Source organism: Pacificoceanicola niger (assembly GCF_048553275.1).
Taxonomy (GTDB): domain Bacteria; phylum Pseudomonadota; class Alphaproteobacteria; order Rhodobacterales; family Rhodobacteraceae; genus Pacificoceanicola.
This window is the reverse complement of record NZ_JBLZMW010000006.1, coordinates 113,760-204,316: the sequence shown is the minus strand read 5'-3', so window position 1 is coordinate 204,316 and position 90,557 is coordinate 113,760. Positions and strand designations below refer to the sequence as shown.

93 protein-coding genes, 1 tRNA gene and 2 pseudogenes (1 of these 96 only partly in view) are annotated in these 90,557 nt (G+C 63.0%); 54 read left to right on the top strand and 42 right to left on the bottom strand.

Translation table 11 applies throughout. The annotated features are described in order from the left end of the window. Nucleotides 1–118: pseudogene (locus ACN2XU_RS10530) on the top strand (IS3 family transposase); the annotation flags it as partial. Between the two features lie 296 nt (nt 119–414). Here the strand turns inward: ACN2XU_RS10530 and ACN2XU_RS10525 are convergent. The 3 genes and pseudogenes from ACN2XU_RS10525 to ACN2XU_RS10515 all read right to left on the bottom strand — a co-directional run bounded on the left by ACN2XU_RS10525 (nt 415) and on the right by ACN2XU_RS10515 (nt 5,707). After that, nucleotides 415–1,705, bottom strand: a pseudogene (locus ACN2XU_RS10525) (IS256 family transposase). A 125-nt stretch (nt 1,706–1,830) separates the two neighbouring features. Next, a complete protein-coding gene (locus ACN2XU_RS10520; protein ID WP_419410392.1) occupies nt 1,831–4,491 on the bottom strand; it encodes a methyl-accepting chemotaxis protein in 2,661 nt (886 codons plus the stop codon). A gap of 70 nt (nt 4,492–4,561) precedes the next feature. Continuing rightward, complete coding sequence (locus ACN2XU_RS10515; RefSeq protein WP_419410391.1) at nt 4,562–5,707, bottom strand: ABC transporter substrate-binding protein; 1,146 nt, start codon at nt 5,705–5,707, stop codon at nt 4,562–4,564. 243 nt (nt 5,708–5,950) lie between these two features. Here ACN2XU_RS10515 and ACN2XU_RS10510 point away from each other — a divergent pair, with 243 nt between their 5' ends. Genes ACN2XU_RS10510 through ACN2XU_RS10500 form a run of 3 tightly spaced genes read left to right on the top strand, consistent with a single transcriptional unit; the run spans nt 5,951 to nt 7,713 of the window. Further along, the gene (locus ACN2XU_RS10510; RefSeq protein ID WP_419410390.1) at nt 5,951–6,862 is read left to right on the top strand and encodes a tetratricopeptide repeat protein; all 912 of its coding nucleotides are present in this window, start codon (nt 5,951–5,953) and stop codon (nt 6,860–6,862) included. Nucleotides 6,863–6,889: 27 nt separating this feature from the next. Then, a complete protein-coding gene (locus ACN2XU_RS10505; RefSeq protein WP_419410389.1) occupies nt 6,890–7,534 on the top strand; it encodes an LON peptidase substrate-binding domain-containing protein in 645 nt (214 codons plus the stop codon). After that, nucleotides 7,531–7,713, top strand: coding sequence for a Trm112 family protein (locus ACN2XU_RS10500; protein ID WP_419410388.1), 183 nt, complete (start codon nt 7,531–7,533; stop codon nt 7,711–7,713). The genes ACN2XU_RS10505 and ACN2XU_RS10500 overlap by 4 nt, the downstream gene beginning before the upstream one ends. Nucleotides 7,714–7,777: 64 nt before the next feature. On the opposite strand, the gene ACN2XU_RS10495 is transcribed toward ACN2XU_RS10500, so the two are convergent. Then, on the bottom strand, nt 7,778–8,752 hold the full coding sequence (locus tag ACN2XU_RS10495; RefSeq protein ID WP_419410387.1) for a threonine ammonia-lyase: 975 nt from the start codon (nt 8,750–8,752) through the stop codon (nt 7,778–7,780). 94 nt (nt 8,753–8,846) lie between these two features. On the opposite strand from ACN2XU_RS10495, the gene ACN2XU_RS10490 reads away from it, so the two are divergent. The 4 genes from ACN2XU_RS10490 to rpsO all read left to right on the top strand — a co-directional run bounded on the left by ACN2XU_RS10490 (nt 8,847) and on the right by rpsO (nt 11,377). Further along, nucleotides 8,847–9,365, top strand: coding sequence for a DUF1643 domain-containing protein (locus tag ACN2XU_RS10490; RefSeq protein WP_419410386.1), 519 nt, complete (start codon nt 8,847–8,849; stop codon nt 9,363–9,365). After that, nucleotides 9,355–9,654 (top strand): DUF5665 domain-containing protein, encoded by a 300-nt coding sequence (locus ACN2XU_RS10485; RefSeq protein WP_419410385.1) that lies wholly within the window; start codon nt 9,355–9,357, stop codon nt 9,652–9,654. Before ACN2XU_RS10490 ends, ACN2XU_RS10485 begins: the two co-directional genes overlap by 11 nt. A gap of 87 nt (nt 9,655–9,741) precedes the next feature. After that, nucleotides 9,742–10,911, top strand: a complete 1,170-nt coding sequence (locus ACN2XU_RS10480) for a calcium-binding protein (protein ID WP_419410384.1) — start codon at nt 9,742–9,744, stop codon at nt 10,909–10,911. 196 nt (nt 10,912–11,107) lie between these two features. Continuing rightward, nucleotides 11,108–11,377, top strand: coding sequence for a 30S ribosomal protein S15 (gene rpsO, locus ACN2XU_RS10475; protein WP_419410383.1), 270 nt, complete (start codon nt 11,108–11,110; stop codon nt 11,375–11,377). Nucleotides 11,378–11,480: 103 nt separating this feature from the next. Here the strand turns inward: rpsO and ACN2XU_RS10470 are convergent, their stop codons facing one another. After that, nucleotides 11,481–12,269: an exodeoxyribonuclease III gene (locus ACN2XU_RS10470; protein ID WP_419410382.1), complete on the bottom strand. Its 789-nt coding sequence runs from the start codon at nt 12,267–12,269 to the stop codon at nt 11,481–11,483. A gap of 117 nt (nt 12,270–12,386) precedes the next feature. Beyond that, nucleotides 12,387–13,424 carry a succinylglutamate desuccinylase/aspartoacylase family protein gene (locus ACN2XU_RS10465; RefSeq protein ID WP_419410381.1) on the bottom strand — a complete coding sequence of 346 codons (1,038 nt, stop codon included), beginning with the start codon at nt 13,422–13,424 and terminating at the stop codon, nt 12,387–12,389. Between the two features lie 300 nt (nt 13,425–13,724). Here ACN2XU_RS10465 and ACN2XU_RS10460 point away from each other — a divergent pair, with 300 nt between their 5' ends. Then, nucleotides 13,725–14,372 (top strand): VPLPA-CTERM sorting domain-containing protein, encoded by a 648-nt coding sequence (locus ACN2XU_RS10460; RefSeq protein ID WP_419410380.1) that lies wholly within the window; start codon nt 13,725–13,727, stop codon nt 14,370–14,372. Nucleotides 14,373–14,555: 183 nt separating this feature from the next. On the opposite strand, the gene ACN2XU_RS10455 is transcribed toward ACN2XU_RS10460, so the two are convergent. Further along, nucleotides 14,556–15,209: a peroxiredoxin gene (locus ACN2XU_RS10455; protein WP_419410379.1), complete on the bottom strand. Its 654-nt coding sequence runs from the start codon at nt 15,207–15,209 to the stop codon at nt 14,556–14,558. A gap of 197 nt (nt 15,210–15,406) precedes the next feature. Here ACN2XU_RS10455 and ACN2XU_RS10450 point away from each other — a divergent pair, with 197 nt between their 5' ends. After that, nucleotides 15,407–16,846 (top strand): aldehyde dehydrogenase family protein, encoded by a 1,440-nt coding sequence (locus ACN2XU_RS10450; RefSeq protein WP_419410378.1) that lies wholly within the window; start codon nt 15,407–15,409, stop codon nt 16,844–16,846. A 207-nt stretch (nt 16,847–17,053) separates the two neighbouring features. Here the strand turns inward: ACN2XU_RS10450 and ACN2XU_RS10445 are convergent, their stop codons facing one another. From ACN2XU_RS10445 to ACN2XU_RS10420, 6 genes are all read right to left on the bottom strand, one after another. Beyond that, a complete protein-coding gene (locus ACN2XU_RS10445) occupies nt 17,054–17,701 on the bottom strand; it encodes an RluA family pseudouridine synthase (protein ID WP_419410377.1) in 648 nt (215 codons plus the stop codon). Nucleotides 17,702–17,805: 104 nt separating this feature from the next. Continuing rightward, a complete protein-coding gene (locus ACN2XU_RS10440; RefSeq protein WP_419410376.1) occupies nt 17,806–18,702 on the bottom strand; it encodes a homocysteine S-methyltransferase family protein in 897 nt (298 codons plus the stop codon). 3 nt (nt 18,703–18,705) lie between these two features. Further along, a complete protein-coding gene (locus ACN2XU_RS10435) occupies nt 18,706–19,074 on the bottom strand; it encodes a GFA family protein (protein WP_419410375.1) in 369 nt (122 codons plus the stop codon). Continuing rightward, a complete protein-coding gene (locus ACN2XU_RS10430; RefSeq protein WP_419410374.1) occupies nt 19,074–19,697 on the bottom strand; it encodes a LysE family translocator in 624 nt (207 codons plus the stop codon). Before ACN2XU_RS10430 ends, ACN2XU_RS10435 begins: the two co-directional genes overlap by 1 nt. A 77-nt stretch (nt 19,698–19,774) precedes the next feature. After that, complete coding sequence (locus ACN2XU_RS10425) at nt 19,775–20,236, bottom strand: free L-methionine (R)-S-oxide reductase MsrC (RefSeq protein ID WP_419410373.1); 462 nt, start codon at nt 20,234–20,236, stop codon at nt 19,775–19,777. Between the two features lie 24 nt (nt 20,237–20,260). Then, nucleotides 20,261–21,433 carry an acetyl-CoA C-acyltransferase gene (locus tag ACN2XU_RS10420; RefSeq protein ID WP_419410372.1) on the bottom strand — a complete coding sequence of 391 codons (1,173 nt, stop codon included), beginning with the start codon at nt 21,431–21,433 and terminating at the stop codon, nt 20,261–20,263. An 88-nt stretch (nt 21,434–21,521) separates the two neighbouring features. Between ACN2XU_RS10420 and ACN2XU_RS10415 the strand changes: the two genes are divergently transcribed. The 4 genes from ACN2XU_RS10415 (at nt 21,522) to ACN2XU_RS10400 (ending at nt 25,107) form a co-directional block, all read left to right on the top strand. Further along, complete coding sequence (locus tag ACN2XU_RS10415; RefSeq protein ID WP_419410371.1) at nt 21,522–21,857, top strand: STAS domain-containing protein; 336 nt, start codon at nt 21,522–21,524, stop codon at nt 21,855–21,857. 24 nt (nt 21,858–21,881) lie between these two features. Next, on the top strand, nt 21,882–22,337 hold the full coding sequence (locus tag ACN2XU_RS10410; protein WP_419410370.1) for an ATP-binding protein: 456 nt from the start codon (nt 21,882–21,884) through the stop codon (nt 22,335–22,337). Nucleotides 22,338–22,809: 472 nt separating this feature from the next. Continuing rightward, the gene (locus ACN2XU_RS10405; RefSeq protein ID WP_419410369.1) at nt 22,810–24,384 is read left to right on the top strand and encodes a gamma-glutamyltransferase family protein; all 1,575 of its coding nucleotides are present in this window, start codon (nt 22,810–22,812) and stop codon (nt 24,382–24,384) included. 138 nt (nt 24,385–24,522) lie between these two features. Continuing rightward, entirely contained in the window at nt 24,523–25,107 is a 585-nt protein-coding gene (locus ACN2XU_RS10400) for a DUF805 domain-containing protein (protein WP_419410368.1), read from the top strand. Between the two features lie 20 nt (nt 25,108–25,127). Here the strand turns inward: ACN2XU_RS10400 and ACN2XU_RS10395 are convergent, their stop codons facing one another. From ACN2XU_RS10395 to ACN2XU_RS10385, 3 genes are all read right to left on the bottom strand, one after another. Beyond that, complete coding sequence (locus ACN2XU_RS10395; protein ID WP_419410367.1) at nt 25,128–26,498, bottom strand: glutamate--cysteine ligase; 1,371 nt, start codon at nt 26,496–26,498, stop codon at nt 25,128–25,130. A 67-nt stretch (nt 26,499–26,565) separates the two neighbouring features. Further along, nucleotides 26,566–27,090: a hypothetical protein gene (locus ACN2XU_RS10390; RefSeq protein ID WP_419410366.1), complete on the bottom strand. Its 525-nt coding sequence runs from the start codon at nt 27,088–27,090 to the stop codon at nt 26,566–26,568. Beyond that, complete coding sequence (locus tag ACN2XU_RS10385; RefSeq protein ID WP_419410365.1) at nt 27,087–27,812, bottom strand: 16S rRNA (uracil(1498)-N(3))-methyltransferase; 726 nt, start codon at nt 27,810–27,812, stop codon at nt 27,087–27,089. The genes ACN2XU_RS10390 and ACN2XU_RS10385 overlap by 4 nt, the downstream gene beginning before the upstream one ends. A gap of 11 nt (nt 27,813–27,823) precedes the next feature. Between ACN2XU_RS10385 and ubiA the strand changes: the two genes are divergently transcribed. The 3 genes from ubiA (at nt 27,824) to ACN2XU_RS10370 (ending at nt 31,071) form a co-directional block, all read left to right on the top strand. Beyond that, nucleotides 27,824–28,789, top strand: a complete 966-nt coding sequence (ubiA, locus tag ACN2XU_RS10380) for a 4-hydroxybenzoate octaprenyltransferase (protein ID WP_419410364.1) — start codon at nt 27,824–27,826, stop codon at nt 28,787–28,789. Nucleotides 28,790–28,850: 61 nt separating this feature from the next. Next, the gene (locus tag ACN2XU_RS10375) at nt 28,851–30,749 is read left to right on the top strand and encodes an OmpA family protein (RefSeq protein ID WP_419410363.1); all 1,899 of its coding nucleotides are present in this window, start codon (nt 28,851–28,853) and stop codon (nt 30,747–30,749) included. Next, nucleotides 30,742–31,071, top strand: coding sequence for a hypothetical protein (locus ACN2XU_RS10370; RefSeq protein ID WP_419410362.1), 330 nt, complete (start codon nt 30,742–30,744; stop codon nt 31,069–31,071). Before ACN2XU_RS10375 ends, ACN2XU_RS10370 begins: the two co-directional genes overlap by 8 nt. Nucleotides 31,072–31,201: 130 nt before the next feature. Here ACN2XU_RS10370 and ACN2XU_RS10365 read toward each other — a convergent pair whose 3' ends face one another. Genes ACN2XU_RS10365 through ACN2XU_RS10350 form a run of 4 tightly spaced genes read right to left on the bottom strand, consistent with a single transcriptional unit; the run spans nt 31,202 to nt 33,106 of the window. Then, complete coding sequence (locus tag ACN2XU_RS10365) at nt 31,202–31,786, bottom strand: GNAT family N-acetyltransferase (RefSeq protein WP_419410361.1); 585 nt, start codon at nt 31,784–31,786, stop codon at nt 31,202–31,204. Continuing rightward, the gene (locus ACN2XU_RS10360) at nt 31,786–32,181 is read right to left on the bottom strand and encodes a ketosteroid isomerase-related protein (protein ID WP_419410360.1); all 396 of its coding nucleotides are present in this window, start codon (nt 32,179–32,181) and stop codon (nt 31,786–31,788) included. Before ACN2XU_RS10360 ends, ACN2XU_RS10365 begins: the two co-directional genes overlap by 1 nt. Before the next feature lie 3 nt (nt 32,182–32,184). Beyond that, nucleotides 32,185–32,625, bottom strand: a complete 441-nt coding sequence (locus ACN2XU_RS10355) for an arsenate-mycothiol transferase ArsC (protein WP_419410359.1) — start codon at nt 32,623–32,625, stop codon at nt 32,185–32,187. Nucleotide 32,626: 1 nt separating this feature from the next. After that, on the bottom strand, nt 32,627–33,106 hold the full coding sequence (locus ACN2XU_RS10350; RefSeq protein WP_419410358.1) for a UPF0262 family protein: 480 nt from the start codon (nt 33,104–33,106) through the stop codon (nt 32,627–32,629). 180 nt (nt 33,107–33,286) lie between these two features. Here ACN2XU_RS10350 and ACN2XU_RS10345 point away from each other — a divergent pair, with 180 nt between their 5' ends. The 7 genes from ACN2XU_RS10345 to uvrC all read left to right on the top strand — a co-directional run bounded on the left by ACN2XU_RS10345 (nt 33,287) and on the right by uvrC (nt 39,756). Beyond that, a complete protein-coding gene (locus ACN2XU_RS10345) occupies nt 33,287–34,159 on the top strand; it encodes a TIGR01459 family HAD-type hydrolase (protein WP_419410357.1) in 873 nt (290 codons plus the stop codon). A 114-nt stretch (nt 34,160–34,273) separates the two neighbouring features. Beyond that, nucleotides 34,274–34,717, top strand: a complete 444-nt coding sequence (locus ACN2XU_RS10340; protein WP_419410356.1) for a MaoC family dehydratase — start codon at nt 34,274–34,276, stop codon at nt 34,715–34,717. Nucleotides 34,718–34,867: 150 nt separating this feature from the next. Further along, nucleotides 34,868–35,665, top strand: a complete 798-nt coding sequence (locus tag ACN2XU_RS10335; RefSeq protein WP_419410355.1) for a S49 family peptidase — start codon at nt 34,868–34,870, stop codon at nt 35,663–35,665. After that, a complete protein-coding gene (locus ACN2XU_RS10330) occupies nt 35,646–35,840 on the top strand; it encodes a hypothetical protein (RefSeq protein WP_419410354.1) in 195 nt (64 codons plus the stop codon). Before ACN2XU_RS10335 ends, ACN2XU_RS10330 begins: the two co-directional genes overlap by 20 nt. A 1-nt stretch (nt 35,841) precedes the next feature. Further along, entirely contained in the window at nt 35,842–36,792 is a 951-nt protein-coding gene (locus ACN2XU_RS10325) for a calcium/sodium antiporter (protein WP_419410353.1), read from the top strand. Between the two features lie 8 nt (nt 36,793–36,800). Beyond that, nucleotides 36,801–37,592, top strand: coding sequence for an SDR family oxidoreductase (locus ACN2XU_RS10320; protein WP_419410352.1), 792 nt, complete (start codon nt 36,801–36,803; stop codon nt 37,590–37,592). A gap of 298 nt (nt 37,593–37,890) precedes the next feature. Beyond that, nucleotides 37,891–39,756, top strand: coding sequence for an excinuclease ABC subunit UvrC (uvrC, locus tag ACN2XU_RS10315; RefSeq protein WP_419410351.1), 1,866 nt, complete (start codon nt 37,891–37,893; stop codon nt 39,754–39,756). A gap of 85 nt (nt 39,757–39,841) precedes the next feature. On the opposite strand, the gene ACN2XU_RS10310 is transcribed toward uvrC, so the two are convergent. Next, a complete protein-coding gene (locus ACN2XU_RS10310; RefSeq protein WP_419410350.1) occupies nt 39,842–40,885 on the bottom strand; it encodes an NAD(P)/FAD-dependent oxidoreductase in 1,044 nt (347 codons plus the stop codon). Between the two features lie 48 nt (nt 40,886–40,933). Between ACN2XU_RS10310 and mnmC2 the strand changes: the two genes are divergently transcribed. Both mnmC2 and ACN2XU_RS10300 read left to right on the top strand, forming a co-directional pair. Continuing rightward, nucleotides 40,934–41,599: a tRNA (5-methylaminomethyl-2-thiouridine)(34)-methyltransferase MnmC2 gene (gene mnmC2 / locus ACN2XU_RS10305; RefSeq protein WP_419410349.1), complete on the top strand. Its 666-nt coding sequence runs from the start codon at nt 40,934–40,936 to the stop codon at nt 41,597–41,599. A gap of 14 nt (nt 41,600–41,613) precedes the next feature. Further along, complete coding sequence (locus ACN2XU_RS10300) at nt 41,614–42,483, top strand: DMT family transporter (protein ID WP_419410348.1); 870 nt, start codon at nt 41,614–41,616, stop codon at nt 42,481–42,483. 3 nt (nt 42,484–42,486) lie between these two features. Here the strand turns inward: ACN2XU_RS10300 and ACN2XU_RS10295 are convergent, their stop codons facing one another. Then, the gene (locus ACN2XU_RS10295; RefSeq protein WP_419410347.1) at nt 42,487–44,439 is read right to left on the bottom strand and encodes a lytic transglycosylase domain-containing protein; all 1,953 of its coding nucleotides are present in this window, start codon (nt 44,437–44,439) and stop codon (nt 42,487–42,489) included. Nucleotides 44,440–44,580: 141 nt separating this feature from the next. On the opposite strand from ACN2XU_RS10295, the gene dapA reads away from it, so the two are divergent. Next, complete coding sequence (dapA, locus tag ACN2XU_RS10290; protein WP_419410346.1) at nt 44,581–45,456, top strand: 4-hydroxy-tetrahydrodipicolinate synthase; 876 nt, start codon at nt 44,581–44,583, stop codon at nt 45,454–45,456. Between the two features lie 119 nt (nt 45,457–45,575). Here the strand turns inward: dapA and dapB are convergent, their stop codons facing one another. Then, entirely contained in the window at nt 45,576–46,388 is an 813-nt protein-coding gene (gene dapB, locus ACN2XU_RS10285) for a 4-hydroxy-tetrahydrodipicolinate reductase (protein WP_419410345.1), read from the bottom strand. Between the two features lie 88 nt (nt 46,389–46,476). Here dapB and rbfA point away from each other — a divergent pair, with 88 nt between their 5' ends. The 7 genes from rbfA (at nt 46,477) to lpxK (ending at nt 52,405) form a co-directional block, all read left to right on the top strand. After that, entirely contained in the window at nt 46,477–46,872 is a 396-nt protein-coding gene (gene rbfA, locus ACN2XU_RS10280; protein WP_419410344.1) for a 30S ribosome-binding factor RbfA, read from the top strand. Further along, nucleotides 46,869–47,609 (top strand): phosphodiester glycosidase family protein, encoded by a 741-nt coding sequence (locus ACN2XU_RS10275; protein WP_419410343.1) that lies wholly within the window; start codon nt 46,869–46,871, stop codon nt 47,607–47,609. Before rbfA ends, ACN2XU_RS10275 begins: the two co-directional genes overlap by 4 nt. A gap of 112 nt (nt 47,610–47,721) precedes the next feature. After that, a complete protein-coding gene (locus tag ACN2XU_RS10270; RefSeq protein WP_419410342.1) occupies nt 47,722–49,068 on the top strand; it encodes a TldD/PmbA family protein in 1,347 nt (448 codons plus the stop codon). Next, entirely contained in the window at nt 49,055–49,828 is a 774-nt protein-coding gene (locus ACN2XU_RS10265) for a 3'(2'),5'-bisphosphate nucleotidase CysQ (protein WP_419410341.1), read from the top strand. Before ACN2XU_RS10270 ends, ACN2XU_RS10265 begins: the two co-directional genes overlap by 14 nt. A 112-nt stretch (nt 49,829–49,940) precedes the next feature. Beyond that, complete coding sequence (locus ACN2XU_RS10260; RefSeq protein ID WP_419410340.1) at nt 49,941–50,180, top strand: DUF4170 domain-containing protein; 240 nt, start codon at nt 49,941–49,943, stop codon at nt 50,178–50,180. 3 nt (nt 50,181–50,183) lie between these two features. Further along, entirely contained in the window at nt 50,184–51,398 is a 1,215-nt protein-coding gene (locus tag ACN2XU_RS10255; RefSeq protein ID WP_419410339.1) for a 3-deoxy-D-manno-octulosonic acid transferase, read from the top strand. After that, complete coding sequence (gene lpxK, locus ACN2XU_RS10250) at nt 51,398–52,405, top strand: tetraacyldisaccharide 4'-kinase (RefSeq protein ID WP_419410338.1); 1,008 nt, start codon at nt 51,398–51,400, stop codon at nt 52,403–52,405. The genes ACN2XU_RS10255 and lpxK overlap by 1 nt, the downstream gene beginning before the upstream one ends. Before the next feature lie 15 nt (nt 52,406–52,420). Here lpxK and ACN2XU_RS10245 read toward each other — a convergent pair whose 3' ends face one another. Further along, on the bottom strand, nt 52,421–53,281 hold the full coding sequence (locus tag ACN2XU_RS10245) for an N-formylglutamate amidohydrolase (protein WP_419410337.1): 861 nt from the start codon (nt 53,279–53,281) through the stop codon (nt 52,421–52,423). A 267-nt stretch (nt 53,282–53,548) separates the two neighbouring features. Here ACN2XU_RS10245 and ACN2XU_RS10240 point away from each other — a divergent pair. Next, nucleotides 53,549–53,623, top strand: a tRNA-Val gene (locus ACN2XU_RS10240). 93 nt (nt 53,624–53,716) lie between these two features. Beyond that, nucleotides 53,717–53,842, top strand: coding sequence for a type B 50S ribosomal protein L36 (gene ykgO / locus ACN2XU_RS10235; RefSeq protein ID WP_007792261.1), 126 nt, complete (start codon nt 53,717–53,719; stop codon nt 53,840–53,842). Nucleotides 53,843–53,973: 131 nt separating this feature from the next. Here the strand turns inward: ykgO and ACN2XU_RS10230 are convergent, their stop codons facing one another. Then, entirely contained in the window at nt 53,974–55,650 is a 1,677-nt protein-coding gene (locus tag ACN2XU_RS10230) for a peptidoglycan-binding protein (RefSeq protein ID WP_419410336.1), read from the bottom strand. Between the two features lie 105 nt (nt 55,651–55,755). After that, entirely contained in the window at nt 55,756–56,928 is a 1,173-nt protein-coding gene (locus ACN2XU_RS10225; protein ID WP_419410335.1) for a phenylacetate--CoA ligase family protein, read from the bottom strand. A gap of 104 nt (nt 56,929–57,032) precedes the next feature. Here ACN2XU_RS10225 and ACN2XU_RS10220 point away from each other — a divergent pair, with 104 nt between their 5' ends. Further along, entirely contained in the window at nt 57,033–57,857 is an 825-nt protein-coding gene (locus ACN2XU_RS10220; RefSeq protein ID WP_419410334.1) for a hypothetical protein, read from the top strand. A 58-nt stretch (nt 57,858–57,915) separates the two neighbouring features. Here ACN2XU_RS10220 and ACN2XU_RS10215 read toward each other — a convergent pair whose 3' ends face one another. From ACN2XU_RS10215 to ACN2XU_RS10170, 10 genes are all read right to left on the bottom strand, one after another. Further along, on the bottom strand, nt 57,916–58,302 hold the full coding sequence (locus ACN2XU_RS10215) for a cupin domain-containing protein (protein WP_419410333.1): 387 nt from the start codon (nt 58,300–58,302) through the stop codon (nt 57,916–57,918). A 44-nt stretch (nt 58,303–58,346) separates the two neighbouring features. Further along, complete coding sequence (locus tag ACN2XU_RS10210) at nt 58,347–59,171, bottom strand: ABC transporter ATP-binding protein (protein ID WP_419410332.1); 825 nt, start codon at nt 59,169–59,171, stop codon at nt 58,347–58,349. A 146-nt stretch (nt 59,172–59,317) separates the two neighbouring features. After that, nucleotides 59,318–60,610 (bottom strand): ABC transporter substrate-binding protein, encoded by a 1,293-nt coding sequence (locus ACN2XU_RS10205; protein WP_419410331.1) that lies wholly within the window; start codon nt 60,608–60,610, stop codon nt 59,318–59,320. A 107-nt stretch (nt 60,611–60,717) separates the two neighbouring features. Further along, on the bottom strand, nt 60,718–61,794 hold the full coding sequence (locus ACN2XU_RS10200) for a branched-chain amino acid ABC transporter permease (RefSeq protein WP_419410330.1): 1,077 nt from the start codon (nt 61,792–61,794) through the stop codon (nt 60,718–60,720). Nucleotides 61,795–61,882: 88 nt separating this feature from the next. Then, entirely contained in the window at nt 61,883–62,152 is a 270-nt protein-coding gene (locus tag ACN2XU_RS10195; protein ID WP_419410329.1) for a hypothetical protein, read from the bottom strand. Beyond that, nucleotides 62,145–62,393: a hypothetical protein gene (locus ACN2XU_RS10190; protein WP_419410328.1), complete on the bottom strand. Its 249-nt coding sequence runs from the start codon at nt 62,391–62,393 to the stop codon at nt 62,145–62,147. The genes ACN2XU_RS10195 and ACN2XU_RS10190 overlap by 8 nt, the downstream gene beginning before the upstream one ends. A 102-nt stretch (nt 62,394–62,495) precedes the next feature. Next, nucleotides 62,496–63,449: a branched-chain amino acid ABC transporter permease gene (locus ACN2XU_RS10185; RefSeq protein WP_419410327.1), complete on the bottom strand. Its 954-nt coding sequence runs from the start codon at nt 63,447–63,449 to the stop codon at nt 62,496–62,498. Between the two features lie 19 nt (nt 63,450–63,468). Beyond that, nucleotides 63,469–63,999 (bottom strand): hypothetical protein, encoded by a 531-nt coding sequence (locus tag ACN2XU_RS10180; protein ID WP_419410326.1) that lies wholly within the window; start codon nt 63,997–63,999, stop codon nt 63,469–63,471. 110 nt (nt 64,000–64,109) lie between these two features. Further along, on the bottom strand, nt 64,110–64,865 hold the full coding sequence (locus tag ACN2XU_RS10175; RefSeq protein ID WP_419410395.1) for an ABC transporter ATP-binding protein: 756 nt from the start codon (nt 64,863–64,865) through the stop codon (nt 64,110–64,112). Between the two features lie 184 nt (nt 64,866–65,049). Continuing rightward, nucleotides 65,050–67,014, bottom strand: a complete 1,965-nt coding sequence (locus ACN2XU_RS10170; protein WP_419410394.1) for an AMP-binding protein — start codon at nt 67,012–67,014, stop codon at nt 65,050–65,052. A gap of 298 nt (nt 67,015–67,312) precedes the next feature. Between ACN2XU_RS10170 and ACN2XU_RS10165 the strand changes: the two genes are divergently transcribed. Both ACN2XU_RS10165 and ACN2XU_RS10160 read left to right on the top strand, forming a co-directional pair. Continuing rightward, nucleotides 67,313–69,211 (top strand): hybrid sensor histidine kinase/response regulator, encoded by a 1,899-nt coding sequence (locus ACN2XU_RS10165; RefSeq protein WP_419410325.1) that lies wholly within the window; start codon nt 67,313–67,315, stop codon nt 69,209–69,211. Continuing rightward, complete coding sequence (locus ACN2XU_RS10160) at nt 69,208–69,903, top strand: response regulator transcription factor (RefSeq protein WP_419410324.1); 696 nt, start codon at nt 69,208–69,210, stop codon at nt 69,901–69,903. Before ACN2XU_RS10165 ends, ACN2XU_RS10160 begins: the two co-directional genes overlap by 4 nt. A gap of 9 nt (nt 69,904–69,912) precedes the next feature. On the opposite strand, the gene ACN2XU_RS10155 is transcribed toward ACN2XU_RS10160, so the two are convergent. The 3 genes from ACN2XU_RS10155 to fdhF form a co-directional block, all read right to left on the bottom strand. After that, a complete protein-coding gene (locus ACN2XU_RS10155; protein WP_419410323.1) occupies nt 69,913–70,098 on the bottom strand; it encodes a hypothetical protein in 186 nt (61 codons plus the stop codon). 68 nt (nt 70,099–70,166) lie between these two features. Beyond that, nucleotides 70,167–71,369 carry a Zn-dependent hydrolase gene (locus ACN2XU_RS10150; RefSeq protein ID WP_419410322.1) on the bottom strand — a complete coding sequence of 401 codons (1,203 nt, stop codon included), beginning with the start codon at nt 71,367–71,369 and terminating at the stop codon, nt 70,167–70,169. A gap of 175 nt (nt 71,370–71,544) precedes the next feature. Beyond that, nucleotides 71,545–74,319 carry a formate dehydrogenase subunit alpha gene (gene fdhF / locus ACN2XU_RS10145; protein WP_419410321.1) on the bottom strand — a complete coding sequence of 925 codons (2,775 nt, stop codon included), beginning with the start codon at nt 74,317–74,319 and terminating at the stop codon, nt 71,545–71,547. 277 nt (nt 74,320–74,596) lie between these two features. Between fdhF and ACN2XU_RS10140 the strand changes: the two genes are divergently transcribed. From ACN2XU_RS10140 to ACN2XU_RS10075, 14 genes are all read left to right on the top strand, one after another. Next, nucleotides 74,597–75,463, top strand: a complete 867-nt coding sequence (locus ACN2XU_RS10140; RefSeq protein ID WP_419410320.1) for a branched-chain amino acid aminotransferase — start codon at nt 74,597–74,599, stop codon at nt 75,461–75,463. Then, entirely contained in the window at nt 75,460–76,203 is a 744-nt protein-coding gene (locus ACN2XU_RS10135) for a hypothetical protein (RefSeq protein ID WP_419410319.1), read from the top strand. Before ACN2XU_RS10140 ends, ACN2XU_RS10135 begins: the two co-directional genes overlap by 4 nt. Next, complete coding sequence (locus tag ACN2XU_RS10130) at nt 76,196–76,651, top strand: universal stress protein (RefSeq protein WP_419410318.1); 456 nt, start codon at nt 76,196–76,198, stop codon at nt 76,649–76,651. Before ACN2XU_RS10135 ends, ACN2XU_RS10130 begins: the two co-directional genes overlap by 8 nt. 139 nt (nt 76,652–76,790) lie before the next feature. After that, complete coding sequence (locus tag ACN2XU_RS10125; protein WP_419410317.1) at nt 76,791–77,354, top strand: NifU family protein; 564 nt, start codon at nt 76,791–76,793, stop codon at nt 77,352–77,354. Nucleotides 77,355–77,381: 27 nt separating this feature from the next. Beyond that, nucleotides 77,382–77,990, top strand: coding sequence for a tRNA (adenosine(37)-N6)-threonylcarbamoyltransferase complex dimerization subunit type 1 TsaB (gene tsaB / locus ACN2XU_RS10120; protein ID WP_419410316.1), 609 nt, complete (start codon nt 77,382–77,384; stop codon nt 77,988–77,990). Further along, a complete protein-coding gene (locus tag ACN2XU_RS10115; protein ID WP_419410315.1) occupies nt 77,987–78,400 on the top strand; it encodes a GNAT family N-acetyltransferase in 414 nt (137 codons plus the stop codon). The genes tsaB and ACN2XU_RS10115 overlap by 4 nt, the downstream gene beginning before the upstream one ends. 143 nt (nt 78,401–78,543) lie before the next feature. Then, the gene (locus tag ACN2XU_RS10110) at nt 78,544–79,548 is read left to right on the top strand and encodes a BMP family lipoprotein (protein WP_419410314.1); all 1,005 of its coding nucleotides are present in this window, start codon (nt 78,544–78,546) and stop codon (nt 79,546–79,548) included. Between the two features lie 108 nt (nt 79,549–79,656). After that, entirely contained in the window at nt 79,657–81,258 is a 1,602-nt protein-coding gene (locus ACN2XU_RS10105; protein ID WP_419410313.1) for an ABC transporter ATP-binding protein, read from the top strand. Between the two features lie 87 nt (nt 81,259–81,345). After that, nucleotides 81,346–82,440: an ABC transporter permease gene (locus tag ACN2XU_RS10100; protein WP_419410312.1), complete on the top strand. Its 1,095-nt coding sequence runs from the start codon at nt 81,346–81,348 to the stop codon at nt 82,438–82,440. Further along, complete coding sequence (locus ACN2XU_RS10095) at nt 82,440–83,063, top strand: LysE family translocator (RefSeq protein WP_419410311.1); 624 nt, start codon at nt 82,440–82,442, stop codon at nt 83,061–83,063. The genes ACN2XU_RS10100 and ACN2XU_RS10095 overlap by 1 nt, the downstream gene beginning before the upstream one ends. A gap of 7 nt (nt 83,064–83,070) precedes the next feature. Further along, entirely contained in the window at nt 83,071–84,036 is a 966-nt protein-coding gene (locus ACN2XU_RS10090) for an ABC transporter permease (protein ID WP_419410310.1), read from the top strand. Nucleotides 84,037–84,123: 87 nt separating this feature from the next. Beyond that, nucleotides 84,124–85,029: a sulfite exporter TauE/SafE family protein gene (locus ACN2XU_RS10085; RefSeq protein WP_419410309.1), complete on the top strand. Its 906-nt coding sequence runs from the start codon at nt 84,124–84,126 to the stop codon at nt 85,027–85,029. Nucleotides 85,030–85,032: 3 nt separating this feature from the next. After that, nucleotides 85,033–85,800 (top strand): TIGR02186 family protein, encoded by a 768-nt coding sequence (locus tag ACN2XU_RS10080; protein WP_419410308.1) that lies wholly within the window; start codon nt 85,033–85,035, stop codon nt 85,798–85,800. After that, the gene (locus tag ACN2XU_RS10075) at nt 85,800–86,231 is read left to right on the top strand and encodes an acyl-CoA thioesterase (protein WP_419410307.1); all 432 of its coding nucleotides are present in this window, start codon (nt 85,800–85,802) and stop codon (nt 86,229–86,231) included. The genes ACN2XU_RS10080 and ACN2XU_RS10075 overlap by 1 nt, the downstream gene beginning before the upstream one ends. 57 nt (nt 86,232–86,288) lie before the next feature. Here the strand turns inward: ACN2XU_RS10075 and ACN2XU_RS10070 are convergent, their stop codons facing one another. Continuing rightward, nucleotides 86,289–88,511 (bottom strand): primosomal protein N', encoded by a 2,223-nt coding sequence (locus ACN2XU_RS10070; RefSeq protein ID WP_419410306.1) that lies wholly within the window; start codon nt 88,509–88,511, stop codon nt 86,289–86,291. A gap of 57 nt (nt 88,512–88,568) precedes the next feature. Here ACN2XU_RS10070 and fsa point away from each other — a divergent pair, with 57 nt between their 5' ends. Continuing rightward, on the top strand, nt 88,569–89,222 hold the full coding sequence (fsa, locus tag ACN2XU_RS10065; RefSeq protein WP_419410305.1) for a fructose-6-phosphate aldolase: 654 nt from the start codon (nt 88,569–88,571) through the stop codon (nt 89,220–89,222). Between the two features lie 160 nt (nt 89,223–89,382). Here the strand turns inward: fsa and ACN2XU_RS10060 are convergent, their stop codons facing one another. Further along, nucleotides 89,383–90,231 carry a DUF6206 family protein gene (locus ACN2XU_RS10060; RefSeq protein ID WP_419410304.1) on the bottom strand — a complete coding sequence of 283 codons (849 nt, stop codon included), beginning with the start codon at nt 90,229–90,231 and terminating at the stop codon, nt 89,383–89,385. Between the two features lie 25 nt (nt 90,232–90,256). After that, nucleotides 90,257–90,557 carry the end of a ParA family partition ATPase gene (gene parA / locus ACN2XU_RS10055; protein WP_419410303.1) on the bottom strand. 341 nt of this gene lie beyond the right edge of the window, so only the last 301 of its 642 coding nucleotides appear in the window; its start codon lies beyond the right edge, outside the window — the gene reads right to left on this strand; its stop codon occupies nt 90,257–90,259.

The window sequence follows — 90,557 nt, the reverse complement described above, 5'->3', positions numbered from 1 at the left end:
CAGCATCGAGGAGGCCCAGCACTTTGCCACCCAGTGGCTCTGGACTTGCAACACCGACCGCCCGAACATGGGCATCGGCGGCATCACGCCCGCAATGAAACTGAAAATGGCTGCGTAAGTTCTACGACCACGTCCCGTTGAAAACGGGAGGAATACCAAGCCGCCAATCTGACTGCCTCGAAAAAAGAGCGCAATTCTGCTGCACCTCATCACGACCACTCTCATGGCCAACTCTCTGCGCTGAGCATCGTTGTGCACACTGACGTCATCAGTAGGCCAGATCTCGTTGGTGCTGAAGATCAGCAGAACAAAAATCGCAGCTGACGCCAGTGTCGGATTTTGAGGCGGAGCCCAAACCCATCGGGTACTTCAATCTTCTTCGGAGATATGCGCAAAAGTTGGTGACACGGCTGATCAGGCGGCAGCTTGAAGTTGGCGGACACCGTCGCGGAACTCAACCCCGCTGATGACCTCGGGCAGGCGGTTGCGGCCATCGAACTTACGCCATTTTGCCTGGGCGGAGATCCTGAGCCTGAACGCCATGGCGAGGCCGGTCTTGCGGCTCAGGCAGCCCTTAGTGCGCTCCGTTCGATGTCTGACGGTGGCAAATGTGCTCTCGATCGGGTTGGACGTGCGAACGTGTTTCCAATGTTCCGCGGGGTAGTCGTAGACGCTCAGGAGCGCGTCCCGGTCTTTGACCAGTTTGGCGAACGCCTTGTCCCATTTCACGCCGTAGGCCTCGACGAAGAACTCGAAGGCGACGTTGGCTTCGGCTTTTGTGCCGGCCTGCCACCCTCTCGTGACATTGCTGCGCAATGCACTGCAGGGCAGTGGATGTCGTGCAGGTGCGCCTTTGCCTTGGCCTGAACGGATTTCGGCATCGCGTTCAGCACGTTCATGGTCTTGTGGAGCCTGCACCGCTGTTCGCGCGTCGTTGGGAACACCTCGCGGAGGGCTGTCCAGAATCCGAGGGCGCCGTCGTCGATAGCCAGTTTCGGATCCTGCTTCAAGCCGCGACGCTTGAGATCGAGCAGAACCTCCCGCCAACTCTGGGTGCTTTCACGGAACCCGTCGGTCATGGCCAGAAGCTCCTTGCGACCGTATTCGTCTGCTCTGACGATCACCAGAACGCATCGTTTTTCCTCGGCCATCCGAGGCTTGAAGTAGACGCCATCGGCCAGATGTTGAGAAACCGACGGGCACCGAAGTCGCGCTTTTCCCAAGCCTCGTATTCAGACCACCAGTCCGCTTTCAACCGCGTGATCGTCGTGGCCGACAGGCCTTTGGCATTCGGCCCCAGCAGCGCCGCCAGCGCCTCGCCGAAATCACCCGTGGACAGGCCTTTCAGGGAAAGCCATGGGAGCAGCTCCTCGACCGACTTTGCCTTGCGCAGATACCGCGGTAGGATGCTGGGAGTGAACGTGATCTTGTCGACGCCAGGCTTGCGATTACGGACACGCGGCACCGTCACGGGAACCGGCCCGATCCCGGTCATCACTTCACGCTCAGGCAGGTGGCCATGACGCACCAGTCGCGCGCGGCCATTTTCGAGCTTCTCCCCGGCAAACGCCGTCATCAGCGTGGCCTGTTCCGCGTGGATCGCCTGTTCGATCAGCTTGCGCGCGCCGGCCCGAAGGACGGCCGTGAACGGGTCAGAGCCAAATCCCGATGGATCAGGCAGCTTGGTGATGGTATCGTCAGACATGCTGCATATCCCTTTCTCGGTTGAGAATTGACGGCGACTCGACACCTCCATGATATGCCGCCCCTCAGGACATCACCAACTTTCGGCTATAGCTCTCTTCTTCGCGCAGAAATACACTCAGCTGATCACGCGGCGCTTCGTTTCGGATTCTTCATTTCCTCATCCTGTTTCCACACTCCAGCACTGCTCCGATCCACGGCGGCATCGGTCGTAAACTTTGCTGCAACAGCTGCCAGTTTCCCTGCATCGTCTTCAAGCAGTGCTGTGGCATTCGCCGAATTTTGAACCATCGCCGCGTTGTTTTGCGTGACACTGTCCAACTGTGCCAAGGCGACATTTACTTCCTTCAAACTGATTGACTGTTCATTCGCGGCCTGGGCAATACCCTCCATCATGGCCGATACACCGTTGAAACGCTCGAGCATTCCTGTCAGCGCGGTCCCCGCTTTGTCGACCAAATCGAAACCTTGACCGATCTCCCCTGCACTTTCCTCGATCAAGCTCTTGATTGCCATGGCTGATTCCGACGAGCGGTGCGCCAGTCCCCGGACCTCTGCAGCGACGACGGCAAAGCCACTGCCCGCCGCACCAGCACGAGCGGCTTCGACACCGGCGTTCAAAGCCAAAAGGTTGGTCTGGAACGCGATGTCGTCGATCACATTGACGATACTGGAAATTTTGTCCGAACCACCTTTGATTCGCTGCATCGCTTCGACAGCCTTGCGCATTTCTTCACCAGTCCGTCCGGCTTCCAGTTTGGAGGCGTTCAAGCTGATTTCCACTTCGCGCGCATTCTCGGCTGACGTGTTTACATTCATGGTGACCTGATCCAACGCAGCAACCGTTTGCTCCAGAGTTGCCGCCTGGTTCTCAGTGCGTTGAGAAAGATCCTCATACGCACCGCTGATCTCGGTTGCACCGCTGCGGATGCCCGCAGATGCCCGTGTCAACTCGGCCAGAACGTCGCGCAAGGTGTCTTGCGCCCGATTGAAATCATCACGCAACGTTGCGTAGCCTTCAGTCATCTGATCGTCGATACTCTTGCTCAAGTCTCCCTTGGAGAGACGTGCCAGCCCACTTCCGATCGCTTTGACTGCTGCCTCCTGCTCCGCCATCCTTGCTTGCCTGTCAGCTTCTTGACGTGCAGTCATATCTTCCTTTTCAAGGAGACCGTCGCGGAAGACCGACAAAGCACCGGCAATACTAAAAATCTCTGTGCTTGATCGATCAAAGCCACGAATTTCTTGGAGGTCGCCTTGCGCAAGGCGTTCCGTGGCCAAACGAAGTCGGGTCAAAGGACGCTGCACAACAAACCGTGTCATGAGGAAGGCCGCCAGAACAACGGCGCCAAGCACCAACAAAAGCTGCGTCAAACGTTGCTCAGCGTCTGCAACATTACCCTGGATTCGGGTTGCCATCTCCGCGATCTCTGCCCTGCTTTCGGAGCCGAGCCTTGAAGCGAGATTGCTGATCTGGAGGACGGCAGCAGATGTCGCCGCGATCGCTGTTGAGGCCGAGGCATCCGCTTCAAGAACCGAAAGCTTGTAAGCAAGAAGGCCGCTGTCCGGGTCCGCCAGTGCAGCGAGACCACGGAGATCTTCAGCCATCCTGCCCTCGGCAAAATCGCTATATTCCGCGAGCGCTATAGCAGCCTGTCTCAATGGTTCAGCGGCTGCCTTGGCCTCTTCGGCCGCCCCAGCAATGACAACATTCAGCGCCGCCTGCTGGAAAGAACTGATCAAGTTGCTCGCTTCAAATAGCGAGATTATGCTTCCCACTTCATTGCCCAGCAGGTTTTCGATCGAGTCGTGACTGTTTGTAACTGCCTCGTCCGCCGCGAGAACCAGCATGAAGTTCAGGTCGTCCAAGGCTCCGGACAAACCAACATCAAGATCCCGGCGGGTGCTCAGGATTAGTTGACGTGTTTCGGCGCGAAGCGTTGCACTTTGTGAACCGAGTTCTGTGAACTGTGTCAAACCCGTCTCTATGACGCCAATATAATCCGCCAAATACGAATTGGATTTCAAACTCTCGTAGGTGGAATTCAAACGTTCCAGGGATCCGGTGGCAATATCGTTCAAAATGGATCTTGTTGACGCATCATTCGTCACTTGCATCGAGAATAGAACACCAGAAAGCAGGTTAATTTCTGATCGCGCCTGCATGACGCCCTGCAAAGCGGCGAATTGATGTTCGACCAGATTGGTCAAAGTTTCACCAACGTACGAGACGGTTTCTTCACCACCAAGTGCAAGGTCAAAGTTGGCCTCATCGGCCAATTCTATCATCGAAGTCTGCAAGCTCGCACCATGCACCTGCAGTTTCGCCAATTGCTCGGCAATGCCGGCCTCGTTGAGGAATTGCCGTCGGCGCGCTTCGGCCAGCGTCGATAGCATAGCCGTGGCGTTTTCGGCGTCGTCAAGAACGAGTTCCGCCATATTCTCCGGAAGCTCCGAGACGGCAGCAGTCAAGGCTCTTGAGGCCACGTTGACATCTTCGGTCCGCGTCTTGAGCGCATCGGCATCCGGCGCCATCAAAACGTTCAGCATGGCGTTTTTGGCGGCATCGGCTGTCTGAACAAGCGCACTACTCTGTTCGAGTGTCTGAAGCTTGGATTCGGTCAGCTCGATCATGTTGTCGTGAACCTCGGAAAAGACGAGATACGCAACGAAACCGACAAGACCCGAGACGCCAGTCAAGGAAAGCAAAATCAACGTAATCTTTGCACTCAGACTGGAAAACGGTCTCCATTTTCGCCGTCCTGACATCATTTTTTTCTCGCTCATAAGGGGGCCTCAACTGGGTGCTTTAAGCTTGCCCGTCGCGCGGGCAAGCCAGTTGCTTCGAGATGCAGGGTTACTCGACGGGCTCGAAGGTGCCGTCCTTTGTAATCCGGGTCAGGAACACGGTATCCATGCCCTGATTGTCACCGGGGCCGAATTGCATGGTCACACCGCCGAAATCCACGGTTTGCAGATTTGCCATAGCCTCAAGATAGCTTTCACGGGTGAGATCCTGGCCCGCTTCCTGCATCGCCTTGATCGCGAGACGTCCGGTCAGATACCCTTCAAGCGAGACAAAACCGGGTTCGGCCGACGCATCGACAGCGGCCAGTGCCGCCTGGTATTGCGCGACGACCGGGACGGAAGCGTCCCACGGGAACGGAACAACCTGGCTTACGATGACGCCTTCGCCCGCTTCGCCGAGTTCTCCGGCCAGCGCCTTGGAACCAACAAAGGAGATATTCACGAAGGTCGGATCAAATTTCAGCTTGCGCGACAGTTTGATGAATTCGGCCACCGGTTTGTAAGCGCCCACCATCACAACCGCATCCGGCTTTGCTTTGCGAATCTCAAGGAGTGCCGTCTTCACCGCCACGGTGTTGCGGGTATAGGTACCTTCCGCAGACAGCGTCATGCCGCGTTTTTCCAAAGCTGCGGTAACGCCCGCCAGGCCGACACGCCCGAAGCCGTCATCCTGGTAGAGGATGGCGATTGATGTCATGCCTTGCTGATCGACGAGATAGTCGATCCAGGCTTCAGTCTCCGCGAAATAGCTCGCGCGGACGTTCAGCACATTGTTCAGAGCACTGTCACGAAGGAAACCCGCTCCGGTAAACGGACCAATGAATGGCATCCGCGCTTCGGTTGCAATTGGTTGCGTTGCGGAGGCCGTCGGCGTGCCCACGGCGCCGATCAGGCCGATGTGGCTGTCTTGAACGATTACCGTTTTGACGTGTTCGATGGAACGGTCCGGCTCGTAGCCATCGTCTACGCTTTCCAGTACAATTTCGCGTCCGAATACGCCGCCGGTGGAATTTGCCTCTGCGAAAGCCGCTTGTAGGCCAAGGCGCATACCCTGGCCCAGCGCGGCAGCCGGGCCTTCCAGCGCCGCAACCTGTGCAAAGCGCACTTGCTGGCCATCAATCCCCTGCGCAGCCTGTACAAATCCGGGCGTTGCGAGTACGATCGCCGCCATTGCCGATAATTTTCTGAAGCTCATGGTCCACAATTCCTTTCGCTGGTCCTGTCGCGTTTAGAGCAGCAGAATCTTATTGATTCATTATCGACTCCCCAAAAAATCCGGACAATCCGGCATATCCGGCCTGCTCACTGCCAATAAGCTGTGTGGTGTCGCCAGTGTCCAAGGCGCTCCTTAATAGGCCTCTACGTCCCGCAACCCTTGCAACAGACGCGGCTCTGAGCCATCTAGCACTGCAAGGAAACCGCAGGAGCGGAGGCGAGAATGCTGGAATTGGGAACAGGACAGGCGCCGGCGGGCGATCTGGTCAAGGACATCACCGAAGCGGAGTTCATGGCGGAAGTTGTGGATGGATCGCAGGATGTGCCGATCATCGTAGACTTCTGGGCGCCATGGTGCGGCCCTTGCAAGACGCTCGGACCGGCGCTTGAGGCGGCGGTCGCGGCGGCGGGCGGCGCGGTGCGCATGGTCAAGGTCAACGTCGATGAAGCGCAGGCCATCGCCGGTCAGCTGCGCATTCAGTCGATCCCGACCGTTTATGCTTTTTTTCAGGGCCAGCCAGTGGATGGCTTCCAGGGCGCCCTGCCCGCCTCCGAGATCAAGGCCTTCATCGAGCGCGTGGTTCAGGCCGCAGGCGGCGATGACACCGGCGGTCTGGATGACGCGATCGCCGCGGCGCAGGAAATGCTCGATCAGGGCGCGGCCACCGATGCCGCCCAGACCTTTGCAGCCATTCTCGAAGAAGAGCCGTCCAGCGCCAAAGCCTATGCCGGTTTGGTGCAATCTCATATTGCCATGAGTGATCTGGATCAGGCGGAAGCCATACTGAACGGCGCCCCCATCGAGATTTCCACCGCGCCGGAATTGGAAGCCGCCCATGCGGCGCTCGAATTGGCGAAGCAGGCGGCGAATGCCGGTCCGGTGGCCGAGCTACAGGCACAGGTCGAGGCCGAGCCGGACAATCATCAAGCGCGCTTTGATCTCGCACAGGCGCTTTATGCGCATGGCGACGCCGAGGCCGCCGTGGATCAGCTTCTGGAGTTGTTCCGCAAAGACCGCGAATGGAACGACAGCGCCGCCAAGACCCAGCTTTTCACCATTTTCGATGCGCTCAAACCTAGCGATCCCGTGGTGCTGAAGGGGCGGCGGAAACTTTCGTCGATGCTGTTTGCCTGAGGCGCTGTGCGGACTACCTCGGCTAGTATGAAACAGTCGACTGACCTTCCGGGACTCATTCCCGTGTTTCCGTTGCCCGGGGCGCTGTTGTTGCCGCGCTCGCGGTTGCCGTTGCACATCTTTGAACCGCGCTACCTTGCGATGCTGGAGGATTGTCTCAAGACGCCACACCGGCTGATCGGCATGGTACAGCCGAACGCGGTTCCCGGCCGCGATGAGAGTGGCCTGCACAAGATCGGTTGCGCAGGCCGCGTAACCCAGTTTTCCGAGACGGAAGACGGGCGTTACATGATCACGCTGAGCGGCATATCGCGGTTTCGGGTTCAGAGTGAGGTCGATGGATTTACTGCCTACCGGCGCTGCGAGGTGTCGTGGGACGGGTTTGATCAGGACCGTGCGCCAATCAGCGACACCGACTGTGCTTTTGACCGCAAGGTGTTCATGCGTCTGCTGGATCGCTATTTCGCGTCACAGGACCTTTCGGCCGACTGGCAAACTCTGGAAGATGCCGAGGATGAATTGTTGATCAATTCTCTTTCAATGCTTCTGGACTTTTCGCCCGAGGACAAGCAGGCCCTGCTGGAAGCACCGTCGCTCGGGACACGGCGAGAGACTCTGGTGACGCTGATCGAATACGCCATGCGCGGCGGAGAAGGGGATGTGATGCAATGAGCGAAAAAGCGTTTGATCCGCGCATGCTGGAGGCATTGGTCTGTCCGGTCACGCAGGGCGGTCTGGACTACGACATCGACCATCAGGAATTGGTGAGCAAAACCGCCGGACTGGCCTTTCCGATCCGGGCTGGCATTCCCGTCATGTTGGTGGATGAGGCGCGGGAGTTAAAGGGCTGAGTCCTTTTGCGCGGCTCACTTTGCCCGCCGCGTATTTTCTCTAAAGTCGCATTAAATCCGCCCGTTACTCCAACGTGGCGAGAGCTTGAGCAAAGACCGCTGCCTCGACGTTGCCGCCCGAAATGGTTGCAATGGCGGTCTCTCCTTCAAGCTCATCGCCATGGAACAACGCGCCGGCCAAGGCCACAGCGCCGCCGGGCTCTGCCACGACCTTGAGATGACGGAACGCCAGTGCCATGGCTTTGAGCGCCTCTTCGTCCGTGACAACAACGCCTGGTCCGCACAGACGCGACGTGATCGGGAAAGTCAGCGCGCCGGGCGTCGGCGTCAGGATCGCATCACAAAGCCCTCCCGCCTCGCGCGCGTTTGACTGCCGCTCGCCCAGAGCAAGCGACCGGGCGGTGTCGTCGAAACCCTCGGGTTCCGCGGGGCGAACCCGCATCCCGGGAGCCCGCGCCTCCAACGCAAGGGCGATCCCGGCGGTCAAACCACCGCCGCCGCAGCAGACAAGGACTTCTGCCTCGGTTATGCCCAACTCGGCGGCCTGCTGCGCAATCTCAAGACCGCATGTCCCCTGCCCTGCAATCACTTCCGGATCATCATAGGGTTTGATCAGCGTCAGACCGCGTTCGGCAGAGAGGCGCGCGCCGATGCTCTCACGGCTCTCTGCCCCGCCCCGCTCATACAGCACGACTTCGGCGCCAAGCGCCCGCGTGTTTTCGATCTTCAGGCGCGGCGCGTCGGAGGGCATGATGATCACCGCCGGCGCCCCATGTTCCCGGGCCGCCAGCGCAACGCCCTGCGCGTGGTTCCCGGAAGAAAAGGCAATGACTCCGCGTCGCCGCGCGCCCTCGGGGAGCGCCGAGAGCGCCGCCCAGCCACCCCGAAACTTGAAGCTGCCGGTGCGTTGCAGGCATTCCGGCTTGATCAAGAGCCGCCGACCGGCGATCTCGTCGAGCGCCGGAGCGCCGAGCAAAGGCGTGCGCCGGGCTTGACCTTTGAGCCGTTCACCGGCGGCTTCGATACGGGCGATGTCCATCGGGGACTCCTCGGATAGGGCGGGTTTTGCGCGGCGGAGTGGGCCTCGGTTTGTCAGGCTTGTCAACGCAAAGCCGTCGCGCCATTGTGCCGCCATGATCGAACGGACGGCAGAGCAGGACGGGACGCGCAGTCTGGCGCTATACTCTCCGTGCGAGCGCTATCGTTACGGTCTCTCGCGGGAATGGGACGGAGGACGCCCTGGGGTGCTGTTCATCATGCTCAACCCCTCCACCGCCGATGAGCTGCGCAATGACCCCACCATCGAGCGGTGCCAGCGCCGGGCCCAGGCGATGGGTTGCGGATCGGTTTGGATTGCCAACCTCTTTGCCTTTCGCGCCACGAAGCCCGAAGACCTCCGCCGCGCCAAGGACCCCATTGGTCCCGAAAACGAAGCGCTCCTTTGCGACTGGTCCGGCAAGGCACAGATGACCATCGCGGCATGGGGCGTGCATGGGTCATTTCTTGGGCAGGCGGCGCGCGTGGCCCCCCGCCTGCGCGGCGATGTGCGGCATCTGGGGCTGACAAAGGCTGGCCATCCGCGTCATCCTCTCTATGTTTCCTACGCAGTGGACCCGATACAGTGGAGCAAAGACACCCGTTATGCAGCTTGACCCGGAGCGTTCCGAGCAATTCCATCAGGACCTGACACGGCTGGCCGACGAAGTTCACCGCCTGAACAGGCATCGGTTCATCCGCGTGCAAAATTCCTTTGTCCGACTGATCCTTTTCCAATTCGTGCGCGGACTTGCCCTAGGCCTCGGCACGGTTATTGGAGCCTCGGCGCTGGTTTCGGTGATTGTTCTGCTGCTGAGCCAGGTCGAGTTCATTCCGATCCTTGGCAACCTCGCAACCCAGATCATTCAGGAAATCCAACCCGGCGAGCGCGAAATCACCCGTTAATCATCATTAACCTGTTTGGGAGAATTTCGTTGATCGACGCAGGGCAATACCGGATATTGTCATCGGTGGAGTGCGGGGTGTCCAATCATGTTATTTCTTGCTGGCCTCATGGGTATGATGGTTCTTGGATCGGTCGCCTTTGTCGGGCTGCCAGTTGGCGAGGATGACGGAGCGGACGAACCGGCCGATGCCCCCACAGGCGGCGTTGAACCGGATACGGATGCTCCTGACGAAGACGGCAAAAGCACCGGAACAAGCATCCTTGATTTCGCGACACGCAGCGACGCCGCCGAAGGGGCCGACACCCCCGCACCGGAGATCGGCGCCTCTCAGCAGACCACGACTCAGACCGTGACCATGGACATCGGGATGACACAGGATCCCGGAACGGCGGGCCCTGTGACACAGACCACCACGCTTTTCGGTCGCATGGGATTGATCAATATGCCTGGTTTGATCGAGGCAGGCAGCGACGCGGACGACACGCTCGACGGCACAGACGGCACCGATCTGCTCAATGGCGGTGCGGGCGATGATCTGATCAACGCGGGTGCCTCCGATGACGAATTGCACGGCAGCGACGGCAACGATACCCTGCTTGGCGGCAGCGAGAACGACACGTTGCACGGCGGCGCGGGCGATGACCTTCTGTCGGGTGGCGAAGACGATGACGATATCTACGGCCACGATGGCAACGACGTCATGAGCGGTGATGCCGGTGATGATGATCTCTACGGCGGCCTCGGCGATGACCTGATGGACGGCGATGAAGGCGACGATGCGCTGCTGGGTCGGGAGGGCGCGGATACCGTGGCGGGCGGCCTTGGACAGGATACGTTGTTTGGCGGTTGGGACGACGATCTTCTCATCGGCGTAGAGCGCGATGACGATGGCGCAGACACCGATGAGGGCGATTACCTCAATGGCGGCGACGGCAACGACACACTGGTCGCGGGAGAAGGGGATACTGTCTCCGGTGGCGAGGGCGCGGATGTTGTGATTCTTGGCGACTGGATCGAAGATGACGCAGCCGCGCTCTATGACTTTGACGCCAGCGAAGATCAGATCGTGATCGTCTACGACGACAGCGATGGCGATGCGGAGCCGGATCTGGAAATCCGCGTGAGCCAAACGGATCCGGCTGTGTCGGAGATTGTTCTGGATGGTACGGTCCTCGGAACGCTGGCCACCAGCAGTGCGCCGGACATCTCGTCCATTGCGCTGGTCGGCGAAAGCGCAGCAGGCGCGTTGATCTGATCCTGCCGAAACCGATCGGTGCCTAAGCTGCACGATCGTTTCACACCAACAATCGGACGCAACCAATTCAGGGGCTTTTCAAACCTCACTGAATCGTCTATCTGCCACCATCCGCCAAGAGTGCGGATATCTCCACGGGCCTTGCTGGACGACATCCCGGCTCGCGCCATTACCCTCAATCCGAAAGGAGACCCCGATGTCGATTACGCCGGAAGAAAAAAACCGCCTGATGAAAGAATTCGCAACCAAAGAAGGCGATACCGGTTCGCCGGAAGTCCAGGTTGCTGTTCTGACCTCGCGCATCTCCACCCTGACCGAGCATTTCAAGACGCACAAGAAAGATAACCACTCGCGTCGTGGTCTGCTCAAGCTGGTTGCTCAGCGCCGTAAGCTGTTGGACTATACCAAGGCCAAGGACGAAGCGCGCTACCAGGACCTGATCAAGCGCCTCGGCATTCGCCGCTAAGCGCGTTGGCCCAGCACGGGCCATGAAGGATACAGAAACGCCCGTCTTCCTTGGAAGGCGGGCGTTTTGCCCTGTCGGTGGCTTCGTCAGCCTCGCTAGACCCTTAGAGATCGAAAGACGCAAAAACCGGCGCGTGATCGGATGGTTTATCCCAGCCCCGCGCCGCCCGGAGCACTCTCGATCCATGGGCCGAAGCGGAGATGTCCGACGTCGCCCAGACATGGTCCAGCCGCCGCCCCTTGTCCGCAGCATCCCAGTCGCGCGCGCGATAGGACCACCACGAGTAGAGTTTGCCATCTGGGATGTCTTGCCGCGTGATGTCCACCCAGGCTCCGGCGTCTTGCACCGCACCCAGCGCGTCGACCTCTACTGGCGTGTGGCTCACGATTTTCAGCAGTTTCTTGTGATCCCAAACGTCGTCCTCGCGCGGAGCGATGTTCAAATCCCCGACCAGTATGGATTTTTTCGGCCTCTCAGCATGAAACCAGTCTCGCATCTCCGACAGATAATCCAGCTTCTGTCCGAACTTTTCGTTCTTTTCACGATCCGGAATGTCTCCGCCTGCAGGAACATAGAAATTCTGGATGACCACTCCGTTCTCAAGCTCGGCAGCCACGTGTCGTGCGTGTCCGAGCGCGGCGAAATCCCTGTCACCGACGTCTCGCAACGGCAGTTTCGACAGGATCGCGACACCGTTATAGCCCTTCTGACCACGCGCCACCATGTGGCCGTAGCCCAGCGCCTCGAAGCCTGCCATCGGGATCTTGTCGACCGGGCTCTTGCACTCCTGCAGGCACAGAATATCCGGCCCCTCCACCCGCAGGAGCTGCTCCACCAGGTCAGCCCGAAGCCGGACCGAATTGATGTTCCAGGTCGCCAGTGTAAAACCCATTGCCGCTCTCCTATCCGCGTTTCAGCGCAGAGTGCAACGTGCCGGGGCGAGGCGCAACCCGGCGCGACTTATCGTTGAAAACAAGGGAAAATTCCGCTGCGCACACGATACCGCGTGTCAGATGATTTCATCCTCATCAAACAGAGCATGGACATCGGGATGCGCATCGAAGTCGCCTGCGGCCTCCTCTGCCATCTTGCGTTTGTCGGGGCGGGCGATGTGGAACAAGGCGTCGCCTTCGTTGACCACCGGCAGGTTCGTGCGCCCGACGATGATGCCGTGTTCCTCCGCCACCACCTCGGCCTCGTGCTCGCCGAACGGATCTGAAACGATCCCTAGAATCATGCCCGGCTCGACCCAATCGCCGCTGGCCTTCAATGTGCGCAGCAGTCCGCCGGATGGCGCACGCAGCCACCCTGAGCCCTCGCAAAGCACCCCGTGCTTGCGCGGTTTTGGAACGCCACGCGGCGAAATCATCTCCAGCTCGGACATGACTCTCAGGATACCGGCAACCCCGGCGCGTGCAGCGAACTCATCGAACCGCAGCCCTTCGCCGGCCTCGTAGAGCAGCACGTCGACACCGACGCGTTCCGCCTCCATCCGCAAAGAGCCCTCGCGCATTTTCGACATCATGGTCACCGGCGCCGCGAAGGCATCACCCAGGACCTTCAAGCGCGGGTTGCCCGGAGACAGGCGTATTTGCGGCAGGTTCTCGCGACCGACAGCGGCGGAATGCAGATCGACCCCCACGTTCGACCGCATGACAATCTCGGTCATGAACAAATCCGCCAGCCGGGCCGCGAGGGAGCCGGAGGCATGGCCCGGAAAACAGCGATTCAGATCGCGCCGGTCCGGCAGGTAACGACTTTGGTTCAGGAAACCAAAGGCGTTTACAATCGGCACCGCGATCAACGTCCCAGCCAGGCGCGACACCGGCGCCGCCTTCAGAAGCCGCCGCACGATCTCCACTCCGATCACCTCGTCGCCATGGATGGCGGCAGAGACAAACATGACCGGTCCGGGCTTTTTCCCGTGGACCACATGGGCGGACATGGTGACGGGCGTATGATCCGACAGAACCGACACCGGCAATTCCACCGTGCGCCGGGTTCCGGACGGTATGGTTTCGGAGCCAATAACAAAGGCATCGGGCATGGGGAGTCTCCTGTGCGTGTCTCAGACCTACGGTGACACACAGCGGCGCGCAACTGTCTGTCCTGCTTCGGGAACGCCTCATCCGGAAAATGCCGATTTCATATGACGGATCAGGAAGACCATCGCATTTGCCGGTGACGCGTCCATGTCTGCGCGCACTGGCAAATGGCGATCGGGACACAATCCCGGCTCAGTACCGGCTTGGCAGATTAACACGCCACAAAATCAATTAAGGGTTTACACAGTGGCCAAGGTCTGCGCAGATTTGCTCTTATTGGAAATTTTATTTTAGGAAAAAGTATGACGCGTTTGAAATTTCCGGCCCTCTTGGCCGCGACTATCGTATTTGGCCAAATGGGCTTTGCCGCCACCGTCAATCCCGATGCATTGGAAAGCGCAACGCCCGGGGGCGACTATAGCGATACCGAAGGCGCAGGTCCGAATATCGCGCCCGGCGGCATTCTTGTCGGAGAAACCAGCCTCTATGGGCGTTTGAGGCTGAATTGCGTCGCGGGCGATTGCAGCGACACGTCTGGCCTGCGCGACCCGTCTGATGCGTTTTTCGCGACCATCGCAGCGGACACAGAGATCACAAACCTTACGTTCAGCCTTGGCTCGGAAACGGCCTCCCCAAGTTTCTCCGGTGTGAACTTTCTGGCCCGGGTGACAACGCCTCTCGGCTTTACGATTGACCAGAGTTTCACTGGCGGTGTGAGCAACCTCAACATCGTGCCCGCCTTGTCGGGAGCCTCCATCGGCCCGGGAACATATGGCTTCTATATCACCGCGTCGGACTCCGGTCCGTTGGTTGATTTCTCCGGTATCGTGAACTGGTCGATGACAGCAACAGTCGTGAGCACCGCCGCTGTGCCATTGCCCGCCACTTTGCCATTGCTTCTGGCTGGCATGGCCGGCTTTGGCGTGATCCGGCGCAAGAAACGCGGATAACAGGGGCGGATGGACAGCGTGCCAGTGGACGGCCCTTATCGACCTATGGGCCGACCCCGATCTTTTTGATCGTCCATCCACGATCCAGACAGCGCCCAGATCCGCAATCGACGCATATGCAAAACCCCCGGCGTATTGGCACCGGGGGTCTTGTCAGTTCACGCAATCAAGGCAAGCGGCGTGTCATGCCGGGTCCTTGGCAAAGCGCAGGTAGGGCAGCTTGATATCCAGCGCGCCATATTTCTCGGTCGCGGCGGCGTCGTCCAGCGACAAGGCCACGATCACATCCTGACCGGTTTCCCAGTTCGCCGGGGTCGCCAAGGGTTGTTCATAGGTCCGCTGCAGACCGTCAAGCGCGCGCAAGATTTCGGCAAAGTTCCGGCCCACCGACATCGGGTAGGTCATCATCAACTGCACTTTCTTGTTCGGCGCGATGATGAAGACGGAGCGCACTGTCGCGCTATCCGCAGGCGTGCGACCGTCGGGCAGGTAGGCATCGGCAGGAAGCATGTCGAGCGCCTTGGACACGGTCAGGTCCTCGTCGGCAACAATCGGAAACCCGGCGGGCGCGCCTGCGGTCTTTTCGATATCGCCTTTCCACTGCTTGTGCTCGCCCACACCATCGACGGAAATGCCCATCACCTTGGTGTTGCGCTTGGCCCATTCGCCAGCCAGTTGCGCCACGGCGCCGAATTCGGTGGTGCAAACCGGGGTGAAATCCTTCGGGTGCGAGAACAGGATCGCCCAGCTGTCACCGATCCAGTCATGGAGCGTGATCTCGCCCATATCGGTGGGAACGGTCAGGTTCGGAATCTCTTGGTTGATGCGCAGGGCCATGGAAACATCCTTTCTCGTGGGTTTCGCCTGCGGGTGTAAAGCCTACGCAGGCGGTGTGTAAACGCAGTTTAGATATATTCTGAATTCTAAATTTAAAGGCGTACTTGAACCTTCTGATCGCCGATGACACAGTACGGCCAAAGACCGACCAAATGGTCGGGAAAACGGACACGTCGATCGCCAATGGGAGGCTCAACATGATCGAGAAAAAGCAATTCTACATCAACGGCACCTGGGTCAACCCCGTCGAGGGGCGCGACCATCCGGTCATTGATCCATCCACGGAAGAGGCCTGTGCCGTGATCTCTCTGGGCGGTCAAGCCGACACCGATGCCGCTGTCGCCGCCGCCAAGGCCGCGCTGCCCGGATGGATGGCAACCGCTCCCGAGGACCGTATCGCGGCTCTGGAACGCGTCTATGAAGCGTACAAGGCGCGCAGTGAGGATCTGGCCAAGTCCATAAGTCTCGAAATGGGGGCACCCATCGCGCTCGCCAGCACCGCGCAGGTCGGGGCTGGACTCACCCATCTGAAGAACTTCATCCGCGCCGCCAAGGCTTTCCCATGGGAAGCGCCGCTTGGCGATCATGCGCCGAACGACCGCATCATCCACGAAGCCGTGGGCGTCTGCGGTCTGATCACGCCGTGGAACTGGCCGATGAACCAGATCACGCTGAAGGTTGGCGCGGCGCTGGTGGCGGGCAACACGATGGTGCTCAAGCCCTCCGAAGAAAGCCCGCTCGATGCCATGGTCTTTGCGGAGATCATGGACGCCGCGGATCTGCCCCCGGGGGTTTTCAACCTCGTGAACGGCGATGGCGCGGGCGTCGGCTCCCAGTTGTCGGTGCATCCGGATGTCGACATGGTCAGCTTCACCGGCTCCACCCGGGCCGGCATTGCAATCTCCAAGGCGGCAGCGGATTCGCTCAAGCGCGTGCATCTTGAGCTCGGCGGCAAGGGAGCCAATCTCGTCTTCGCCGACGCCGACGAAAAGGCCGTCAAGCGCGGTGTGCTGCACATGATGAACAACTCGGGCCAGTCCTGCAACGCGCCGTCGCGCATGTTGGTCGAAGCCTCGCGCTATGAGGCCGCCGTCGAAGAGGCCGCCTCAATCGCCGCCAAGGTCGAGGTCGGTCCCGCTTCCGAAGACGGACGCCACATCGGCCCGGTGGTCAACGCCGCCCAATGGGACAAGATCCAGGACCTTATTCAGAAAGGCATCGACGAAGGCGCTCGGCTGGTCGCCGGTGGCCTCGGTCGCCCCGATGGTCTGAACAAGGGCTTCTACGTGCGCCCGACGGTCTTTGCCGATGTGACGAATGACATGACGATCGCGCGCGAAGAGATCTTCGGCCCCGTGCTTTCCATCCTGAAGTTCGAAACAGAGGATGAGGCGGTTCAGATCGCGAACGATACCCCCTATGGCCTGACCAACTATGTCCAAAGCACCGACGATCAGCGCCGCGTGCGCCTCGCCCGGCAATTGCGCTCCGGGATGGTCGAGATGAACGGCCAGTCGCGCGGAGCCGGTGCCCCGTTTGGCGGTATGAAAGCCTCCGGCAATGGCCGCGAGGCAGGCAGCTGGGGCATCCACGACTTTGTCGAGGTCAAAGCCGTCAGCGGCTGGGCCGCCGAATAACAACGTATTGCGCGGGATCGGCTATGGTCCCGCGCATCACGACCCAACGTTCAAGGATGGGCAAACCGGCCCGGGCGTCTTCGCTTTGCAAGGACTTCGGGGGGCGGGTCGCCGCGCCATGCGGGCAACGCGCTGCCTGCCCAAGGCAGGACATCAACGCGTGAGAGCGCACGGGTCCGTAGGGCGGGGTTTCACCCCGCACGTCTGTCAAAAATCCGGCTTCGCCCGAAATTTCATGCCGCGCCCGTTTTCGGGATGGTTCACGCGCAACTCTTCTGCATGCAACATCATGCGCGGGTAAGACGCCGCAGTCTCGGGCGCGTACAGTTCGTCGCCCAGAATCGGATGCCCCAGTGCCAGCATATGTACGCGCAGCTGATGGCTGCGTCCCGTATGCGGAAACAGCCGCACCCGCGTTTCACCGTCTCCGGATTTCACCACCTTCCAACCGGTCAGCGACGGTTTGCCGGTGTCATGGCAAACCATCTGACGCGGGCGGTTGGGCCAGTCGACGATCAGCGGCAGGTCCACCTCGCCGTCCTTCGGCTCCAACTCTCCTGCCAACCGCGCCACGTAGGTTTTCTTGACCTTTCGCGCTTCGAATTGCTGCCCGAGGTGTTTTTGCGCATGGGCGGTCAGGGCAAAGACCATGACGCCGGACGTGTCCCGATCCAGCCGATGCACCAGTCGCACGGTGGGAAAGGCCGCCTCAAGCCGGGACAACAGACAATCCTCCAGCCCCTCTCCCTTGCCCGGTACGGACAGAAGGCCGGCGGGCTTGTGGACGATCAGCAGATCGCTGTCTTCATGCAGGACGGGGATTTCCCCCTGCGGCGGATCATAGGTGTCGCTCATCCGCCTCCTTTAGGCGCGGCGGGGCGGGGAAGGCAAGCCTTCCGCGCCGCATTGCTCGGCCTTCGGGACCACACGGCATCCAAGGCAGGGCAACCGTCCCGCGCCTAGGCGATGTCGTAGCCCGCACATTTCAAACGATCTGCAATCGCGCGAATGTGCTCCGGCCCGGTTTCGCAACAGCCGCCGACGAGCGTGGCGCCCATATCAAGCCAGGCCATCACGTGATCGGCATAGGCATCGGGTCCCATATCAGCGCGCGCGCTCAGCGCATCTACAGTCGGAGCATCGACAAGAAAGCCATCGCTGATCGCGGTAAATCCATTGGCATAGGCGCCAAACGGCAGCTCTTGCCGCGCAAACACTTCCAGCGCAGCCGGCATCGCCTCCGGGGTCGAGCAATTTGCGAGAAGCGCCGCCGCCCCGTCCAGCAGGGGCAGCAGATCGGCAACAGCTTCGCCGGAGCGCAGCCGCGCCCCATCCGCGTCGTCCACCGTCACCGACAGCCAGACCGGCTTGCCGTGATCGCGCGTGGCAGCAAGGGCAGCGCGGGCATGGTCAAGCGATGCGACGGATTCGAGCAAGAACAGATCCACATGCGGTGCCTGCAGGTCGGCGATCTCGCGATAGAGCGGCACAGCCTGAGAAACCGGCGGGTGCACGTCAGGGCGATAAGTGGCTCCAAGCGGCCCGATGGCCCCGGCGATCCGTCCCTGTCCAAATCCATCCCGCGCGGTGCGCGCCTCCTCCAGCGCTTTGGCATGCAACGATTCGAAGGCGTCTTCGAGCCCTTCCCGCACAAGCCTGTCACGCAGGATCGCATAGGTGTTTGCCGTCGCGATGACGGCACCGGCCTCGAAATAGGCGCGGTGTATATCAGCCACCAGACCGGGCCGATCCATCATCACGCGCGTTGACCAGAGCGCGGTGGGCGCATCGCCCGATCGCTTTACCAGTTCCTGCCCCATGCCACCGTCGAGCAGGGTGATTGCAGGTTTCGTCATCGGTCAGTCCTTTTGTGGCAGACCATCGCAAAGGGTGTAGTAGTCCCCTTTTGTGGCTGTGAAGATGTGTTTTTCGAGAGCAAGGCCGGTTGGCCCGTCGATTGCGCCGAGAGCAAAGCTCATGGTGTCCTCTTCATGCGCCTTCCAGAACAGAAACGCGCCGCAGTCCGGGCATATGCCACGGTGTGCCACCTCCGTCAGCGCAACCCATTTGACCGGGCCAGCGATGGCGAGCGCGCTTGCCTGGACATAGGCAGAACTCCAGACATGCCCGGACATCTTTCGGCACTGCGAGCAATGACAGCACGAGGCCCCGAGCGGCACATCATTGACCGCAAAGGTGATCGCCCCACAGGCACAGGAACCCTGCATTACAACTCTCCCAAGGGTAGGGCCGTGGCGGCGAGCGCGAGGCCATAGAGGATGAAACATCCTGCCAATACGCGGCGAATGGTGGTGTTGGCAACCGCCGAGAGCGCCGCCTTCCCGATCATCACGCCGAAGGTTGTATAGGTGACATAACTCGCGGCGGTGATCGTCAGCGCCGTGGGCACGATCACCCACATTTGCGGCCCGATGGGTATCTCCGTCTGCACGAATTGCGAGAACGCGGCAAGATAGCCCGCAACCGACTTGGGGTTGATCGTCGCGATCATGAAAGCGCGTGAATAGATGTGGCGCGAGGGCGCCTCGGCCTGCGCCATGGGCTGCGCGGCGCGGCGCCAGTTTCGCAGCCCCAGCCCGATCAGCACCAACGCCCCGACGATCTTGGCGATCAGGAAGCCCGCAGGAGAAGCCGTCAGAAGCGCGGTGATCCCCGCCGCCGACAAGAACAGGAAAAGCAGCGCCTGCGTCATGATACCCAGCACCCCCCACAGGCCGCGGGCAAAGCCAAAACTCATACCGTTTTGAATGCAGTTGACGGCATTGGGCCCCGGCGAGGTCACGAAGAGCACCCAGAAGCTCGCGAATACGATCCAGCCTTCGAGCGTCATTTTATCCGGCCTGCGGCGCCAAAAGCGCGTTCAGGAGACATCGGCACTGGACCCGCCCAAGACACGCGCCGATGGTCTCAGGAGGCATCTGCAAAGGTCGCATTCAGGATTGCCTGCAGCGCCTCCGCATCCGCCCGGTCGAACGCGCCCGACCTGTCGCTGTCGATATCCAGAACGCCAAGCAACGCACCGGCCGCATTGCGCACCGGCAGCACCAGCTCGGAGCGAGTCGAACTGGAACAGGCGATATGCCCTGGAAAGGCCTCTACATCCTCAACGATTTGCGCCTCACCGGTCCGTGCGCAAGCGCCGCAAACCCCGCGCGCGAAAGGAATGACAAGGCATCCGTGGCCGCCCTGATACGGCCCGATCTTCAAAAGCCCGGGCTCAGTGACGCGGTAGAACCCGGTCCAGTCAAAGCGTGCATCGGCGTGATGTATCTCGCACGCCAAGGTGGCCATGAGCGAGACCGTGTCGGTCTCACCCTCTGTCAGGCTCGCGATGGTTGCGCTCAGTGCGGTGTAGTCAACGGTCGTCATGGGAAGTCCTGTTGCGAAGGCGGCTCACAGCCGCTCTATGGCAATCGCCGTGCCTTCGCCACCGCCGATGCAGATCGCCGCAACACCGCGCTTCAATCCACGTGTCTCAAGCGCATTGAGCAAGGTGACGATGATCCTCGCCCCGGAGGCACCAATCGGATGGCCCAGCGCGCAGGCGCCGCCATTGACGTTTACGACATCGCGCGGCAGGCCCATTTCCGTCATGAAGGCCATGGGCACAACAGCGAAGGCCTCATTGACCTCCCACAAGTCCACATCCGAAGGCTTCCAGCCGATCCGCTCCAAAAGTTTCCGGGCGGCGGGCACCGGGGCCGTGGGAAAGTCTTTCGGCGCCTGTGCATGGCTGGCATGGCCAAGTATGCGGGCGCGCGGCGTGGCGCCACTGGCCGCGGCTTGGGCCAGCGTGGTCATCACCAAGGCCGCCGCGCCATCCGAAATAGACGAGGAATTGGCAGCCGTGACCGTTCCGTCCTTGCGGAAGGCAGGTTTGAGCATCGGGATTTTCTCGGGACGGGCCTTGCCGGGCTGCTCATCGCGCGTGATGATCTCTTCGCCTGTTCGCGTGTGCAGCGTCACCGGCGTGATCTCACCGTCGAACGCACCAGAGCGTTCCGCGTCGAGCGCGTTCGAAAGCGACGCAAGCGCGTATTGGTCCTGCGTTTCGCGGGTGAATTGAAACGCCTCGGCGCAATCCTCGGCAAAGGTGCCCATCAGGCGGCCCTTGTCATAGGCATCCTCAAGCCCGTCGAGAAACATGTGGTCAATCACCTGCGTGTGGCCGATCCGGGCGCCGCCACGCATCCTGGGCAGCATGTAGGGCGCCTGTGTCATCGACTCCATGCCGCCGGCGACCATCAAACTGGCGTGGCCCAGCGCCAGCCGATCCCAGGCCATCATCGCCGCCTTCATGCCAGAGCCACACATCTTGTTCAGCGTCGTTGCCGGCACCTCTTCGCCAAGCCCGGCTGCAAACCCAGCCTGCCGCGCGGGTGCCTGTCCCTGCCCTGCTGGCAGGACGCATCCCATCAACAGCTCATCAACGGCGGGATCCCCTGCCTGTTTCAGCGCTCCGGCGATCGCGGCCCCACCCAGCGCAGAAGCGCTCACGCTCTCGAACACGCCCTGAAACCCGCCCATCGGGGTGCGTGCGGCTCCTGTGATTACGACGTCTTGCATGGTGTCTCCTCCAATGTCTGCCCCCTGAATACCGAATGGTAAGGAATGCCGTCTAGGGTGCTGGACAAAGAGCACCTGAGAGGCAGCCATGAACCTGACAACACAAACTCACGGCGCGGTCCAGATCATTACGGTCGAGGCGGACCGGATCGACGCCGCCGTCGCCATACAATTCAAGGACAAGATGCGCGAAGTGGTAGTCGGCGCCGATGATCGCGTCGTCCTCAATCTCGAACACGTGGATTTCATCGATTCGAGCGGCCTCGGCGCGATCGTCGCCGCCATGAAGCTGATGCCCGATGGGCGAAAACTGGAACTGTCCAGCCTCACCGCCAATGTCGACAAGGTTTTTCGGATGACCCGCATGGATTCGATTTTCAAAATTCACGAATCCGTCGACGCAGCGACGCAAACCGCCGCCTGACCGGCAGCGATGGGAGAACAGGCCATGCAGCCGGTTGAAGACCAGGACGGCAGTACGCTGCGCTATGTCCTGTCCAGCCGCCCGGAAGCAGTCCGGGAGACCCTTGGCGATATCCGGAACGCTCTGATCCAACGGGGCGTACGCGCGGAAAAACTGGGTCCTTGCGAACTCGTGCTTGCCGAGGCGATGAACAATATCGTGGAACATGCTTACAAGGACGCTGACAACGGCGAGATCCGGATTACGCTCTCGCTGGACGCCACACATCTCAAGGCGCGGATCGAGGACTCTGGCGGCATGATGCCGCAAAGCAGCTTGCCCACCGGCGAAATGAAATCGGTCGATGTTGCCCTGGCAGATCTGCCGGAAGGCGGATTTGGCTGGTTCCTCATCCGCAGCATGACCGACGAACTGCGCTATCGCCGCAAGGACGGGATCAACCTGCTCGACTTTTCGATCCCGATCAAGGACGCCGACTGACATCGCGCACCCCGTCCCTCACCGCTTGGGAATCGTTACAATTCCCTGCTTCTTCAAATCGTCCGCTTGGCGCCATATTCACGACAGAAAGAACCGGCATTCCTGTTCTTGTAGCTGCATAAAGCTTCCCTCGGCGTCGCGCATTAACAGCCCCCACCCAGTGCGTGGCGCCGAGGCACTTACTCCGATCCCCGACATTGCAATCGTCCTTCCCGCGCCGCGCGCGGCGAATTCGGCATTGCCAGGTGGCCGCTTACAAGCCGTGCATTTTCCCAAACCGCACCACAATTCTGCCCGCATTGCGCGACAAGATCCGTCTTGTAGCTGCAATAGGCTTCACTCGGCGCCGTGCATTAACAGCCCCCACCCAGTGCACGGCGTCGAGACACTTCTTCCAAAGCATAGCCTCCATTGACCTCGGCCCGCACGGGTCTATCCTCGCGCCGAAAGCATTGAGGGAGGAGCCTGACCCATGCGTGATTTCCAACTACCAGGACGCTCGGCGGTCTATGCCACGAATGGCATTTGCGCGACCTCGCATCCGATCGCCGCGAACGCAGCTGTCGAAATTCTGCGCCGGGGCGGCAATGCCATGGACGCCGCCATCGCGGGCGCTGTACTGCTTGGCCTGGCCGAGCCGCAAATGACCGGGATCGGCGGCGATTGCTTTACGCTCGTCTCGCCCGCCGGCAGCGACGATGTCATCGCCGTCAACGGCTCCGGCCGCGCGCCGGCCGCCGCCTCCGCCTCAAGTCTGCGGGACAAGGGCATGGCCACTGTGCCGCTGAACACGCCTGATGCGGTCACCATCCCTGGCGCGATCGACGCCTTTTGCACCATGTCGGAAAACTGGGGCAAGCTCGGGCTTGCCGACAGCCTCGCTCCGGCGATCCATTACATGGAGCACGGAATTCCCATCGCGCCGCGCGTTGCCTTCGACTGGGCCAGGGACGCGGGCGTCCTGCAAGGCCACGCGCTGCGCCATTTCCAACCCGGCGCCATCCCGAATCCCGGCGATCTTTTTGCCCTGCCCGCGCAGGCCGAGGCTCTGAAACGCATCGCAAAAGACGGGCGAAAAGGGTTTTACGAAGGCGAAGTGGCCGAGGATATGGTGGCGTCGCTGCAAGCGCTCGGCGGCAAGCACACGCTCGATGACTTTGCCGCAACGCACTGCACGGTCGGCGCCCCGGTCGGCAGCGATTATCGCGGGCGTGAGCTTCTGGAGCACCCGCCAAACGGTCAGGGCATCATTGCCCAATTGATGCTGAATATCCTGTCGCAGTTCGATATTTCCTCGCTTGAGCCGTTTGGCGCGGAGCGTGTGCACCTCGAGGCGGAGGCGGCCAAACTGGCTTATGACGCCCGCAACCGGTTCCTGTCTGATCCGGAGACCATGGACCGGCTGGAGCATCTGACCAGTATGGAAACGGCGGTAGAGCTCGCCGGGTTGATCGACCCCAAGCGCGCCATGGCCTCTGCCACACAGGCCTCCGAAGCGGTGCATAAAGACACGATCTACATCACCGTGGTCGACAAGGATCGCATGTCCGTATCGCTGATCTATTCGGTCTTTCACGGCTTCGGCTCCGGTATCGCGTCCGACAAGTTCGGCATTCTTTTTCAAAATCGCGGCGCGGGTTTCTCGCTCAAGGAGGGGCATCCGAACGAGATGCAAGGCGGCAAGCGCCCCATGCACACCATCATCCCCGCGATGCTGCGCGATGGCGGACGAGTGACGATGCCCTTTGGCGTAATGGGCGGACAATATCAGCCCAACGGCCACGCCCGCGTGGTGTCGAACATGACCGATTTCGGGATGCATGCCCAAGAGGCGCTCGACGCTCCGCGCAGCTTTGCCGAAGCAGGCAAACTGCGACTGGAGCGCGGTTTTGCCCCGGATGTTGCCAAGGTATTGGCCGAGAAGGGGCACGACATCGAAACCCCCGAAACGCCCATCGGGGGCGCACAGGCGATTGTTATCCATGAAAATGGCGTTCTCGAAGGCGCATCCGATCCGCGAAAGGACGGCTGCGCCATCGGCTACTGAAACTGCGGCGGGGGCCGGGACAATCCTGCAAATTTTCATCAATTCGCAGGGCTGGCCAGACAGTTGCCCCCGCCCCGCCCAATTTTGGCCCCGGTCTGTTGCCACCCATAGGGTTAACAGATCCGGGAGAGCTGGCACATGGTCGGACCGATTGCAGCCGTTGAGAACTTCGCGTTCAAGGCCTTCGATTTCAGTGGGCGCGCCACGCGGGCCGAGTTCTGGTGGGCCTTCCTGTTCCTTGGCGGTCTAACCCTGGGATCAATTGTCATGGATGGCCTCACCCTCCTGGAAAGGGGGAGTGAAGCCTTCGGGATGAGCACTTTGCTCACGCCGTGGATCCTGATCCTGTCTTTCGTTCCTTACCTGTCGCTGCGCATACGTCGGTTGCACGATACGGGGCGGTCCGGGTTTTGGCTGTTTCTGGTCGCCGTGCCGCTGATCGGGCCGGTCATCACGCATTTCATTCTGACGCTGCCATCACAGCCTGACGAAAATGCCTGGGGGCAGCCCCCGGCGCATTGCTGGACTCATGAAAAGACGTCGCAGAGCCGGCGCATGGGGCTGTCTGAAGTTCAAAGACAGGACGTCAAGCCGCACAACGCGTACCAGAGCTACGCCTACCTCGTGAACGGCGAGGCGGAACCAACGCCAGACATGATTGAACAGCGCCGCAACGAGATCAAGGATTACTACCGCACGCGGGTGCTCGGACAGGGCGCCTGACGCCCTGCCCCTCTGCGCGATCAGTAGCTGTAGTCTGCATAGATGCGGGTTAGATCGCCGTTCCAGTCGCCGTTGTAACGGTCGAGCAATTCGTCGGCGGGCACTTTTCCGGTTTCGATGCTTTCCTTCAGCGCATTGAGGAAATGCGTCTCGTCCGGAACAAGACCGCCGGCACCGGGCCGGGCCCGCGCCTTGAGGCCTGCGTCAGCGATATCGACGACCTCGCGCGCAAGATCGTGCATCTTCAAGCCGCCCACCTCGGCCTGCAGCCCGTCAACAGAGGCCGCAACGCGTAGCGCCTCCCGGGTTTCCGCGTCCCAATCCTTCACAAGGTCCCAAGCTGCATCCAGCGCTCCCTGATCGTACGTCAGGCCGACCCAGAAGGCAGGCAAGGCACAAAGACGCCGCCACGGGCCGCCATCGGCACCGCGCATTTCGATGTATTTCTTGAGCCGCGCTTCGGGGAACACCGTGGTCAGGTGATCAGCCCAGTCGGAGAGCGTCGGCGTCTCGCCCGGCAGGGCCGGAAGCTGACCCTTGAGGAAATCGCGGAATGATTGGCCCAAGGCATTGATATACTTGCCATCGCGGTAGACGAAATACATCGGCACATCGAGTACGTAATCGACCCAGGCTTCGAATCCGAATCCCTCGTCGAAGACGAAGGGCAACATGCCGGTGCGGGCGTCGTCCAGATTGCGCCAGATCACCGAGCGCCAGCTTTTGTGACCATTCACCTTGCCTTCGAAGAAGGGAGAGTTGGCAAAAAGCGCCGTCGCCACGGGCTGAAGCGCCAGCGCGACGCGCATTTTCTGCACCATGTCCGCTTCCGAGCCGAAATCGAGGTTGACCTGAACCGTGCACGTGCGACGCATCATGGCGGTGCCCATGGTGCCGACCTTTTGCATGTAATCGTTCATGAGCTTGTAGCGGCCCTTGGGCATGAGGGGCATTTCCTCATGGCTCCAAAGCGGCGCAGCGCCAAGCCCGATGAACCCGACGCCGATCTCGTCAGCGATCCCCTTGACCTCGGCGAGGTGCACATTCACCTCGTCGCAGGTCTGGTGGATGGTTTCCAGCGGCGCGCCCGACAGCTCCAGCGCTCCTCCGGGTTCAAGACTGACGTTGGCGCCATCCTTTTCGAGGCCGATCAGATGGCCGCCTTCGCGCACTTCGTCCCAGCCATGACGGTCGCGCAGCCCTTCCAGCACCGCGCGAATCGAACGCTCGCCGTCATAGGGCAGCGGTTTCAGCGAATCCTTGCAGTAGCCGAATTTCTCGTGCTCGGTGCCGATGCGCCAGTCCTCTTTCGGCTTACTGCCAGAGGCCAGATACTCGATCATCTGCTCGCGGCTCTCGATCGGCCCGCCGCCGGATTGAGGAATGGACATGGGTAATGCTCCGAATTTGGGCCTGACGCGTTTGGGATTTCAGCCTTGGTCGCAAAATTTCCGGGTGTCAATGCAGCCGAAAGGCAGGATCACGCACAGTGACAGCGCGCCAGATCACAACCGCATCAGCCTCGCCCCGTTCCAACTCGCGCAGCATGTACTCCGTGCGAATGCCCGGAAGATGCGCAAACGCATCGAACAGCGCCTCCGCCCCTTCGGCGTTTACCGGGATCAACAGTGGGGGCTGACCAAGTTGCTCCAACCGCCAATGCGGCGGCTTTGCCTCCCTGACAAGGGTCAGGGCCTTGAGCGCCTCGATATCGACAACACCGCCGGAGAGTGGCCCGAAGTAGGTGATGCGGCCTTCGACAACCTGCACGATCCCCGGCCCGCCATCGCCGCGCCGAAACCGCACGCGTTGCAGACCCGAGACAATCAGGGCGAGTCCGATCAAACCCACCGCATAGCCGATCCAATGCAGCAGCCCGCCGCCAGTAAAAAAAGCCCAATACAGCCCGAGCGCCAAAACGCCCGCACCGATCAACGGCTCACGAAACCGGACAAGTGTTTCGGCCGCCTCGCGCCGGATCATGTCCAGTCTCCCAACCACGCCTGCCAGAGCGTCATCGCGGCAACCGCCGCCGTATCGGCGCGCAGAATTCGCGGCCCGAGCGCGATGGGATGCGTGAAAGGCAGCCCTGCCAACCGATCCCGCTCGCTTGCGCTGAAGCCCCCCTCCGGGCCAATGAGAATCGCCCAGGGGCCTGCCGCCTCCCGATCCGGAAGCGTCATATGTTCACCGAGGCGCGCCTCGTCGCAAAACAGAAGCCGCCGCCCCGATGGCCAATCGCTCAGGAGCCTGTCCAGGCGGATCAGGCCCGTGACCTCGGGCACGAAGGTGCCACCGCATTGCTCTGCCGCCTCGACCGCATGGGCCTGCAGCCGATCCTGCCGGATGCGCTCCGAATTGGTGAACTCGGTCGCAACAGGAACAACGCGCCGGACTCCCAATTCGGCAGCCTTTTCGACGATGAAATCGGTGCGGGCCTTCTTGATCGGAGCAAAACACAGCCACAGGTCCGGAGGCACAGCCAGAGGCGCGGACTGCAGGCGACATGCGAGAGTGCCGCCACGCTTACCCGCCTCCATGACCTCGGCTTGCCATTCGCCATCACGCCCGTTGAACAGCGCAACCGCGTCCCCCACACTGAGCCGCATGACGCCGAAAAGGTAATGAGCCTGTTCCCGCGACAGCGGCACCGGTTGTCCCTCACCCAAAGGGTGCTGTACGTAGAGGCGGATTTTCGCATTCATGAGGCCAACATATGACCGGCACATCCCAGACGCCAGAGGCTGAAGGACAGGTTCGTGACGCCGTGCGCGGCAATTGGGTGGACCATCACGCCCCCGCATGGACACGGCCTTACCTGCGCCTGTCCCGCGCCGACCGGCCGATTGGCACGTGGCTGCTGCTGTTGCCTTGCTGGTGGGGGTTGCTGCTGTCGATGGTGGCCGATGGCCAGGCCGGTTGGTTCGATGTCTGGATCTTCGCCTCTTGCGGGATTGGCGCAGTACTGATGCGCGGCGCGGGCTGCACATGGAATGACATCACGGACCGCGACATCGACGGATCGGTGGACCGCACCGCCTCAAGGCCGATTCCCTCGGGGCAGGTCACGGCCAGGCAGGCGCTGGCCTGGGCCGTGGTGCAATGCCTGATTGCCTTTCTGATCCTGATCACCTTCCCGCCAGCCGCGATTGCGCTTGGCGTGATTTCTCTGGTTCCCGTCGCCATCTACCCCTTTGCCAAACGATTCACATGGTGGCCGCAGATTTTCCTAGGCATTGCCTTCAACTGGGGCGCACTGCTGGCCTGGACCGCGCATTCCGGCAGTCTTGGCTGGCCGGCGGTGCTGCTCTACGTTTCCGGCATGGCATGGACGCTCTTCTACGACACGATCTATGCCCATCAGGACAAGGAAGACGACGCGCTGATCGGGGTAAAATCCACCGCCCGGCTGTTCGGCGACAACACGCCGCAGTGGCTCGCCCGGTTCATGGTGGCCTGCACGACCCTGATGGGGATCGCGATTGTCCTGGCGGCCCCGGACGGAGCCATCCTCGAATTGGTGATCCTGCTTGTTGGCCCATGGGCCATGGGCTGGCACATGCTCTGGCAGATGCGTCGCCTGAAGATGGACGATGCCGACCGCCTGCTCGAACTGTTTCGGTCAAACCGCGACGCAGGCCTGATTCCTGTGCTGTTTTTCGCCATCGCCGTCCTGCTGTGATTGCCTATCCGGCACGGCTTGCGTATCACCGACGCACCCAAACAAAGGATGCAGAGCGCCGATGCGCCTTTCTTCGCTGTTCACGATCGTCGGCACCTTTTCGGCCGCCGCAGCGGTCAGCCTCGTCTCCGCTTATTTCTCGGTCGGGATGATCGAAACCGCGTCGGAGTCCGATGTGCTCAATGAACTGGACCGGGAAGGTCTGACCTGGGCCGAGGTCGACACGAACGGGCTTCAGGTCTTTCTCATCGGCACCGCACCGGACGAGGCCACACGGTTCAAGGCGCTCAGCACCGCAGGCCGCGTTGTCGATGCCGCGCGGGTCATCGACCAGATGCTGATCGACGAGCCCGAGGACTTTGCGCCGCCGCATTTTTCCGCCGAAATCATGCGCAACGACGCCGGAATTTCGATCATCGGCCTGATCCCCGCCTCCAGCGACCGCGAGGATCTGTTGTCCCAGTTCAGCGAGATTGCCGGTGATCTGGAGGTCTCCGATCTGCTTGACGTGGCCGATTATCCGGCGCCCGATGGCTGGGACGCGGCGCTGCGCTTCGCGGTTGGCGCCCTGCGCGATCTGCCCCGTAGCCAGATTTCCGTCGACGCCGAGCGGATCGCCATCAAGGCCATGACCGAAAGCGGCGAAGAGAAACGGCGGCTGGAAACGTCCCTTGCCCGGCGCAAACCCGACGATCTGCGGCTGGCGCTGACCCTCACCGCGCCGCGCCCGGTCATCACGCCGTTCACCCTGCGCTTCGTGATCGAGGAGGGCAAACCGCGGTTCGATGCCTGCTCCGCCGACAGCGAGGCAGGCCGGGATCGCATCCTGCGCGCCGCATCCCGCGCCGGGCTGGAGGGCAAGGCCAGCTGTACACTTGGACTGGGCGTGCCGTCGCGGCGCTGGCCCGACGCGGTGGAAATCGCGATTGCCAAACTGGCGGAGCTTGGCGACGGCTCTGTGACCTTCACCAATGCCGATGTTGCACTGGTTGCCGTGGAAGGCACCGAACAGGTGCTGTTCGATCGGGTCGTTGGCGAACTCGAAGCCGCCCTGCCCGAGGTGTTTGCCCTGCACGCGACCCTGCCCAAGGCACCGGAGGAATCCGACGAAGGTCCGCCGGAATTCATCGCCACCCTCAGCCCGGAAGGCGCAGTGCAGCTGCGCGGCCGCATCGGCAGCGAAGTGGCCCGCCAGACTGCCGACAGCTTTGCCCGCGCCCGGTTCGGTTCGGAAAAGGTCTACACTGCGGCCCGCATCGACGAGGCGCTTCCCGGCGGCTGGGCGGTACGCACCCTGGCCGGGATCGAGGCACTGGCGCAGCTGGTCAACGGTGCGGTGACCGTCACCCCCGATTTGATCCGCGTCACCGGCAAGACCGGCAACACTGAGGCGAGTGCCGAAATCGCGCGCCTGCTGACCGCCAAGCTCGGCGACGAGGCAAACTTCGACATCAATGTCGAATACGTGAAGAAATTCGATGCGTCGCTGGGCATCCCGACGCCGCAGGAATGCGAGGCGCAGATCGTCGAGATCATTGGCGACCGTAAGATCACCTTCGAGCCGAGCAGCGCCACGCTCGACGCCTCGGCCAAGGACATTCTCGACGAATTGGCCGACCTGCTGAAGAAATGCGGCGATATCCCGATCGAGATCGGCGGCCACACCGACAGCCAGGGCCGGGAGTCGATGAACGAGGAACTCAGCCGCGAGCGCGCACAATCGGTGCTCGACGCACTGCGTGGACGCTTGGTTCCTGTGGCATCCTATACCGTAAAGGGCTATGGCGAAGTGGAGCCGATCGCGGACAATGCCACCGAGGACGGACGCGAAGCCAACCGCCGTATCGAATTCAAGCTCTTGCGGCTCGAACCGGACGAAGACGTCGAGACCACCCTGGAACAGGTGGAAGACCAGCAAGGCGCCGACGCCGCGCCCGCAGAAGGAACCGGGGATGAATAGAACTGAATTCATCATTGCTACTGCCATCATTCTTTTCGTGGCATTTTGCCTGGGCTGGTTTGCCAACTGGCTGGTGCACCGGTTCAGCCGGGTCAGCCAGGCCGACATGGATCAGCTGGAACGCATGAGCCAGGAGCTGCATGAGGCAGAGGAGACACGCGATCAGGCGATCACCTACCTGCAGCAGCGCGAGGCGGAGTTGACCAACCAACTCGCGCAGACCGAAGCCGAGCTTTCCGCCGCGATGGACGGCCTGCGCGAAGCGCGGCAGGAAGCCGAGGAAATGCGGCTTTACGTCGAGCGGATGAATCAGGCCGGTTGAGCCAGAGTACGCGAAGGTCGTGGGCCGTCTGGCATGAACACTTGCCCTGTTGGAACATCGCGAAAGAAAACGGCGCCCGCGTTCTGCGAGCGCCGTTGAGCATTTTAGGGGTCAAGAGACGAAAAGGCGCTCAGCGCAGCGGCTTGATCCAAAATTGCAGAAGGTGATCCGTCTCCTCGGCCTGATCAATGTCCCTCCAGCGGAACACGGCCTGCACACCGTCGAGCGGCGCATAACCACGTTTGCGCCAAAATGGATCAAGCGGCGCGTAACGCGCCGGGCGCAGCGGGTGATCTGACGGGCGAATGACCCCGCAAAACGTGCTGTAGCGGGCGCCGAGCCTCCGCGCGTGCGCTTCGCGCAGGTCGAAGAAGCGGTGCCCGATCCCCTGCCCGCGGTAGTCCGGCAATAGAACGGATTCGGCACAGTAGAAGATGTCCTCCAGCGCGAAGTCGGACGCCGCGAAGGGCGCGGCGAAATCCTGTGCGTGATCGAGCATCGGCGTGCCGGTCGCGGCCCCAACCAGCTGCGCGCCATCGAACGCCCCGACGAGCACCGCCGTGTCGCTGTTCCGATAGGTCTGGAGATAGGTCCGTTCGTATTCAATCGACCCATCGTAGAGATAGGGAAACGCCCGAAAGACCGTGATGCGCAAACGCGCAACATCATCAAGCGCGGCATCAAGCGCGGCGCCGGTCAGAACCTCCACCCGCATCAGGAAACCTGCGCGATCCAGTCGGAGAGGTTGTAATAGGTCACGACACGGCTGATCTTGCCATCGCGCAGCGAAAAGAACGAGCCCGCCGGCAGGCGATAGCTCTGGCCTTGCGCCTCCGGTAGTCCCGCGTCGGTCTGCAGATAGGTGCCATTGACGGTGTATTCGGCGGCGGCGCGGGTGCCGTCTTCGCTCACGAAGATCACCATGTCCGTCAACTCCTCGCTGTAGCAGCGGCTCATATGCGCGCAGAACTCGGTGAAGAGCGGCTTGCCGGTGCGGATCTTGCCCTCATTCACGTGGTGCGCCACATCCTCCGAGAGACAGGCGAGCATGCCCTCGGTATCGCCCGCATTGAACGCCGCGAAATAGGCCTCGATCACGTCATGGCTCATGGTTTACCCCCATTTTTCCTGTAATTTCTTTTCGATCTGATCCCGGGTCTGGCGATAGGCGTTCAGCTTTTGCTCGCGCGTTTCGCCAATCGACGTCGGATCCATGATCGGCCAGTATTCCACCGTCAAGTGATAGAAGCGGGTCAACTCCAGAGCCCGGCGTTGCGACGCGGGAGACAAGGTGACGATCACGTCAAATCCTGACAGCGCCTCGCCCATCTGTTCGAGCTCCTCGAAACTGCGCGAGCGGTGGCGCGACAGGGCCACGCCCACCTCTTCACAGACGAATATGGCGAACCCATCGATCTCCAGATCATTCATGACACCAACCGACTGCACATAGGCATCGGTGCCGAAGAGCTTTTTCATGATGCCTTCGGCCATCGGCGAGCGTACCGCGTTGTGATCGCAGCAGAACAGGACCGATTGGGGAAGTCCCGCCAAGTCAGCCCCCGAAGTGCAGCACGCAGATCAGCGTAAACAGGCGGCGGGCAGTGGCGTCATCGACGGTTGCCTTGCCCTCGAGGCGCTCTTGCAGAATGCGCGCGCCTTCGTTGTGAATGCCGCGCCGTGCCATGTCTATTGTCTCGATCTGGCTCGGCGGCAGAGTCTTGACCGCGTCGAAGTAGCTTTTGCAGATCTGGAAGTAATCCTTCACCACCTGCCGGAACGGCGAAAGCGACAGGTGAAACTCCGCCGCCTTCTCGTGGCCTTCGGTGCTCACATCGAACACAAGCCGTTTTTCCCGGATCGACAGGCCAAGATTATACGGCCCGTTCGGCACTGTGCGGTCATCCCGGTTGGGCAGGGAAAACGAGTTTTCCTCCATCAGGTCGAACATCGCGACGCGGCGTTCCTGTTCGATCTCCGGCGTCGGAGGCGGCAGGCCTCCATCGTCGAGTTCGATATGGGCAATGTGTGTCATCCAAAGGTCTTTCGCAGGTGCAGCATTTTGATAGCAGTCTGAGGCGCCCCTTGGCAATATCCTGCTTTGGCTCCGTATCGTCGCCGGGCACGGACCGTCTGTCCGCGACGCGGCGTTGACAGTCTGGCCAAATCCGGCGGCATATGCTCCAAACAGCAGCAATCATTCTAGGACAGGACCATGACCGAGATCATCACCGCGCTTTCCCAGGTTTCCGACCGCTATGACGCGCTCTTCGTCGACCTCTGGGGCTGCGTGCACAACGGCAAGAAGGCCATCCCTTCAGCAGTGGAGGCCCTTGTCGCCTATCGCCAGCGCGGCGGCGCGGTTATCCTCGTGACCAATGCGCCCCGGTCGCGCCACGAGGTCGCCAAGCAACTCGATCACTTCGAAGTCCCGACGGAGGCCTATGACGACATCGCCACCTCCGGAGACAGCGCCCGCGCCGCGATGTTTCGTGGCGTCGTGGGACAGAAGGTCTGGTTCATGGGCCAGCCGCATGACCACTCGTTCTTCGAACCGCTGAACATGATCGACGACCCGGTGGACATCACCCGTGTCCCCTTCGAGGAGGCCGAGGGCATCGTCTGTTGCGGCCCCGAAGACCCGCATGCGCAGCCGGACGTTTACCGCCCGCAACTGCTCTATGCCAAGCAGAAGGGCATGAAACTGCTCTGCGCGAACCCGGATGTGGTGGTCGATCGCGGTGAGACGCGGGAATTTTGCGCCGGTGCGGTGGCGCAACTCTACACCGAAATGGGCGGCGAGAGCCTTTACTTCGGCAAACCCCATCCGCCGATCTACGATCTGGCCCGCCGCCGTCTGGCCGAACATCGCCAAGGTGTGACGGACGCCGGGATCCTGGCCATTGGCGACGGCCCGGCAACGGACATTCGCGGCGCGATGGGGGAAGATATCGATTCCCTGTTCATCACCGGCGGTCTGGCGCGGGAAGAAACCAAAACGTCGCAAGCGCCGGACAAAAATGCCCTAAACGACTATATTTCCAAGGAAATGATCAATCCGACCTTTGCAATGGGGACTCTTGCATAGAGATTTAACGCTTGATCTTTCTGCGGTCGCAAAGTAATAAAATTTCCAATGGGCGCGCATGAATGCGCATTTATTACTCAGTCATGCTATCGCAGCAGGGTCATGGAGGGCCAGATGTTGGACAATCTGCCACGTGGAACGATCTGTATCGAAGACATCGAGATGGGCATGTCCCGCCATCTGCGCAAAATTGTCACCGATCAGGACATCGAGATGTTCGCAGAGGTCTCGACGGACCGGAACCCGGTGCACCTTGACGATGACTATGCGCAGGACACGATCTTCGAGGGGCGCATCGCGCATGGCATGCTGACTGCTGGTTTGATTTCAGCCGTCATCGGCGAACAGCTTCCCGGACACGGCACAGTCTATCTTGGTCAGAGCCTGAAGTTCCTGGCCCCCGTGCGCCCCGGCGATATGGTCTATGCCGAGGTAAAGGTAACGGACATCGACATCGCCAAACGCCGCGTCACGCTCGACTGTCATTGCTCTGTCGATGGCAAGAAAGTCGTCATCGGCGAAGCCAAGGTGCTTGCCCCCTCTCGCAAGTTCGACTGACCCCAACTCCGGCCCCCACAACAATAGCCCGCCGATTTCCACGGATCGCGCGGGCTTTGGCGTGCTGCGGCCGTGTTCTGCCAACACTGTCACCGGCTTCTTTTTGCCTTGGCCTTGTAGCCGCCCCCCCTGCATTCTACATCACGCGGTATGAAAAACTGGCTACCCTTTCTGAAGTCCAAGCCGACGGTGGCCGTGGTGCGCCTACAAGGCGCCATCGGTATGGGCGGGCGCGGCTCGATCAACGACCGCTCCACCGCGTCCCTGCTGGAAAAAGCCTTCACCAAAGGCAAACCCGTCGCTGTGGCGCTCGAAATAAACTCGCCCGGCGGCTCACCGGTACAAAGCTCCCTGATCGGGGCGCGCATCCGGCGGCTGGCCAAGGAAACCGGCGTGCCGGTGTTTGCCTTTGTCGAGGACGTGGCGGCGTCGGGCGGCTATTGGCTGGCCTCGGCCGCGGACGAAATCTGGGCGGACGAAAGCTCCATCCTTGGCTCCATTGGCGTGATTTCCTCCGGCTTTGGTGCCCATGTCTTCCTCCAGCGGCAAGGCATCGAGCGCCGGGTTCACACCGCGGGCAAGTCGAAATCCATGATGGACCCCTTCAAGCCCGAGACCGAAGAAGACGTCGCCCGCCTCGACCGTTTGCTCGGGCAGCTGCATGACAACTTCATCACGCATGTAAAAACTGCGCGGCAGGGCAAGCTCGCGGAGAACCCGGATTTGTTCACCGGCGAAATCTGGATCGGAAAGTACGCGGTGGACCAAGGCCTCGCCGACGGCATCGGTCATTTGGTTCCGACGATGAAGGATCGCTTTGGCGACAAGGTCAAATTCCGGCGCTACTCCGAGAGGAAACCCTTCTTTCCGCGCTTTGGCCTGTCCATGGCACGCGGCGCGCTGACCGAGATCGAGGAACGCGCGGAGTTTGCGCGGTTCGGCCTCTGACGTGCTGGTAAAGGCCGTCACTCTCTTCCTCGTCTTCATTGCCGTTCTGGCGATGTTCGGAAAGCTGCGTCTGCCGGGGCGGCAACGTCTGGCCGATGCGCGCTGCAAGAAATGCGGTCGCTTCCGGATCGGCAAGACGCCGTGCCCCTGCGGACCCCCCAAGAAAAAGAGCTGAAATGGTATTTGCCTACGCGATCCTGGGTCTCGTGATCCTGCTTCTGGCCGGCGATGCGCTCGTCAAAGGAGCGGTAAACCTAAGCCTGCGCATCGGAATCCCGGCCCTGATCGTCAGCCTGACGATCGTGGCCTTCGGCACCTCCGCGCCGGAATTGCTGATTTCGATCAAAGCCGCGCTTGACGGTGTGCCGGGCATTGCGCTTGGCAACGTCGTGGGCTCCAACACCGCCAATGTGCTGCTTGTCCTGGGCATTCCGGCAATGATCGCGGTCATGCACACCGCCGAATGCGACACACGCAAAAGCTTTGTTCAGATGATCGGGGCGACGGTGCTCTTCGTCGCTCTGGCCTTTCGCGGCGTGTTCGACCGCTTTGCGGCGCTTATCCTGCTTTTGGTCCTGGCCGGTTTCCTGTGGATGGCGGTGCGGGATGCCCTGGCCCACCGCCGCGCCGGGGATCTCGAAGAGGACTTGGAGGAACCGGAAGGCGCGGACCCGGACATGCCCTGGTGGAAGATCATCATCTATCTCCTGCTTGGCTTGATTGGCCTGCCCTATGGCGCCAGCCTGCTGGTCGATAGCGCCCGGGAGATCGCCTTGATGTATGGTGTCTCGGATACGGTCATCGGCCTGACATTGGTTGCCATCGGCACATCGCTGCCCGAGCTGGCCACCACCGTGATGGCGGCGCTGCGGCGCCAGGCGGACGTCGCCCTTGGCAACGTCATTGGCTCCAACCTGTTCAACCTTCTGGCCATCATCGGCATTGCGGCGTTGATCAAACCCATGCCGGTGGACCCCGCCTTCCTCAGCTTTGACCTCTGGGTCATGCTGGCGGCGTCCTTGCTTTTGATCCCATTCGTCTACCTTGGCAAAAACCTCACTCGTCTCTGGGGCATCGTCCTCACCGCGCTATATCTGGCCTATCTGACCGCGGTTCTTGCATTCTGAGAGGTGACATGACGACAGCTGCGAAAAACGCATTGGTAACAGGCGCGGCCAAGCGGCTTGGCCGGGCCATGGCGCTCTACCTGGCCGAGCGCGGCTATGACGTCGCCGTGCATTATGCCGGCTCGAAAGATGCGGCAGAAGACACCGTCTCCGAGATCCGTGCCATGGGCCGCCGTGCCGAGGCCATTCAGGCCGACCTTCTCGACGAGGCGCAAACCAGCACCTTGATCGACCGCGCCGCCGATGCGCTTGGCGGGCGGGTCACAGTGCTGATCAACAATGCCTCGATCTTTGAGAAGGACACCCTGGAGACCGCATCGCGCGAAAGCTGGGACCGCCATATCGAGAGCAACCTGCGCGCGCCCTTCGTCCTCACGCAGGGTTTCGCCGCGCAGGTGCCCCAGGCGATGATCGACGCACATGGCGAGCCAAGAGCGCAGGGGCTGATCGTCAACATGATCGACCAACGGGTGCGCAAGCTGACGCCGGATTTCGCCAGCTACACGATTGCCAAGATGGGTCTCTGGGCGCTCACACGGACCGCCGCACAGGGGCTTGCCCCGCATGTCCGGGTCAATGGAATCGGCCCCGGCCCGACCCTGCAAGGCGAACATCAGCAGACCGACCAGTTCGCCCGCCAACGCGCGGCAACGGTTCTGAAACGCGGCGCCGATCCCGCGGATATCACCGCAGCATTGGGCTATTTTCTCGACTCGCCCGCGATCACCGGACAGCTGCTCTGCGTCGACGGAGGCCAGCACCTTGCGTGGGAAACGCCCGATGTAACCGGTGTCGAATAGGTCCGGCAGCCAAAAGTTTTGCACCGGGCCAACGGGACGTTACGGAAACGTTACAAATATCTTAAGATTCTCAGTAGCTTGCAGCGTCAATGTTTTTGTATAAGCAAAATCAACAGCTTACAGGTGTGCCTTTTTTTTGTGCACCTCCAAGAAGTCCTGTTGAGACAAGGAAAATTTCAAATCGCCGACAGATTGCCTACAGAGTTATCCACAGAAACCGTGGATGTTATAGTCCTTGAACCACCCGCCGGGCTATTGCAGCCAAAGGGCAGAATCGGAAGCTAAGACCAGGACCGACATGACAGACGCCGCGCCCCCCGCTCGAACGGGATACGAGGTCATTCAGGACCACCTCAAGACGCTGGACGGCAGCCCCGGCGTCTATCGCATGCTCGATGACCAGTCCCGCGTGCTCTACGTCGGCAAGGCCCGCAACCTGCGCAACCGCGTCAGCAACTATGCACGCCCATCGGCCCAGCATTCGCGCCGCATCGAACGGATGATCTCCGAGACCGCCTCGATGATGTTCCTGACCACGCGCACCGAAACAGAGGCGCTGCTGCTCGAACAGAACCTGATCAAACAGCTCAAGCCGAAGTTCAACGTGCTGCTGCGCGACGACAAGAGCTTTCCCAATATCCTCGTGACCGATCACCCCTACCCGATGATCAAGAAGCATCGCGGTGCAAAGAAGGAGCGCGGCAGCTATTACGGCCCCTTCGCCAGCGCCGGGGCGGTGAACCGGGTGCTGTCACAGCTGCAAAAGGGTTTTCAGCTGCGCAACTGCTCGGATTCGATGTTCGAGGCCCGCACCCGCCCATGCCTGCAGTATCAGATCAAACGCTGCTCCGGCCCCTGCGTGGGCAAGATCTCCGAGGCCGAATACGCCAAGGCGGTGAAGGACTCGCAACGGTTCCTCTCCGGCAAGTCGACTGAGATCCAGGAAACACTGGCGGCGCAAATGGCCGAAGCATCGGAAGCGATGGAGTTCGAGCGCGCCGCCGCCCTGCGCGATCGCATCCGCGCCCTGACACAGGTGCAAACGGCCCAAGGGATCAACCCGCAGACCGTGGCCGAGGCGGACATCATCGCGCTGCATATGGACAGCGGCCAGGCCTGCGTGCAGGTCTTCTTCATCCGCGCGAACCAGAATTGGGGCAACCGCGATTTCTATCCGCGTGTCGGTCCCGACGTGGGTCACGCAGAAGTCATGGAAGCCTTCATCGGTCAGTTTTATGACCAGAAAGAGCCGCCGCGCCTGCTGCTGCTCTCGCACGGGATCGAGAATGACGACCTGATGTGCGAGGCGTTGAGCGAAAAGCTGGGCCGCAAGGTCGAAATCAGCGTGCCACAACGCGGGGAAAAGGCCGAGCTGATGGATTCGGCGGTGCGCAACGCCCGTGAAAGCCTCGCCCGGCGCATGTCCGAAAGCGCGACGCAGGCCAAATTGCTGCGCGGGCTGGCGGAGGCTTTTGCCCTCGACGCCCCACCGGACCGCATCGAAGTCTACGACAACAGCCATATTCAGGGCACCAACGCCGTGGGCGGCATGATCGTGGCAGGGCCGGACGGGTTCATGAAGAACCAATACCGCAAATTCAACATCAAGGGCGAAGAACTCACGCCGGGCGACGATTTCGGCATGATGAAAGAGGTGCTGAACCGGCGGCTGAAACGGCTGCTGAAGGAAGACCCGGATCGCTCCAAGGGGCTTTGGCCCGACCTCATGCTGATCGACGGCGGCGCGGGGCAAATCTCGGCGGTGGCCGAAATCATGGCCGAACATGGCGTGAACGATCTGCCCTTTGTCGGTGTGGCCAAGGGCGTGGACCGCGATGCGGGCAAGGAAGAGTTCTATCGTCCCGGAGCGCGGCCTTTCGCGCTGCGCCACAACGATCCCGTGTTGTACTTCATCCAAAGGCTGCGCGACGAGGCACACCGCTTTGCCATTGGCACGCACCGGGCAAAGCGGGCAAAATCCAATATGAAGAACCCGCTGGACGAGATTTCAGGGGTCGGCGGCGCGCGCAAGCGGGCGTTGCTGGCGCATTTCGGCTCGGCCAAGGCCGTCAGCCGGGCCAACCTTGCCGATCTCAAGGCAGTTGACGGCGTATCGGAATCGCTCGCGGAACGGATCTACGCGTTCTTTCACGAAAACGGATAAGGCGAGACGGCGCCGGACGGTTCGGGGCTTCGCCCCCGCGCCTGCGGCGCTCCCCCAGGATATTTGGACAGAGAAGAAGCGCAGATCAGCGCGTCAGTTCCTCAACGCGGAAGCCTTCGGGGATGCTGTCCTGCCCTGTCAGGATCAGGTCAGCCATGACCTCCGCCACCTTCGGCGCCATGCCAAAGCCAATCTTGAAGCCACCATTCGCGATGTAATGCCCTGCGCGGCCAGGCCATGGGCCGAGCAAGGGCGCGCGACTGCGGGCACGCGGGCGCACACCGGCCCAGCGTTGCAGGATCTCCGCGCCTCGGAGCACCGGCAGGGCGTCGCAGGCGCGGGCGATCAGATCGTCGGTTTGGGTATCGGTGGCCGTTGGGTCGTCGAAGTCTCGTTCCGAGGTGGAGCCAATGGCAAGGGTGCCATCGGAATGCGGAATGATGTGCAGGCCTCCGGCGTACAGCTGCGGCGCGTCCCGCGCGTCATGGCGGAGCAAGACGGCCTGCCCCTTGACCCCGTCGCCGATTTTCCGGCCCAGCGCATCAGTCAGCTCCAGCAGACCACGCCAGCCGGTGGCCCAGACCACCGCCCCTTCATCATAGGCTTCTGTCACAATGTCGCCGCCCCGCACGCGCAGGGCGGCAACCAGCGCATCACAGGCACGGCGCGGGTGCAGACGGCCGCTGAGCGTGTCGTGGATCAAGAAGCCGGTCGGGCTTTGCGGCGCAAAAGGCGCCGCGGTTGCGGCCTCGACAATCTCCCAGCTCGCCTTGCCCAGCCAGAGGTCCTGTGCGCCCAATCCGCGCTGCCGGGCGAGCGCCAGCCCGGCCTCATCCATGATCGGCTGCAAGCGGCCGAGCCGGCCATACCCGGTCGAGAGACCGCCCGCCGCCTCGACCCCGGCCCAGAACGCTTGTGCCATCAGTAGACTGTCGCGCTGAAACGCTTTCTTCGGGTTCCAGTTTTCCGGCACATGCGGCGCCAGCGCCCCGACGATCCCGCCCGACGCGCCGGCCCCCGGCCCGAAGGGGTCGACCACACGAACTCGCGCGCCCCGCAGCGTACAAGCCCAGGCCACCGACAGCCCGAAAGCGCCCGCCCCGCGCACCGTCACATCCACGCTTGCCATTGCCGCCCCCTGCCTTCACAACTTGGCCGACTTCTAAGGTGATTTACCATGGCAGGCCAGAGCGCGCTTGACTGGCGGGGCGCGGTTCCCGTCTCGACCCGGTTTGACGACCCCTATTTCTCGCTGGACAACGGGCTTGCCGAGACGCGGCACGTGTTTCTTGATGGCAACGACCTGCCGGGTCGGTTTCGGGACGGGTTTCACATTGCCGAACTGGGGTTCGGCACCGGTATGAACCTGCTTGCGGCGCTGCTGCTCTGGCGGCAGGCGGGGCAGACCGGCGTCCTGCATTTTACAACATTCGAGGCCTTTCCCCTCGACGGGGACGCGATGATCCGGGCGCAGAGCGCCTTTCCGGAGGTCAAAACCCTAGCGAGCGAACTCGGCCCGTTCTGGACGGCGGGGGCACGGCGTTTCGAGCTGCCGGATCTGCGCTTCGAGATGATCGAAGGCGACGCACGGCAGACCGTGCCCGCGTGGCGGGGCAAGGCGGACGCCTGGTTTCTCGACGGGTTTTCCCCGGCGAAAAACCCCGAACTCTGGACGCCGGCACTGATGCAGGCAGTGGCGCATCACACCGCGCCGGAGGGCACCGCCGCCACCTACACCGCCGCCGGACATGTCCGGCGTAGCCTCGACGAGGCCGGATTTGTCGCGACCCGCACCCAAGGGTACGGGCGCAAGAGACATATGACACGCGCCCGCTTGGGCTGAATGGAAGACACGGAATGAAAGAACAGAACCTTGGCCTCGGCATCTGGCTGATGGTGGTGACCACCTTCATTTTTGCCATGCAGGACGGTCTCTCGCGACATCTGGCCGGCGAATACAACACGATGATGGTGGTGATGATCCGCTACTGGTTCTTTGCCGCCTTCGTGATCGCCATTGCCAAGCGCAAGGCGGGCGGCATCAGAATTGCGGCGCAATCCGGCATGCCGTGGGTTCAGGCCTTCCGCGCCGCGCTTCTGGTGGTCGAGATCAACGTCATGGTCATCGGATTCGTCTATCTCGGGCTCATCGAAAGCCACGCTGTCTTTGCCTGCTATCCGCTGCTTGTCGCCGCGCTGTCCGGACCGGTCCTCGGCGAGACTGTCGGCTGGCGCCGCTGGGCGGCGATCGGCGTGGGATTCATCGGGGTGATCATCATCCTGCAACCCTCGGGCGGGGTATTCTCGCCCTATGCGGTGATCCCGCTGGGCGCGGCGCTTATGTTTGCGCTTTACGGGCTGCTCACGCGCTACGTGGCGCGCACCGACAGCGCCGCGACCTCCTTCTTCTATACCGGCACGGTCGGCATGGTGATTGCCACGGCGATCGGCGCGTGGTTCTGGGTTCCGATGACCGCCCCGGACTGGGGCTGGATGGCGTTGTTGTGCCTGACAGGCGCGGCGGGGCACTACACGCTCATTCGCGTCTACGAAGTGGCCGAGGCCAGCGCCGTGCAGCCCTTCGCCTATCTCCAGCTGGTCTTTGCCAGCGCCCTCGGCATCATCGTCTTCGGCGAGCATATCCGCCTGAACGTCGCCTTGGGCGTCGCGCTGATCGTTCTGGCGGGTCTGTTCACCCTATGGCGGGCTCGGCAGGCGGAAAGCTGAGGTTCAATCCGTGGAGGATTTCAGCGTTCCACCTGTCAGCTCTTCGCTGAACGGCACCGGGTGCGGCGTCTTGCCGAGGCGCGCTCGGTACACCGGCAGGCTTTCGGTCACGCGCATCACGTAGTTGCGGGTCTCGTCGAAGGGGATGAATTCGATCCAGTCGATCACATCCACCTCGCCCTTTCGCGGATCGCCATAGCGTTCCATCCACTGGATGGGCCGTCCCGGCCCGGCGTTGTAGCCCGCCGCCATCATCACGGCGTTGCCATCGAAGCGCTGAGCCAGATCGGCAAGATAGGCGGCCCCGAGCGTGGCATTGTAGGACGGATCGCTGAGCAGCCGATCGGCGCTGTAGTCCATGTTCAGCCAGCCCGAAACATCGCGTGCCGTCCCCGGCATGAGCTGCATGAAGCCGCGTGCCCCGGCGCCGGAGATCACGCCGGGATCGAATTCGGACTCGCGGCGCGCAATCGACAGCACCAGCTCCTTCGGCACCGGGAACTCGGTGCCGGTTATCTTCGGATGCAACGCATAATACGGTCCCGGAAGCTCGATGCCATATTGCGCGGCGCGCTTGCCCAGCATCACCTGAATGTGCGGACGGTTCAGCTCTTCGAGCATCTGGCCCAGCTGGCCCATGCCGGTCCGGTCCAGCCCCTCCGCCAGATGCGTCAAGAAGCGTTCGCCCAGCGATGTCTCGCCAGCGGCCAGCAACAGGATTGCCGCGTCGAAGACGGAACTCTTCGCAAAATCCGCCTGCCGCCAGTCCGGAAACTCCTCCGCGCCCGAAAGCGCCGGATCCGGCGCGACACCGGCCCGTTCGGCGGCCAGCAACCCGTAAAACGATGTCTGGAATTTCGCCCCCTGCGCATAGGCGGCGGCGGCCTCTGTCGTCTTGCCCTGCGCTTCGAGTGCCCGGCCCAGCCAATATCCCGCACGTCCCGCGGAAATCGGGGTCCAGACCGCCTCGCCAAAACGCCTGAAATGAGTCTCGGCGAGGTCGGCCCGATCAAGAAAGCGCAGCGCGAGATAGCCCGAGAGCCATTCCAGATCCGCAAAATCCGACCCTTCGACAAGGTAGTGGCTGGCAGCGATCTTGTACGCTTCGAGCACCGCGCCATCGCGCATTCGCTCGCGCGCCAGATCCCGCCGCGCCCGCGCCCAGGCCCATGGCTCGCCCAAAGCCTCGGCACTGGTCGACCGCTCCAGCAACAGCGCGATGGCATCCGCGTCGCGCCGCTTTCGCACCCGCCAGAGGAACCGATCGAAGGCCAGTCCCGGATGATCGGCCAGCTCCGCCGGCACCGCCGCGATCTTGCCATCGACGCCGCCTTCGTCCGCACGCAGCGCCAGCCGCGCCTCCGCCAGCTTGCGCCACCCTTCGCTCACCAGCGGCACCATGGCGCTGGCATTGCTGCTCCAGCCTTTCCACAGAGCCATGTCGAGCCGCGCGGTGTTATGATCTTTCAGCACATCTTCCCAGTTGAACAGGAACGCGCGGCGTTCGTCCGCCGTCAGCGCCAAAGTCCGCCAGGCCAGCACGACTTCCGCGGCAGCGATTCCCTCTTCGCCCTTCTCCTTGTGTGCCCGCGCGAGCGCCAGCGTGCCCGCGCCGGTCTGTGGCGTATCGTCTGCAAAGAACGCCAGAACCTCATCGCCGGAGGCCTCGGACATCACAACTTCGCTCTTTTCCCGCAGGTAGGGCATGCCCGGCCAATTGGGGTTGCGCGCGATGAAATCCTGCACTTCGACTGGGTCACCGCGCCCGACGCGCAGCGCATGCCAGAGAATCACGTCAATCGCCGCTTGCCCGTCGGTGCGGGCCTCGATCTGCGCCTTGGCCCAGTTGCCCTCGCGCATCGCCGCCATGGCGCGGGCCAAAGCCTGCCCACTGGTCTCGGCGGCGGCCACAATGGGCAGACAAAGGATGAAGAGGCAGGCCAGAAGGCGTGACATAAGCTTGCAATTTCCATGCTAAAAGGGATAGACGCCCGCAAAGGATACCGCGCATATCAGGCCCTTCAACTCACAATCGCTTTGGGTCGGCGGAATTCCTCTGAAAGACGACTGAGAGAAACCGCAATAGGAGAGCGTGTCATGTTCAAGGGTTCGATGCCTGCACTGGTCACGCCGTTCAAGGACGGCGCAGTGGATTTCGACACGCTCAAACGCCTTGTGGAGTGGCACATCAGCGAAGGCTCGCATGGCTTGGTTCCCGTGGGGACAACGGGCGAAAGCCCGACGCTGACCCACAAGGAACATGAACAGGTCATCGCCTGCGTCGTTGATGCCGTCGCCGGCCGGATTCCGGTAATCGCGGGTGCGGGGTCAAACAACACCGACGAGGCCGTGCGCTTTACGCAATATGCGGCCGAGGTTGGCGCGGATGCGGCCCTCGTCGTGACGCCCTACTACAACAAGCCGACGCAGGCAGGGCTTTACGCGCATTTCCAGGCCGTACACGACTGCGCCGAGATTCCGATCATCATCTACAACATCCCTGGCCGCTCGGCCGTGGACATGACGCCGGACACCATGGGCAAGCTGGCCAAGCTGCCGCGCATCGTGGGCGTCAAGGATGCCACCGGCGATCTCGCCCGCGTCTGCCAGCAACGCATCACCTGCGGCCCGGATTTCATTCAGGTCTCCGGCGAGGACGCGACGGCGCATGGCTTCAACGCGCAGGGTGGCATTGGCTGCATTTCCGTGACGGCCAACGTCGCGCCGCGCCTGTGCTCCGAGCTGCAGACTGCCTGTCTCGACGGGGATTACCGCAAGGCGCTGACCATTCAGGACCGCCTGATGCCGCTGCACCGGGCGATCTTCACCGAACCGGGCCTGAATGGTGCGAAATATGCCATGTCGAAGCTGGGCCTGTGCTCCGAGGACACGCGTCTGCCGCTGATGCCGGTCACCGAGCCGACGCGCGACCTGCTTGACGCCGGGCTGCGCCACGCGGGCCTGCTGAACTAATTCTTCCCCTTGGTGCGGATGTAGCAAAGGGCGGGGATGTCCCCCGCCCTTTTTTCGTGCGTTGCGCCGGTCTGTTCCGGACTTGGGCGGGCCAGAATGACCCGACCCGGCCCGTAACCTTATGTCAGACCCAGCACATCCAGCATGTCGTATTCCCCGGGTTCCTTGTCCTGCCCCCAGAGCGCCGCCTTTAGCGCGCCACGGGCAAAAAGTGCCCGGTCCGACGCGATGTGCTTGATCACGATGCGCTCTCCTGGGCTGGCAAAGATCACCTCGTGCTCGCCCACCACATCACCGCCCCGGATCGCGTGAAACCCGATATCGCCGCGTTTGCGCGCCCCGGTGATGCCATCGCGGCCCCGATCCGACACATCATCGAGCGCAACGCCCCGCCCCTCGGCAGCGGCCTCGCCCAACATCAACGCCGTGCCGGACGGTGCATCCACCTTCTGATTGTGATGTGTCTCGACGATCTCGATATCCCAATCCGCGTCGAGCGCCGCCGCCACCTGCCGTGTCACCCGGGTGAGAAGGTTCACGCCAAGGCTCATGTTCCCGGCCCGCACCACCACCGCATGGTGCGCAGCCTTCTTGATCTTGGCCAGATCATCCTCCGACAGCCCCGTGGTGCCAATGACATGCACCGCCCGCGCCTGCGCGGCCAGTTCGGCAAAGGCCACCGTCGCCGCAGGGGCTGTGAAGTCGATCACCGCCTGCGCCCGGGCAAAGGCCTCCAAAGGGTCGTCGCTGACCATGATCCCGTTCGCCGCGCCGCCCATGCATTCGCCCAGATCGCGGCCAATCCAATCGTGGCCAGCGCGCTCCAGCCCGCCCGCCAGCTTCAGCTTGTCACTGGCCAACACTTCGCGGGCCAGCATCTGGCCCATCCGGCCCGAAACACCCGTGATCACAACGCCTGGCAGATCGGTCATGGTCATTCTCCATTCATTCAGCTTCCGCCCCCCCATAGCGTGGCGCGCCCCGCTTGGCAAAGCCGATGAAGGGGCTTACATCACCCCTATGGCACAGAACAGAATCCCCGAAGGTCCCGGTCAGTCCCAGCGTCAGCGGCGCGTGGGTGAACTCTTGCGCCGGCGCTTGTCGGAAATCCTCTCCCGCGCGGAAATCCACGATCCGGATCTCAACCGCATGTCGATCACCGTCGGTGAGGTGCGCGTTTCTCCCGATCTGCGGATCGCCACGGCCTATGTGGTGCCGCTTGGCGGCAAAGGGCAGGACGAGATGTTCGAACTGCTGCACAAGCACCGCGGCGAGCTGCGCCATCTTCTGTCCAAGGGCATGAAGATCAAACACACGCCGCAGCTGCATTTCCGCCTCGACGACACCTTCGATCAGCTGGACGAGCATCGGCGGCTGATGTCGCAGGACGCGGTGCGCCGCGATCTGGACAAGTGAGGCCATGGCTGGCCGCATGCCTGGCCCTGGTCGCCGGGCTTGTTGCGTCCGGCGCCTCGGCCCTGTCCTGCGAAACCATCCGCTTCGAAGGCAATCGCTACTCCATTTGTGACGTGGATCCGGCGCAGGACCACCTGCGGCTCTTTCTCAACACGCCCGACGGGCAGCCCATCGGGGATTTCTCCACGCTCGAATCGCGGCTGAATGGCGAGGGAAAGACACTGCTTTTTGCCATGAATGCCGGGATGTATCACGAGGACCGCTCGCCCGTGGGCCATTATGTCGAGGACGGCAGGGAGGCGATGCGCGTCATCTCCAATCCCGGTCCCGGCAACTTCGGCCTGCTGCCCAATGGCCTGCTGTGCATTCAGGACCGCCGCGCCCATGTGATCGAAACCCGCGATTATCTGGAGCGCAGGCCCGACTGCCGTTACGCGACGCAATCCGGCCCGATGCTGGTGATCGACGGAGCGCTGCACCCGCGTTTCCTGCCGGAGAGCACCTCGCGCTATGTGCGCAACGGGGTCGGCACCTCGGCGGACGGAAAACGGGCGGTTTTCGCGATCTCGGAAACCTCGGTGACCTTCTTTGAGTTTGCCCGGCTGTTCCGCGATGGCCTGAACCTGCCGAATGCGCTGTTCCTCGACGGCAATGTCTCCCGCCTGTTCGCGCCCGCGCTCAACCGCGCGGACCTCGGCAGGCAAATGGGGCCGATCGTCGCCGTGACGTCGGAATAGGCCCGCGGGCCGCACACCAAGCGTTTTGAGGGCTGCAATCAGGCTCGCAGTCTTGTACCGCGCAGCAATCCGGCCTACCTCCGTGTGAACCAGAGTGACCGCCGGAGCGCCCATGCCTAAATCGCCGCAGGACCTGACCCAATCGCTTCTGAGCGCCGCGAAAGCCGCCGGGGCCGACAGCGCCGACGCCATCGCCCTTGCCGGAACCGCCGTCTCCATCGACGTGCGCGCCGGACTGCTCGAACAAGCCGAGCGCGCCGAAGGCAGCGACATCGGCCTGCGGGTCTTTGTTGGCAAGCGCAGCGCCATCGTCTCGGCCTCCGACACCTCGGACCACACCATCGAAACCATGGCCGCCCGCGCCGTTGCCATGGCCAGGGAAGCCCCCGAGGATCCCTGTGCCGGGCTTGCCGATCCGGATCAGCTCGCCGCCGACTGGGATCTCGCGGCGCTTGAACTCAGCGATGAGACAGCCGAGCCCGCCCCCGCCACGCTTGAGGACGACGCCCGCCGCGCGGAGGCCGCCGCGCTCGGCCATGAGGGCATAACGCAGGTGCAATCGGCCTCCGCCGCCTACAGCGCCCGCGATGTCTGGCTCGCCGCCTCCAACGGGTTCGAGGGGGGGTATCGCCGAACCTCGCGCAGCACCTCCTGCGTCGCCATCGCCGGAACCGGCCTTGGCATGGAACGCGATTATGACGGCGACAGCCGAACTTTTCAGGCCGATTTGCGCAGCCCCGAGGAGATCGGCCACAGCGCCGCCGAGCGCACCCTCGCGCGCCTGAACCCCGGCAAGCCGAAGACCGGCGCCTATCCCGTGCTCTTCGACGAGCGCATCGCCGCCTCTCTGATCGGCCACCTGATGGCGGCGGCCAATGGTGCCGCCGTGGCGCGCGGGGCCAGCTGGCTGATGAACGCCATGGGCGAGCAGATCCTGCCCGAAGGGCTGTCGCTGATCGAAGATCCCCATCGCCCCCGCGCGTCCGGCTCGCGGCCTTTCGACGCTGAGGGTCTGCCGACACGCAAGCGCGCGATCATCGAGCACGGCGTGCTGAAAAACTGGACACTCGATCTGGCCAATGCCCGCAAGCTGGGCCTCGATCCCACTGGCAACGCCGCCCGCAGCGCCGGGTCCGGCCCCTCGCCCACGCCATGGAACCTTGCCCTGACCCAGGGCAGCCACAGCCGCGATGATCTGATCCGCGCGATGGGCACCGGCCTCATCGTCACCTCGATGATCGGCGCCACGATCAACGGCAACACGGGCGATTATTCGCGCGGGGCCGCCGGGCTCTGGGTCGAAAACGGCGAAATCACCGGACCGGTGTCCGGCGTCACCGTCGCCGGCAACCTGCGCGACATGCTGCCCAGCATTGTCCCCGCAAATGACGCCCGCCTCCACCTGAGCCGCGTGGTGCCCTCGCTGCTGGTCGAAGGGCTCACCCTTGCCGGGGAGTGATCTCTCCCTGCTGATCGACGTTGCGAGGGCGGCGGGCAAGGAAGCCCTGTCGCATGTGGGCGGCGATCTGCAAATCCGCGAAAAGGACGATGGCGCCGGCCCGGTGACCAAGGCCGACCTCGCGGTCAACGCCCTGCTTGAAGACCGGCTGCGCCGGGCCCGGCCGGACTATGGCTGGCTCTCCGAGGAAAGCGACGACAGCGCCGCGCGGCAAGACACAGAGACTGTCTTCATCGTCGACCCTATCGACGGCACCCGCAGCTTTATCGAAGGCTCGGACACCTGGGCCCATGCGCTGGCGGTAGTGCGCGGGGGAGAGGTGACCGCCGCTGTTGTCTACCTGCCCGCACGCGACAGGCTTTACAGCGCCAGCCTCGGCCATGGCGCCCGTCTCAACGGCAGCCCGATCGCCACCAGCCGAACCGCAACACTCCCGCAGGCAAAGGTTCTCGCCACACGGCCAAGCTTTGACGCGCATCATTGGCGGCGCGGCGTGCCCGAGATGAAGCGCAGCCACCGGCCCTCGCTGGCCTACCGGCTCAGCCTTGTTGCCGAGGGGCGCTATGACGCCATGTTCACCTTCCGCCCATCGTGGGAATGGGACATCGCTGCGGGGGCCCTGATTCTGACCGAAGCGGGCGCGCGCGCCACGGACCGCAAGGGCGCGCCGCTGCGCTTCAACAATCCGCACCCACAGACCAACGGCGTTCTGGCGGCCAACCCGGCGCTGCACGCTCTGCTGCTCGATCAGTTGCTTTGAAAAGCGCCGCGTTCACCGCCCCGTAACACACGGCAGGCGAAAAGCGGTTCAAGGCCCGGCGCAAACCCGCTAGTCTCGGGCCACGCATACACGGCACGAAAAAGGAGCCCAAATGCAAAGACTTCACCTTGTTTTTGGCGGCGAGCTGGTCGACCCGTCGAAATCCGTGTTCCGCGATGTCGACGCGCTCGATATCGTCGGTATCTTCCCCAATTACGAAACCGCCTACAACGCATGGAAGGCGGCGGCTCAGCGCACCGTCGACAATGCCCATATGCGGTATTACATCGCCCACCTGCATCGCCTGCGCGATGAAGAGCAGGAAGTCTCTTCGACCGAAGAACTGGGCTGAGCCTTGGCCTCGCGCACATTGAGCCTGCAGGCTTATCTGGCCTATGCGCGCGGGGGCATCGCCTTTGGTGGTCCGGCCTCCGGGCAGACCTGGACACGGCCGGCCTCCGGCCCGGTGATCTGGGCCCATGCGGAGCCGGGCGATCAGGCCCGCGCCCTTGTCAATCTGTGCAGCCGCATCCAGCAGCAGCGCCCCGAGGTGCAGGTTGTGCTCTCTGGGACAGACCCGGCGCCGCCGGGCATGACCACCCTGCCGCTGCCCCCCGAACGCAGCTCCGATTGCGACGCCTTCGCCGCGCGGCTGCGCCCTGATGTCTGTCTCTGGGCCGCCGGTATGCTGCGTCCGGCGCTGTTGCAGGCGATGCGCGGCAGTGGCGCGCAGATGATCGCCCTGCCCCCAGCAGCGGGGCACTGGCACTGCCCTGTCCCGCGTTGGCTGCCGGACCCCACCGGAGCGACCATGGCGCTCTTCCACCGCATTCACGCGCCCAGCGTGGCCGCCGGACGGCAACTGCGGCGCATGGGCGTGCGCAGCGACGTAATCAGGCACGCGGGGGCCTTTGTCGACACCGGCACCCCGCTCGAATGTGACGAAGGCCAGCATGAAGAGCTTGCCGCTGCCCTTGCCGGGCGCCCCGTCTGGCTGGCTGCTCGGATCAGGCCGGACGAGGCCACCGACGTTCTGCGGGCCCACCGCCGGGCCGTGCGACTGGCGCATCGCCTGTTGCTCATCCTTGTTCCCGCCTCCGACAGCGATTTCGACGCCATCAACCGGATCGTCGCCGCCGAACAACTGCGCTGCTGCAATTGGGATGCGGGCGAGACGCCCGATGACAACACCATGGTCATGCTCGCCGAAGGACCGGAGGAGCTGGGCCTGTGGTATCGCGCCGCGCCGCTGGCCTTCCTTGGCGGCTCCATGACGTCAGGATACGGCGGCACCGACCCCTTCGAGGCCGCCGCCCTTGGCACGGCCATTCTCTATGGCCCCAACGTCTCGCGGCACCTGTCGAGCTATTCGAAGCTGGTCGATGCCGGGGCCGCGCGGATCGTGCGTGACGCGGATTCGCTGGCCACCGCGGTCTCGCACCTCGTCGCCCCGGATCAGGCGGCGGCCATGGCGCATGCGGGGTGGGACGTGGTTTCCTCTGGCGCGGAGCTGATCGACACGGTGATCGCCGCGATCTTCACCCATCTCGACCGCGAGGACACCCGCTGATGCGCCCGCCCCGTTTCTGGTTCACCCCGCCCGACACGCCCGACCTGCGTGCCCGCCTCGCCGCGCCGCTGGCTGTCCTGACCGCCCGCGCCACCGCGCGGCGCGTGGCACAGCCCCCTGCCTACAGCCCGAAAATCCCGGTGATCTGCGTCGGCAACATCAACGCGGGCGGCACCGGCAAGACACCGACCGTCATTGCCCTACTGATGCGCCTGATGGCGCGCGGCCAGACCCCGCATGTGATCTCGCGCGGCTACGGCGGGCAGCTCAAGGGGCCGGTGCAGGTCGATCCAAAGACCCACACCGCCGGGGACGTCGGGGACGAACCTCTGCTTATCGCCGCCTTCACCCCGACATGGATCGGCAAGGACCGCGCCGCCGCCGCGCGCGCCGCAGAGGCCGCAGGCGCCGGGGTGCTGATCATGGACGACGGTTTTCAGAACCCCACCCTGCCCAAGGCGCTTTCGATCGTCGTGGTTGATGCGGTCGCAGGCTTCGGCAATGGCCGTTGCCTGCCCGCTGGCCCGCTGCGTGAATCGGTCGCCGCCGGTCTGGCGCGCGCCGACCTGTTGCTGTCGATCGGGCCGGACGCGGCGCAAGCGCGGTTTGCCAAGATCTGGGGGGACCGGATCACGCTGCCGCATGTTACCGGCCATCTGGCGCCGCTGCAGACCGGCATGGACTGGGACGGCCTACCCGTGCTGGCCTTTGCCGGGATCGGCCATCCGGAGAAGTTCTTTGCCACGCTGCGCGCCCTTGGCGCCGATTTAAAACGGTTCGAGGCGCTGGATGATCATCAGCCCCTGACCACAGCCCTGATGACCCGGCTGGAAAGCGATGCCGCGCAGCTTGGCGCGCAGCTTGTCACCACGGAGAAAGACGCTGTGCGCCTGCCCCCCGACTTTCGCATGAAGGTTCTCACCCTGCCGGTCCGGCTCGAAATCGGCGATCCCGGCGCCCTGGATGCCGCGCTGGACAGGGTCTTGAACAAATCCGCCGAAGCCTAACGGCTCAGCCCCGGTTCACTCCGCCGCCATCTGTTGATCGCGATGCCCGATGGCCGCGATTTCCGCCACCACGCTGCGAAGCAGAGTGCGAAACGCGTGGAAATCACGATTCGGCCGGATCGTGGCCTCATCCATGTAAATCGCGCGGTCGATCTCGATCTGCACCGCGTGCTGGCCTTTCGATGGGCGGCCGTAATGCTGCGTCGTGAAGGCACCCGCGAAGGGCGCATTGCGGGCCACCCGCAGACCGGCGGCGGCAAAGGCCGCCTCCACCCGCTCGACGATTTCGCCATGCGCCGAAGCCCCGAACCGGTCGCCTATGACGATCTCCGGTCGCGGCGCGCCCGCGCGCACCGTGCTGTCCAGCGCTTCACGCGGCATGGAATGGCAATCGATCAAGATGGCCTCGCCGAACTCCATATGCGCCTCGTCGAGAAGCCGTTGCAAACGCGCATGATAGGGTTTCCAGATGCGTGCAAGCCGGTGCTCCGCCTCTGCCTTCGGCAGTTTGCCGCGATAAATTGCGCGCCCCCCGGCCACCACGCGCGGCACCACGCCGAGACCGCTGGCCACGCGCGGGTTATGCCCGCTGCGCCGCACCCCTTCGATCAATGCAGGATCAAGCTCATCGAGCGATCGGTTGAGATCGACATAGGCCCGCGGCGCGCCGGCGCGCAGCAGCGGCGCTCCGAATTGCGGTGCACAGTCGAACAGACGATCGACAAACGCATCCTCGGACGAGCGGATCGTATGATCGTCCAAGACCGTACTGCGCAGGAAAGTCCACGGATAATCCCGCCCCGAGTGCGGAGAGGCGAAAACCACGGCGGAGGTCCGCACATCCGGTACATTCAAAGAATAGGCAAGCTTTGGCATCCGGGTCCCCTCGATCCACATATACAGCAGTTTTCCGTGCGAACGAAGCGGTTTGGCGCGGAAATCCCGGTCACGTGGAACCATCAAGCCACGCCCTCGACGTCAAATCAAACGCAAATTTTGCATGGTCACAAAAACTCTGAGTAAAACCGCTTGATCCCCCCTCCGACTCCTTTTATAGAGCGCTCCACCGGCGCGGTCTTCCGCGCCCCATTTTTTGGGGAAACCCACGAAACGGGGCAATAAAGGCAACGCAGGCCATAATATGGGTGATTAGCTCAGCGGTAGAGCACTTCGTTGACATCGAAGGGGTCACTGGTTCGATCCCAGTATCGCCCACCATGGAATTCATCGTCTCCGGATCGTCAGGTCCGAAGGCAAGGCAAACAAACCGCATGGCGCTCGCGCGCCGCGACGAACAGAGGAGAGACCACCATGAAGGTCGCAAACTCACTCCGCTCGCTCAAGAAGCGCCATCGCGATTGCCGCGTTGTGCGCCGTAAGGGCCGCGTCTACGTAATCAACAAGACGCAGCGCCGGTTCAAAGCCCGTCAGGGCTGAGCTGACGCACAGCAGCGAGACGTTTCAAGGCCATCCCTCCGGGATGGCCTTTTTCATTGGATCGGACAGGCCTCCGGGCTCCGGGGCCGGCAAGGGGCCGCGCACCCGGCGCGCGCAGCCCTCCGGTGGCACTACCGCCCCAATATCCCGTCCGCCAGAAGCCGTACCACGGTTTGCTCATCCAGGTAGCCCGACACCGGCAGGCCCCGCGTCCGCTGGAATTCTCGAAGCGCACGGCGGGTGTTCTGATCGAAGGTCCCATCGACCGCGCCGGGACTGAGCCCAAGCTGCGCCAGCCGCGCTTCCGCCAGCCGTGTGGCCACCGGGTTCAGCCCAAGCGCCTTTTCTTCGGCCTGGGCCCGCGCGTCGTCACGGGCATCCTGCTCCGCACGACGAAGGGCCGCGATTTGCGCCTCGGCCTGACCGACGAAGGCTCCGTCTGGCTGCTCGCTCAGATAGGCGCGATAAGCCTGCTCCGTGCCCGCGTCCCGCGCCCGGTCCCAGGCCCGCCTGTCCTGTAGTGCGGCGTTCCCGGCACGTTGCTCTTCGAGCCGGGAAAGGGATTCGCGCGCCTGCGTGGCGTGAAGGCCATCCGGGAACCGCTCCAGATACCGCCGCAGGCTCTGCTCGTCGCCGCTGCCGCGCACCTGCGCCCAAAGCCGGTTGTCCTCGCGCTCCAGCTCCGCTTTGCGGCGCTCGGCCTCGGCCTCAAGCTCGGCTGCCCGCGCCCGCGACGCCTCGTCTATCGCCCGGATCTGCGGCGTATCAAGATAACCGGAGGCGTTACGCCCTGTTGCCGTCTGCCACGCCTTCACAGCCCCCCGTGTGCCGGGACCGAAGATCCCGTCGATTCCGCGCGTGTTATAGCCAAGGATCGACAGGTCCCGCTGAATCTCGCGCCGCGCATCCCGGCTCAGGTTCAGCGCCTCTTCGCGCCGCCGCTCCACGTAAGCCGGCTCGGCCTCGATCGCACTCAGCCGTTGCCGCGCCGCCGCCGCATGACGCCCGTCCGAAAACCCGTCAAGATAGGTGCGATAGCCCTCCGCGCTGTCCGCCTGCTGAGCCAGCCGCCATGCCGTGTCATCCGCCTGCTGCGCCCGCGAATCGGATTCGGCCGCCACCGGCGTCTCCGCCACCGTGCGGTCGATATCCTGTTCGCGCAGCACCACCTGCCACGGCGGGGTAAAGCCCTCCACCGCAAGCTCGTAGCGCGCCGCCACATCCGCCAGCCGTACATCCGGACGCGTCAGATCCCGCGCCGCATAAGCGGCCACATCCGGCGCCAGGCCGCGGATCACGGTCACCCCCTGCGGCGCCGACAGCGGCCCGATGCCGCTCTGCAGATACGGCCCCACCGGCACATCGCCGGACGTCTCGCCCAGGATCAGGAAGGAGCGTCCCGGCCGCTGCGCCAGCACATCGAGCGCGGCGTCAATCGGAAAGGCCTGTGTCAAAACCTGGGCCGCGCCCGGCACCGTGTCGCCCTGCACCGGCAACAGATAGGCCCCGCTCGGCCCATGCTGGAATGCCCCGGCGAGGATCACGATCAACGGCGCATAGCCATCCTCGATCCCCTCGACAAAGTCGGCAAAGGCGCGCTCCATCCCACGCGGGTCGGCATCGCTGACCTCAGTCACCGCGATGCCCGCGCCGCGCAACCTGTCTCCGGCCGCCTGCACCCGCTCTGCCCCGAAAAAGCTCTGCACCGCACCATAGCGTGAATTGCCGATGATCAGCGCATCACCCGCCGCCTGCGCGGCCCCCGCGCCCATGATCACCGCCGCCAGAGCCAGTGTCGCGATCCGCATATGTCATCCTCCATAACCAATGGGCGCACTGCACCCGTTGGCTCAAAGGTAGCCCCGTACCCCGCTGTTATCCAATATCACGGGTCAGGGCGCGCGATCTCCGGCTCAGTCGTAGCTCCGCGTGTCCTCGATCACCAGCCCGTCACGCGGCAGGCCGCCCATCGGGACAATCTCGACCCTGCCCTTGAGCTTGAGCACCTCCGCCACGCTGGCCTCGAAAGACGCCGCGTCGCCCGCGCCCGTCTCGATCCGCACGGTCATCACGTCCATCTCGCCCTCGCGGCTGGCCACGACGCGGGCGCGCGCGATCTCGTCGTGCCGTGCCACAAGCTGCGCCACCTGCTCGGGGCGGACGAACATGCCCTTGATCTTCGTTGTCTGATCCGCACGCCCCATCCAGCCTTTGATCCGCCGGTTGGTGCGCCCGCAGGGGCTTGTTCCCGCCATTACCGCGCTCAGATCGCCGGTGCCAAAGCGGATCAGCGGATAATCGGGATTAAGCGACGTGACGACCACCTCGCCAACCTCACCCTCGGCCACAGGATCGCCCGTACCCGGGGTGCAGATCTCCACGATCACATGCTCATCGAGGATCATGCCCTCCTGCGCCGGACTCTCGTAGGCGATATTGCCCAGATCGGCGGTGGCATAGCACTGAAGACAGCTGATGCCGCGCTCCGCGTAGTAGGCTCGAAGCGAGGGAAAAAGCGCCCCGCCCCCGACCGCCGCCCGCGTGATGCCAAGGCGAATATCCAGCGCGTCGGCCTTCTCCAGTATGATCTTCAGGTAATCGGGCGTGCCCGCATAGGCCGTGACGCCAAGGTCTCTGGCCGCCTGCACCTGCAACTCCGTCTGCCCGGTTCCGGCGGGCAACACCGTCGCGCCCACCGCCCGCGCGCCATTTTCGAAAATCATCCCGGCGGGCGTGAGGTGGTAGCCGAAACAGTTCTGCACAACGTCCCCCGGCCCGACGCCGCAGGCATTGAGAAAGCGCCCCATGCGCCACCAATCATGGCTCGCGCCACCCGGCTCGTAGATGGGCCCCGGTGATTGGAAGACATGAGCAATATTCGACACCGGCAGCCCGCCAAAAGGCGGGTTTTCCGCCTGTCGTCGGGACAGTTCGGATTTGCGCAACACCGGCAAAGCCTTCAGATCGCCAAGCGTTTCGACCGGATCAATCCCGTATTTCGCCAATTGTGCGTTCAGCCCCTCCAGATGCGCCGCCTCGCGGGCATCCTGCGAACGGGTTTCCAAGTCGTCGAAATAGCTGGTCATCGCCGTCTCCATCCGCCCGAGCGCGGGCGCTTTGATCTGAAACAAGGTCGGGGCGGCTCTGCCCCTATAAGTTGTGGCATCCACGGAGGAACGGAGGCCCCACCATGACAAAACCGGGATTCGAGTCGCGTATTCGTTTCGACGAGGCCTGCCAGACCATGGAGGTCGATCTCTCGGGACTGGACCTGGAAGACAGCCCCATGGTGAACCGGCTCTATGACCACATCGAAACCCGCATCGCCCAGAGCAGCGAGGACCTTTGGTTCTTCCTCATCAACCTGCACGGGCTGCGCATCGACAGCTCCGCCTGGATCGACTACGCCCGCCGTGGCCGCGCGCTCAACATGGCGCATTCCATGGGCACGGTCCGCTTTGACGCCTCGCCAGAGACCGCCGCGCAGATCCGGCGCGACTCCCAGACCGAGCGCTTCGATCCCAATCTCTTCACCGATCGAGACGACGCCCGCGCCCGCCTCGCCGCCCTGCCCTCCAAGCGCCGCAAGAGCGGTGTTCTGCACGATCCCAACTACGCGACCAGTGATTTCGTCCGCCGCGTCAGCTTCGACCCGGAGGGGCAGATCCTGAAGATCGACTTCTCGCATTTCACCTTCTTCCACGCGCGCGACGTCGGCGATTTCCATGACCACATCGATGAGCGCATCGCCGACACCGGTCAGGCCAAGTGGTTCTTCCTCATCAATTACGACGGCTGCCGCATCGAGCCTGCTGCCTGGGTCCAGCACGCCTTTCGCGGCAAGACGCTCAATCTCGCCCATTCGCTCGGCACCGTGCGCTACGCCCCCGGATCGGAAACGGAGGAAGAAATCCGCCGTCGCGCGACTGCGCAGGATTTCCGTCCCAATATCCGTAACACGCGGCAAGAGGCGTTGGCCCGGATCGACGAAATGCGCCGCGAGCGCGTGGCCTGACGCCTCGGCGTCCATGCAGGGTATCGTCATCGGCTCACCTTTCGACGGTCCGCGCGGCCTAGTCCGCAAGCGTCTGGAACGGCTCGCCCGCCTTCACGACATGCGTGGTCAATAGCGTCATGGGCGCGGCGCTCTTGTTGGTCACGCCGCCATGCACACTGCCCGCCTCGAAAAACAGCGTCATGCCCTCCGCAAAAGCCGCCTCCTTGCCATTGGGCAACAACACCTGACCGCCATGCAGCACCATCGCGTGTTCGTCGCCCGCATGCGTGTGCAGCGGAATGCGCCCACCCGGCTCGATCACCAACCGCGACAGGATCACCACCATGCCATCGACCCCGCTCAGCGGCTTTTCCTGCAGGATCTCGCGCGTCACCAGGGCATCCTGCGCCACGGCCGGTGCCGCCATGGCGGCCAACGCGCAAATCAATACGGCCTTCATCATCGGCAAATCTCCTGTACCGGTTCAGTCATGGGCACGCGCCCCGATTACGCCAACCACCGCTTGCGACGACGATAGGATCGGACATCGCGAAACGACTTGCGGCCCTCGTCCGACACCCCGAGGTAGAATTCCTTCACATCCGGATTCTCGCGCAGCTCCGCCGCCGGGCCATCCATAACCACCCGGCCATTCTCCAGAATATAGCCCATATGCGCGTATTTAAGCGCAACGTTGGTGTTCTGTTCCGCCAGCAGAAAGGACACGCCTTCCTTCTCATTGATCGACTTCACGATCTCGAAAATCTGCTCGACCAACTGCGGTGCAAGCCCCATCGACGGCTCATCGAGCAGGATCATCTCCGGACGGCTCATCAGCGCCCGGCCCACCGCCGTCATCTGCTGTTCGCCGCCCGAGGTATACCCCGCCTGACTCTTCCGCCGCTCCTTGAGACGCGGGAAGTAGTCGTAAACCATTTGCAGGTCCGCCTCGACAGCGCCCTTGCCATCGCGCCGGGTATAGGCCCCGGTCATCAGATTCTCCTCGACGGTCAGATGCTCAAAACAATGCCGCCCCTCCATGACCTGAATGACACCTTTTTTGACCAGTGCGGCGGGATCGAGATCCTGAACCCGCTCGCCCTTGTAAAGGATGCTGCCCTTTGTCACCTCGCCCCGCTCTGAGTGCAGCAGGTTGGAAATCGCCTTCAACGTCGTGGTCTTGCCCGCGCCATTGCCGCCAAGCAAAGCGGTGATCCCTCCCTGCTTCACGCTCAGCGACACGCCCTTCAGAACGAGGATCACGTGATTGTAGATCACCTCGATATTATTGACCTCCAGAAGGCTCTGATCGGTCTTTCCGGCATCCAGCATGGCGCTTCCCTCGGTTCAGGAGCACATCGCCCCTGCTTCTTCTCTGTCAAAATATCCAAATTTCACCGGCTGCCCGAAGCCATTCCGCCCGGACACTGCCTGACTGCCACCGGCGACAACAGCCGCCGCCGGTGGCCGTACCACGATCAGCCGTCGCAGGCTTCGTTCACCGACCAGGGCGCATTGGCCTCGGCATATTCGGCGGCCTTCTCGGCGACAAGCGCCTTGTAGCCATCGACATTCGGCATCAGGTGATCGGAAACCTTGACGAACTTCTCGCCGTCCCATTCGAGCATCCAGCCACCGGAGCGGCCGGTATGGTCGGAACAGGAGGTCTTGAACGGCGGCACCATGCCGTCGAGGCCCAGTTCGGCAATCCGCTCTTCGGTCATATCGATGTTTTCAAGACCCCAGCGCAGTTGCTTGGCGTCGATCTGCGCCGTGCCGAATTCCTCCTGGGCCGCGTGGATCCCCTCGGCGAGGATCGCCGAGATCACGATGCCGCGCCCGTAGAAGACGCCCTGCATCTCGGTCTCGTTGGACTTCGAATTGCCCGCATCAACGACGTACTTCTTGATGTCCGCCATGACCGGCGCATCCATGTTCGGGAAGGACCAGCTGATCGACTTGTAGCCCTTGCCCTTGTCGCCGACGATGGCGAGGTCGGCGTCATGCCCGGACCACCAGACACCCACCATGTTCTCCATCGGGAACTTGGTCTTGACCGCTTCGGTAATGGCTCCGGCGTTCATCGCACCCCAGCCCCACATGACCACGTAATCGGGACGCTCGCGGCGGACCTGCAGCCACTGGGCAGACTGGTTCTGCATTTCTTTCAGACCAACAGGGATCGGCACCAGCTCGAACCCCTTGTCTGCCGAGTGCATCTCCAGAATAGGCAGCGGCTCCTTGCCGAACGGATGGTCCAGGTGCAGGAAGGCGATCTTCTTGCCCTCAAGGCTGCCCTGACCTTCGAGGTACTGGATGATCATGTCCGCAGCGTCCCAATAGCCGGCAGGCGTGTTGTAGGCCCACTGGAAGGTCTTGCCGTCCATCATCGGCGAAAAGCCGTAGCCGGGCGCAAGGATCGGGATCTCGTCGACGTTGGTCTTGGGCAGAACCTGTAGCGTAATGCCGGTGGACCAGGGTTGCGTCACGATCGCGGTGCTCTTGACCTTTTCATAGCATTCCACGCCTTTTTCGGTGGAATACCCGGTTTCGCATTCCTCGGCATTGATCGGAACCCCGCCGATGCCGCCGTCGCGCGCGTTCAGCATGGCCAGGTAGTCGGCCTGACCGTTCATCAGCGGAATGCCCGTGGCCGCAAATGGCCCGGTGCGATAGGCAAGATTCGGCGTATACAGCTCCTGCGCCATGGCCGCGCCCGCGGTCATGCCCGCCACGGCGGCGGCAATCGCCAGCTTGGTGAAGTGTTTCATGGTATCTCCTCCCTGAGAATGTATTGTGTCACGTCTGCTTGTCTCTGCGGGCCCCGCTCCTCCCGGGGCACACCGATGTCGTAGGGCGGGGCTCTGCCCCGCACCCTTCAATGGGGGAACGGCCAGATGATCAGCTTTTCCCGGATCAATCGCCAGAGCTGCGCCAGGCCATGCGGCTCCACGATCAGGAAAAACACGATCAGGCTGCCGACGATCATGATGTTCAAATGCTCGACCGTGGCCGAACTGATCGGAATCCCAAGCGCATTCGGCAACAGGTTCAGTACCACCGGCAAACCCACGATCAGGATCGCTCCAAGGTAATTGCCCATGATCGAGCCAAGGCCGCCGATGATTGCAATGAACAGGATGCGGAACGAGAGCGGAATATCGAACAGGTTCGGCTCTGCAGCGCCGCGCCACATGAAGACGAACAGGGCCCCTGAAACCCCCACGATATAGGACGAGACGGCAAAGGCCGTGAGCTTGGACTTCATCAGGTTGATGCCGATCAGCTCTGCCGCGATGTCCATGTCCCGCGTCGCCTTCCACGTCCGGCCCAGATTGCCGCGCGTGAGGTTGATGCACACCCAGGTCAGGAGCGCGACAATGAACAGCACCACGTAGTACTGCACCAGCGAATTGGCCTGCGGACCGGCCACATAGACCCCGAACATCTCCATGTTCGGCACCTGGATCGCACCGGAGGCATTGTCGTTATAAAGCCAGGACCATTTCTCGAAAAGCCAGACAAGAAAGAACTGCGCGGCGAGCGTGGCAATGGCGAGGTAGAACCCCTTGATCCGAAGCGAGGGTATGCCAAAAGCCACCCCGATCCCGGCGCTGAAGACGCCAGAGAGCAGGATCGCGACCACCGGGTTCATCCACGGCATCAACGTGATCATCTTGTAGCAGGCATAGGCGCCGACACCCATGAAGGCCGCCGTCCCGAGGGACAGCTGACCGGCAAACCCGGTCAGGATGTTCAGCCCCAGCGCCGCCAGCGAATAGATCAGGATCGGGATCAGCAGCGTCTGAAAGGTGAACTCGCTGGCGGTCAGCGGAAAGATCACCGCGACCAGAAGCAGGATCACCGCAAGTAAAAAGGCATCTTGCTTGATCGGGAATAACGCCTGATCCGACTCATAACTCGTCTTGAATTGTCCTGCGGTGCGATACAGCATGTTCCGTCTCTTTCCTCTCGCCGGGGTGCGGGGCAAAGCCCCGCCCTACATCCCGTTCCTCCCTCGGGCTGACCTGCCTGCGCGGGGCCTAACCGTCGTCTTTCCTGTCCCGCGGCGACCCGGCGCCCCAGAACGCCGCAATCGCCCGCAGCGAGCCTGTCGTCAGGCTCATGGATGCGGTGAGCATCGCCTGCGCCGCATGGAACTGCGCATCCAAAATCCCCCGCGCCAGCGCATCCGGCTCATAGGGCTCGCCCAGACCATTGGCGCCGCGCGCCAGATCGGCCACGTCCGGCACCGGGGTCACACCCGGCTCCTCCATATCGAAGGCCCCGTGCGGTCTTGGTTTCTCAGACATCCAGCCCCTCATCGAGATCGAACCGCGTCCGGCTTCCGGTCTTCGGGGCATAGCCCGTCGCCTCGCTGTAGCGCGCGATCCAGAACCAGGCCCAAAGCCCGGCTCCGGCGCCGACAACCGCCAGCAACAGCGCGATCACCATCCGCCCGGAGGCGTCAGGATCCGTTGTCAGTGCGAGATAGCCAAAGCACCAGAACCCTGACCAGGCCACAACATTCAACACCGCAATTACCTTGGACATGACGCCCGCTCCTCCCAAAATCCGGCGCCATCTCCCGTCAGCGCCAATCCGTTCTCCCCGTCTCCCGATCCCCGCCGAAGCCTTCGCTCCGACGGGGACCGTCTAGACCCTTTCGATGATACGCTCGCCAAACAGCCCCTGCGGACGGAAGAGCAACACGATCAACGCGAGGACAAAGGCAAACCACGTCTCGGTATTGCCGCCAAGCAACGGCTGCCCCCAGTAAATCTCGAACAGTTTTTCCAGAATACCGATCATCAGCCCGCCGATGATGGCACCGGTGATCGACTCAAGCCCACCGAGCATCAGCACCGGCAGCGCCTTGTAGGCAATCACCTCCAGCGCAAAGGACACCCCGGCCCGTGCGCCCCAGGCAATGCCCGTGACCAGCGCGATGATCCCCGCGATGAACCAGACCAGCACCCAAACCGTCTGGAGCGAAATCCCTACGGACAGCGCCGCCTGATGATCGTCGCCCAGCGCCCGGATCGCCCGGCCCATGCGCGTCTTGTTCAGGAACAGCAGCAGCGCCACCACGAGCAGGGCCGCCACGACAACGGCCGTAATGTCTTTCTGCTCAAGGATCAGCAAACCGCCCCAGGGTTCCAGGACAACCGAACCGGTCGGAATGCCCAGCTCCTCGGTAATCATCACCTTGTTCTCACCGCCGAAAATGATCTCGCCAAGACCAATGAGGAACAGCGTGATGCCGATGGTCGCCATGAAGAGGATGATGTCCGGCTGCCCGACCAAGGGGCGCAAAACGACCCGCTCGATCGACACCGCCAAGAGGAACATCACCCCCAGCGTCAGCACCACGGAAATCCACGCCGGCACGCCGAAGCTGTGCAGACCGACAAGCGTCAGCGCGGCAAAGACCACCATGATGCCCTGCGCAAAGTTGAAGATTCGCGACGAGCGGAAAATCAGCACGAATCCCAACGCGATCAGCGCATAGAGGATGCCGGAGACGAGTCCTTCCCAGAGTACCTGCAACAGGAAATCCGGCGCGGCGAACATGTCCACGAAGGGATTGATGAAAATATCATTCAGCATTTCTTCTCCAACGTGCCTTTCAGGAGTTGCAGGGGGATTTCAGGCTGGAAAACCACAGTATCGGACCAAATTCATGCGCATGCGCGACACGCCATTTCCGTCCGCTTCGCGAGCAACCGTCCCATACATGTTCCTTTACCGCCACGACCCGACCGGAAGCCTCCGCCTCCTTGAACCAGGAGCTCAGCGCATCGGGGATGCCTTTGCGGGATTCCATCCGCGTGCTGTTGGGAAAGCACTTTGCCCTCTCGAAACTGTCCGGACTGGCCGCGTCTTCGCGCCATTGCAGCTCGAGTCCCGCGTACGAGCGCCCCTCGAACGTTGCCTCGATGACATTGCATCCAGGAACGGGACGCGCATCCAAAGCGAGGCTGTCAAAGCACAGCAAGTGGTCTTCGCCAAGGTCGCGCCTTCCAGTCAGCGTCATGTCTTCAGGCTCCGTGAACGCGCCCGTCTCAAGAAAGGCGGCGCAGGCATCGACCATCTCGCGCCAATCGTCGGCCGGCGCGGCACCAGTGTTACCGGCAAAACCAGCGACCGAAGTCGCCAACAGAAAGGTCGCAAAAAGGCGAACATGCGCGGCACGCGGCTGTGCCCGGCGCATCGACTGCGCGCGGGAAGGGCAAAGCGCCTGCCGCGGTCGGGTCCCGTGCCAGCCCATCAATGCGCCACCCCCAGGTAGGCATCGATCACATCCTGGTTGGCGCGCACCTCCTCGGGCGGGCCATCGCCGATCTTCTTGCCGTAATCCATGACAACCACGCGGTCGGAGAGGTCCATGACCACACCCATGTCATGCTCGATCAGGCAGATCGTGGTGCCGAATTCGTCGTTCACATCAAGGATGAAGCGGCTCATGTCCTCCTTCTCCTCGACGTTCATCCCCGCCATCGGCTCGTCGAGCAGCAGGATAGATGGCTCCGCCGCCAACGCCCGCGCCAGTTCCACCCGCTTCTTCAAACCATAGGGCAACCGCCCCACCGGCGTCTTGCGGATGCTCTGGATTTCCAGAAAGTCGATCACCCGCTCCACCTTCTCGCGGTTGGCGATTTCCTCGTCGCGCGCCTTGCCGAACCACAGCGCCTGCGCCGCAATACCAGCCTTCATATGCGTCAGACGCCCGGTCATGACGTTGTCCAACACCGTCATTCCTTCAAACAAGGCAATGTTCTGGAACGTCCGCGCCACGCCCATCCGCGCCACTTCGAACGGCTTCATAGGCGGGCGTTTCGCCCCCTTGTACCAAAGCTCGCCGATCGTCGGTGTATAAAACCCGCTGATGATATTGAGCATCGACGACTTGCCCGCGCCATTGGGTCCGATGATCGCCCGAATTTCCCCTTCACGGATGTCGAAGGAGATATCGGAGATCGCCGTCACCCCACCGAACTTCAGTGTGATGTTCTTGAGCTCCATCAGAGTGCCGCCGATCTGGCGCCCGTCCGCCGTGACGTATCCTTCAGTGTCCTTCACGCGCCCGCCCCCGTCTTCTTCTCTTTCCAAATACTCACCGCACCGTCGCCCAAAGGCGCAACGCCACGGATAACGCCTGCGGGATGGTGGGTGGGGCGATGTTGCCCCCGGCAACGAGCGACAGCCATCATTCCGCCGCCACCGCTTTGGGCACCACAGGCACCACGGCCGCATCCCGCAGGATCAGCGTCGCCTTGATCTTGCCCTTGCGCCCGTCCTCATAGGTCACTTCCGTCTCGGTATAGACACTGTCCGAACCGTCGTACAAAGCCGTCACAAGATCGTCGAACTTCTCGCCGATCACCTTGCGCTTCACCTTCCGGGTCCGGGTCATCTCGCCATCATCGGCGTCGAGTTCCTTGTGCAGCACGAGGAAGCGGTGGATCTGGCACCCGGCCAGCATGTCATCTTCCGCAACGGAGGCATTCACCTCCTCGATATGGCCCTGAATCGTGTCGAGCACCTGCGGGTGCTGCGCCAGTTCCTGGTAGGAGGCATAGGCGATATTGTTCCGCTCCGCCCAGTTGCCCACCGCCGTCAGATCGATGTTGATGAAGGCAACGCAGCGGTCGCGCCCCGCGCCGAACACCACGGCTTCGAGGATGTTGGGATAGAACTTCAGCTTGTTCTCGACATATTTCGGCGCGAACATTGCGCCCGTCGACATCTGTCCAACGTCCTTGGCCCGGTCGATAATCCGCAAATGCCCGGAGCCCTCTTCGAAGAACCCCGCATCCCCCGTCGCGACCCAGCCTTCGGCGTCTTTCGTGTCTGCTGTGCTCTCCGGATTCTTGTAATACTCCACGAAGGTCCCGGGCGAGCGATAGAACACCTCGCCGTTCTCCGCGATCCTGATCTCGACCCCCGGCGCGGGCACGCCGACCGTATCGGAGCGCACCTCGCCATCGGGTTGCACGGTGATGAAGACCGACGCTTCCGTCTGACCGTACAGTTGTTTGAGGTTGATCCCGAGTGCACGATAGAAATCAAAGATTTCCGGCCCGATGGCCTCGCCCGCCGTGTACCCGACGCGCACTTTCGAAAAGCCCATGGCATTCTTCAGCGGCCCATAGACCATGAACTCGCCAAGGCGGTATTTCAGCCGGTCCAGCACGCTCACCTGCTTGCCATCGAGGATATCCGGCCCGACGCGGCGGGCATGCTGCATGAAGTAATGGAAGATCCGCCGTTTCATTGGGCTGGCGTCTTCCATGCGGATCATGATCTGTGTCAGCTGCGTCTCGAAGATCCGCGGCGGCGCAAAGTAATAGCTCGGCGCAATCTCCCGCAGGTCGGTCATCAAAGTATCCGCCGATTCCGGGCAGTTGACGCAAAACCCTTTCCAGTAGGCCTGCCCAATGGAAAAGATGAAATCCCCGACCCAGGCCATCGGCAGGTAGGCCAGCACCTCATCGTCGCGGCGCAGATTGTCGAACTCCGCCGAGGATTTCGCCGCCTCGATGATATTGCGGTTCGACAGCACGACGCCCTTGGGCTTACCCGTGGTGCCGGAGGTGTAGAGCATCACGCATTTGTCGTCATAGCCCAGCGCATCACGCCGCTTTTCCAGCTCCTTGATGAACTCGTCCCGCGCCGCGCGCCCTTGCGCCTGAACATGCGCGAAATCATGTAGATGCGTATGGTCGTATTTGCGCATTCCGCGCGGATCGACATAGATCATATGCTCGAACTGGTGCAGGTCGTCCTGGATCTCGATGACCTTGTCGACCTGCTCCTGATCGGCGCAGATCACGAACCGCGCACCGCAATGCCCCATGACATAGGCCATCTCCTCGGCCACCGCGTCCTGGTAGAGCGGCACCGGCACGGCGCCACACATCTGCGCGGACACCATCGACCAGTAGAGCGACGGACGGTTGCGCCCGATGATGGCAACGTGATCGCCGGGGTTCACCCCGAGGTTCATCAACCCAAGCGCCAGCGCCTCGATCTCCTCGGCGGCCTCCGCCCAGGTCCAGCTTTGCCAGATGCCGAATTCTTTCTCGCGGTAGGCCGGGCTGTTCCCGCACTCCCGGACATTGCGCTGCAACAAGGCAGGGACCGAGCGCAGCCCTGCTGCGCCCATCACCATCTGAACCAATGCTTTTCCTCCCGTCATGCCGTTTGTCCGGCACCCAGATCCGACCCCTCCTCAAGGGCCAGCCGCTTTTCGCGATTCTGGAGACCATCTTGGTCCCCTCCAACGCTGGCGGTCAACTTTTTCCTGAACATTTCCAAAATGTAACCAATTGTAACGAGCCGCTCCGGCCTCGCGTATCCTCCCGTCCAATCCTGAAGGGATCGCCGGGGCGGGCGGGGCGCCTTTCGAAGAAACAGCTCTGCCGTCCCGGCCCTTCCCAAGGCCTGCACGCCGGCATAGGCTCCACACCATGAGCACACCCGCCCTCACCCAGGCCGGTCTGAACCTGATTCAGCAGGCCCTGACGATCTACGACAGCGACCTGCGGCTTGCCGTCTGCAATGCCCGCTTTGCGGAGATGTTCGATCTGCCGCCCGAACTCACCACGCCCGGTGCCTGCTTCGAGGACACCATCCGTCACCTGACCCTGCGCGGCGAATACGGGACCGTGGATGATCCCGAAGACTTCATCGCAACACGCACGGAAATCGCCCGCGCCTTTCAGCCGCATTACATGGAGCGCACCCGTGCCAATGGCCAAACCATTTCGGTCGAGGGCGCGCCGCTGCCGCAGGGCGGCTGGGTCACGGTCTACACCGACATCACCGACACCAAGACGCAGGAGAAAATGCTGCGCAGTCACTCCGAAACGCTCTCGGATCAGGTGCTCAAACGCTCCGAGGAACTGGCCAAGACCAACCGCCAACTGGCCGCCAGCAACACGGCCCTCAAGGAAGCCCGCCGCGAGCTTCTGGAAATAGAGGCCCGCACCCGCACAACCACCGAAATGATGCCCGCGCATATCGCCCGCGTCGACGCCGCCGGGCACTACACCTTCTCCAACCGCCGCCTCTCAGCCGTCATGCCGGGTCGGCCCTCGGACATCATCGGTCTGCACATCTCGAAAACGCTCGGCGATCAGGCCTACGCGCGTGTCAAGCCGCACCTCGACGCGGCGATGCAGGGGCGGCCCAGCACCTTCGAATTCACCGATGAGGCCAGCTCGCGCCGCATTCGCGCCGCCTTCACCCCCGATCCGCTGGAACCGGGCGTCTATATCCTCTCGCAGGACATCACCGAAGAAACCCAGGCCCGCGCCGCCCTGCAACAGACCCGCCGCCGCGAAATGGCGGCACAGCTGATCAGTGGCATGGCGCATGACTTCTCCAACCTGCTGACCATCATCCTCGGGATGCAGTCCAAACTCGCGCGCCTCACCGCGGACGAGGCCGCGCAGCCGCTGATCACCGCCACACTTGCCGCGGCCAGGCGCGGCGGCGATCTGCTGAACCGCATCGCCGACATAACCAGCCAACGCAGCTGGCAACCCCGGCCGCTGGATCTCACAGGCTTCCTCGATGATATCGGCACGCTCGCCACGCCCTCGCTGCCGTCCGGCATACGACTGCGTGTGCACAATGCAACGAACGGCCCGCTCCTTGCCGATCCGGGCCTGTTGCAGGACGCACTCCTGAACCTGATCCTGAACGCCCGTGACGCCTGTGGCGACCGCGGCGAGATCCGCATCGACGCCCGCGCGGTGCAGGACACATGGCTGGAGTTCACCGTCACGGACACCGGTCCCGGCTTCTCGGAAACCGCGCTCCAACACGGGCTCGATCCGTTCTTCACCACGAAGGGCGGTGAGGGCTCCGGCCTCGGCCTTGCCATGGTCTACGACATGACAAAGCTCGCCGGTGGTTCCGCGCGCCTGTCAAACACCGGCCACGGCGCTTGCGTCACCCTGCGTCTGCCGCTGCGCGCCGCCATCCCGGCGCCGCAACCGGACGGCACCGGCTCTCTCGCGCTGCTGGTCGAGGATAGCGCCGACCTGCGCGCCTCGGTGCGCGATATGCTGACCGGTATGGGCTTTGCCGTGGTCGAGGCCGCCTCCGTCGCGGAGGCCATCGCGCTCGCCCAAGAGCTGCCCAACCTTGCACTGATCCTCTCGGATATCAGCCTCGAAGGCGAGGACACCGGTCTTGCGCTCATCGACCGCCTGCCCGGTGCGCCGCTGCATCTGATGACCTCCATGCCCCCCGACCACCCGCTGCACAGCGCGGCCCGCGCCCGAGTCCCGGTGCTGCGAAAACCCTTTACGCCGGACGATTTGACCACCTTCCTCGCGCAGTCTAAAGCCAGCGCATGAGCCCCCTTGTCACCATTCTCGACGACGAACCCGCGATCCGGGAAATGCTCTCCGAGGCGCTGAGCGAGGCGGGCTACCGGACGATGACCTTCGCCCGCGCCACCGAGTTCGAGGCGGCGCTGCGCCGCACCACGCCGGACATCTGCCTTGTCGATCTCGGCCTGCCCGACCGTGACGGCCTCTCCCTCGTACACCGGCTGGCGCTGGAACAGGGTGCCTGCGTCATAATCATCTCCGGGCGCGCGCAGGTGCAGGACCGCATCACCGGCCTCGAACTCGGCGCCGATGACTACATCATCAAACCTTTCGATCCCTCCGAAGTCGTCGCCCGTGTGCGGGCACGCCTGCGCGGCCCCAAGCGCTCGGCGACAGGGATGACCGCACGCTTCAACGGCTGGACCGCGCATTTCGACCGGTTTTCCCTTGAGGATACCGACAGTATGGAAACCCCGTTCAGCCAGGCCGAAGGCGAGGTGCTGCGCCTGTTCCTCGAAAGCCCGAAACGCCTGATCACTCGCGCCTTCATGCAGGAAACCCTTGGCGGCGCCGCGGGCGAGAGCTTCGACCGCGCCATGGATGTGCGCATCTCGCGGTTGCGCACCAAGCTGCGTGAAGACCCCAAGAACCCGCGTCTGATCAAGACGATCTATGGCGCCGGGTATATCTTTCTCGGGGACGTGGACTGGGGCTGACAGCCGGCCTCACGGCACCGCGATACCATAGCCCCCCAGCCCCAGCGCGCCCCGGAGCAACGGCAGCACGGTCACTGCAACGATTCCGACCACGGCGCCGATGCCGAGCCGCACCGGCGCGCGGCCAAGCCTAGGCCCGGCAAGACCAAGCAGTCCGCAGACCAGCGCATAAAAACCCAAGGATACCAAATCCATGTCAGCCTCCCGCACTGGCCGCAAACCTGACACACACTCGTTGCCGCGTCCGGCCTCGGCCTGATATCTCAGCCTTGCATCCGGGCCACCGCCCGCGCCAGGACGTTCAGACCCGCGACGAGATCGGCTTCGTCGGTATCCTCTGAAAAATCATGACTGACGCCGCCAATCGAGGGCACGAACAGCATGGCGGCGGGCATGAGTCGCGCCATGTTGGACGCATCGTGCAGCGCGCCCGAGGGCATGTGACGCCACTGCCCCGGTGCTTCCTCTTCGGCGGCCATGGCGAGGGCCGCGCGCATGGTCGGGTCCATCGCAACCGGCTCCACGCCGAGCATCGAACCAAACGCCAGCGTCATGCCCATGGTCTCCGCCACCTCCTCGGCGGTCTCCCGGATAAGTGCCTCCATCCGCTTGAGCCGTTCGACATCGCCATCGCGCCACTGCATCGAAAAGCTGACCTTGCCCGGAACCACCGAATGCGCGTTTGGATGCAGGCTCACATGGCCCACGGTCCAGACCGTCGCGGGTGTTACAACATTTCGAAACCGTTCGTTGATCAACGTGTTGAAGCGGGCAAGCGCCTGAAAGGCATCGCGCCGCAGCGCCATGGGCGTGGTGCCCGCGTGATTTTGCTGCCCTTCGAAGCGGATGACCATGTCACGAATGCCCACGATCGCCTCGACCACGCCAATCCTGCCGCCGGTTTGATCCAGCAGCGGGCCCTGTTCGATGTGCATTTCCAAAAAGCCGGTGAATTGTTTCGGATCAACCCAATCGCCCAGTCGGCCACCCATGGCGGCGCGCGCCTCGGGTAAGGAAATGCCCTTGGGATCAACGAGATCAGCGATCTTTTCCTCCGGCAAAACGCCGGTCCAGGCCGCACTGCCCGTTGTCACGCCAAAGCGGCCCTCCTCGTCCTCGAAGGATACCACGGAGACCGCCGGACCGCCGGCTTCCTTCGACGCCCGCGCCACTTCCAGCGCCGCGATCACCCCCAGGGCCCCGTCGAGCCAGCCGCCTTCCGGCTGCGTGTCCGAATGCGACCCCATCAGCAATGACGGCCCGTCCGCCAGCCCGAACACCGATCCCATCGGATCGAAATGCGGTGTCAAACCGGCGGCTTGCATCCGCGCCGCAAGCCAGTCACGCGCCTCGATGTCCTTGGCGGTATACGCCGGACGCACCACGCCTTTGCCGACGCCGGATGCGCCGATTGCCCGCAAAGCGTGCAGGTCGTTCAGAAATCGTTCAGGATTGACAGGGATCATCGGCGCACCTTCCTTTCGCTCCGACTCTGCGCCGCAATCCACGGACTGTCAATTTATCATGATTAATTGGCGCTGACCGGACGAAGGCGCTCCGCATCGCTCGGACGCGGGGCGCTTTCGGGACGGTGGGCGGGGCGATGTTTCGGCCCTGGCCGGAACGAGCGCCGGGCACGTCCTATTCGGCGGCCAGGGATTCGGCGTTTTCAACCCGAACCGCCGAGTACTTGAATTCCGGGATCTTGCCAAAGGGATCCAGTGCCGGGTTGGTAAGGATGTTCGCCGCCGCTTCGACGTAGGCGAACGGCAGGAACACCATGTCCGGAGCGACCGCACGATCCTCCCGGGCCATGACAACAACGGAACCGCGTTTCGTCGTCAGCCGCACCATGCCCCCCGGCGCCACGCCCAACTTGCGCAAGGTCGAAGGATGGAGGGAACAGTTCGCTTCCGGCTCCACCGCGTCCAGCACCTTCGAGCGCCGCGTCATCGACCCCGTGTGCCAGTGCTCCAGCTGCCGCCCTGTGGTCAGGACCATCGGATACTCCGCATCGGGCAGGTCATCGGGCGGGATCACAGAGGCGGGCGTGAACTTTGCCCGGCCATCCGGGCGCGGAAATCCGCGCGCAAATACAATCGCTTGTCCGGGATCTTCCGGCGACAAGGACGGGTATGTCACCACGTTCTCCCGCTCCAGCCGCTCCCATGTGATGTTGTCGAGGCTTTTCATGTTGAGCTTCATCTCGGCAAACACATCCGCCGGGCTTTCGTAGTCCCAGGTCAGCCCCAACCGCTGCGCCAGGGCCACGGTGATCGCCCAGTCCTCGCGCGCCTCTCCGGGCGGTGACACTGCGGGACGGCCCATCTGCACCTGGCGGTTGGTGTTGGTCACCGTGCCACGCTTCTCCGCAAACCCGCTGGCCGGCAGGATCACATCCGCGAAATTCGCCGTCTCCGTCAGGAAAATATCCTGCACGACAAGGTGCTCCAGTTTGGCCAGCGCATCGCGCGCATGTTCGACGTCGGGGTCGGACATCGCCGGATTTTCGCCCAGCACATACATGCCGCGAATATCCCCGGTGTGCACCGCGTCGAGAATCTCTGTCACGGTCAGGCCCTTCTCGGCGCTGAAATCCGCGGACTTCCAGACATCGGTAAAGGCGCTGCGCCCCCCGTCATCGCCAACCGGTTGATAATCCGGCAGGAACATTGGAATAAGCCCGGCATCGGACGCCCCTTGCACGTTATTCTGACCGCGCAAGGGATGCAGGCCCGCGCCCGGACGACCGACATGCCCGCACATCAAGGCCAGCGAAATCAGGCAGCGCGAATTGTCCGTGCCATGGATGTGCTGCGACACACCCATGCCCCAGAAGATCATGCCCGCCTTGGCGGTGGCAAAGTCGCGCGCGACCTGCCGCAACGTCTCGGCGGGAATGCCGCAGAGCGCTGCCATCTTTTCGGGCGGGAACTGCTTGAGGTGTTCTTTCTCGGCCTCCCAATTCTCGGTGTAGGCCTCGATATACTGTTGATCGTAAAGCCCTTCCTCCACAATCGTATGCATGATCGCGTTGAGCATCGACACATCCGCGCCCGGCTTGAACTGCAGCATATGCGTGGCAAAGCGGCGCAATCCAACGCCGCGCGGGTCCATCACGATCAGCTTTCCGCCGCGCTGTGCAAACTGCTTGAAATAGGTCGCGGCCACGGGGTGGTTTTCGACCGGGTTGGCCCCGATGACGATGGCGACATCCGCGTTTTCGATCTCGTTGAAGGTGGCCGACACCGCGCCGCTGCCGACGTTCTCCATCAGCGCCGCGACCGAGGACGCGTGGCAAAGACGGGTGCAGTGATCGACATTGTTGTGCCCAAAGCCCTGCCGGATCAGCTTCTGAAACAGGTAGGCTTCCTCATTGGTGCATTTGGCGCTGCCAAAGCCCGCAACGGTCTTGCCACCCTCGGCGCGCAGGTCAGCCAGGCCGCCGGCCGCGCGGTCCAGCGCTTCGTCCCAAGTGGCCTCACGGAAAACCGCCTGCCAGTTTTCCGGATCGACGTTCAGCCCTTTCGCGGGCGCGTCGTCGCGCCGGATCAGCGGTTTGGTCAGGCGATGCGCGTGGTGCACATAGTCAAAACCAAACCGCCCTTTGACGCAGAGCCGTCCTTCGTTCGCCGGACCGTTGATGCCCTCCACGTATTTGATTTTGCCGTCCTTGACCTTGAGCGAGATCTGACAGCCGACGCCGCAAAAGGGACAGACGCTGTCGACCGCGCTGTCATAATCCTTGCTGTCACCGATCTGCGCCTCATCAACCACGCTCGCTGGCATCAAGGCGCCGGTCGGGCAGGCCTGCACGCATTCGCCGCAGGCCACACAGGTGCTCGCCCCCATGTCATCGCCCACGTCAAACACCGGATAGGCGTCATGGCCCCGGCCCGCCATGCCGATCACATCATTCACCTGCACTTCACGGCAGGCGCGGACACACAGGTTGCACTGGATGCAGGCGTCAAGGTTCACCCGCATGGCCACATGGCTGTCATCGAGCAGCGGAATGCGCTCCGCCTCCAGCGTCGGGAACCGCGACTCCGAAACACCGGTCGCCTCGGCCATATCCCACAAATGACTGGATGTGTCATGCGACGCCGCGCGCTCCGGCTGATCGGCCAGCAACAGCTCCATCACCAACTTGCGCGCCGAAGTGGCCCGGGCGTTGGCCGTGTTCACGACCATCCCTTCGGAGGGTTCGCGAATGCAGGACGCCGCCAATGTCCGCTCGCCCTCGATCTCCACCATGCAGGCGCGGCAGTTGCCATCGGGGCGATACCCCGGCGCGGGTTTGTGGCACAGATGCGGGATCTTCAGCCCGCGGCCATTCGCCACTTCCCAGATCGTCAGGCCCGCCTCGGCCTCAACTTCTTTGCCATCCAGCGTGAATCGGATCGTTTCGGACATCGCGCGTCTCCTGTTTCGCGGCTGTTAAAGCATGCCAAACCCGGCACCCGCAGATCAATCCCGACGCCTGTACGCATTTTTGCGGCTTTCCGCGTTTCCGATAGGTGGCACGCGCCCCTCAAACGCCCATCCCCGTTTCTTCTCTGCAAAAATATCCCGGGAGCCCGAGGGCTGGCCCTCGGTCCCCGCAACGGCCCAGAAGTGCCAGCAGAGGCCTCTGGACCTCCCGGGAAACCGGGCCTAGGCTCCGCCGCAATACACCACAGGAGAACAGACGATGGCCACCGGCAGCAACATCCGCACCTATTTTAACGGCCAGTGGCACGATGGCGATGCGATGATCATCCGTGCCGCCGATCACGGCGCATGGCTCGGCTCCGGCGTCTTCGATGGCGCGCGGTATGTGGGCGGGATTGCTCCGGATCTGGAGGCGCACTGCGCCCGCGTGAATCGCTCGGCAGAAGCGCTGATGCTGACCCCCACCGTCAGCACCGAAGACATGGTGCAGATCGTCCGGGAGGGGCTCAAAGCCTATCCCAAGGACGCCGCCGTCTACATCCGGCCCATGTACTGGGGCATCAACGGCGACATTACGGCCATTGTCCCGCAAAAGGATGAGACCGGCTTTGCCATCTGTCTCGAAGAAATTCCGCTGGCCCCGGATACGGCCACGGTGAAGCTCGGCATGACCCGCTTCCGTCGTCCCGTGATGGAAAGCGCCGTGGTCAATGCCAAGGCTGGCTGCCTTTACCCGAACAACGCCCGCATGTTGACCGAGGTGCGCGGGCGCGGCTTTGGCAACGCGCTGGTCGCCGATGCCATGGGTAATGTTGCCGAAAGTGCCACGGCGAACGTCTTCATGGTCAAGGATGGCGCGGTCTTCACCCCGATCCCGAACGGCACGTTCCTCGCCGGGATCACCCGCGCCCGGCACATGAGCAACATGCGCGCCGATGGTATGCAGGTCCACGAAACCGTTCTGACCTTCGACGATTTCCACGGCGCAGACGAAGTCTTCCTCTCGGGAAACATGAGCAAGGTCACCGCCGTGACCGGCTTTGAGGACACCGAGTATCAGGCTGGCCCGGTGACGCGCCGCGTCCGCGAGATGTACTGGGACTGGGCCGCCTCCTCCGCAGGATGACAGGTGCACAGGCCCGCGCCAAGACACTGCTGAAGCGCTTGGGCGCGGGGGTCCGGCGGGCGCTGAACAAACCCGCCGTTGATCGGGAGCGCCCCCCGGTATCGCGCCGCGAGCAAGGCCCGCCCCTGGACGCCCAGATGCGCCGCCTTGGCGAAGCCGGATTGCCCCTCTCGGAGGGCCTGGACCGCGACGACCTGCTGGAATGGGGCCCGGAAAGCACCTATCGGGCCGATCCGTGGCGGCTCATCCTGATGACCTATGCCAGCCCCGCCGATCACCGTGACGACCGCCCGTTCTGCCCCTGTGCCGGGATGATCGACACCGAATGCGCGGATCATCCCCGCGCCTGTGCGGATCTCGTCCGCGACCTTGCCAGGATTGCCAGCCTGCAAAGCGAACTGCACGATGTCGCGATCGATATGGACCGCGGCGCCGGACAGTTCAGCTATCGCCTCGGACACCATCACCGGCAGCTTGTCCCGCACCCGGACGGCGATTGGCTTGATCCGGAAATTCTCGACCGTATGGTGTCCGATTTCGACGCGCGCCTGCCCTCCGGCACACATCTGTGGATGATGGAAAACGGCCAATCCCTCGCCATCTTCCGCCTTCCCGATACGGAGGCCGCAGGGCTGAACGCGCTGCGCCCGGGTCTGCTTCGGCGACTCGCCTCGGGAGCGCTGGACAGCCGCAAACCCTTCTGCCACGATCCAGCGCAGGAGAGACCAGCCCATGCGTAAATTCCTCGTCGTCCTCGACGACAGCCGAGAATGCCTGAACGCCATGCAGTTCGCCGCCATGCGCGCGGCGCACACCGGCGCGGGCGTGGAGATCCTCTCGGTGATTCCCCCCGATGAGTTCAATCACTGGATCGGTGTCGGCGACATCATGCGCGAAGAGGCACGAGAGCGCATCGAAGCCCATTTCGAGGTTTTCGCCAAATGGATGCGCGACAAGCAAGGGGTCGATCCCGAGCTTGTCATCCGAGAGGGCGATCCGCTCACCGAGATCCTCGATCAGGTCAACGACGATCCCGCGATTGGCGTTCTGGTGCTTGGCGCTGCGGCGGACAAGAAAGGTCCCGGCCCCCTCGTCACACAGCTGACCAAGAACGCAGGGTCCCTGCCAATTCCCATCACGATTGTACCCGGCGACATGAGCCGTGAGAGGCTGAAGGCCATTACCTGATCCGTGACGATGGCATGGTGCCTCCTCGGGATGTGCAACACGATTTGCGGTCGGACCCGCACTTTAGAACCATTCCAATCCTTGACGCTCGCGCCGCGGGAGCGCATATAGGAAGCAAGCGACAGAAGGTGCGACCCAGATGTTCATTCAAACCGAATCCACGCCCAACCCCGCCACGCTGAAGTTCCTTCCGGGACAGACCGTGCTGGAGATGGGCACCGCCGATTTCCCGACCGCCGAAAGTGCCGGCGCCTCCCCGCTGGCTCAGCGGCTTTTTGCGGTTGACGGCGTGACCGGTGTCTTCTTCGGCACCGATTTCGTCACCGTGACCAAGGCCGACACCCTCGATTGGGACCACATGAAGCCCGCCATCCTCGGCGCGATCATGGAGCATTTCCAATCCGGTCAACCGGTCATGAGCGATGGCGCGGCGCAGGCCGGCGGCCACGCCGATCACAGCGGTGAAGACGGCGAGATCGTTGGTCAGATCAAGGAACTGCTCGACAGCCGCGTGCGTCCGGCGGTGGCCCAGGACGGCGGCGACATCACATTCCACGGGTTTGATCGCGGCGTGGTCTACCTGCACATGCAGGGCGCCTGCGCGGGCTGCCCCTCCTCGACCCTGACGCTGAAGATGGGCATCGAGAACCTGCTGCGTCACTATATCCCCGAAGTGACCGAGGTGCGCCCGGTCGCTGTCTGAGCGATCGGCGCAGGGTCATCGCGGATCATGACGTCTGAACCCCTCGTTCTGGCATTCGACACATCGGCGGCGCATTGCGCCGCCGCTTTGCTCTGTGGTGACAGGGTGCTGTGCGCCCGTCACGAAGACATGGCGCGCGGACAGGCCGAGCGGCTGATGCCTCTGCTGCAAGAGGTGCTGACCGAGGCAGGCCGGGACTGGTCCGATCTCGACGCCATCGGCGTTGGCACCGGCCCCGGCAATTTCACCGGCATCCGCATTTCTGTCAGTGCCGCGCGTGGCCTCGCGCTTGGGCTGGACGTTCCGGCGGTTGGTGTTTCGCTGTTCGAGACCACGACCACGCTGGCCAACCGAACGCAAATCGCCGTTCCGGCGCCCCGCGGCCAGTTCTACCTTTGCGACACGGACAAGGACGCAGCGCCAGTCCTGACGGCGGACCTGCCTGATCTGCCCGTCGCCCTGTCGACACAGCACAGCGCAACCGAGCACGTGACGACGATGGCCCGGATCGCCGCCGCACGCCATACAGGGGAGGTGGATCGCCCTGCCCCGCTCTACATCCGCCCCGCCGATGCTGCGCCATCGCGGGACAAACCACCGGTGATTCTCGATGCGCCGCCCACGGGCGCGCCGTGACGCCGGAACGCGCAGCCGACATCGCCGCCCGCGCCTATCAGCACATGGCCCCCTGGCGCGCGGAGGACATCGCCGCCATGTTGCGCCGCCCGCACACGATCCTGAGCGCCAGCGAGCATGCTTTCGTCCTCGGACAAGTGATTGCGGATGAGGCGGAAATCTTTGCCCTCGCCGCCGACCCGGATCATCACCGCACCGGTCAGGCCTCCATCGCCTTCGCACATTTTTTGAGCGACGCTGCCGCGCGCGGGGCAACGCAGGTCTTCCTCGAAGTCTCCGCCGAAAACGCCCCAGCCATTGCCTTTTATGAGGCAAAAGGCTTCATTCGAGCAGGTGTGCGGCGCGGATATTACCGCTCCCCCCATGAAAAAGCCGTTGACGCCGTCGTCATGCGGCTGGATTTGCCCTGACGTCACCGGGCCTTAGCCGAATTCGGCCGCGACATTCCGGCAAGAATCGGTTGACCATTCCGCAGGCACACGCCCTAATCGTGGGCATTCCGCTAGGTGGCCCCACCAAGAGAGCCACTGCTTAACCGACTGGGAGTAACTCCATGACCTTTTTCGCAAAGACCCTCGGCTCTGTCGCCGCCCTCGCGCTCAGCGCAGGTGCCGCACTGGCCGACCCGGCGCTGATCTATGACCTCGGCGGCAAGTTCGACAAATCCTTCAACGAAGCCGCCTACAACGGCGCCGAGGCCTTCTCGGCAGCCACCGGTGGCAGCTACAAGGACATCGAACTGCAGTCCGAAGCCCAGCGCGAGCAGGCCCTGCGCCGCTTTGCCGAAGCAGGCTTCAACCCGGTCGTGACCACCGGATTCTCCATGTCCTCGCCGATCGCCTCCGTGGCCGCCGACTACCCGGATACCAAATTCGTCACCATCGACGGTTTTGTCGATCCCGCCGAGCACCCCAATGTTCTGTCGATCCTGTTCTCCGAGCACGAAGGCTCCTACCTCGTCGGCATGATCGCCGCGATGGCCTCCGAATCGAACACCGTGGGCTTTGTTGGCGGCATGGACATCCCGCTGATCCGCAAGTTCGCCTGCGGCTATGCCCAGGGCGCCAAGGCGGTGAATCCGGACGCCGAAGTCATTGCCAACATGACTGGCACCACCCCCGCCGCGTGGAATGACCCGGTGAAGGGCTCCGAGCTGGCGAAGGCGCAGATTTCCCAGGGCGCGGACGTGATCTTTGCCGCCGCCGGTGGCACCGGTCTGGGCGTTCTGCAAACTGCTGCGGACGAGGGCATCCTCTCGGTCGGCGTCGACAGCAACCAGAACTACCTGCACCCCGGCAAGGTCCTGACCTCCATGCTCAAGCGCGTCGATGTCGCGGTCGAAAAAGCCATGACGGACGGCGCCGATCTGGAAACCGGCGTTCAGGTCCTCGGCCTTGAACAGGAAGGCGTGGGCTACGCGCTCGACGACAACAACACTGCACTGATCTCCGCCGACATGAAAGCCGCCGTGGACGAGGCGCGCCAGAAAATCATCGCCGGCGAAATCTCCGTGCATGATTACTCCTCGGACGACACCTGCCCGGTGCTCACGTTCTGATCTGACGATACAGGCGGGCCGGGGTCTTTGCATCCCGGCCCGTATTCTATCCGCCAAAGCCCATTCCGGCCGACCTCCAAGCAGGCTGGCGCAACCGCAAGGCGCGACATGACCCAAGCCCCCGCCATTGAACTCAAAGGCATTTCCAAGGCCTTCGGCCCGGTTCAGGCCAACAAGGACATTTCCATCCGCGTCGAACGTGGCACGATCCACGGCATCATCGGCGAGAACGGAGCCGGCAAGTCCACGCTGATGTCGATCCTCTACGGCTTCTACAAGGCCGACAGCGGCGAGATCTTCATCGGCGGCAAGCAGACCGAGATCCCCGACAGCCAGGCCGCCATCGCGGCAGGGATCGGCATGGTTTTCCAGCATTTCAAGCTGGTGCAGAATTTCTCCGTCCTGGAAAACGTCATTCTCGGCGCCGAGGACGGACCGATGCTGCAACCCAGCCTCGCGCGGGCGCGCGGCGTTCTGAAACAGCTTGCTGAGGAATACGAGCTCAACGTCGACCCCGATGCGCTGGTCGAAGACCTGTCCGTCGGCCATCAACAGCGGGTCGAGATCCTCAAGGCCCTCTACCGCGAGGCCGACATTCTCATTCTGGACGAGCCGACCGGGGTGCTGACCCCGGCCGAGGCCGACCACCTCTTCCGCATCCTCGAAGGGCTGCGCAAAGAGGGCAAGACGATCATCCTGATCACGCACAAGCTGCGGGAAATCGTGGAGATCACCGACACTGTCAGCGTGATGCGGCGCGGCGAGATGACCGCCACGGTCAAGACCTCCGAAACCTCTCCCGAAGAGCTGGCCGAGCTGATGGTTGGCCGCAAGGTGCTGCTGCGCGTCGATAAAAAGCCTGCACACCCCGGCGGCAACGTCCTGGAAATCGAGAACCTGCGTCACGTGGACAGCGCCAATGTGGAGCGGCTCAAGGGGATCTCCCTGACGGTCCGCGCAGGTGAGATCGTCGGCCTTGCGGGCGTGTCCGGCAATGGCCAATCCGAACTACTGGAGGTGCTCGGTGGCTATGCCGAGGCAACCGGCACGATCCGCGTCAATGGCCAGGACATCGACCTGACCGGCAAATCGTCCGACGGTCAGAGCCGCCGCGCCCGTGGCATCGCGCATGTCCCCGAGGATCGCCATGGCGAAGGGCTGATCCTGCCGTTCACCGCCTGGGAGAATACCGTCTTCGGCTATCACCGCGATCCGGAGATCCAGAAGGGCCTGCTGATGGACAATGCCGCCATCAAGGCAGAGGCGGCAATGAAGATGGAACGCTTCGACGTGCGCCCGCCGAACCCGAACCTCGCGGCCGCGAATTTCTCGGGCGGCAACCAGCAGAAGATCGTTCTGGCCCGCGAAATCGAGCGCAACCCGGACCTGCTCCTGATCGGCCAGCCGACCCGCGGCGTGGACATCGGTGCCATCGAATTCATCCACCAGCAGATCGTCCGCCTGCGTGACGAGGGCAAGGCGATCCTGCTGGTCTCTGTCGAACTGGACGAGATCATGTCCCTGTCGGACCGCATTGCCGTGATGTTCGACGGGCAGATCATGGGCGAGCGCCTGCCCGCCGAGACGGACCAGACCGAGCTGGGTCTGCTTATGGCCGGTGTCACGGAAACCAAAGGCAAACGCCCGATCGAAGTCGTGGACGCGCAACTCCAGGCCAAGCAAGCCCGGGAGGCCAAGACCCATGAGTGACACTCCCCGCTTCTTCTCTGTCAAAATATCCCCGCCGGAGGCATCTTCGGACCGTCGCCGGGCGGCATCCAATGAAGGACGCGCAACATGACCAGAATGCCCGCATGGGCCGACGCGGTTCTCGTGCCCCTCTTCTCGATCATCATCGCCGCTCTCATCTCGGCGCTGGTGATCCTTGCCATCGGCGAAGACCCGGTCGCCGCCCTCAAACTGATGGTCGAAGGCGCGTTGATGCGCTCGTCCGGCTGGGGCTATACGCTCTATTACGCGACCAATTTCATCTTCACCGGGCTTTGCGTTGCCATTGCGTTTCATGCCCGCCTGTTCAATATCGGCGGCGAAGGGCAGGCGATGATCGGCGGTCTGGGGGTCGCGCTGGCCTGTCTTTACGTTCCATGGCCGCATTGGACCATCGCGCTTGTCGGAGCGACGGCCTCCGCTGCGCTCTTTGGCGCGGCCTGGGCCTTCATCCCGGCCTACCTGCAGGCCAAGCGCGGCAGTCACATCGTAATCACCACGATCATGTTCAACTTCATCGCCTCTGCGGTGCTGAACTACGTGCTGGTCAACCTGCTGCGCCCGACCGGAGCCATGGATCCGGCCACCGCCCGTTTCCCCGAGGCCGCGCGCCTGCCGACCTTTCAGGACATGTTCGCCACGGCGGACAACCCGCTGTTTCGCGGCTCACCAGCGAATGTGACCTTCTTCCTTGCCGTTGCCGCCTGCATCGCCTTTTGGTTCCTGATCTGGCGCACCCGTCTCGGCTATGAAATCCGCGCCTTCGGGCATTCGGAAACGGCGGCGAAATATGCCGGGATCTCGCCGGTGCGGATCATTGTCGTGGCGATGCTGATTTCCGGCGGCCTGGCGGGCATGATGGCGCTCAACACGACCATGGGCGAGGCCGAGCGCCTTGTGATGAACGCCACCGAAGGTGCCGGCTTCATCGGCATCGCCGTGGCCCTCATGGGCCGCTCGCACCCGCTGGGCGTTTTCCTCGCGGCGTTGCTCTTTGGCTTTCTCTATCAGGGCGGCGCAGAGCTCGCGCTCTGGACCAATATCCCGCGCGAACTGATCACCGTGATCCAGGCGCTGGTGATCCTGTTCACCGGGGCGCTCGACAACATGGTGCGCATGCCGCTGGAGAAGCTCTTTCTGGTCTTCGGTCGGGAGGCGCGGTGATGGATTATCTGCCCGGTTTTCTCCCGGCCTATTCCATCCTGCTGGTTGCCGTCCTGTCGCCCGGCCCTGCCGTGGCCATGCTGCTTGGCGTGGCGCTGTCGCGCGGGCGCGCGTCAGCCGTGATTGCCTCTGTCGGCGTTGCAACCGGAGCGGCCACTCTGGCGGCGCTGACGCTGGCGGGCGTTGGCCTTGTCATCCAACAGGCGGCCTGGGCCATCACGATTCTGCGCCTGATCGGCGCGGCATATCTTGCGTGGCTGGCCTGCGGTGCCTTCCGCAAGGCCATTCATCCGCCACGGGTGACAGCGGCCGACATGCCCCCGCTGAGCGCCCCGCGCGCCTTTGCCGCCGGGTATCTGATGCAAATCACCAACCCAAAAGCCATCGTCTTCTGGATCGCCATCGCCTCCGTCGGGGCAACCCAAGGCGCCCCCGCCCATGTGGTCGCGCTCTTCCTGTTCGGCGCGTTCGCGATCTCGCTGACCGGACACGGCGCCTATGCGCTGGCGCTTTCAGCGCCGCCGGTGCGGACGCTTTATGGCCGCGCGCGCCGGGGCATCGAAGCGACCCTCGGCGTCCTGTTTACCCTTTTCGCAATCCGCCTCGCCACGGCAAGGAGCTGAACGAACCATGGATCTCGACACCCTCATCCAGGTCGGCGGCAGCACCATCCGCCTCTCCACCCCGCTGCTTCTGGCCTGCCTCGCCGGTCTGTTCTCCGAACGATCGGGCGTGATCGACATCGGCCTCGAAGGCAAGATGCTGATCGCGGCCTTCTTCTCTGCGGCTTTCGCCTTCACCTCCGGGTCGGTCTGGATCGGCATGTTTGCCGGGATCGCCGCCTCGCTTGCCCTGTCCGGCCTGCATGGCCTCGCCTCCATCACCTTTCGCGGCAATCAACTGATCTCCGGCGTCGCCCTGAATTTTCTCGCCTCGGGGGTCACGGTACTGATCGCCCAGGTCTGGTTCGGGCAAGGCGGGAGGACGCCTTCGCTGATGTCCGGTGGGCGCTTTGAGTCCCTCACCCTCCCCTTCGCCGAGGCGCTGCGCGACGTGCCGGTTTTGGGCCCGATCTATGCCGACATGCTCTCAGGCCATTCCATTCTCGTCTATGTCTCCTTTCTCGCCGTGCCCCTGACATGGTGGGTGCTCTATCGTACGCGTTATGGCCTGCGTCTGCGCGCCGTGGGTGAAGCCCCCGAAGCGGTCGACACCGCCGGCGTCTCCGTCGCCGGCCTGCGCTACAGCTCGCTGGTCATCACCGGTGTGCTCTGCGGCCTCGCCGGGGCCTACCTCGCCACCGGGCTGCAGGCGGGCTTCGTGCGGGAGATGACTGCGGGCCGTGGCTATATCGCCCTTGCCGCATTGATATTTGCCAAATGGCGACCGTGGTACGCGCTCGGCGCCTGCCTGCTGTTCGGTTTCCTTCAGGCGGTGGCTCTGCGTTATCAGAATATTGACCTCGGCGCGTTTACAGTGCCCGTGCAGGTCATGGACGCCCTGCCCTACATCCTGACCGTGGTCATCCTCGCCGGTTTTGTCGGCAAAGCCATCCCGCCCCGCGCGGGCGGCGAGCCCTACGTCAAGGAACGCTGACTCGATCGGGGGCAATCGCCGCCGGACACATGCAAAATCACGAGCCGCCCCGTTGCCTTTGACGGTGCGGCAGCGCAGAATATCGAAATGCAGATATACCTCCCCATCGCCGAGGTTTCGGTGAACATCCTGCTGATCCTCGGCCTTGGCGGGCTGGTCGGAGTGCTCTCTGGCATGTTCGGGGTCGGGGGCGGTTTTCTTCTCACGCCTCTGCTGTTCTTCATCGGCATTCCACCCGCCGTTGCCGTGGCCACCGGCGCAAATCAGATCGTTGCCTCGTCCTTCTCGGCCGTGCTGGCGCATTTCAAACGGCGCACTGTGGATCTCAGGATGGGCAGCGTGCTCCTGATCGGCGGTCTTGTCGGCGCGAGCTTCGGCATCTGGCTGTTCAACTATCTCAAGAAGCTGGGACAGGTGGATCTGCTTGTCTCGCTCTTCTACGTGGTCTTTCTTGGCGTGATCGGCGCGCTGATGATGATCGAAAGCGTGCGCGCCCTGCGCCGGTCGCGGCGCGGCGCCCGCCCCATGCGCAAGAAGCACAACTGGATTCACGGCCTGCCGTTCAAGATCCGGTTCCGCACTTCGGGCCTCTACATCTCCGTCATCCCGCCCTTGCTCGTCGGCCTGCTTGTCGGCGTTCTCGCGGCGATCATGGGGGTTGGCGGCGGCTTCATCATGGTACCCGCGATGATCTACCTGCTAGGCATGCCGACGAAAGTCGTTGTCGGCACCTCGCTGTTCCAGATCATCTTCGTCGCCGCCTTCACCACCATGCTGCATGCCGCAACCAACTATACCGTCGACATCGTGCTCGCGGTCCTGCTGCTGGTGGGTGGCGTGATCGGCGCGCAGTTCGGCACAACCATCGGTTCTCGCCTGAAGGCCGAGCAGCTCCGCATTCTTCTGGCCGGTCTGGTGCTGCTGGTCTGCGCCAAACTGGGCCTCGAACTGTTGCTCGAACCGGCCGAGGTCTTCGGCATCACGGGGGTCTGAGCGATGCGTTTGCTGTCCGCGCTGTTCTTGTTCTTCCTTACCGCCACAACGGCGGCCAGTGCAGAAAACGTGGTGCTGGGCCTGAGCCAGGATCAGGTTTCCATCTCCACCGACTTCGACGGCTCCGAGATCCTGATTTTCGGCGCGATCAAGCGCGAAGAGCCGATCCCGGAAGGCGCCCCGCTGGAGGTGATCATCACGCTCGCCGGACCGCTGCAACCGCTCACCGTGCGCCGCAAGGAACGCCGCCTCGGCATCTGGGTCAACACCGATGCGGTCCAGATTGACGCAGCCCCCTCCTTCTACGCCGTTGCCACGTCCGGGCCGTGGGACGAGGTCATCACCAATGTCGAGGACCTGCGCCATCACATTTCCATCCCGCGCGCCATCCGGTCGGTTGGTGCCCCGATGCAGGTCCAGGATTCCCAAGCGTTTTCCGCAGCCGTCATTCGCATTCGCGAAAAAGAGGGCACCTACCAATTGCGGGAAAGCGCTGTCGAGATCAGCGAATCCACGCTTTTCAACACCTCCATCGCCATGCCCGCAAACCTTGTCGAGGGCAGCTATCCGATGCGGATCTTCCTGACCCGGGGCGGACAGGTGATCTCTTCGTTCGAGACCGTGATCGCGGTGCGCAAGGTGGGTCTTGAACGCTGGCTCTATCAACTCTCGCGCCAGCAACCGCTGATCTACGGTCTGATGTCCATCGCCATCGCCATCGCCGCGGGCTGGGGTGCATCTACGGCCTTCCGTCTCTTGAGGTCCGGCTGATGCCCCGCACCGCGCCCGGAACCCGCGCCGATTACCGCGCCTTTGTCCCGCTGCAAACCCGCTGGGCGGACAATGACGAATATGGGCATATGAACAACGCCGCCTATCTCGTGCTCGTCGATACGGCGGTGAGCTACTGGCAAATGCAGCAGGACATCGCCATTCGCGGCCCCTGGGCCCATCGCTTTGTCGTGGTGGAAACCGGCATGCGCTTTCACGCGGAAATGGGCTTTCCCGATCCGGTCACGGCGGGGTTGAGGATCGGGCACCTGGGCACATCGTCCTTCCGGTTCGACATCGGCCTGTTCCGGGGCGAGGCGGAGACAGCGAACGCCGAAGGCTTCTTTGCGATGGTGCTGACGGGTCAGGACGGCAAACCCCGGCCCCTGCCGGACACGCTGCGGACCAAGTTCGAGACAATCCTGTCCTGACACCCCGCTCGCCCGCGACGACCGGGGACGCCGGTCAACACGGACGCGACGCACCCCTCAAAAGAAGCTCTGCGGATCGACGTCGATGGCAAGCCGCAGATCCCCGCGCAGCTTCACGCCGGACACCCACTCCCGCAGCGCCGCCTGCAGCGCCACGCCCTTCTCCGCCTTCACCAGAAGCCTCACCCGGTGCCGTCCACGGACACGGGCGATGGGCGCGGGCGCGGGGCCATAGACCACGGCCCCGATCCGCCGCAGCGGCGCGTCATTCCGCGCCAGATGCGTGCCAAGCTCAAAGACCTGCTGCGCCTCGCCGCCCGACAGGATGATCCCGGCAAGGCGGCCATAAGGCGGCATGCCAGCCGCGCGGCGCTCTTCAGCCTCGGCTTTCCAGAACGCCTCTTCGTCGCCACCGAGGATGGCACGGATCACAGGGTGCTCGGGCTGATAGGTCTGCAGCAGCGCGACGCCCGGCTTTTCCGCCCGTCCCGCACGGCCCGCGACCTGCCGCATAAGCTGAAATGTCCGCTCCGCGGCGCGCAGGTCCGAGCCTTGCAGGCCCAGGTCCGCGTCAATCACCCCGACCAGTGTCAACAGCGGGAAGTTATGCCCCTTGGCCACCAGTTGCGTGCCGATAATGATATCCGCCGCACCCTCGGCGATCTGCACGATCTGTTCCTTGAGCTCGCGCGCCGTGCCATAGAGGTCCGAGGACAGCACCGCGATGCGCGCATCGGGAAACAGCTCCGCCGCCTCTTCCGCCAGCCGCTCCACTCCCGGGCCGACCGGGGCAAGCCGGTCCTCCGCATCGCAGGACGGGCAGGTTTGCGGGATCGGCGTGCTCTCGCCGCATTGATGGCAGACCAGCCGCCGCAGGAACCGGTGTTCGACCATCCGGGCATCGCAATGCGGACAGCCGATCTGCTGCCCGCAGGTCCGGCAGATCGTCACCGGGGCATAGCCGCGCCGGTTCAGGAACAGGAGCGCCTGCTCTCCGGCCGCCATCCGCTGACGCACGGCGGTTTCCATCTGCGCGGAAATCCAGCGGTTGGACGGCAGCTTCTCGGGCCGCAGGTCAAGCGCCTTCATCTCCGGCAGCACCGCCGCGCCGAACCGGGAGGTCAGCACCAGCCTGTCATACTTGCCCGCATCGGCGTTGGCCCAGCTCTCCAGGCACGGTGTCGCAGAGGCCAGCACCACCTGCGCGCCAAGGATCGACGCACGCAACACCGCCATGTCACGCGCGTTGTACATTACGCCCTCGTCCTGTTTGTAGGAGGTGTCGTGCTCCTCATCGACGACGATCAGGCCGAGACTCTGATACGGCAGGAACAGCGCGGAACGTGCGCCAACAACCAACTGTGCATGGCCTTCGGCCACCATGCGCCACGTCCGGCGACGTTCCGTCATCGTCACCCCGGAATGCCATTCCGCCGGGCGGGCGCCGAACCGCGCCTCGACCCGGGAAAGAAATTCAGCGGACAGCGCAATCTCCGGCAGCAGGACCAAAGCCTGCCGCCCGGCGCGCAGCGCCTCGGCCACCGCTTCGAGGTAAACTTCGGTCTTGCCAGATCCGGTGACGCCCTTGAGCAGGGTCGTCTTGTAGACACCGGCCTGCTGCGCCGCGCGCAGTTGCGCCGCCGCCGCCTCCTGGTCCCCGGTCAGGTCCTTGGCGCCATAATCGGGATCGAGCCGAGGGAAGGGCGTGTCGCGCGGGCTTTCCTCCTCGATGATGGCCCCGGAGGGCAGCAGCCCCTTGACCACCTGCGGCGTCACCCCGGCGCTTTCGGCCAATTCCTTCAGCGTCAGGGCCAGACCGCCCATCTCCTGCGCCGCCTCGATCACCCGGCGCCGTGCGTCCGTCAGGCGCGGAGGCTCGCCATCACCCATGCGGTAAACCTTCCGCATCGACGGCGCATCGCCAAGACCCGGCGCGCGCGTCGCCAGCCGCAGCATCATGGACATTGGCGTCAGCGTGTAGGCGCCGCATTTTTCGAGAAACAGCTTCATTTCCTCGCGCATCGGCGGCGCGTCCAGCACCCGGATGATCGAGCGGGCCTTGGCCGGATCAAAGCCGCCCTGTCCCGGCCCCCAGACCACCCCCAGCACCTTGCGCGGGCCAAGAGGCACTTCCACGAAGGCGCCGGGAAAACAGCCGCCTTCCGGCGCCTTGTAATCCAGCGGCCGGTCGATCGGCTGCGCCGTCAGCACGGCGACAAGCGTGCCGGTCTCAAAGAAACCGGGCTGCGATTCACTGCAATCGAGGGTTTTGTGCGCCATGCAAAAGGGGTAAAGCCCATGGCAGAAAAGGCCAAGCCATCAAAGGGAGCTGCCCCCATGAAATTCTTTGTCGATACCGCCGACGTCGATGCCATCCGCGCGCTGAATGATCTCGGCATGGTGGACGGTGTGACCACCAACCCCACCCTGATCAAGAAATCCGGGCGCGACATCCTCGAAGTGACCAAGGAAATCTGCGAGATGGTCTCCGGGCCGGTCTCTGCCGAGGTGACCGCCACCGATGCGGACACGATGATCGCCGAGGGCCGCAAGCTCGCCGAAATCGCCGAGAACATCGCCGTGAAGGTGCCGCTGACCTGGGACGGTCTCAAGGCCTGCAAGGTGCTGACGGACGAAGGCAAAATGGTCAACGTGACGCTTTGCTTCTCCGCCAATCAGGCGCTTCTGGCCGCCAAGGCCGGCGCGACCTTCATCTCGCCGTTCATCGGACGTCTGGACGACCTCAATATCGACGGTCTGGAACTGATTGCGGACATCCGCGAGATCTACGACAACTACGGCTTTGAAACCCAGATCCTTGCCGCCTCCATCCGCACCGCGAACCATATGAGCGACTGCGCGAAGATCGGCGCGGATGTGGCCACCGCCCCTCCGGCGGTGATCAAGGCCATGGCGAACCACGTTCTGACCGACAAGGGACTCGATGCCTTCCTGAAAGACATCAAGGACGCCGGGATCAAGATCGTCTGAGAGGTTTCGCCTCGCTGGCGCGAGGCGACCGGCGCGCCTTCGGCGCGGAAAATTCCCAGGGGAAATTTTGGTGGGGGCTCTGCCCCCGCCCTACGGGCTCCCCCGAGGTATTTATAGACCAAAGACGATCAAAGCGGGACGCACGACGCGGCCAGCTTTTTCATTTTTCGATGTTCGGCGCGCCCTGCAGACCGAGGATCTTGCGAAACCCCGTCCAATAGCCCGGCAGACGCGGTGGCTGCGCCATGCCGGCAATCGCCTCTTGTGCCCAGGGCTGCATGTCCCGCGCAGCAAAATCGCGTCCCCAGGCGAGATAGCTTTGCGCGTGCTCCGGGCGCAGGCGGCAGGCGCTGCCGACGAGGCCCACGAGCGTCTCCGGCGGGCTGTACCACTCGTCCTGAATCCCGGTGACCCGCGATTGCAGCAAGGGACCGACGATTCGCATCAGGCGCTTTTCGGAGAATTGCAGCAGCAGCTTGCCCATCTCGTCGCGGGAATAGTGGATCAGCGGCGGGAAGGTGTCGAAGAACCGGGCGGTGCCCTCGACATAGGCGAAGTTGCGGATCGACGGATGAAAGCCGATCCGGGCGTTTGAGCTTTCCGCCCAGTGCCAGAAACGGGCGATGACCTGGCCCGCCGCCTCCATCATCTCAAGCGTTTCTTCGTGCGTCCCCGTCTGCATGAGCGGGCGCATGAGGCGATCCGTCGGCAGGGCCTGCTGCACAATCACCGGGATGCGGCTGCCGTCCATATCCAGCAGATGGAACTCGGTTTCCGGCAGGCCGACCTCGGCGGCGTTCAGCGCCTCGACGTAATGATCGTGACAGCGTTTCAGCCGGTCGAGGGCCGCCGCATCCGGCAAGCTGCGGTAGACCTTGATTACCTTGTCGGCCAAAGGGCCTGACGCCGGTTGGAACGGCGCGCAGAAATAGCCCAGCTTTGAAATGGTCTGCCCGCGCGACGCATTGTCGGCGCGGATCAGATCGGCAAGGGCGGCAAGATCGGTCATGGCGGGCACTCCTTTGCGCCGCTCCTTACCCGTTTGCCAGGACCTGCGCCACCTCTGCCGTCAGGGCCCGCACTTCCTCATGGGCCGGACCTTTCGGCATTTCCAGCGCCCCGAGGCCGAGGCCCAGCGATTCCGCATAGACGACCCGGTTGGCAAAGCCTGCCTCCGCGATGCGCGCATCCATTTTCGCGGCCGCCTCTGCCACATCCGCGCCAAGCCGCGTGCCCGCGCGGGTCCGGTTCATCACCAGCAGCGTCTCGCTGTTCTCGCGCTGTGCCAGATCGAGCACCCCTTCGGTGGCCCACAGGTCCACATGGCTGACCGAA

What these genes read in the sequence shown, in the direction of transcription:
- ACN2XU_RS10205 (WP_419410331.1), bottom strand. Translation starts at nt 60,610, where the DNA reads ATGAAACACTTCACCAAGCTGGCGATTGCCGCCGCCGTGGCGGGCATG.
- rbfA (WP_419410344.1), top strand. Translation starts at nt 46,477, where the DNA reads ATGGCACAGAACAGAATCCCCGAAGGTCCCGGTCAGTCCCAGCGTCAG.
- ACN2XU_RS10415 (WP_419410371.1), top strand. Translation starts at nt 21,522, where the DNA reads ATGAACCTGACAACACAAACTCACGGCGCGGTCCAGATCATTACGGTC.
- ACN2XU_RS10125 (WP_419410317.1), top strand. Translation starts at nt 76,791, where the DNA reads ATGTTCATTCAAACCGAATCCACGCCCAACCCCGCCACGCTGAAGTTC.
- fdhF (WP_419410321.1), bottom strand. Translation starts at nt 74,319, where the DNA reads ATGTCCGAAACGATCCGATTCACGCTGGATGGCAAAGAAGTTGAGGCC.
- ACN2XU_RS10360 (WP_419410360.1), bottom strand. Translation starts at nt 32,181, where the DNA reads ATGAGCCATGACGTGATCGAGGCCTATTTCGCGGCGTTCAATGCGGGC.
- ACN2XU_RS10130 (WP_419410318.1), top strand. Translation starts at nt 76,196, where the DNA reads ATGCGTAAATTCCTCGTCGTCCTCGACGACAGCCGAGAATGCCTGAAC.
- ACN2XU_RS10425 (WP_419410373.1), bottom strand. Translation starts at nt 20,236, where the DNA reads ATGACGACCGTTGACTACACCGCACTGAGCGCAACCATCGCGAGCCTG.
- ACN2XU_RS10095 (WP_419410311.1), top strand. Translation starts at nt 82,440, where the DNA reads ATGGATTATCTGCCCGGTTTTCTCCCGGCCTATTCCATCCTGCTGGTT.
- ACN2XU_RS10155 (WP_419410323.1), bottom strand. Translation starts at nt 70,098, where the DNA reads ATGGATTTGGTATCCTTGGGTTTTTATGCGCTGGTCTGCGGACTGCTT.
- ACN2XU_RS10320 (WP_419410352.1), top strand. Translation starts at nt 36,801, where the DNA reads ATGACGACAGCTGCGAAAAACGCATTGGTAACAGGCGCGGCCAAGCGG.
- ACN2XU_RS10385 (WP_419410365.1), bottom strand. Translation starts at nt 27,812, where the DNA reads ATGAATGCGAAAATCCGCCTCTACGTACAGCACCCTTTGGGTGAGGGA.
- ACN2XU_RS10245 (WP_419410337.1), bottom strand. Translation starts at nt 53,281, where the DNA reads ATGCCAAAGCTTGCCTATTCTTTGAATGTACCGGATGTGCGGACCTCC.
- ACN2XU_RS10160 (WP_419410324.1), top strand. Translation starts at nt 69,208, where the DNA reads ATGAGCCCCCTTGTCACCATTCTCGACGACGAACCCGCGATCCGGGAA.
- ACN2XU_RS10300 (WP_419410348.1), top strand. Translation starts at nt 41,614, where the DNA reads ATGAAAGAACAGAACCTTGGCCTCGGCATCTGGCTGATGGTGGTGACC.
- ACN2XU_RS10400 (WP_419410368.1), top strand. Translation starts at nt 24,523, where the DNA reads ATGGTCGGACCGATTGCAGCCGTTGAGAACTTCGCGTTCAAGGCCTTC.
- ACN2XU_RS10085 (WP_419410309.1), top strand. Translation starts at nt 84,124, where the DNA reads ATGCAGATATACCTCCCCATCGCCGAGGTTTCGGTGAACATCCTGCTG.
- ACN2XU_RS10485 (WP_419410385.1), top strand. Translation starts at nt 9,355, where the DNA reads ATGCAGCTTGACCCGGAGCGTTCCGAGCAATTCCATCAGGACCTGACA.
- ACN2XU_RS10375 (WP_419410363.1), top strand. Translation starts at nt 28,851, where the DNA reads ATGCGCCTTTCTTCGCTGTTCACGATCGTCGGCACCTTTTCGGCCGCC.
- ACN2XU_RS10460 (WP_419410380.1), top strand. Translation starts at nt 13,725, where the DNA reads ATGACGCGTTTGAAATTTCCGGCCCTCTTGGCCGCGACTATCGTATTT.
- ACN2XU_RS10140 (WP_419410320.1), top strand. Translation starts at nt 74,597, where the DNA reads ATGGCCACCGGCAGCAACATCCGCACCTATTTTAACGGCCAGTGGCAC.
- ACN2XU_RS10350 (WP_419410358.1), bottom strand. Translation starts at nt 33,106, where the DNA reads ATGACACACATTGCCCATATCGAACTCGACGATGGAGGCCTGCCGCCT.
- ACN2XU_RS10455 (WP_419410379.1), bottom strand. Translation starts at nt 15,209, where the DNA reads ATGGCCCTGCGCATCAACCAAGAGATTCCGAACCTGACCGTTCCCACC.
- tsaB (WP_419410316.1), top strand. Translation starts at nt 77,382, where the DNA reads ATGACGTCTGAACCCCTCGTTCTGGCATTCGACACATCGGCGGCGCAT.
- ACN2XU_RS10505 (WP_419410389.1), top strand. Translation starts at nt 6,890, where the DNA reads ATGAAACAGTCGACTGACCTTCCGGGACTCATTCCCGTGTTTCCGTTG.
- ACN2XU_RS10195 (WP_419410329.1), bottom strand. Translation starts at nt 62,152, where the DNA reads ATGTCTGAGAAACCAAGACCGCACGGGGCCTTCGATATGGAGGAGCCG.
- ACN2XU_RS10070 (WP_419410306.1), bottom strand. Translation starts at nt 88,511, where the DNA reads ATGGCGCACAAAACCCTCGATTGCAGTGAATCGCAGCCCGGTTTCTTT.
- lpxK (WP_419410338.1), top strand. Translation starts at nt 51,398, where the DNA reads ATGCGCCCGCCCCGTTTCTGGTTCACCCCGCCCGACACGCCCGACCTG.
- ACN2XU_RS10515 (WP_419410391.1), bottom strand. Translation starts at nt 5,707, where the DNA reads ATGAGCTTCAGAAAATTATCGGCAATGGCGGCGATCGTACTCGCAACG.
- ACN2XU_RS10510 (WP_419410390.1), top strand. Translation starts at nt 5,951, where the DNA reads ATGCTGGAATTGGGAACAGGACAGGCGCCGGCGGGCGATCTGGTCAAG.
- ACN2XU_RS10225 (WP_419410335.1), bottom strand. Translation starts at nt 56,928, where the DNA reads ATGACCAGCTATTTCGACGACTTGGAAACCCGTTCGCAGGATGCCCGC.
- ACN2XU_RS10390 (WP_419410366.1), bottom strand. Translation starts at nt 27,090, where the DNA reads ATGATCCGGCGCGAGGCGGCCGAAACACTTGTCCGGTTTCGTGAGCCG.
- ACN2XU_RS10465 (WP_419410381.1), bottom strand. Translation starts at nt 13,424, where the DNA reads ATGCCCGATGCCTTTGTTATTGGCTCCGAAACCATACCGTCCGGAACC.
- ACN2XU_RS10150 (WP_419410322.1), bottom strand. Translation starts at nt 71,369, where the DNA reads ATGATCCCTGTCAATCCTGAACGATTTCTGAACGACCTGCACGCTTTG.
- ACN2XU_RS10220 (WP_419410334.1), top strand. Translation starts at nt 57,033, where the DNA reads ATGACAAAACCGGGATTCGAGTCGCGTATTCGTTTCGACGAGGCCTGC.
- ACN2XU_RS10490 (WP_419410386.1), top strand. Translation starts at nt 8,847, where the DNA reads ATGATCGAACGGACGGCAGAGCAGGACGGGACGCGCAGTCTGGCGCTA.
- ACN2XU_RS10170 (WP_419410394.1), bottom strand. Translation starts at nt 67,014, where the DNA reads ATGGTGATGGGCGCAGCAGGGCTGCGCTCGGTCCCTGCCTTGTTGCAG.
- ACN2XU_RS10260 (WP_419410340.1), top strand. Translation starts at nt 49,941, where the DNA reads ATGCAAAGACTTCACCTTGTTTTTGGCGGCGAGCTGGTCGACCCGTCG.
- ACN2XU_RS10215 (WP_419410333.1), bottom strand. Translation starts at nt 58,302, where the DNA reads ATGATGAAGGCCGTATTGATTTGCGCGTTGGCCGCCATGGCGGCACCG.
- ACN2XU_RS10420 (WP_419410372.1), bottom strand. Translation starts at nt 21,433, where the DNA reads ATGCAAGACGTCGTAATCACAGGAGCCGCACGCACCCCGATGGGCGGG.
- ykgO (WP_007792261.1), top strand. Translation starts at nt 53,717, where the DNA reads ATGAAGGTCGCAAACTCACTCCGCTCGCTCAAGAAGCGCCATCGCGAT.
- ACN2XU_RS10335 (WP_419410355.1), top strand. Translation starts at nt 34,868, where the DNA reads ATGAAAAACTGGCTACCCTTTCTGAAGTCCAAGCCGACGGTGGCCGTG.
- ACN2XU_RS10430 (WP_419410374.1), bottom strand. Translation starts at nt 19,697, where the DNA reads ATGACGCTCGAAGGCTGGATCGTATTCGCGAGCTTCTGGGTGCTCTTC.
- ACN2XU_RS10440 (WP_419410376.1), bottom strand. Translation starts at nt 18,702, where the DNA reads ATGACGAAACCTGCAATCACCCTGCTCGACGGTGGCATGGGGCAGGAA.
- ACN2XU_RS10110 (WP_419410314.1), top strand. Translation starts at nt 78,544, where the DNA reads ATGACCTTTTTCGCAAAGACCCTCGGCTCTGTCGCCGCCCTCGCGCTC.
- dapB (WP_419410345.1), bottom strand. Translation starts at nt 46,388, where the DNA reads ATGACCGATCTGCCAGGCGTTGTGATCACGGGTGTTTCGGGCCGGATG.
- ubiA (WP_419410364.1), top strand. Translation starts at nt 27,824, where the DNA reads ATGACCGGCACATCCCAGACGCCAGAGGCTGAAGGACAGGTTCGTGAC.
- dapA (WP_419410346.1), top strand. Translation starts at nt 44,581, where the DNA reads ATGTTCAAGGGTTCGATGCCTGCACTGGTCACGCCGTTCAAGGACGGC.
- ACN2XU_RS10445 (WP_419410377.1), bottom strand. Translation starts at nt 17,701, where the DNA reads ATGAGCGACACCTATGATCCGCCGCAGGGGGAAATCCCCGTCCTGCAT.
- ACN2XU_RS10060 (WP_419410304.1), bottom strand. Translation starts at nt 90,231, where the DNA reads ATGACCGATCTTGCCGCCCTTGCCGATCTGATCCGCGCCGACAATGCG.
- ACN2XU_RS10135 (WP_419410319.1), top strand. Translation starts at nt 75,460, where the DNA reads ATGACAGGTGCACAGGCCCGCGCCAAGACACTGCTGAAGCGCTTGGGC.
- ACN2XU_RS10410 (WP_419410370.1), top strand. Translation starts at nt 21,882, where the DNA reads ATGCAGCCGGTTGAAGACCAGGACGGCAGTACGCTGCGCTATGTCCTG.
- ACN2XU_RS10080 (WP_419410308.1), top strand. Translation starts at nt 85,033, where the DNA reads ATGCGTTTGCTGTCCGCGCTGTTCTTGTTCTTCCTTACCGCCACAACG.
- ACN2XU_RS10500 (WP_419410388.1), top strand. Translation starts at nt 7,531, where the DNA reads ATGAGCGAAAAAGCGTTTGATCCGCGCATGCTGGAGGCATTGGTCTGT.
- uvrC (WP_419410351.1), top strand. Translation starts at nt 37,891, where the DNA reads ATGACAGACGCCGCGCCCCCCGCTCGAACGGGATACGAGGTCATTCAG.
- ACN2XU_RS10435 (WP_419410375.1), bottom strand. Translation starts at nt 19,074, where the DNA reads ATGCAGGGTTCCTGTGCCTGTGGGGCGATCACCTTTGCGGTCAATGAT.
- ACN2XU_RS10365 (WP_419410361.1), bottom strand. Translation starts at nt 31,786, where the DNA reads ATGCGGGTGGAGGTTCTGACCGGCGCCGCGCTTGATGCCGCGCTTGAT.
- fsa (WP_419410305.1), top strand. Translation starts at nt 88,569, where the DNA reads ATGAAATTCTTTGTCGATACCGCCGACGTCGATGCCATCCGCGCGCTG.
- ACN2XU_RS10405 (WP_419410369.1), top strand. Translation starts at nt 22,810, where the DNA reads ATGCGTGATTTCCAACTACCAGGACGCTCGGCGGTCTATGCCACGAAT.
- ACN2XU_RS10210 (WP_419410332.1), bottom strand. Translation starts at nt 59,171, where the DNA reads ATGCTGGATGCCGGAAAGACCGATCAGAGCCTTCTGGAGGTCAATAAT.
- ACN2XU_RS10165 (WP_419410325.1), top strand. Translation starts at nt 67,313, where the DNA reads ATGAGCACACCCGCCCTCACCCAGGCCGGTCTGAACCTGATTCAGCAG.
- ACN2XU_RS10190 (WP_419410328.1), bottom strand. Translation starts at nt 62,393, where the DNA reads ATGTCCAAGGTAATTGCGGTGTTGAATGTTGTGGCCTGGTCAGGGTTC.
- ACN2XU_RS10270 (WP_419410342.1), top strand. Translation starts at nt 47,722, where the DNA reads ATGCCTAAATCGCCGCAGGACCTGACCCAATCGCTTCTGAGCGCCGCG.
- ACN2XU_RS10100 (WP_419410312.1), top strand. Translation starts at nt 81,346, where the DNA reads ATGACCAGAATGCCCGCATGGGCCGACGCGGTTCTCGTGCCCCTCTTC.
- ACN2XU_RS10370 (WP_419410362.1), top strand. Translation starts at nt 30,742, where the DNA reads ATGAATAGAACTGAATTCATCATTGCTACTGCCATCATTCTTTTCGTG.
- ACN2XU_RS10105 (WP_419410313.1), top strand. Translation starts at nt 79,657, where the DNA reads ATGACCCAAGCCCCCGCCATTGAACTCAAAGGCATTTCCAAGGCCTTC.
- ACN2XU_RS10450 (WP_419410378.1), top strand. Translation starts at nt 15,407, where the DNA reads ATGATCGAGAAAAAGCAATTCTACATCAACGGCACCTGGGTCAACCCC.
- ACN2XU_RS10495 (WP_419410387.1), bottom strand. Translation starts at nt 8,752, where the DNA reads ATGGACATCGCCCGTATCGAAGCCGCCGGTGAACGGCTCAAAGGTCAA.
- ACN2XU_RS10230 (WP_419410336.1), bottom strand. Translation starts at nt 55,650, where the DNA reads ATGCGGATCGCGACACTGGCTCTGGCGGCGGTGATCATGGGCGCGGGG.
- ACN2XU_RS10310 (WP_419410350.1), bottom strand. Translation starts at nt 40,885, where the DNA reads ATGGCAAGCGTGGATGTGACGGTGCGCGGGGCGGGCGCTTTCGGGCTG.
- ACN2XU_RS10295 (WP_419410347.1), bottom strand. Translation starts at nt 44,439, where the DNA reads ATGTCACGCCTTCTGGCCTGCCTCTTCATCCTTTGTCTGCCCATTGTG.
- ACN2XU_RS10345 (WP_419410357.1), top strand. Translation starts at nt 33,287, where the DNA reads ATGACCGAGATCATCACCGCGCTTTCCCAGGTTTCCGACCGCTATGAC.
- ACN2XU_RS10480 (WP_419410384.1), top strand. Translation starts at nt 9,742, where the DNA reads ATGTTATTTCTTGCTGGCCTCATGGGTATGATGGTTCTTGGATCGGTC.
- ACN2XU_RS10175 (WP_419410395.1), bottom strand. Translation starts at nt 64,865, where the DNA reads ATGGAGCTCAAGAACATCACACTGAAGTTCGGTGGGGTGACGGCGATC.
- ACN2XU_RS10200 (WP_419410330.1), bottom strand. Translation starts at nt 61,794, where the DNA reads ATGCTGTATCGCACCGCAGGACAATTCAAGACGAGTTATGAGTCGGAT.
- ACN2XU_RS10395 (WP_419410367.1), bottom strand. Translation starts at nt 26,498, where the DNA reads ATGTCCATTCCTCAATCCGGCGGCGGGCCGATCGAGAGCCGCGAGCAG.
- ACN2XU_RS10520 (WP_419410392.1), bottom strand. Translation starts at nt 4,491, where the DNA reads ATGAGCGAGAAAAAAATGATGTCAGGACGGCGAAAATGGAGACCGTTT.
- ACN2XU_RS10470 (WP_419410382.1), bottom strand. Translation starts at nt 12,269, where the DNA reads ATGGGTTTTACACTGGCGACCTGGAACATCAATTCGGTCCGGCTTCGG.
- rpsO (WP_419410383.1), top strand. Translation starts at nt 11,108, where the DNA reads ATGTCGATTACGCCGGAAGAAAAAAACCGCCTGATGAAAGAATTCGCA.
- ACN2XU_RS10340 (WP_419410356.1), top strand. Translation starts at nt 34,274, where the DNA reads ATGTTGGACAATCTGCCACGTGGAACGATCTGTATCGAAGACATCGAG.
- ACN2XU_RS10075 (WP_419410307.1), top strand. Translation starts at nt 85,800, where the DNA reads ATGCCCCGCACCGCGCCCGGAACCCGCGCCGATTACCGCGCCTTTGTC.
- ACN2XU_RS10325 (WP_419410353.1), top strand. Translation starts at nt 35,842, where the DNA reads ATGGTATTTGCCTACGCGATCCTGGGTCTCGTGATCCTGCTTCTGGCC.
- ACN2XU_RS10090 (WP_419410310.1), top strand. Translation starts at nt 83,071, where the DNA reads ATGGATCTCGACACCCTCATCCAGGTCGGCGGCAGCACCATCCGCCTC.
- mnmC2 (WP_419410349.1), top strand. Translation starts at nt 40,934, where the DNA reads ATGGCAGGCCAGAGCGCGCTTGACTGGCGGGGCGCGGTTCCCGTCTCG.
- ACN2XU_RS10185 (WP_419410327.1), bottom strand. Translation starts at nt 63,449, where the DNA reads ATGCTGAATGATATTTTCATCAATCCCTTCGTGGACATGTTCGCCGCG.